Below are 115,343 nucleotides of genomic sequence, written 5' to 3' on the forward strand. Positions count from 1 at the left end.
GCACGGATGCCGACCGCATGAGGGCGCATTGCAGGATGGCGCTGCCGAGCGTCATGAACACCACGCGCTTGCCCTGCAGCAGTTCCGGCTCCCGCTCGAGCAGCAGGCCGATCACATGAGTAGCGACGGACGAGCCCATGCTATGTGAGGAAATGACGAATTCGTCGATATCGGGCTCATCGAGGGCCTGACGCACGCTGATCGCGCTCGCTTCCAGCCATTGCTTCGCGCCGAGCCCGTTCAGTCCCGCCATCGCCACGGCCATTTCCCAGTCGGAGAAAAGATGCAGGGTATGCAGCTTCTCCGCCTGCGGCAGAAATACATAGACGAAGAAAGCGACGGCCAGCGCAATGCTGCCGATATGGCTCCAGCTCGGCAGCCCGAACACGAACGGCGTGAAGGCGATGGCAAGGCTGATCAGCAGCCCCGCGAGAATCAGCAGGAAGGGAAAGACGAAAAACAGGCCGAAGCGCCAGGCGTGACGGAAATAACCGACCATCCCGCCCGAAGCGGCAACCTTTGCGGCGGCAAGATATCCCTGCAAGAGCCGCGTAAAGAACGGCCTGCCGTTCAAGGCTGAGACCAGATCGTTGTGATCGACGATATGAACGCGGCTCTGCGTTTGCCAATCCGCAGCCGTCGCGGTTACATCGAAACAGGGTGCCCGGCCGAAATTCCGCAGCTCGTCGACGGAGACCGAAAAATCCCAGACAGCAGCGCTCTGCCGTGCCGAACGCTCGTAGCGAGCCCGATGCGCCGCCGCGTCCAAAGGCTCGAAACCAGGGAAGTGGAGAACCACCCTCTTCTTGATATTATTCATCTGGCAGTCTGTCCCTGGGCGCACGAGCGGCATCGAAAATACTTGAAATCGCCAAAACCACGGGCTGCGGGCTTTTTCATGGCGGCGCCCACAATTCATCTGAACATAAAAAGATTGAAATCAAGTGTTTATGATCGTTCTCGTCGGCGGGAAGGAAAACGCTCATAGGTGCCATCCGACTTGCCGCCGCACCACACGGTGACAAGAACGCGATAGATCAGCATTCACGGCCGGGATAGGGAGAACTGTCGGCACAAGGGTCCGAAGGCGGCGCGATCATGATCTTTTGAACGATCGGCGGCACCGTTGGTTGCGGTGTCGGGGCAGTCGCAGCGCGGTAGCCGAAGGCAATGCTCAAAACGAGCACGATGGCACAGACGGTCACGGCGCTGTTCAGAATGGAAGCCCTTGGCGTGCGCACATGTTCATAATATTCCCGCTCGCCGTCGCTCGTTTCCTCCGAACTGTAAAATTCCCGCTCTTCACCAACCTGCCCGTCGGAATAGTGATGGTGGCTCATGGTGTCCGCTCCCTCAAAATACGAATGCAATGCCGACAAGGGACCGATACGCGCCAAATCGCATCAATCGACAAACTCTAACAAACATACCGGCCGTTTGTAAATTAAGTAGCGGCCTAATATTAACAGTCCCTTGCTTCGAATTTTCATTTGTGTTGTTCAGGCTCGGAGTTGAAGAGGCGTTTTCAAAACGCACTGTTCAGAAAAAATTGCCAATGAGCGGTTTCAGCCATCTTTCTTAACCGCTGATGCCGGAAATCCATTCATGCGATGAAAAAGAGAAGGCGTGCGTTTTGCCGCTGGAAATCGCTCCTGTCGCTTGCTATTTAAGGAACAGATTTAACGCTGCGGACCTTGACCCCGCATGTGAAAGGAACTGGACAATGAGCGGAATTCACGAATTCATCGAAAACGAAGTCAAGAACAACGACGTCGTTCTTTTCATGAAGGGCACGCCCCAGTTCCCGCAGTGTGGCTTCTCCGGCCAGGTGGTCCAGATTCTCGATTATGTCGGCGTCGACTACAAGGGCATCAACGTCCTTGCCGATGCCGAGATCCGTCAGGGCATTAAGGACTATTCCAACTGGCCGACCATTCCGCAGCTCTATGTAAAGGGCGAGTTCATCGGCGGCTGTGACATTGTGCGTGAAATGTTCCAGGCGGGCGAGTTGCAGCAACACCTCCAGGAACACGGCATCAGCGTTCGCGGCGCCGCCTGACCGGGCACCGGGCTCCGTCCGGTTTCCATAGTTCAATTTGATCGAAAAGGCGCTGCCACCGGGCGGCGCCTTGACATGTTTATGGGAATAAAACCGTGACGACCACATCCCAGGCTATGTCCCATGGGCAGCTGCCCATGGGCAAACGCGAGTTCATCGCACTCGCGGCCTTCCTGATGGCGATCAACTCGCTCGCGATCGACATCATGCTTCCGGCCTTGCAGCAGATCGGCTCCAGCCTCGGCGTGATGAACGAGAATCACCGCCAGTATGTGGTGACGGCCTATCTGATCGGCTTCGGCTCAGCGCAGCTCATCTACGGTCCCCTGTCGGATCGTTTCGGCCGCCGCTTGCCTTTGCTGATCGGCATTACCGTCTACGTCGTCTCCGCCTTCGGTATTGCCCTTATTCCGTCCTTTGCCGGCCTGCTCCTCCTGCGCTTCATCCAGGGTCTCGGATCGGCGGCGACACGGGTCATCACCATTTCGATCGTTCGCGACGTCTTCGGCGGCCGCCTGATGGCCGAGGTCATGTCGCTGATCATGATGGTCTTCATGATCGTGCCCGTCATCGCGCCCGGAAGCGGCCAGATCATCTTGCTGGTCAGCACCTGGCACATGATCTTCGTCTTCATCGGCACCATGGCGACACTCGTCGGCCTCTGGATGTACTTTCGCCTTCCCGAAACGCTGAAGCCGGAAAACGTCCGGCCTCTGACGGTCAAATCCGTCGCGGCGGGTTTCCGCATCGTCCTGACGAACCGCGTGGCGCTCTGTTACACACTTGCCAGCACGTTCCTGTTCGGGGCCCTGTTCGGCTTCATCAACTCGGCGCAGCAGATCTACAGCGGCATTTACGGGCTCGGTGTCTATACGCCTGTCGCTTTTGGCGGCGTCGCGCTGTTCATGGCCTTGTCATCCTTCATCAATTCGCAGCTCGTCGGCCGTTTCGGCATGCGGCGACTGTCGCATGCGGCGCTGCTCGGCTTCTCCGTCGTTACCTTCATCTGGATGATCGTCCAGCTCTACGGCCCGGCGCCGATGCCCTTCCCGCTCTTCATGATCTTTTTCGCGCTGGCGATGTTCCAGTTCGGCTGGATCGGCTCCAATTTCAACTCGCTCGCCATGGAGCCGCTCGGTCACGTCGCCGGAACCGCCTCCTCGGTGCTCGGCTTCATGAGCACGGTCGGCGGCGCATCGATCGGCGCCGGCATCGGCCAATATTTCAACGGCACGGCGACGCCGATGGTGATCGGCTATTTCACCGTGTCGCTGATCGGCTTGATGTTCGTGCTGATTGCCGAAAGGGGGCGCCTTTTCCGCCCGCACAATGCGCCGCCTCCGGCCGACCAATCCCTCGCTTTGCATTGACAGGCATATTCAAATGACAACCGCGCCACAGTCTCAATCGCCGGAACAATCCGGCTCCAACCGCATCGGCCTCGGCATCGTGGAATTCATCCTTATGATCGCCCTGATGACGGCCAGTATCTCCATGGGCATCGACAGCATGCTGCCAGCGCTGCCGAACATCGGCCAATCGCTTCATGTCGCCAACCCGAATGACACGCAGCTCGTCATCGGCGTCTATTTTCTGGGATTCGGCATCTGCCAGCTCTTCTTCGGCAGCCTGTCGGACACCTATGGCCGCCGCCGCATCCTGCTCGGCGGCCTCGCCTTCTACACAGTGACGCTGTTTGCGGCGGCCTGGAGCGGCAATCTCTTCGCGCTGCTCGTCCTGCGCTTTGCCCAGGGTGTCGGCGCCGCGGCCGTGCGCATCACGACGCTTGCGATCGTGCGCGACTGCTTCGGCGGGCGCGAAATGGCCCGCGTCATGTCCTATGTCATGATCGTCTTCATGATCATGCCGATGGTTGCACCCTTCGTCGGTCAGGTGATCGTTGCCTATTCAAATTGGCAATGGATTTTCATCCTGCTCGGCATCGCCAGCGCCGGCCTGTTCCTGGTCGCCTTCTTCCGCATGAAGGAAACGCTTTCCGCCGAGGAGCGCCTGCCGCTTTCGGTCGCCTCCGTCTTGTCCGGCTTCAAGACGGTGCTGACCAACCGCATCACCTGCGGCTACATGATCGGCCTGACGCTCTATACCGGCGTCGTCTGCGCCTACATCGTCTCCGTGCAGCAGGTTTTTGGCGAAGTCTACGGCCTTGGGGACACGTTCCCGATCGCCTTTGCGGCAACGGCAGCCGGCACCGCCGTGGCGCAGTTCGCCAACGGCTATTTTGTTCGCAGCTTCGGCATGCGCCGTATCTCTCATGCCGCCATGATCGTTTTCACCGTCCTTGGTGCTATCGGCTATATCGTCGGCATGTTCGGCCAACCAAGCTTCACCTTCATCTATATCCTGATTTCCGTAATGCTGATGATGTTCGCCGTCATCACCACCAACTGCATGGCGATCAGCTTGGAGCCGATGGGGCATCTGGCGGGTACGGCAGCCGCCATCACCAGCTCGATCTCCACGACCGTCGGCGTTCTTATCGGCGGCGTCGTCGGCCAGATGTTCGATGGTACGGCGCAGCCGCTGCTTGCCGGCTTCACCGTATTCGGTGCGCTATCGATCGTCGCGACGCTTTGGGCGGAACGTGGCAAGCTCTTCACCCATCCGGGCGATGCTCCGACGCTGGAGCCGGGCATGGGCCACGTCTGACGACGTGGTTCCTTCCTTACGCGCCGCTGCGCGGGCGGCTGACCCAGCGCAGCGCCGCGGCGATCGCGAGCCCGAACAGCGGCCAGACCGCCCACGGCGTACCGTGCCAGGTGAAGAGATTGATCGCGACGATGCCGATGCCGGTGACGACAAGGCTGGCAATCGCCATATCGACCTGCTTGTTGCCACGAAGGACGCGATAGGCCGAGACCCACAGAATGATCAGTATCGGCCATTTTGCCCAGAACTCGCCATCCCAGGTCAGCGCATTGAGTACGGCAAGGCCGATACAGATGATCAACGGAGTGCCGTAGTTAAGCCGCCAGTCCTGCAACACAGATCCCCTCGCCGCTATCTCGGGCGCCCGCGCCGGAGCTGGGTCCGGGCTGGATCGATAGTCTGGGGTGGTGGCATCGACCACCTGCACGCTGCCGATCCGCACCGCGTAGCTCGGCACGCCGCCCTCGATATTCTTGACATCGAGCTGACCGAGAAAATCGAAGCCGACCGCCACCTTGTTGCGGACCTGGTCGTAAACCGTGTTGGAGATGACGATGCCGCCCGGCACCGCGCGAGACTGCAGCCGCGCGGCAATATTGACGCCATCGCCATAGAGATCGTCACCGTCGGCGATCACATCTCCAAGGTTGAGACCGATGCGGAAGAGCATCTGCTTGTCGGGATCGCTGCCGGAATTATAACCGGCAATCTCGTTTTGCGTGTCGATTGCCGCGCGCACTGCTTCGACGACACTTGGAAATTCGGCAAAAACGCCATCGCCCCAGGTATTGATGACCCGGCCGCCATGCGCCTCGATCAGCCGTTTCATCGCCTCGCGGTAGCGGCGAAGGGTCGAAAGCGTGCCCTCCTCGTCTTTCCCCATGAGGCGCGAATAATCCTGCACGTCGGCGCAGAAGATGGTGGTCAGCTTGCGGCTCGTCTCGGACATTGGTCTTCATCCTCGCGGCAAGCACCGACCAGGGCTCTTGCCTGTTGGAGCAAAGATAGCCTTCCAGGTGCCACTTTCCAAGTGGGGCATTCCCGACAATCCGACAGCAAAAACCCGCTTAGACGGTGAAGACCTCACGCCGCAGCAATTCCCAGGTATCCTTGTCCACCGCAATCAGCAGCCCGCCGTCGAGGTGGCGCGGCAAATAGGGCGAGCCATCGAAACGGCGGACATAGGCACCGGCTTCGGCCGAGATCAGCGATCCCGCCAGATGATCCCAGGGCATCAGCTTGTTGTACATGAGATAATGCACATAGCCGCCGGCAAGCGTGCGATATTCATGAGCCGCGCATCGATAGCAGGTCGTGTAGCGCACCTTGGCGAGGTTACCCATGATCTCCGCACGCTTTTCCTTGGGAAGAAAGCCTGTGGCCGCCATGCCCACCAACTCTTCCAGTGCAACCGGCTGAGACGTGTTCAGGCGCAGCATCTCGCCATCGGGCCGGCGCAGCCATGCACCGCTGCCACGCTCCGCCAACACCCAATCGTCTCCCATCGGATCGAAGATGATGCCGGCCACCGTTTCCCCCTTGGAGACGACCGAGGCCATGACGCCGAAGGCCGGAATGCCGGCTGCGAAATTGAACGTGCCGTCGACGGGATCGACGATGATGGCAAGATCGGCATCCGCCAGCTTCCCGAGCAGCGCCGGATCCGCCGCGACCGATTCCTCGCCGATGAAAAGCGCGTCGGGCCAGAGCCGCGAAACCTCGGCCTTGATCATGCGCTCCGCACGTTCGTCGGCTTCCGTCACCAGATCGGTCGCCTCGCTCTTGGCGCGGATATCGTCGCTGCCGAGCCTGCGGAAACGCGGCAGGATCTCCGTCTGTGCTGCGCGGCGCAGCACATGAGCAAGGGTGGTAACGTCAACGAGCGATGTCATGCTTTGTCCTTTCCCGTCAGGCGCCGATGATGTCGCGACGAATCATCCGCCAGCTTTCCTCATCCGGCGCAGAAATAATGCCGCCCACCGTTTCGCCGGGCCTGTAAGGCGTGCCATCGAATTTGGCGGTATGGCCGCCGGCTTCCTGGTGTGCCAGTACGCCGGCAAGATGATCCCAAGGCATCAGCTTGGAATGGCCGATGAAGTGCCATTTGCCTGAAGCCACCATCCAATATTCGTAAGCCGAGCAGTTCATCGAGAATGCCATGCGCGTCTTCGCCATGTTGGCGCTGATGCGGGACCTGTCTGGCTCCTCCATATGTCCCCAGGATATGGCGCCCGTCATTGCGCTCAAGGGAGCAGGGGCGGCAACGGAAAGCCGCCTCGCCTGCCCCGTTCGCCGGCGTAGGAAAGTACCCGAACCCTTCATGGCGGTGACAGTGTCGCCGAGAACGGGATCATGGATGACGCTGGCGATCGTCTCACCATTGGCGACCACGGCCACAATCGTGCCGAATACCGGCAGGCCAGCCGCGAAATTGAAGGTGCCGTCCACCGGATCGATAGTAAAGGCCAGCTCCGCATGCGCCAGAGCGGGCACGACTGATTTGTCGGCCTCATAGGCCTCTTCGCCAACGATAAGGGCAGCCGGGAAACGCGTCTTCAGCGCCGCGGTGATATGCTTTTCGGCAAGCAGATCGGCCTCGGTCACCAGATCAATAGCTGAAGTCTTTTCCGATATGTCGCCGGCGGCCAAGTTGCGGAAGCGCGGGAGGATTTCCTGGGCCGCCGCCTCGGCGACAATCGTCATCAGAAAGTCGAAATCTGTATCGGAGAACGTCATCGGAGGCCTTTGCTTTGGAAGGACCCCTCTTATGCCCGATTCGATGACGATGGTGTGGCAAAACCACTTAATTTCAGTCGGTTCGCCCCGAAGACGATCCGTCGGTCATCAAGCCAGCGAAATCGAACAGTTTCGGGTCGAGCAGATGCGATGGATTCACATGCGCCAGCGCGCGCAGCATCGTGTCCTTGCGGCCCGGCATGCGACGCTCGATATCGGCAAGCATGTCCTTCATGGCGTTGCGCTGCAAGCCGTCCTGCGAGCCGCAGAGGTCGCAGGGAATGATCGGAAACTGCATGGCGGTCGCAAACTTGGCAAGATCGTCCTCAGCCGCATAGGCGAGCGGGCGCAGCAGCATCAGATCGCCCTCGTCATTGAGCAGCTTCGCCGGCATGGAGGCCAGCCGGCCGCCATGGAAAAAGTTCATGAAGAAGGTTTCGAGAATATCCTCGCGGTGATGGCCAAGCACCAGCGCGTCGCAGCCCTCCTCGCGGGCGATGCGATAGAGATTGCCGCGGCGCAGGCGCGAACAGAGCGAGCAATAGGTTGCGCCCTCCGGTACCTTCTCCTTCACGATCGAATAGGTGTCGCGATATTCGATGCGATGGGCAACGCCGATCTTCGTCAGATATTCGGGCAATATATGCTTCGGGAAATTCGGCTGGCCCTGATCGAGGTTGCAGGCGACCAGCTCCACCGGCAGCAGGCCGCGCCATTTCAGATCAAGGAGCAGCGCCAGCAGACCATAGGAATCCTTGCCGCCTGACAGCCCGACGAGCCAGCGCTTCTGGCCCTTCAGCATCTGGAAATCATCCATTGCCTGACGCACCTGCCGCAACAGGCGCTTGCGCAGCTTGTTGAAGGAAACCGATCGCGGCGCATCGAGGAACATCGGATGCACGCCGGAGCCGCCGTCCTCAGCCTCGATATCGATTTCGTCCATGACAACAGTCGCGATATTCATTCCGTCATCCCCAACGCCGCACAGTCATATCTCGCCACGCTGATAGCAGAAAGTGGCACGAGAAGACACCGTATCAATCACCGAACACGGACCAGCCGGTACGCGCCGCCAGCATTTCCAGCGCCACCGCGCCGAGCTGCGAATTGCCGACCTTGTTAAGCCCTGGCGACCAGACAGCAATGGAGCCGATGCCGGGCGCAACAGCCAGGATACCGCCGCCGACACCACTCTTGCCTGGCAGGCCGACATGATAGGCGAAGTCGCCGGAACCGTCATAATGGCCGCAGGTCAGCATCAGCGCATTGATGCGCCGTGCTCGCTTCGGCGAGACGACGGAATGCCCGGTGATCGGATTGCTGCCGCGCGCGGCAAGATAGAGCCCCGCCTTGGCAAGCTGCTGGCAGCTCATGGAAAGCGCGCATTGATGGAAATAGACACCGAGCACATGCTCGACCGGATGGTGAAGATTGCCATAGGCACGCATGAAATTAGCAAGCGCGAAATTGCGATAGCCCGTCTGCGTCTCCGATCGCGCGACCTTGTCATCGATGCTGATCGCTTCGTCGTCGGCCACATAGCGCACAAAACGCAGCAGCTCGCCGATCGCCTCACGCGGCTCGTGTCCCGCCAGCACGACGTCGCTGATGGCGATAGCACCCGCATTGATGAAGGGATTGCGCGGTATGCCCTCCTCGCGCTCCAGCTGGACGATGGAGTTGAAGGCCGTGCCGGACGGTTCGCGTCCCACACGATTCCACAAGCTCTCGCCGACTTTGCCCAGCGCCAGGGTCAGCATGAAGACCTTGGAGATACTCTGGATGGAGAAAGGAACGCCGGCGTCACCGATGCTGTAGACATCGCCGTTGACCGTAGCGATCGCCATGCCGAACTGCTTCGGATCGACCTTTGCCAGTTCCGGAATGTAATCGGCAACCTTGCCCTCGCCGATGCGTGGCGCAAGTTCCGCATGAATACCGTCGAGAATGGCCTGCAAATCCGTCATGAGACGCTCCAAAGGCAAAAAAGCCGCTCGAACCGAGCGGCTTTTTCATTCATCAAGAAAGTTATCCGCTTATTAACGCGAATAGAATTCGACGACCAGCTGCGGCTCCATGACGACGGCGTACGGCACGTCGGCAAGGGTCGGAACGCGAGCGAAGGTCGCTACCATCTTGTTGTGGTCGGCTTCGATGTAGTCCGGAACGTCACGCTCAGCAAGACCAACCGATTCCAGAACGATCACGAGCTGCTTGGACTTTTCGCGAACTTCGATGACGTCGCCAGCCTTGCAGCGGTACGAACCGATGTTGACACGAACGCCGTTGACCGTGACGTGGCCATGGTTGACGAACTGACGGGCTGCGAAGACGGTCGGAACGAACTTGGCGCGGTAGACGATCGCGTCGAGACGCGATTCGAGCAGGCCGATCAGGTTTTCCGAGGTATCGCCCTTGCGGCGGTTGGCTTCGTCGAAGGTGGCGCGGAACTGCTTTTCACGCAGGTCGCCGTAGTAGCCCTTCAGCTTCTGCTTAGCGCGCAGCTGCACGCCGAAGTCGGAAAGCTTGCCCTTGCGGCGCTGGCCGTGCTGACCAGGGCCGTATTCGCGGCGGTTTACCGGGGACTTCGGACGGCCCCAGATATTTTCGCCCATACGGCGGTCAATTTTGTACTTGGACGATTCGCGCTTGCTCATCGCATTTCCTTTCAAGTGTTATGGCGGCTCGTTGCCGAACCGCGAAGGAAACACGCCCTCCTCTGAACTCCATTTTCGAGCTCTGACAGGCTTCTCACATTAGCGAATGGAGGAGCCACGGGACATGTCAAATGAAACACCGGACATTTCTGCCCGGCGTTGGCGCGGTCTGTAAGGGGTCGTCATGAAAATGTCAACAGCAGGAGCGGCGAGAAGCGCAGTTTCATTCCACATTCCCGATGCCGCGCCATTCCTCCGGCACATCCGGTAACGACGGCATCAGATCCGGCTCGGATGTCGCCTTTCGAAACTGCACGCCGTCTTCGTTCAAGGCGGATATCTGAACGGGGATGCCGCTCGCGTTGACCGCAAGCAGACCGACTATGTCCGGCCGCGTCGATCGAATGTAGCGCTCCGCTCTCTCCAGCACCCCGACAAGCCTGTCGCGAATGACGCTGGCCGTAAAATCGACCGGAAGACCTTTCACGGAATCGTAATCGTCTGTCGAAACCGATAGCCCTCTTCGCCGAATTTCATCGATTATCCTGATTGGAGAATAATGCGGCGGTTTTCCCGAAGCTGCCATGACGACGGCGCCAAGCGGAGACAACCTGTCGTCAATCATCAACAAATCAACGAAATCTCGCGGCCTTGTCCGGGTTGATGCCGCCAGAACCTTGTTCACTGCAAGATCCGCTGGATGAAGCCTCGCACCCCATTCCTCGTCTCGGATAAGCGGGAAAAAACGGGTTCGAGATTCGCTCATCCATTGAATGAGCGTATTCTCCTGTGCCTTGGAGACTTCCGCCTCGACGCAGCCATAGACATTGACCTCGACATAAACGCGGAAACCATCATCTCTTAGCGTTTCCATGTCGCGCTCGGCGACGGGGCCGATTTCCTCGTCGGTATCTTGAAAGATATCGATATCGTCGGATAGGCGAGGCCAATTCATATTGAGGACAACCCCACCTGCGATATAGCTGGTATCCGAGCGATTTTTCGCGATGGAAGCCATAATCTCTTTTTGCAGCTTCGTCAGCGCCATCACTTACCGCCCGATCTCGTCAAGCATGCGACGCCCTATGGCAAAGGCGCGTGCATCGCCGCGCTCCATCAAGGCGTTGGCAATCACCTTCGCCTTCTGCGCCAAATCCGGCAATCGATCCAGATCAATATTGTCAAGAAGGCGAGTGCCGTAGCGGTCAAGCGCTTCTTCGATATCCTCTCGGAGCCGTTCTTTTCTCTGCCGATATTCGGCACGCATTTCCGCTGCTTGCGATAGGATATCATTGCGGCGCGCTGCCGGAATCAGAACCTCCACCCTCACTAGGTCAGACGCTCCACCACTTTCCCTATATCGCTGGATCCTGTCGCGCGCGGCCATGAATTCATCTCCTGCAGAGACAAAATATAAGCGTATCCGGGATACGGATCAAGAGCGCCGCATAAGCAGCTATTCCGCCGCCGCCTGCTCGCTACCATCCAGATCGGGCGCATTGGCATCGCCCGGAGCCGTCTGCGACCCCATATCCGGGAATGCAACGATGCGCTTGCCCGAGAAATCCGTGTGCACGACGACGCTGCCCTGCTCCTCGAAATAGCTCAGCAGTCGGCGCGCGCGACGGGCCGAATGGGTGCCGTAGGCGCGGGCGATGCGGGCATCGGAGGGACAAGGCTCGCCGCTGATCGCGGCTTTCGCCAGCATCAGGAAGACGCCCTGCAGGTCATCGGTAACGCTGGAGGAGAGCGAGAGTGCCGTTGCCCAGCGGTCAGTCGCCATCACCTCCTCATCCGCGCCGGAGCGCGCGATCGCCACGCGGCGGCGGAATTCCGACAGGCTCATGGGCGCACCGGGCACGCGGCGCATGCGCAAGCGAACGAGAAACTCCTGATAAAGCACTGAATCCGTGCGGAATCCCGAGGCCGGGTCATCGAGGATTTCCGACAGCACGGCGCTTACTCTCGCCTCGCGATCCTCGTTCGATAGTTCAGGCTGGCTGGCCTTCGGCTCAGCCGGAGCGGCGCTTGCCGCCGGGACGGAGCGGGAAAGCTCGGCCAAAATATCGGTCGTCGGACGCGGCGCCGGCGTGGTGCGGCGAACGACTGGCCGCGTGAACTCTTCCGGGTCCGGCGTGAAGATCAGATCTTCGACATCCTGCGGCGCGTCCGGCAGCGGCATCAGCTTGGGGCTGGAGGAACGCGCCGAGGTTTCCACCGTGCCGATGGCGATCGGCAGCGGCCGGCGCGAGAGGGCCGGTCCGAGCGCGACGAAATTGCCGCGTTTCAGGTCGCGGAACATTTCCGCCTGCCTGCGATCCATGCCGAGAAGGTCGGCGGCGCGGGCCATGTCGATATCGAGGAAGGTGCGGCCCATGAGGAAATTGGAAGCCTCGGCCGCGACGTTCTTGGCGAGCTTTGCGAGGCGCTGCGTGGCGATGACGCCGGCAAGACCGCGCTTTCGGCCACGGCACATCAGGTTGGTCATGGCGCCGAGCGACATCTTGCGCGCATCTTCCGAAACATCGCCGCCGACCGAGGGCGCAAACATCTGCGCCTCATCGACCACGACGAGAACCGGATACCAGAATTCGCGATCGGCATCGAACATGCCATTCAGGAAAGCGGCAGCGGCGCGCATCTGCTGCTCGATATCGAGCCCTTCCAGCGTCAGCACGCAGGAGACGCGATGCTGGCGGATGCGGTTGGCGATGCCGGCAAGCTCGGCTTCCGTGCGCTCGCCATCGACGACCACATGACCGAACTTATCGGCCAGGGTGACGAAATCGCCTTCCGGATCGATGATGACCTGTTGCACCCATTGCGCCGACTGCTCCAGCAGCCGCCGCAAGAGATGCGATTTTCCGGAGCCGGAATTGCCCTGCACCAGGAGACGCGTTGCCAGCAGCTCCTCGATATCGAGCTGGGCGCTGGTCCCGCCGGACGCCGTTCCCATGTCGATGCCGACCTGCAATGCACTTCCCCTATGAGCAAGAATCAAATGTGGATGCGTCCTATCTTTCTGAAAGGACGCGCCCTCGTCTAGCAAAGATTTCCAAGCTTCGCGCCCGTGGATTGAAAAAACCCACAGGCGATTGCGAGACCTATCTGAACCGCAGATTGGCGCGCGACAGCTCACTGACCGAGGTGCAGCCCATGAGCTTCATGTCGCGCTCGACTTCGGTGCGCAGATGCCTGAGCGCGCGCTCCACGCCAGCCTGCCCGGCAGCGGCCAGCGGATAGAGATAGAAACGTCCGAGCCCCACCGCCTTGGCGCCGAGCGACAGAGCCTTCAGCACATGCGTGCCGCGCTGGATACCGCCATCCATCATGACATCGATACGGTGGCCGACGGCATCGACGATCTCCGCCAGCTGATCGAATGCCGAGCGCGAGCCGTCCAATTGCCGGCCGCCATGGTTCGAGAGCACGATGCCGGTGCATCCGATATCGACCGCGCGCTTGGCGTCCTCGACCGACATGATACCCTTCAGGCAGAATTGCCCGTTCCAGTGCTTCACCATCTCGGCGACGTCGTTCCAGTTCATCGACGGATCAAGCATCTCGGTGAAATACTTGCCGATCGACATGGCGCCGCCGCTCATATCCACATGTTCATCGAGTTGCGGCAGGCGGAATTTCTCGTGGGTGACATAGTTCAGCGCCCAGGCCGGCTTGATGGCGAACTGGGTGAGCCCCGCCAGATTGAGCTTGAACGGAATCGAAAATCCGGTGCGAAGATCGCGCTCGCGATTGCCACCGGTGATGCTGTCGACCGTCAGCATCATCACGTTGACGCCGGCTTCCTTCGCGCGTTCCATCATCGCCCGGTTCAGCCCGCGATCCCTATGGAAATAAAACTGATAGACCTGCGGCCCCGCATGCTTCTTGCGGATGTCCTCGAGGCTGACAGTGCCGAGCGAGGAGACGCCGAACATAGTGCCGAGCGAAGAAGCCGCGGCCGCAACCGCATTCTCGCCCTGGTGATGGAACAGCCGCTGCAGCGCCGTCGGCGAGCAATAGAAGGGCGTCGCGAGCTTTTGTCCCATGACGGTGACAGACATGTCGATCTCGCTGACCCCGCGCAGGACGTTGGGAACGAGATCGCAGCTTTCGAAGCTCGACGTGTTTCGCCGCAGGGTCACCTCGTCGTCGGCTGCACCGTCGATATAGTTGAAGATCGGGCCGGGAAGACGCTTTTTCGCAAGAAGGCGAAAATCATGGAAGTTGTGGCACTCACGCAGACGCATGGCTTGCCTCGACGACACTGCTATCATTCTCAAAAGATATCAAACATCGACCTCCCAATATCCCGCCGCCCAGTCCGACCGTGAATTACAGCCGGTGCAAGCGCGCTTCCCATTTGTAAAGCACATCCGGCTCCTTTTCCTCATTGCCTGCTCCATCAGACTCGTCAACCACGAAGAAGCCGTGCTTTTCGTAAAAACGGCGCGCAGGTGCGTTTCTCTGGAACGTCCAGAGCGAAAGCACCGGATAGGCCGACTTGGCGATGTCGAGCAGGCGGCTGCCGATGCCGCGCTCTTGCGCCTCCGGCAGGACGTAAAGCTGATCGATCCAATCCTCAAGAAAGGCAATGACGCCGACCAGACGACCGCCCTCTTCCGCACCCCAGATCTGGCAATCCTTGAAAACAACAGCGCTCCAGAAACCGACATCCTCTTCCGGCGTATGAAGCCCGGCAAGCGTCGGCAGCCGTTCGTTGAAGGACGCGCGATGAACGGCCGCAGCCGCCGGCATGTCCGTGAGATCGAGTTTACGCAACGAAATCTTGTCAGTCATCATCAAGCCTTAAGCCCAAAGCCCTGCATCAGGCGGCGGGTGGGGAAATCCGGCGCACCGGAGGTGAAGACCGCAAAGTCGAAATTGTCGGGATGGACGGCGTCGGCCACCTGCGGCACCAGGCTGCGGGCACGCCTTGCGATCGCCTCTGCGGGATCGAGCCAGTCGACCGGCCATGGTGCGAGCCGGCGGAAGGTATTGGCCATGAAAGGATAATGCGTGCAGGCAAGCACGACGATATCGGTCTTGCGGCCATCCATCTCGACAAAGCACTGCGCAATCTCGGTCATCACATCCTCGTCGCTGACGGCATCGCCGCGAATATAGGCTTCCGCCAGGCGAGCCAGGTCCTGCGATCCGACGAGCCGCACATGGCATTGCGTGGCAAAGGACTGGATCAGGTCGCGCGTATAGGCGCGCTTGACGGTGCCCGGTGTCGCGAGCACCGAGACAAGGCCGGAGCGGGTCCGCTCGGCCGCCGGCTTGATCGCCGGTACCGTGCCCACGAACGTCATTTGCGGAAAGGCGGCACGAAGAGCGGCGCCGGCCAGCGTGAACGCCGTATTGCAGGCGATGATGCAGACTTCCGGATCATATTGCACGAGCAGCTTTGCGAAGAGATCGACGATCCGCTCCCTCAGCGCCCGCTCTTCCCAGCTGCCATAGGGAAAACCGGCATCGTCGGCGATATAGATGAAACCGCGCTCCGGCATCAGCACGCGCGCCTCGCGCAGCACGGTCAAACCGCCGATCCCTGAATCGAAGACAAGGATCGGTTTCAGCTCATTCGCCGCTGCTGTCATCGTTCGTGGTTTCCTTGGGTGCTTTGGAGGATCGGGGATGCGAGCCGCTGCCGCGCGGAAACTTCCGCGAGAAACGGTCGAGAGACGAGATCACCCCGCGCAAGACGCTGATTTCCTGTTCGGTGAACGCCCGGCGCGAGAGGACAGCCCGGAGATTGTCCACCATTTTCGGCTTTTTCCCGGCGGGATGGAAATAATTGCGCGCATCCAGCGCATCCTCGAGCTGGTCGAAAAGGCCGAAGAGCTGTTCCTTCGTCGAAGGCCGTTGCTCGAGCGCCTGGAAAGGCACGGCGCCGAGATCTTCCATGCCCGACTTCATCCACTCATAGGACATCAACAGCACTGCTTGAGCGATATTCAGCGAGGCGAAGGCGGGATTGACCGGGAATGTCACGACCTCGTCGGCCAGCGCCACTTCCTCGTTCGTCAGGCCCCAGCGCTCGCGCCCGAAAAGAATGCCGGTGCCCTCGCCCGCCTTGAATTTGGTACGAAGGGTCTCGGCGGCAACGACAGGCGAACGCACCGGCTTGTAGCCGTCCCGTTCCCGGGCTGTCGTCGCATAGATGAAATTGAGATCCGCGATCGCCTGCTCCAGCGTCTCGTAGACCTTCGTCGCCTCGATGATGTGATCCGCCTTCGAGGCGGTCGCCTGCGCCCTCTCGTTCGGCCAGCCGTCGCGCGGATTGACGAGGCGCAACTCGACAAGACCGAAATTCGCCATCGCGCGCGCCACCATGCCGATATTCTCGCCCATCTGCGGCGCGACCAGAATGATGGCTGGCCCTTCGGCCAGAAGTTGACGCTCGCTGTTCGTGCCTGCCATGATGCCTAAATCTCCGTGCGCGAACCCAGCCGCGCCAATTATGGGTCGCAATAGCGAGACACCAGCCGATCGGCAAGGTTTTTGCGCATCACTGGCCAAGCGAACCCAGGCCCGACTATTACGGCTTGGCCGGCTTCGGCTGATCCGTGGGCTGCGACTGCTGATCGGACGGCTGTTGCTGCTGCTGTTTGACGAGATCCTGCATCACGCTCTTGAGCGAGCTCGGATTGCCGTTGTCGTCGTTGGTGACGATATCGTCCACGACGGGCCGTCCGCCTTCCTCGATGACCTCGAAGCGCACGGTCGTCACCTTCTGGTAGTCGGCATCGGATCCCATGCAGGTGGATTTCTTGAAGCTCGCCAGCACTTCGATCGCATTGTTCTTGGGCGGCTGGGCGGCGATCTTCACGTCCTCCAGAGGACAGGCATCCTGCGCATTGACGATCACGTCATAGTCGAAAGGCGAGATACCATCCTCATCGGCAGCGGGAAACTGCGCTGCCGCCTGATATTTCGCCGCAAAATCCTTACTGTAGATATCCTTGAGCTTGCTCTCGTCGAAGATATCCTGCCAGTCGCTGTCCCCGCCTGCCCAGTTCGAAACGGCCGCGTCCATGATGGCTTTGACCGGCGCCGTCGCATCGGCGGCCAGTGCCGAATGTGCACCGAGGGAGAACTGAAAGAGCGTGAAGGCAAGCGCGGATGCGGCAAATTTCTGCATGACGTGATTCCGTAGTAACAGGCAAAACATGCGCGACATTAGTCCCATCGACCACTTTGGCAATGGCCGGATCGCAAAAAGCGGGTGATGCCAGGAATGATCAAAAACGCGATTCCTGAGGCTCTATCGGCTTTGCGTTCCGCACTTGCGGTGTTATAGCCCTCGGGACTTCACATTACTCACAGGACCATCCGGTCCCATCAGCTTAAACGAGGCAGAAGCATGAAGAAGATCAAGGTCGCTAACCCCGTTGCCGATCTCGATGGCGACGAAATGACTCGCATCATCTGGCAGCTCATCAAAGAAAAACTGATCTTCCCCTACCTCGATATCGATATCGACTACTACGACCTCTCGGTCGAAAACCGCGACGCCACCAACGACCAGGTCACCGTCGATGCCGCCAACGCCATCAAGAAGTACGGCGTCGGCATCAAGTGCGCGACGATCACGCCGGATGAAGCCCGCGTGAAGGAATTCAACCTCAAGGAAATGTGGAAGAGCCCGAACGGCACGATCCGCAACATCCTCGGCGGCGTCATTTTCCGCGAGCCGATCATCTGCAAGAACGTTCCGCGCCTCGTTCCGGGCTGGACCCAGCCGATCGTCGTCGGCCGCCATGCTTTCGGCGACCAATACCGCGCCACCGATTTCAAGTTCCCCGGCAAGGGCAAGCTGACCATCAAGTTCGTCGGCGAAGACGGCACGGTCATCGAGAAGGAAGTCTTCAACGCTCCCGGCGCCGGCGTCGCCATGGCCATGTACAACCTCGACGAGTCGATCCGCGAATTCGCCCGCGCCTCGATGATGTACGGCCTGATGCGCAAGTGGCCGGTCTACCTGTCGACCAAGAACACCATCCTCAAGGCCTATGACGGCCGCTTCAAGGACATCTTCGAAGAAGTCTACCAGGCCGAATTCAAGGCTCAATTCGACGAAGCCGGCATCACCTACGAACACCGCCTGATCGACGACATGGTCGCCTCCGCCCTGAAGTGGTCCGGCGGTTATGTCTGGGCCTGCAAGAACTACGACGGCGACGTCCAGTCCGACACGGTTGCCCAGGGCTTCGGCTCGCTCGGCCTGATGACCTCGGTTCTCTTGACGCCAGACGGCAAGACGGTCGAAGCCGAAGCCGCGCACGGCACGGTCACCCGTCACTACCGCCAGCACCAGAAGGGCCAGGAAACGTCTACGAACTCGATCGCCTCGATCTTCGCTTGGACCCGTGGCCTCGCTCACCGCGCCAAGCTCGACGACAATGCCGAACTCGCCAAGTTCGCCGCAACGCTTGAGAGGGTCTGCGTCGATACCGTCGAAGCCGGCTACATGACCAAGGACCTGGCACTGCTGATCGGCCCCGATCAGCCTTGGCTCTCGACCACCGCCTTCCTCGACAAGATCGACGAAAACCTCAAGAAGGCCATGGCTGCCTAAGCTATTCTTGCCGAACATGAGACCTTCGACGGCGGGGGCCTGCCCCGCCGTCTGCATTCAGGAGCAGTGGCCTTGTCCGCCGCCACCATTCGGCGCGTGAAGGCGCATGAATGATCGCAATGCCTGTTCTGAGCGGGCGATAACTTGCTCTTCGTCAAGCTCAGGCAAAGCGCCGATAACCCGGCGGATCTGAAGATCGCCGGTTAGCAGCGACAGCCAGGTTTCGGCCGCCTCCAATGCATCGGGAGCATGGATGAAGCCGCGCCTCGTCAATTCCGCGAAGTAATCAGCGATTTTCGGCAGAACGGTATTCCTGCCTCGTGCAGCTAGCATTCGGCCCAACCCCTGCAATTCGTTCGCCTCCGCCGCGGCAATGCGATTGAGCAAGACGGCGCGCTCACCGAGAAGCATGCGCAGAAGCGCCGTCCCCAGCCGCTGGATAGCGGCATTCACGTCCTCTTCAGGGGAAGGGATTGCAATAGTTGCAGCATTATAGGCAACCATTGCCTCAAAGAGGCCAGGCTTGCCGCCGAACCAGCCATACAAGGTCTCCTTGGATGCGCTGCTGCGCCGGGCAAGCGCTTGCATCGACAACGCCGCATAGCCTTCCTTTTCCACCATGACAAATGCGCATTCGAGGATTTCTTCTTCGCGCTGGCGGCGTCTCTCGACTCTCATAGCGGCTCCATTGACAAAAACCGTACATAGTCGTACGGATAATTCCCGTACGCATATGTACGGATATCAAATGGAGAGTCACATGTCCATGTTCGATAAACGAAATGCCATCTTGGCCCGTATGTGCCTGGTGATGCTGGTCGTTCTTCAGTCCGTGATGCTCCTGTCCCTTTTCTTTGGCATCGAGCCACATCCGCCCCGCGTCATACCATTATTCGCAATGAGCCCCTTTCTGGCCGTTTCCATCGCCGTTTCTGTTTTGGGACTGATTGTACCCGGTGAGATGCCTCACCTGCGGGCCGGTCTTCAAACCGCCGCCGCGGCGACAGCACTGATATGCTTCGGCCCACAGAAATGGTGGGACGACCGCATCGGTGAAATTTGGCCAGCGGTGATCTCTGGTGAAATCGCAGCTTTTATCTTGCTGTGGCTCGCGGCCTGGCATTATCTGGATAAGAAGGCATCGCCAAAGAACTCACCCTGATAAAATGACCAGTAGTCTGCTGAGGAATTATTATGACTGAGAATTTGGTTTTTTACACCAACCCGATGTCGCGCGGACGCGTTGCCCGCTGGATGCTCGAGGAAATCGGCCAGCCCTACCGCACCGAATATCTCGACTTCGGCACGACGATGAAATCGCCGGAATATCTTGCGGTCAACCCCATGGGCAAGGTGCCGGCCATCAAGCATGGCGATACCATCGTCACCGAAGGTGCCGCCATCTGCGCCTATCTCGCAGAAACCTTCCCACAGGCAGGCCTTGCCCCGACGGCAGCAGAGCGCGGCCGCTATTTCCGCTGGATGTTCTTTGCCGCCGGCCCGATGGAAATGGCGGTGACCAACCGTGCCCTCGGCTTCGAAGTCCCGCCGGAACGCTTGCGCATGGCCGGCTGCGGCAGCTTCGCGAATGTGTTTGATACAATCGAGCACGCCGTCACGACCTCGCCTTTCATCGCAGGCGACCGCTTTACGGCCGCCGACGTCTATGTCGGTTCGCATGTCGGCTGGGGCCTCAACTTCGGCACCATCGAAAAGCGCCAGGCTTTCATCGACTATTGGGGCCGGGTCAGCGACCGCGACGCCTATCGCCGCGGCAACGAGATCGATAATGCCGCGATGCCGAAGCCGGCTAATGCCTGATAGTACAAGATGTTGAGAGGAAGTCCTCTATAGAGATCTTATGCCGCTATTTCAGCGGCATATAAATATCGGTCAACAGCTCCGTCGGCGGCACGTCGCGCGGGTTGTTGATATATTCCTCGAACATGATGGTATCGCGCAGCTGCCGCCCCGAGGCCGGCAGCCATTGCGCGTACAGCCATTGATAGGCCTTGTGCATGTCGGCATAGGGGCCTTTGTGGCGCAGCACGGCATAATCGCCACCATCGAGCGAACGCTGCTCAAACGGCATATCTACGGTCATTCCTTGGCCAGCGGTGACGCAGGCATAGGAACGCAGCTTGTCCGTCTCCACGACATCGGGATCGTCGAGATAGACGCCGATCATGCGCATATCCGGCCCGGCGAGGCCACGAGCAAAGATGGTGCCGAACAAGGTTTCGAAAGCCTGGCCGATCTGCATATAGGAGCCGCGATGGGCGACACCGATCAGTGACATCGGAGAAATGGTGCGAAGCGTAACGTCGAACATGACCGTAATCCTTCCTTGGGTGCTGGGTTCGAAGATCGTATGGCTTCCCTCATTCCGATATCGCGCCGGCGGCATGCCGTAGACGGATCTGAAGATGCGGTTGAACGACTGGAGGTTGGGATAGCCCGACCGCTTTGCAATGTCGCTGACGGAGAGACGGGTGTTTACGAGATCGCCGGCGGCACGGTGCAGCCTCAGCCGCTTGACGGTCGCCGCCGCCGTCTCGCCATAGATCGCCCGATAGATCCTGTGCCAGTGATAGCTGGACATGCAGGCGATCTCGGCGAGCTTTTCCATATCGAGTTCATCGTCCAGATGCTCATGGATATAGGCCGAAACCCGCCGCAACCGGGTCTCGTAAAGCGTCCACGCCGTTCCGCCACTCATGTCAAACCCCTTGCAAATCGATCGGCTCGACAAGACCATAACCCGATTTGACAAATCCTGCGGAGCTGCCTGCGCAAAGAAAAATGGCGAATGCCGCAGCATCCGCCATTTTCGCGATTACAAGAAAATTGAGCCTTTAGCCGGCGAGAGCCGCAGCAACCGCCTCAAGCGCCTCATCGGCCTTGGCGCCATCCGGGCCACCAGCCTGCGCCATGTCGGGACGGCCGCCGCCGCCCTTGCCGCCGAGGGCTGCCGAAGCGACGCGAACGAGATCGACGGCGCTGAAGCGGCCGATAAGGTCTTCGGTAACCGCGACGACAGCGCTTGCCTTGCCATCTTCGGAGACACCGATCAGCGCAACGATGCCGGACCCGAGGCTGGCCTTGGCTTCATCGGCCAGACCCTTGAGATCCTTGGGATCGACGCCGGAGATTGCCTTGCCAAGGAACTTGACGCCGTTGACGTCGCGAACGGCATCGGCAGGGCCACCCTGACCGCCGCCCATGGCGAGCTTGCGCTTGGCGTCAGCCAATTCACGCTCGAGCTTGCGGCGCTCATCCATCAGCGCTTCGACGCGTGAAACCACGTCCGTCGGCTGGACCTTCAGCGTGGAGGCAAGGCTCTTCACGCGCTCATCCTGCTCGGCGAGATAGGCAAGCGCGGATTCGCCGGTCACCGCTTCAATACGGCGTACGCCGGCGCCGACTGCGCTATCGCCGAGAATGCGCACGAGACCAATCTGGCCGGTAGCCGACACGTGCGTGCCGCCGCAAAGCTCGATGGAATAGGGCTTGCCGGTCTTCGCGCCACGCACGCCCTGCCCCATCGAAACGACGCGGACTTCATCGCCATACTTCTCACCGAACAATGCCATCGCACCTTCGGCGATCGCATCGTCCACGCTCATCAGGCGGGTCGTGACGGACGAGTTCTGCAGGATGATCTCGTTTGCCATTTCCTCGACGACTTTCAGCTCCTCGGTCGTCATCGGCTTCGGATGCGAAACGTCGAAGCGCAGGCGCTCGGGCGCAACTAGCGAACCCTTTTGAGCGACGTGGGTGCCGAGCACTTCACGAAGCGCTTCGTGCAGCAGATGGGTCGCGGAATGGTTGGCGCGCAGGCGCGAGCGCCTTGCATGATCGACCGTCAGCACCGCGGCATCGCCGACCTTGATCGTGCCTTCCGAGACTTCGGCGACGTGAACGAAAAGTCCCTCGCCCTTCTTCTGGGTATCACCCACCGTCAGCTTGCCGTTGTCGCTGGAGACAGCACCGGTATCACCCATCTGACCACCGGATTCGCCGTAGAATGGCGTCTGGTTGACGACGATCTGCACCTTGTCGCCGGCAAAGGCGCTATCGACGGCAACGCCGTCCCTGACGATTGCCTGGATCACGCCTTCGGCAGATTCCGTATCATAGCCGAGGAATTCCGTCGCACCGAATTTTTCCTTGAGCTCGAACCAGATGGTCTCGGTTGCCTTGTCGCCGGAACCGGTCCAATGCGAACGCGCTTCGGCCTTCTGCCGCTCCATGGCATCGGTGAAGCTAGAAATATCGACGCCGATGCCGCGGGCGCGCAGCGCATCCTGCGTCAGGTCAAGCGGGAAACCATAGGTGTCGTAGAGCTTAAAGGCGGTTTCGCCGTCCAGGCTGTCGCCCTTGTGCAGGTCCGAGGTCGCATCGTTGAGCAGCGACAGGCCGCGTTCCAGCGTCTTGCGGAAACGGGTCTCTTCAAGCTTCAGCGTTTCTGAGGTCAGCGCCTCGGCGCGCACCAGTTCCGGATAGGCGCGGCCCATCTGCTGGATCAGCGCCGGCAGCAGCTTCCACATCAACGGATCTCTCGCGCCGAGCAGCTGCGCGTGGCGCATGGCGCGACGCATGATGCGACGAAGCACGTAGCCGCGGCCTTCGTTCGATGGCAGCACGCCATCAGCGATCAGGAAGGCGGAGGAGCGCAGGTGATCGGCGATGACGCGATGGCTAGCGCGATGCTCGCCCTCCGCCTTGACGCCAGTTGCCTCTTCCGAGGCTTCGATCAGCGCGCGGAACAGGTCGATATCATAATTGTCATGCTTGCCCTGCAGCACGGCGGCAACGCGCTCGAGACCCATGCCGGTGTCGATCGACGGACGCGGCAGGTCAACGCGCTGTTCCTTGGTGATCTGCTCGAACTGCATGAAGACGAGATTCCAGATCTCGATGAAACGGTCGCCGTCTTCTTCGGGAGAGCCGGGAGGGCCGCCCCAGATATGATCGCCATGGTCGTAGAAGATTTCCGAGCAGGGACCGCACGGGCCGGTATCGCCCATCGCCCAGAAATTGTCGCTGGTGGCGATGCGGATGATCTTGTCGTCGGAAAGACCGGCGATCTTCTTCCAGAGATTATAGGCGTCGTCATCGGTGTGATAGACCGTGACCAGCAGGCGCTTGGCATCGAGGCCGAATTCCTTGGTGATCAGGTTCCAGGCAAGCTCGATGGCGCGCTCCTTGAAATAGTCGCCAAAGGAGAAATTGCCGAGCATCTCGAAGAAGGTGTGGTGGCGCGCGGTGTAGCCGACATTGTCGAGGTCGTTGTGCTTGCCGCCGGCGCGAACGCATTTCTGCGCCGTGGACGCCGTCGTATAGGGACGCTGCTCCAAGCCGGTGAACACGTTCTTGAACTGCACCATGCCGGCATTGGTAAACATCAATGTCGGATCGTTGCGCGGCACCAGCGGGCTCGACGGCACGATCTCGTGACCGTTTTTCTTAAAATAGTCGAGGAAGGTCGACCGGATTTCATTCACACCGCTCATATGGGGCCCTTCAGTCCTGCGCTCAGCAACTTGCGTCAAAGTCAGTGGCTTTTATCGTTCGCTCCCGGCGCTGTCCAGCCGCACGAACAAAACCGGCCGCACATCCCTTGGACAATACGGCCGGTTTCGAATTTTAGTCTCACATCAAGCCCGGGATTGCTCCCGGAAATCTTTATTCTCCAGAGGATTCGCCATCGTCGGCATCGGGACCGCCATTCTGCAGGAAGCGATCGGCGATCAGGCCGGCATTCTGGCGCAGCGACAATTCGATTTCGCGCGAGAGATCCGGATTGTCGCGCAGGAAGATTTTCGCGTTCTCGCGGCCCTGGCCAAGGCGCTGGCTGTTATAGGAGAACCAGGCACCCGACTTCTCGACGATGCCGGCCTTGACGCCGAGATCGACCAGCTCGCCCGTCTTGGAAACGCCTTCGCCATACATGATGTCGAACTCCACCTGCTTGAAGGGAGGCGCCATTTTGTTCTTGACGACCTTCACGCGGGTCTGGTTGCCTATCACCTCTTCGCGCTCCTTGACGGCGCCGATGCGGCGGATATCGAGGCGAACCGAGGCATAGAACTTCAGCGCATTACCGCCGGTCGTCGTCTCCGGCGAGCCGAACATGACACCGATCTTCATGCGGATCTGGTTGATGAAGATTACCATGGTCTTGGACTTCGAGATCGAAGCCGTGAGCTTGCGCAGCGCCTGGCTCATCAGTCGGGCCTGCAGACCGGGAAGGCTGTCACCCATCTCGCCCTCGATTTCGGCGCGCGGCGTCAATGCCGCAACGGAGTCGACGACGAGAACATCGACGGCGCCGGAGCGAACCAGCGTGTCGGTGATTTCAAGCGCCTGCTCGCCGGTATCGGGCTGCGAGATCAGCAGGTTCTGCAGGTCGACGCCGAGCTTGCGGGCATAGACCGGATCGAGCGCATGTTCCGCATCCACGAAAGCGCAGATGCCGCCCTTCTTCTGGGCCTCTGCGATGGTCTGCAGCGCCAGCGTCGTCTTACCCGAGCTTTCCGGCCCGTAGATTTCGATGATGCGCCCCTTCGGCAAGCCGCCAATGCCAAGCGCAATATCGAGGCTCAGAGAGCCGGTGGAAACCGTTTCGATTTCGACCACATTCTCGTTAGAGCCGAGCTTCATGATCGAGCCCTTGCCGAACGACCGCTCAATTTGAGAGAGTGCCGCTTCAAGTGCCTTGCTTTTATCCACCGATTTGTCCTCTACAAGCCGCAAAGAATTCTGAGACATCCGATCCACCTTTAGGTTATTGAAGCCGCTCTAGCAATGTCGCCGCCGATGAGAATTCTGTACTCTATTTGTTCTCTTATCGCAAGGGCACAACAAGCGATTGAAAGAAAAAGGTAAAATGAATTCCGTTCTATTTTTGTTTTCTTCTTTCTTCCCAGGCACTTGCATGGCCGGAACGGTGAATTGCGAGATGTTATCGATCCGTCCGATTCGTCCTTTCGACCGCTGAGGAAAACCATATGGCGAAGAAGATTCTCGTTCTCGGCGGTGCCCATATCGACCGGCGCGGCCGCATCTTCGGCGAGACGGCACCCGGCGCCAGCAACCCCGGCGCATGGTTCGAAGAGCCCGGCGGCGGCGGCTTCAATGCGGCACGAAATCTCGCCCGCCTGGGCTTTAACGTGCGGCTCATCTCGCCACGCGGCGGCGATCCCTCGGGCGAAATGGTGGCAGAAGCGGCAAACCATGCCGGCATCGACGACCGGCCCTTCGTTTTCCTCGATCGCAAGACGCCGAGCTATACGGCGATCCTCGAACGCGACGGCAATCTGGTCATCGCGCTTGCCGACATGGAACTCTACAAGCTGTTCGTCCCAAGACGTCTGGCGATTCGCGCCGTTCGCGACGCCTTTGAAGAGACCGATCTCGTTCTCTGCGACGCCAATCTGCCGGCCGAAACGTTAGCCGCGATCGCGGCAAGAGCGGCCGTCTGCGGCAACCCCGTCGCGGCCATCGCGATCTCGCCGGCGAAAGTCGTGCGGCTGAAGCCAAGCCTTGCCGGCATCGATCATCTGTTCCTCAACGAAGCCGAAGCCGCCGCGCTGACCGAAAGCCGGCCGGAAGATCCGCTCGAATGGGTAAGCGGATTGCGCGCCCTCGGCCTGCGCAATGGCGTCATCACCCGCGGCAGGCGGCCGCTGATCGCATTTTCCCCCGATCTCGTCGTCAGCCTGCAGCCGCCCGTCGTCGACGACGTCGCCGATGTCACCGGGGCGGGAGACTCGCTCGCTTCGGGCGTTCTATCGGCCCTGCTTGCCGGACATGATCTCGCAGAGGCAATCCGCCACGGTGCGGCCGCCGCCGCGATCACCGTGCAATCGCCCTTCGCCACCGCCGAAAATCTCTCTCCAGAGCTTTTGAAGACGATGTTGGCCCTTGTTCCCAAGGCCGAAATTCTGTCATGAAGCCTGCTCAAAACGCGTATACTGTTTCAGTGAATTGGAAACGACAATGACCCAGCCTATCTCGCCACTGCTTCCGATCTCCTATTCGAAGGAAGTTGCCGCCGCCAAGCTGCGCGGCGCCCCGCTCGTGGCACTGGAATCGACCATCATCACTCACGGCATGCCCTATCCCGGCAATATCGAGATGGCCCGCAGCGTCGAAGCAATCATCCGGCAGGAAGGCGCAGTTCCGGCAACCATCGCCGTCATCCACGGCACACTGCATATCGGTCTTGAGCCGGAAGAGCTGGAAACCCTTGCCAAGACGGAAGGCGCGATGAAGGTCTCGCGCGCCGACATCGCTTTTGCGATCGCCGAGCGCCGCACCGGCGCGACCACCGTCGCCGCCACCATGATCGCCGCTGCCCGCGCCGGCATCAAGGTATTCGCGACCGGCGGCATCGGCGGCGTGCATCGCGGCGCGGAGGAAAGCTTCGACATCTCGGCCGATCTTGAAGAGCTCTCCCGTACCGGCGTCATCGTCGTCTGCGCCGGCGCCAAGGCGATCCTCGATATTCCGAAGACGCTGGAAGTATTGGAAACGCGCGGCGTTCCGGTGGTAACCTACGACAGCACCGAATTCCCGGCCTTCTGGTCGCGCTCTTCCGGCCTGGCAAGCCCGCTGACACTGAACAGCCCCGCTGCCATCGCCAATTTCCAGTCGACGCGCGAGCAGCTCGGCATTGATGGCGGCATGCTGATCGCCAACCCGGTTCCGGAAGCGGACGAAATTCCGCGCGAGGAAATGGAAATCTATATCGAGCGCGCCCTCGACAGCGCCGAGCGCGACGAGATCACCGGCAAGGCCGTCACGCCCTATCTGCTCAGCACCATCTTCGACATCACCGAAGGCCGCAGCCTCAAGACCAACATCGCGCTTGTCGAAAACAATGCGCGTCTGGCCGCCGAAATCGCCGTCGCTCTGGCAGAATAATCAGAGCTGCAATAAATATAAAGAACGGCCGGGCGCTTCAAAAGATCGTCCGGCCTTTCTTGTTTCAGGTCAGCGAGAACAGGCCCAGCGCGGCGCGCAATTCGGCAAGCGTCGCCTCCGTCCGCTCCCTCGCCTTTCTTGTCCCTTCGCGCACGACTTCCATGACATAGTCCGGCTCGGCGGCAAAGCGTGCACGACGCTCACGGATCGGAGCCAGCAGCGCCTGAAGGATATCCTCAAGATGTCTCTTCAGGGTGACGTCACCGAGACCGCCACGGCGATAATGCGCCTTCATGTCGTCGACCAACTGCCGATCCTCACAGAAGGCATCCAGATAGGTAAAGACGACGTTTCCCTCGACCCTGCCGGGATCGCCGACACGAAGGTGATCCGGATCGGTATACATGCGCCGCACCGCATCGCTTATTTCATTCGGCGATGCCGAAAGCGGGATGGCGTTGCCCTGGGATTTGCTCATCTTCGCCTTGCCGTCGACACCTGGCAGGCGCCCCACGCTCGGCACCATCGCCGTGGCTTCCGTGAGAACGTCGCGCCCGATCTGCCGGTTGAGGCGGCGAACGATCTCGTTGGTCTGTTCGATCAAAGGCGCCTGATCCTCGCCGACCGGAACGACCGTCGCCTTGAAGGCGGTGATATCGGCCGCCTGTGCCACGGGATAGCAGAGAAAACCGGCCGGCACGTCGCGTTCGAAGCCGCGCAGCTGGATTTCCGTCTTGATCGTCGGATTGCGCTCCAGACGGCTGACCGTGACGAAATTCAGATAAAGCAGCGTCAGCTCCGCCAGCGCCGGCAAGGCAGATTGAACGCAGATGGTCGTCAGCGCCGGATCGATGCCGACGGCAAGATAATCGATGGCAACTTCGAGAACGTTGCGCCGGACCTTGCCGGGATCATGGGCATTGTCGGTCAGCGCCTGCGTATCCGCCAGCAGCAGGAATTGCCGATGGCTGTGTTGAAGCGCGACGCGGCTTTTCAGCGAGCCGACGTAATGGCCGAGATGGAGTGGACCTGTGGTCCGATCCCCCGTCAGGATGACGGGGCGGGTATCGGTGGGGGAATGCATTTCGTTGCTCCGCAAAAGGAGCCGCCGCAATCGGGAAGGGAAAACGGAAATGGACCATGCCTGCCGGATCACGGCGGCAGGGTCGATTTCAAGACATGACGACTGCCGCTCCTAGAAGGAGCGCCACCACAAACGGCAGATGGGCTTGGCAAGATCGATCATGCGCGGGGTGATAGCATCTTTGCGCTGCAATCGGCAACAGCCGCTTCTCGTTTAGTTCTTGTCCAGCGTCTCGCGCACGACGACGGCAAGCTGCTTCAGCGAGAACGGCTTCGGCAGGAAGCCGAACTGCGCATCCGCCGGCAGATTGCGGGCAAAGGCATCCTCGGCATAGCCTGAGACGAAGATGAACTTCATGTCCGGATATTTCTTCCGCAGTTCCCGCAGCAGCGACGGTCCGTCCATCTCAGGCATGACGACGTCTGACACGACAACATCGACCTGGCCATCGAGCTCGTCCATGATGTCGAGCGCCTCGACGCCGGAGCCGGCCTCGTAGACGGTATAGCCGCGCGTCTCGAGCATGCGCTTGCCGCCGCGCCGCACCGCCTCCTCGTCCTCGACCAGCAGCACGACAGCGGACTTGCCCGTAAGATCGGCCGGTTCTTCCGGCGGAGCCACGATGCCGACGCTCTGATCCATGGCCGCGACATCGCGGCTTTCCGGCGCCTTTGCATCTGTTACGGCCGGCATTTCGACGACATGGCGCGGCAGGAAGATGCGGAAAGTCGTTCCCTTGCCCACTTCCGATTCCGGCTGGATATAGCCGCCGGACTGCTTGATGATGCCGTAGACCATCGCAAGGCCGAGGCCGGTGCCCTTGCCCACTTCCTTCGTCGTGAAGAAGGGCTCGAAAATCTTGTCCATGATCTCGGGCGCGATACCGGTGCCGGTATCGCTGACCTCGATGAGCACCATGTCTTCATGCGGCAGATAGGGGTAATTGAAGGCGCTGACATCGGCCGCGAGCAGATTGCGGGTGCGTAGCGTCAGCTGGCCGCCGCCGGGCATGGCATCGCGGGCGTTGACGCAAAGATTGATAATCACCTGCTCGAACTGCGAGAGATCGGTTTTGACAGGCCAGAGATCGCGGCCGTAATCGACATCCAGCTTGACATGCGTGCCGGACAGCAGCCGATCCACCAGCATGCGCAAGTCGCCGATTACGTCGGTGAGGTTCAGCACCGTTGGCCGCATGGTCTGCTTGCGCGAGAAAGCGAGCAACTGCCGCACCAGCACCGCCGCCCGATTGGCGTTGCGCTTGATTTCCATCAGATCCGCGAAGCTCGCATCCGAAGGCCGTGCCTGCAGCAGCAGATGGTCGGACGACAAAAGGATCGCGGTCAGCACATTGTTGAAGTCGTGCGCGATGCCGCCTGCGAGCGTACCGACGGCATTGAGCTTCTGCGTCTGCGCCATCTGCGTCTCGAGCGCCTTCTGCTCGGTCACCTCGACGGCATAGACGATAGCGGCCTCTTCCGGCGCCTCGTCGGTCTGGTCGATCACCGCATTGATATAGAAGCGGAAATGCCGTGCCTCGTCCTTCGGATTGCGGGAGTCGATCGGCGGAATGTCGCCCTGCCGGTCCTTGGCGGCCGCCAGCGCCTGCTGCAGCTGTGCCCGGTCGCTTTCGTTGACGACGCTCTCCAGGGCGGCGCCACGCTCGATATCGTCGCGCGATACCAGATCCGAGAAAAGCTTCAGGAACGGCGCATTCGTCCGCAGGATGCGACCGTTGCCATCGACGGAAGCGATCGCCATCGGCGTATTGTTGAAGAAGCGGCTGAAACGCATGGCGGCAGCCGAAGCGGATTGCTCCGTGTCGGCACCATTCTGCCGGGTCAGGACGATGGTGCGGCTCTCGCCTGGAGCACCATCGCGCATCGACGTGACGCTGTGAACGATCTGCACCGGCAGGCTCTGGCCGTTGGCGCGACGCAGATCGAGATCGAGCGTCACCGTCTTCTTCAAGCCGGGCTCCGCCTGAACGGACTGGATCAGCGCCAGCCCCTCGCCGGCCACCAGATCGCCAATCGTCATCGAGCCGGGAACGAACTTGGTGAGGTCAAAGCCCAGCCATTCCGCAAGCGTCGCATTGAGATAGAAGATTTCGCCCTTGCGGCCGGCGGAGAAGAAACCGGCCGGCGCGTGATCGAGATAATCGATCGCGTTCTGCAATTCCTTGAAGAAGCGTTCCTGATCGTCGCGCTCGGAGGTGATGTCGGTGATCTGCCAAATATGCAGCGCTTTGTTGCTATCCTGCTCCGGCGGCAGCACCCGTGCTTTCAGGCGATACCAATGGGCTCCCTGGCCGATCCCGTTGAAGGGACCGAGCGGCTTCAGCAACCGGAACTCCTCCGATCCCTCCTTGCCGTCGCGCAGACCATTGGCGAGACGATACAAAGCCTCGTTGGATTCACGGTTTCGCGACAGCAGCATCTCCAGCGACTGTACTTCCGTCGCCTTGGCGGCGCCAGTCAGCCGGCCATAGGCGGCGTTGGCGTAGACGATGCGTCCCTTCTCGTCGGTAATCAGCGTCCCGTCCGGATGGCTGTTGAGAAACGACCGCGCCAGGCTGTCGGACTGCGGCTGCGGCATCACCTCGACGAAGCCGATGATCGAGGAAACGAGGAAGAAGATGCCGACCATGGCAAGAATGCCGAGACCGCCGAGAACCGCTTCATTGTCGAGCTGGCTCTTGAAGACGACGAAGGCCGCGGCAGCGGCCACGAGAACGAGCGCCAGCAGGATGATGCGCAGCACGGTTCCAGAACGAACCCCGCGATCCACCAGCGGCACGCTATACTCGTCGGACGGACGCTGCTTCGTCATAAACCCCTCGTCTCCGCCGTTCTCCTCGCGACATGTCATACACGTTAAGGATCGCCGGAGTCGGACCTTTCGAATCTTCTTTATCAATTTGCGTCATCGGCAAAAAGCTTTGCCGAGCCAGAAAGGCTTGAATTCACAGGCAATAGAGCACAAGAGGTATCAATCGCATCTTGTCTCCGCCGCGATCCTGCTCATATGATCGCCGCATAGGAAGGCCAAGTTCAAGGCATCTACCCGCCGTAGCTGCATAATAGGCCGCGACGTCGGGGAAAAATACGGGAGTATCTCGACATGTTGGACGACATCGCCGGAGCCTATGGCAGCCGTTTCCTCCTTGCAGCCGGTGGGGTCGGCATCGCCCTGATCGTGCTGATCGCCATTCTCTGGGTCTTGCGCAATCGAGCGCCTTCTCCCTTCGTGCGCGGCGGCAAGAACCGCCAGCCGCGTCTGCAGGTGCTGGACGCCGCCGCCGTCGATGCCCGCCGCCGTCTCGTGCTCGTCAGGCGCGACGGTATTGAACATCTGATCATGATCGGCGGTCCGACCGATATCGTCATCGAGTCCGGCATCTCCGATCCAGCGCGCGCGGGCGTGGCCGCGACACCGGTCGAAATCCCCCCGGCATATGAAAGCCGGCAGCAACAGCCGGGAAAGGCTGCCGAGCTCGATACCCCTCCCGCAGCGCCTCCACAGCGTCTGCAATCCACCGGGGACAGGATCGAAGCCTATCTGCGCTCCGAAACGCCCGTTGGCCCGGTTTTGGAGCCGGCGCCGACGCCGCGCGTGGCTGCCGAACGTCCCCAACTAGCCGCTGTCAGTCCGCCGCAACCAGCTCCCCAAACCGCTCCGACCATCAGCGAATCCGAGGTCGCCGACATACTGGACGCCGCCCGCCATGTCGTCCTGCCGCAGCAACAGCCGGCTCCCGTTCGCCCAGTGCCCGTCGAGCCTGTCGCCGCAGCTCCGCGCCCCGTTGAGCCCGGCAACGATTTCCAGCGCATACTCGAAGCCGAAATGTCGAAAAATCTGACTGCCGAGCGGATCATTCCCAATGCACCGGCGCCACGGCAGGTGCAACAGCAGCCCGCTCCATCGCCGGCACCAAGCCCGGCGCAGAGGGTCGAGCCCGAACTTGCGCCGCCGCTGACTGGTGCCGACAGTGCCCTCCAGCAGGAAGTGGCGCGCATCTTCGGCGAAATGAGCGTCAGCCGCGACAAATAATGCGCGGCGTGAAATGCCGGAAACGAAAAAGCACGAGAAACGGATTCCTCGTGCTTTTATTTAGTACCCAGTCGAGCCGACAGCTCGATCATTCGTCGCGATAAACCTTTTCCCGGCGCTCGTGGCGTTCCTGCGCCTCGATGGACAGCGTCGCGATCGGACGCGCGTCCAGGCGCTTCAGGCCGATCGGCTCGCCGGTCTCTTCACAATAGCCGTAAGTACCGTCTTCAATACGCTGCAATGCGGCATCGATCTTGGAGATGAGTTTACGCTGGCGGTCGCGAGCGCGAAGCTCGATGGCTCTATCCGTTTCCGAGGAAGCCCGATCGGCCAGGTCAGGATGATTTGCGCTCTCTTCCGCCAGATGATCCAACGTTTCGCGCGCTTCTCTAAGGATATCGTTTTTCCAGGCTACCAGCTTCGCTCGAAAATAGGCTCGCTGATTCAGATTCATGAACTCCTCGTCTTCCGAGGGCACATAATTCCTAAGATCGATCTTCTCACTCAACGCGATTCTCCTGAAGAACATCTCATATGGCTGGGCTGTATATCCCAACCAATAGTGCCGGTTCAAGCCAAATAGATGCTGTCAACTGATTTTTAAATTTGTCATAAAATTCGGCTAAGGGTCTATTTTTTCATCACTTCTTCTCACTAACGCGGATTCGTGTCGCCCGTAACCTTCGCGTGAAGGTAGGATATTTGGCGTTCCGGCGGATCGCGCCGCAGTTGACTGCACATGCAAAGAGACGTTACCTCATTAAGGAAATCGAGCTCCGGAATTTCGCCATGGTCAGCATTTCGCCGCCACCCTCCAGGATTTATCTCCTGCGTCATGCCCAGGCCCAGCAGGCCGCTCCCGGCCAGAAGGATTTCGACCGTCCCTTGAGCGACAACGGCTATGCTGCAGCCGAGATCGTCGCGGACGAGGCCGCCGACAAAGGCTATAAGCCGGATCTCGTCATTTCATCCACGGCCCTGCGCTGCCGCCAGACTGCCGACGCCATGCGCCGCGCCGTCACACCCTCGACGGAATTCCGCTTTGTCGACGCGCTCTATAACGGCACGCCGGACATCTACCTGTCGCTCATATCAGCGCAGACTGATCAGGACTCGGTCATGCTTGTTGCGCACAACCCGATCATCGAGCTGACGCTCGCAGCCCTGATCGGGCGCGAGGCTATGGCCGGCGCGCTCCCGCGCGGCTTTCCGACGGCCGGTCTCGCCGTCATCGATTCCACGCCGTCAGGCTGGGTCCTGACCGACTTCGTCACCGAATAGGGATATTCGCCGAGACGCTTGTCTCGCTTCCCCGAAAAATGCGGGACTTGGCAGCAAAGACCGCCGGGTGTGAGTTAAGGACCGATTTGAAAGGATTTCGTCGTTTCTGTTGACGCTTACCCGATGATCTCATCGGCAAGCGCAAGCACCTTCGGTGGAATGGTGATACCGATCCGCCTGGCGACCGTTAGATTCGCGATCAACTCGGGCTGGGTGACGCACTCGATGGGAATATCGCCCGGCTTCGCCCCCTTGAGGATGCGATCGACCATTCCGGCCATTTGCCGGGCCGCAGCCGCGAGGCTCGTGCCGTAGGCCAGCAGCGGCTCATAGCGGGCCAAGTCTCGTCCGAACATCGTCGGCAGCCGCGCGGACACCGCCAGTTCGGTGATCTTCCGGCCGTGAGTGCTGGTGCGTGGCACCTCCAGAGACAGCAAGGCATGGGCACCTTCGCCCCTGAAAGCCTCAAAAGCCCCCTCAACGTCTTCCGCTCCCCTTAACAGCACTACTTGGGGATGCAATCCTGCGGCCTCGGCCTCAGCCGTATAGAGGTTCGGCAGCGTGTCTGGCACACCCGCATCCCCTAGGATCGCGAGCCGTGCAAGATTGGGGAGGGTTTGCTTGAGGATTTTGATCTGGGTCATCGCCTGCGCAGGGTCGAAGTTCGTCACCCCTGTGATGTTTCCGCCTGGCTGTCGCACGTCGCTGACCAGGCCGGCGGAAACGGGGTCGAGCACGACCGTAAAGACAATAGGGATATCGGAGGTCGCGCGACGTACGGCTTGGAGTGTTACCGCGCCGATCACGGCGATGACGTCAACCTCGGTGGCCACCAACTCCTCCGCGAGGACCGGGAGCCGATCAAGCTGGCCCGCCGAGAAGCGCACTTCCATTGCGAAGGTTTGGCCCTCGGCGTAGCCAAGCGCGCCGAGGCCCTCGCAGAAAGCGGCGAAGCTCGGATATGACCTATCTCCGGCGAGCAGCATGCCAATCCGCGGGAGCTTCGCACCGATCGGATGTTCCTTGGTCATAGCGATCCTCATCTGGACAGATCGAAGCTAGGCAATTGCCTGCAATCGGAGCATTTTTTCGATCGACTCTGGCCCCCACCATTCCCTGGCATAGGCGTGGCCATGTAAAGGCTCATATAACAGCACCTACCCGCAACGCCGCAATCTTAAACCGGTCTCCAAGCGTTCCGCTCCAGAAATGGAGCCGGAAGCTACCGGACAAGCTCAATCAAGTCTGATGGTTCTTGCTACCGAATGCCGGAAAAACATCCGCTCCCCTGATTGCAGACGTTTACGTCTTCATCTTTTCGGAGCAAGTTTCGATCCCTATATTCACGGTCACGCTGTCATCCAGGGATCCCGCCTTGCCCCCAAGCCTGACCTCTTTTACCGACGACGCCCTTATTGCCTTTGACAATCTCGCCGATCGCGCCGCCGGCCTCGTCAACCCCACAATTCGTCTGGGCGTCACAGGCCTCTCCCGTTCGGGCAAGACCGTCTTCATCTCCTCACTGGTGCATAATCTCCTGAATGGCGGCCGCCTGCCGCTTTTCGAGCCGGTGCAGTCCGGCCGCGTTTCCGCCGTTCGCCTCGAGCCGCAGCCGGATGATGCCGTGCCGCGCTTTCAATATGAGGATCACATTCGCGCGCTCGTCAAAGACCGCACCTGGCCGGATTCGACGCGCGCCATCTCCGAGCTACGCATCACGCTGGAGTATCAAAGCGCCAGCGGCTGGAACCGCCTGTTCTCGCCAGGCCGTCTCTCCATCGATATCGTCGATTATCCGGGCGAATGGCTGCTGGATCTGCCGCTGCTCGCCAAGGATTTCCGCGCTTTCAGCGAGGAAACGCTGGCTCTGGCGAAAACCGGCATTCGCGCCGAACTGTCACGTCACTGGCTGGAGATGACGGAGCAGGCCGATATCGCTGAAACCGCGGACGAAATGAAGGCACGCGACCTTGCGACCGCTTTCGCCGACTATCTGAAGGCCTGCAAATCCGACGAACGCTCGCTTTCCACACTGCCGCCCGGCCGCTTCCTTCTACCTGGCGATCTCGAAGGCTCACCTGCCCTTACCTTTGCGCCGCTGAAGCTGCCGGCCGAAGGCGCTGCTCCCAAAGGATCGCTATGGGCGATGATGGAGCGCCGCTATGAGGCCTACAAGACTGTCGTCGTCAAACCCTTCTTCCGCGAGCATTTCGCCCGCCTCGACCGGCAGATCGTCCTTGTCGATGCCCTGCAAGCCATCAATCGCGGCCCCGAAGCGGTGCAGGATCTAGAACGGGCGCTGACGGACGTGCTGGCATGCTTCCGCCCCGGCACGAACTCCCTGCTCTCCTCGCTGCTCGGCCGCCGCATCGATCGCGTGCTGGTCGCCGCCACCAAGGCCGACCACCTCCATCATGAAAGCCATGACCGGCTGGAGGCGTTGACACGCCGCCTCGTCGAACGCGCCATAGAGCGTATCGGCATGGCGGGTGCCGGCATCGAGGTCATGGCCATCGCCTCCGTGCGTGCGACTCGAGAGGCAACCGTGACCCGCGACGGACAGACGCTTCCTGTCATCGTCGGCACGCCGATGAACCAGGAAACCATCGCCGGCGAACTGTTCGACGGCAATCGCAAGACCGCGATATTTCCCGGCGATCTCCCGGAAAATCCCCGCTGGCTGTTCGAAGCTTTTGAATCGGATGGGGCAGAGGTCCATCTGCCCGAGGTGAACGTGGTGCGGTTCCGTCCGCCGGAGCTGGACGAAACCGGCAGCGGCATCAAGCTGTCAGTGCCGCATATCCGCCTTGACCGCGCCATGCAGTTCCTGTTCGGAGACCGTCTCGCATGACGAAGCCGACCGAAAACGGGCCGAACGGCAACCGCCGCCCCGCCGCCTTTACGCTGGAACCGGGCGTCTCCGGAAAAGATACCGATATCAGGTCCATCCCGCCGGCGGTGCGCAAGCCGCAGAGCTTCAATACAGATGTCGTCCTGACTTCGGACGAAGAAGATCCCTTCATCAATCCGACCCTCGACGCCGATGCGGACGGAACCGCCATAGCCAGGCCGCGCCGCAGGGGATTCTCCTTCGGCAAGGTGGCACTCGGCGCGCTCGGAATTCTCGTCTCGCTCGCTTTCGGCCTCTGGACCGACCAACTCATCCGCGACCTGTTCAGCCGGGCCGACTGGCTGGGCTATACCGCCCTTGCGGTCGTAGCCATTGGCATTCTGGCCGTACTTGCCATCGTCATCCGCGAAACGGCTGGAGTGATGCGGCTCGCCGCCGTGCAGACCATCAAGGCCGAGGCGGAGGCCGCCATCGTCGAGACCCAGCCTGCCCGCGCCAAAGCGCTGGTGAAGCGGCTCTGCACGCTGCTGGAAGCCAACCCGGACACGGCCAGAGGCCGCGCGACACTGAAGGCGGCAGAGGATGACGTCATCGATGCGCCACAGCTGATCGACCTTGCGGAGCGCGAGCTCCTCGGCCCGCTCGACCGCCGGGCGCGAGCGCTGATTGTCGGCGCCTCAAAACGGGTATCGGTCGTAACAGCCGTCAGTCCGCGCGCCCTCGTCGATATCCTCTATGTTCTTTACGAGGCGGCGAAGCTGGTCCGCGCCATGGCCGAACTCTATGGCGGCAGGCCGGGCACGCTCGGCATGATCAGGCTAATGCGCGATGTGCTCGCCCACCTCGCCGTGACGGGCTCAATCGCGGTCGGCGACAGCATCATCCAGCAACTGATCGGCCACGGGCTCGCGTCGAAATTGTCAGCGCGTCTTGGCGAAGGCGTCGTCAATGGCATGATGACGGCGAGGATTGGAATAGCGGCGATGGATCTTTGCCGCCCGCTTGCCTTCAAGGCACTCAAGCGACCCGGCATCGCCGATTTCGCCGGCGACCTCACGCCGAACATCACCGGCCGCAACCCGACGTGATGACCTGAAAATCAGGTGCTTTAGCATCATGGAAACCAAGCATTAACCATTCTACGGCAAAAGTGAGAACCAGATTTACGGTTCCGCCTCGCTAGGAAATATCCATGTTTTCGCGTCGATTTCTTCTTGTAAGCAGCTTTGCCGCCGCAGCCCTCTCTACAGGCGCTGGGGTGCAATCAGCCGACGCGGCGCCCCGCGACAAGGCCTTCTTCCAGTCGATCTCCGGCACCTGGAGCGGCCCCGGCGAAATCGTTGCCGGCAAGTACAAGGGCACGAAATTCACCTGCAACCTCACGGGCAAGCCGTCCGATGGCGGCAATGCTGGCGTCAAGCTCGACGGCACGTGCCGCGTCGGGGTCTTCCAGCAACCCATGTCGGCCGAGATCACGCAAAGCGGCGGCTCCTATAGCGGAAAATTCCTTGATGGCGCAGCCGGCAAGGGCCTCGACGTCACGTCGGGCACGGTCAACGACAATACCGTCGTCCTCGGACTGATCCGTCAGAAGCTGAACGGCGCCATGATCGCGCGCGTTTCGGACAGCAAGTCGATGAATGTCACCATCTCGGTGAAGGTCGGCGAACAGATGGTGCCCGTCATCGGCGTCACCCTGAAGCGGGCCGATGTCGACCAGATGGCAGTCGGATCGATCCAGTAAGTTTCGGATATCAACGCCCAGGAAGCAAAAGGCCGGCAAACTCGCCGGCCTTTTGCTTTTTTCATATTGCTGTTCAGGCTGTTCGCCACCAGTCGCGGCTTTCATCCGCGACTTCGATGCCCTCGACATCGACCTCCCGCAACCAGTCGCTGATCTTGCGGCCATTGACGACGAGATCGGCTGCAAAATCGGCAAGCGGCATCAGCACGAAGCCACGCTCGACCATCCGCGGATGGGGAATGGTCAAAAGCGGCTCCACCTGCAGCAGATCGCCATAGGTCAGCACATCGATATCGATCGTCCTCGGTCCCCAGCGTTCGATCCGCACCCGCTTCATCTGCCGCTCTATATCGAGGCAGACGTCAAGCAAGGCTTCCGGCGCCAAGGTGGTATCGATCGCCGCGCAGGAATTGTAGAAAAAGGACTGGTCGGTCTTGCCCCAGGGCGGCGTGCGATAAAGCCGCGACACCGAAACCACCTGGCAATCGGCGCGCTGATCCAGTGTGCGAAGGGCGAGCGCCATGGCATGGACCGGATTGTCCAGGTTACCGCCCAGACCGAGCGTCGTCCGCACCGCCAGGTTTTCAGGCAAAATGCTCAATGCTCACCTGCACATAATCGAGGACGCCCGGAACCGGGGCATTGGGCTTGCGCACCGTGATCTTGGCACGGCGAATGCTGGAAAAGCGCCGGCACAGCTCCTTCGCCACATCGAGCGCCAGCGCTTCGATCAGATAGCGACGGCGTCCGGTCACGATCTCCTCGATGACCGTGAATGCGACGCCATAATTGACGGTATCGTCGATCGAATCGCGCTCCAGCGCATCGCCCGCCTCGACATCGAGCTCGGCATCGACGAAGAAGCGCTGGCCGAGGAATTCCTCCTCGTCATGCACGCCGTGGCGAGCAAAGAAAGCGCAGTTCTGCAGAGTAATGGTGTATGTCACGGCGCTCATGGCGTCCCTCCGTTTCGAACAGGCACGACGGCGTCCGAAAAACGCTCCCTACCTTCAAGGATCATGTTTAAGTCTCGCGCGCGTTCTGAGAATAGCATCCGCAACCGCCAGCGCGTCCCTGTTGATTGCGACATTGTGTACGCGGAATAGCGCAGCTCCCTGCAGGCGCAGGATCGCGCTGGTCGCAGCCGTTCCGACATCGCGATCGGACGCATCGCGGCCCGTGACGGTGCCGATAAACCGCTTGCGCGAGGTACCGACCAGCAGCGGCAGCTCGAAGCGAAGCAGCGCATTGAACCGCGCCATCAGTTCCAGATTCTCCTCCGCGCTCTCCTTGGCAAAGCCAAAACCGGGATCGAGCACGATATTCTGCCTGTCGACACCCGCCGCCACGGCGATATCGAGCGATCGACTGAGGAACAGCATCTGGTCGTCGATCACGTCAGGCAGCTTCTGCCTGTCACGACCGGTATGCATGATGCAAAGCCCGGCCCCCGTTTGCGCCGCCACGGCGGCGATATCCGGCTCGCGCTGCAGGCCGAAGACATCGTTGACGATATGTGCGCCGGCCCCGACCGCCAGCCGCGCCGTATCGGCACGATAGGTATCGACCGAGATCAAGGCGTCAGTCCTGCCGCGCAAGGCTTCGATGACGGGCAGCACCCGCCCCTGCTCCTCGCTGGCGCTGACGGCGGCGGCACCAGGCTTCGTCGATTCGCCGCCGATGTCGATGATGCCAGCCCCTTCCTGGACGCAGGCCAAGGCATGCGCAACAGCGGCATCGACGGCCTCGTAATGCCCGCCGTCGGAAAAGGAATCCGGCGTCACATTGACGATCGCCATGATGGCACTCTCTTTGCCAAGCTCGAGGCTGCGGCCATGGGCAACATGCCATGTCTGGCTGCGAAGCTCCGTCACGAACCGTCCCATCCCATTGAAAATGAAAAAACCTTGCGCTTGATATTGCGCTCACAGTGGCTATGCCGCAAGGTTCGCCGAAGTTCAACATGGTAGCGACACGAATGCCGCTTGCGTTCTATAAGATAAGTATTTCGTGTGCTCTGTTGCTCGCGTTCTGCATACCCAGCGTGGCCGATGCCGAAGTCGTCGCCCGCAAATCCATCTCCTATTTCGATATCAAGGGCAACACAGCCGACGAGCTCGATGCGGCTTTGAATCAGCGCGGGCCGCTTGCGATGGGTTCCAGCAGCCATCATCCCGGCGCGACGAGAATCCGCTTCGGCGGCAGCGCGACTTATAGCGAGGCGAATGGGCGCTGCCATATCTCCAGCGTCAAGGTCACGGTCGATACCGAAATCATCCTGCCGCGCTGGCGTGACCGGCGGCATGCCAGCAAGCAGCTTTCGACGATATGGGACACATTGGCCGCCGACATCCGGCGCCATGAGGACCGGCACGTCGAGATCGCTCGCGAGCACGCGCGGCAGATGGAAAGGCAAATCCTGTCCCTGCCATCGGCGAGCAATTGCGATGCGCTTCAGGAAAAAGCAAACGACGTGACGACGCGGGTAACCGAGCGACACGACGTCGACCAGGCCCGCTTCGACCGGATCGAGGCGATCAATTTCCAGAACCGGATACAGCGGTTACTGTATTTCCGCAGCCGTCACGGTGGCAAGCGATAGATCGTGCGCCCATCATTTTAGGGAAATTGCTCACGGACGAACGCCGACTGTGGGAAAACAGCCACTATTTCTGTGAATCGTCCGGCTACGTCGTTCTTTGAACTTTACGAGAATCTGAAATAGGTTTTTCCTATCAATTACAGAGATAAACGCACTAGGTGATTCGAAAAATACTGGGCGGGATCTCGAAAAGATCGATTGAGAGTGCCTGCGGCGGCGGGTTTGTTCGCTCTTCGGCGCAGTCGGGGTTTGTTTTTCAAAGCATGCGCTAAGTGTTCTCCTGGCGCGTCCTTAAGCCGCAGGTGTTTCCTCCCTTGCCTGTCGGTGATGCGCCCGCCTCGCCTCGCTCGCTGATTAGCTGAGCGGGGCTTTTTTTGGGCTCGGGAGTAAATTATCCAGCTGGTATAGAGGCTCCATGCGGAGGAAACGCGCCGAAGAAGGCGTCAGGCCTGGCGTTCCGGCACATGCACGACGAGCCCATCGAGCGCGCTCTTCATCTTGATCTGACAGGAAAGACGCGAGTTCGGCCGGACGTCGAAAGCGAAATCCAGCATGTCCTCTTCCATCGCCTCGGGACCGCCGACCTTCGCGGTCCAATCCTCGTCGACATAGACATGACAGGTGGCACAGGCGCATGCGCCGCCGCATTCTGCTTCGATGCCGGGAACGGAGTTTCGCACGGCATTTTCCATCACGGTGGATCCCTCATCGACATTGAGGTCAAAGCGCGTGCCGTCGAAGGCGACGATGGTCAATTTGGTCATGTGGGTGAATTCCGATATTCGTAAATGAAGGACGATCGGAATTTTACTTCCAACAAATCGCTGGGGCAGTCAACATTTGCGCCGCCGAAACGGTTATCCGTCTGGCGGCACAGGCATCACATTCCATTGACCTTCAGGCGGATCGGTTCAGCGCGAGAGCTTCAGAATGAAATTCTCGGCCTCGACGACACAGGTCGTGACTGCCGCCATGCGCGCGGCATCGCCGACATTGCTCTCGAGCGCCCCGGCTGCATCGGCGACACGGAAAGCGCCGACGGCGCCGGCCGCCCCCTTCAGCTTATGCGATGCCGCCTCGATGCGACTGGGATCGCCGCTGCCGATCTCCTGCAGGCAGGAACGGGCCTGCCTGGCGAACATCTGCAACACCTCGACCTCGAGCGCCTTGTCGCCCATCGTCTGCTTGCCGAGATGGACGAGATCGATCGCCCGCTCCCGTGAAGGGGCAGCGCCCCTCGAATTATCCGGAGATTCAAATGCGATATTCAAAGCTGCCATGTGCCAATGCTCCGTCATTTATCTATGACTGTTTTACGGACATGCCGCATAGTTGCGGCCCGGGCATGGCCATCCAGTTAAATTTTGGCACATTCAGGGCCGAAAACTCCAGACATGGTTAACGTCCGTTAAACATGCTCAAAATCTTGAGTTTTCATGGCGTTGAACAGGCAAACAGGGTTAATGCCACCTTAACGATCCACTGCCTTTAAGGTGGAATTAATTGTCATGCCTGGGGGAATGTGTCACTACGATACTGGTAAATTGGGCTCATGGCACATGTCTTTGCCCAGGAAGTGGATGATGGTAATGTTTTCATAACATCCGTTTGAAAAACCAGTTATCCACTCTGAAATGTAACGGGAAATCCAACCTCGATATTGATCGAAAGCGGAGGACCCAACGGGAGGCAGGGTTCGTCTTTTCCGGCGCGGCGGAATTACCGGAAAAGACACGGCAAGCCCGAGTGAGTTGTAACGAGGCGTAACCGCATGGCGAACAAAAAGTACATCGAGTCGGTCGAGGACAAGGCCTTCCAGGCATTGGACGAAGCTCTGCAGATCGATTTCAGTGACGAGAGCTTGGAGTCTCGCAATGCCCCTACGCCCGATGTCCCGGAGCAAAAAGTGTCTGAGCCGCCGAAACAGCCGATAAAGCAGAGCAGGGATGATGCAGCCCGCAATACCGGCGGCACGCGCAGCACTGCAGCCCCCGCCGCAACGCCCCGCTCCGCCGAGGCGCCGAGAAACCCGAACCTTGCGGCCGCCAATGACGGCAGCCGGGCAAGCTCCGCCAGCATCCTGAAGGCGCTGGGCAACAGCTCACAGAGCCATGCGGTGCGCAATGCCACGATCTTCTCGCTGTTCTGGGTCATCGGCGGCGCCGGTCTCGCCTTCCTTCTTTACGGCACCCAGATCCGAAACATTCATTCCTTCGCCGATCTGGCCGCCCTGCCCGGCGTTATTGCCTGCATCGTCGGCATTATCGTTCCGGTTCTTCTTTTCTATGCTTTCGGCATGATGATCTCGCGTGCGCATGACATGCGCAACGCGGCCCGTTCCATGGCGGAAGTCGCCTTGCGTCTGGTCGAGCCGGAAACGGTTGCTTCCGAACGCATCATGACGGTCGGCCAGGCGGTGCGGCGTGAAGTCTCGGCGATGAATGAGGGCATCGAGCGCACCATTGCGCGCGCTACCGAACTGGAAACCCTCGTCCATTCCGAAGTCAACGCGCTGGAGCGCAGCTACGCCGACAACGAACTGCGCGTGCGCGGTCTTGTCCATGAGCTCGGCACAGAACGCGACGCGATCATCAATCACGCAGAGCGGATTCGCTCGTCGATCGTCGGCGTGCACGACCAGATCAAGGAAGACCTGTCGCTGGCGACCGAAGAGATCGCCGTTCGCCTCTCCACCTCGGGCGAAGCCTTCGCGTCGATGATCGATACGCGCTCGGCCGTCTTGATGGAGAAGTCGGATTCCGCGGTTGAGGCGCTCGGCACGCTGCTTGCCGCCAAGACCGACAGCCTGCTGCAGAACCTCAACGCCTCCGGCCTGGCGCTGAGCCACGAATTCGATACCCGCCTGGAATCCCTGTCGTCGACCCTTTCCGAACGCGGCAAGGAACTGCTCGGCCACTTCGAAACGCGCGCATCGACCCTCGACGCCAACACCGAAAAGCTGAACTCCGCGCTCAATGAACGGGCTCGCCAGCTCAACGAAACGCTGGTCGCGCGCACCAAGGAAATCAGCGAAAGCCTCTCCGGCGGCGAGCGGTCCATTACGGGTACGCTGGACAACGTGTTGTCCCGCCTCAACACCGCGCTCGACGAAAAGGGCGCGAGCTTCCGCCAGAGCCTGCAGTCGACGGCCGATGACGCCATCATGGATATCGACCTGCGCTCCGGCTTTTTCGACGAGCGCTTCCAGTCGACGATCGCGCAGCTTTCGACCGCCTTCGACGAACGCGTATCGGAATTCACCTCCGCCTTCGACAAGCGCGCCGGCTCGCTGGACAGCAAGCTGTCGGAAAGCCTTGCCCGCATCAATCAGAGCCTCGGCAGCAATTCGGACGCCCTGGAAGGCATTCTGACCTCCAGCATCGAACGCCTGGGTTCGCACCTCACCGACCAATCTTTCGCGCTCGCGACCACGCTTGCGACCGGCCAGGAAGTGCTGGAAAGTGCAATCGGCTCAAGGGCCGGCGAGATCACTTCGGCGCTTCAGAACGCCACCAGCGGAATTTCCTCCGCCCTGGCATCGGGCACGAACGAACTGAACACCACCCTCGCCTCGCATGCCGGCGCCTTCACCTCGGCCGTAGAGGGTGTCACGCGGGATGTCTCGACGGCGCTGCAAAGCGGCACGGAAGAACTCACGACGGCCTTTACCGGCCGCGCCAACGAGATCAATAACACGCTCTCTTCCCGCACGAGCGAAATCACCCAGGCGCTTGGCTCCGCGCATGAGCGCATCGATGCCGTCATGGCCGCGCGCAGCAGCGCGCTTTTCGGCGCGCTGACCGACAACCAGTCGCGGTTTGAACAGACGCTTGCCGAGCGTTCGCAGGCAATCACCGATGCCGTCAGCGGCTCCCACGAGCACCTGACAGCCGCCCTCGACGAACGCACCTCGATGCTGGCGATTTCGCTGGCCGAAAACCAGCTCCGCCTCGAAAACACCCTGGCAAGCCGCGCCGACGCCATCACCAGCGCGGTTGCCGATACGCATGGCAAGCTTGCCGACACGCTCGACGATAAGACGATGGCGCTTGCCATCGCGCTTGCCGAGGGCCAGTCCCGCTTGGAAGACACGGTGTCCGGCCACGCGGAGCATGTTGCCGGCACTATGGACGCAAAGACCAAGGAGCTCGCCCGCGCGCTTGCCGAAGGTCAGGCGCGTCTGGAAAACACCGTTTCCGGCCACGCCGAAAGCGTCACGAACGCTCTCGACGACAGAACCATGGCGCTTGCCATTGCTCTTTCCGAAAGCCAGGCAAGGCTGGAAGAAACCGTCTCCGGCCATGCCGAACGTGTCGCCGACACGCTGGACGGCAAGACCGGCGCGCTTGCCGCCGCTCTGACCAGCGGACAAAGCCGCCTTGAGGCAACGCTTGCCAATCGCGCCGAGGAGATCATCAAGGCGTTTGCCGGCAATCATGCTTCTCTGGTTGACGCTCTCGACGACAGGACGATGGCGCTCGCCATTGCGCTTTCGGAAAACCAGGCTCGCCTCGAGGGCGCAATCTCGGGTCATGCTGAGCAAGTCACCACCACGCTCGACGACAAGACGATGGCGCTGGCCATCGCCCTTTCGGAAGGTCAGGCACGGTTGGAGGATACCGTCGCCGGCCACGCCGAGCGGGTCGCCCATACGATGGACGGCAGGACGAAGGCGCTTTCCGATGCGCTGACGTCAGGCCAGTCCCGCCTCGAGGCGACGCTTGCCAACCGCGCCGAAGCCATCACTAACGCCTTCACCGGCAATCACGCCGCTCTGGCCGACGCCTTGGACGAAAAGGCGATGGCCCTCGCCATTTCCCTCTCCGATACGCAGTCTCGGCTTGAAGATGCCGTATCGAGCCGTCTGGACGCCCTCTCCGAAACCGTCGCCGGAACGCACGACCGGATCGTCAACAGCCTTGACGACAGGACGATGTCGCTGGCGATCGCCCTTTCGGAAAACCACGCGAAGCTCGAGGAAACTCTGGAGAGCAGCGCCAAGGCCATTGCTCACACCGTCGCCAGCGGCCACGAAGCATTGACCAATACGCTCGACGACAAGAGCATGGCCTTCGCAATCTCGCTCGCCGAAAACCAGAACCGTTTCGAAAGCACCCTGGAAGAACGCGCCAACGCCCTGCTCGACAGCGTTTCGGGCGCTGAAGCGCGGGTTGCCGGCGCCTTCGGCGACAAGGCGGACGCGATCCGTGCCGCATACAGCGAGAATCAGGATCGCCTCGATCGCTCGCTCGCGGTCCATACCGAAGCCCTCTCCGGCTTGCTCGGCAGCAGCAGCGATCGTGTCGAAACCGTTCTCGGCGCCACGACACGACAGCTCGAAAATACGCTCGGCGCCGGCCTGTCGCAGATGGACGAGAACCTCTCTTCCGCCTACGAGCGCATGCGCTCCACGCTGGAAGACCGCAGCAACGCGATCAACTTCGCTCTGCGCGACGCCCATGAGCAGATCGACAACACGCTGATGGAACAGACGACGGCCATCGGCACGTCCATCGCCACCAGCGCCAGCATGCTCGAAATGTCGCTCGAGGACCGCGAGGCATCGCTGCGTCAGACCATCGATGCCAGCGCAAGGGCATTGGAAGAGCGCCTGAACAGCGGTGCGGGCGACGTTGCCGGCCGCATCCAGCAGGCCGCCGGCGATATCCAGCGTTCGGCCGAAACCTTCTCGTCCAACCTCAATCAGACGATCGAAGGCATGACCGGCCGCTTCGCCGAAACCGGCTCCCGCGTCGAGGCCAGCCTGTCGGCTCTTGAAAACCGTATCCACGAGGGCGTCACCGGCGTTACCGCCCAGGTCGACGCAGCCGGCAACCGTCTCTCCGATACGCTGGCGAGCGGCGCCGCCCAGATCGACAACAGCGGCAGCCAGGCCGCGGCGCGCATCGAAGAGCGCCTGTCGACCATGGATCGCGCGCTCAATGTCGGCCTCGAAGCCGTCAACCGCACGATCGAGGGCAAGGCCGCCAATCTCGCGACGACGCTGCGCACGGCCGTTGCCGATGCCGCGCAGGGCATGGATACGGAGGCGACGCGCACGGCCGATCTGCTTGCCAATACCGGCCAGCAGTTCGCGGACAACCTCGGCAATCACAGCGAGGCGTTTGCACGCGCCATGACCGAGCGCTCCAACGATCTCGTCAATCGCGTCTCGGAAACGCAGAACCGGTTGGCAAGTCAGGCCGCGGCCGTCGCCCAGACTTTCTCGGAAGCGGGCAACGCGATCGTCAACAAGGTTGCCGAAGCCGAAGGCCTCGTCAGCAACCAGGTCAACACGATCTCGCAGGCCCTGTCTTCGGCGGAACAGTCACTGGAAGCCCGCGGTGCGGCCATTCGCAATACGCTGACCGGCGGCAGCGAGCAGATCGCTTCCACCATGGCGCAGGTCGAGCGCGCGCTCGATGAGCGCAGCACGGCCATCCGCACCTCCCTGGAAGAGCGTGCCCGCGAGATCGACGCAACTCTTACCGGCGTCGACAACGCGCTGGAAGCACGCGGCGCATCCATCCGCACGTCGCTCGACGAACGCACCCGCGAGCTCAATTCGATGCTCGCCGGACGCTCCACCGAGCTCTCCCGCCTCATCGACGAAAAGGCCCGTCCGATCGTCGATCGCTACGCGGCAACGGGCCAGGAAGCGGCAGCCCTAATCTCGGCAGCCGCCCAGGAAAGCACGGAGCGTCTGCGCGCTGAAAATGCCGCCCTGATCAATGCGATCGCATCGCGCACGGAACATGCGGTCAATACGGTCAGCGCACTTGAGAACAACCTGCTTGCAAGCGTCAACGGCATCATCGCCCGCCTCGCCGAGAACAACTCCGCGATCGCCGGCCTGCTGACCAATGCCGCCACCGAGTTCGCAACCGTCGACGATCGTCTCAACGCGACGTCGACGCGCTTCGCCGAATCCGCAGCGAAAGCCGGCGAGATGGTTTCGGCCTCCAGCCGTCTCCTGGAAGGCAAGGTCGACAAGCTGTCGGAAATCACCGGCCAGACGCTGTCGCAGGTCGGCAGCATCGTCGGCCGCTTCGACGATCACTCCAAGGTTCTCACACAGGCTTCCCAGCTTCTCGGCGCTGCACAATCGAATCTCGTGTCGACGCTGGAAGAGCGCGAAACGGCACTGCAGAACCTCGCCGTCGGCCTCGTTCAGCGTTCCGAAGAGATCGAGAACACCATGCGCGCCCTCGGGACCATGGTGGAAACCGCCTTCGACCGCGCCGAACAGCGCTCCAATCAGGTCACCGGCAATCTGCGCCAGAGCGTCCAGTCGTCCTTCGCTGACATCGGTCGCGTCCTCTCAGAAACGGAGAAGCGCGCCGAGGATGCCGCGGAAAACATGCGCGGCGCGCTGGCGAAAGCCGGCGAGGAAGCGAGCCAGGCTGTCGAAAGCACCTTCGCCAATGCCGAGCGCCGTTCCAGCGACTTGACAAACCGCCTGCGCGGCGGCCTCACAGCTTCGCTGTCCGAGGTCGAGCAGATGCTTGCCGACGCCGGCAAGACCTCCGATACGGCCGCACAGCAGTTGCGCGAGACGCTGCGTGTCGCCGTCGATGACGCCATCGGCCGCTTCGCCGGTGCAACGGATGAGATCCGCCGCTCGGCCGGTGATATCCGCCGCGAACTCGATCTCACCCGCAGCGAATTGAAGCGCGGTGCCTTCGACCTTCCGGAAGAAGCGAAGGAAAGTGCTGCTGCCATGCGCCGCGCCGTCGCCGAACAGATCAAGGCGCTGCAGGACATCTCGCAGATCGTCGGCCGCTCGACGCAGCAGTTGGAGATTTCCGAACCTTCGGCTCGCGCTCTGGCGGATGCGCAACCGGCTCAGCGCCCACGGCCTACGCCTCCAGCGCCGACCCCGGCACCTGTTGCCGCCGCTCCGCAGCCGCAACAGCCTGCCCCGCAGCCTGCATCCCAGCAGACCGTACAGCAGCCGGCGCCGCAGCAGCCTTCGATTGAGTCCCTGGGTCTGCGCGGTTCCATTCCCGCGGAACGTCCGGCGGCTCAGCCGCAGCGTCCGGTCGAAACGTCGACTCCTGCCCGCCAGGAAGCAGCCGGCGGCGGCTGGATCAGCGACCTGCTGCGTGGCGCCTCGCGTGACGAGAACGCCGGTCTGCAGCCCGCCCGCCAGGCGACATCGAAAGCACCGGCGGAGCCGGCACCAGCCCCCGCCGCACGCAACCCGCGCCATGTGGTAGAATCGCTGAACTCGCTCTCGGTCGATATCGCCCGCGCCATCGATCACGACGCCTCGGTCGACCTGTGGCGCCGTTACCAGCGCGGCGAACGCGATGTGTTCACCCGCCGTCTCTACACACTCAAGGGCCAGCAGACCTTTGACGAAATCAAGCGCAAGTACGACCGCGAACCGGAATTCCGCACCGCAGTCGATCGCTACATCGCCGATTTCGAAAAGCTGCTCGCCGATGTCTCCCGCACCGATCGCGATCGTACCGTCACGCAATCCTATCTCACATCGGATACCGGCAAGGTCTACACGATGCTGGCCCATGCAGCCGGCCGCCTTAACTGAGATAGACAAGAGACGAATGCTCAATCCCCGGCCACAAGTGCCGGGGATTTTGATTCACGATACGCCTCGTATTGACGGCATGGAAAAGGGCGACCCAGAGGACCGCCCTTATGTCACTTGGCGAAGATTACCCGATCTACCGGGCCTCATGCACCTTGGAGATCAGGCCGCTCGTAATGCCGACGAGCAGGAAATTGCTTTTGATGCGAACCCAGTGATAGCCGCGCGGCGGCGCGGATAGCTGATAGGCGCGGTAGTCGATATCAGTCGCACGGTGCCGATCCGAGGCGGACAGGCGACGACCCTTGACCCAGCCGCCCTTGCGGACAACCACCTTCTTCTTCACCACCTCTTTCTGCATGACGGTTTGCTTGCCGGCAGGCACTGGCTTGACTTGCGCTGCTGCAGCCAGCGGCATCGCAAAAATGGACGCCGCGAGAAGGACGGTGAAGATTTTTCTCATTGGTTGTTTCCTCATTTCAGAATCTGCGCGCGAACTTATCGTGACAGACATGAAACGAATCTGACAGTCGAATTACAATTCGGTAATGGGCGGGATTGGCCGATACAGCTTCGCGTCCACATCACCGCAAGCCATCGCCGAACTTACAATTCATCATAGTTGAACCAGTCGAAATCCGCCGTCTTTGCCCGGCCCGACGTGTCGAAAGCAAACATGCCCACGAAGGCACCGGTGAACGATCCATGCTCGCCGCGCCCGCCCTCATCCGAGATGACGCCGGCATCGAGTACTGGCCCGATCGCCTGCCATGCGCCCATGCCTTCAGCTTGCCAGAAGAACTGCAGGTCGTTGTTCCGCACTTCCATGGCAAGCTGTATGCGCCCATCCGGCACGGCGACGCCGCCCTCGATAGGAAAGCTCAGCCGGCCGTTCGGATAATCGCCCGGACAGGTCATGATGGTGACGCAGCGGCCGAGCTTTTCGTGCAGGGTCACGGCAATGGCATGCAGCTTGAAGCGATTGTAGTAATGCATCAGGCCCGCAACCTGCTGATAGGTGTCGGGCTCGAAATCGACGACCGTTTCAGCGCGGAAACTGTGATGTTCCTGACGGCGGGCGACGAGCGATTGCTCGAACCACGAACCGATGCTCTCGCGGGCGATAAGCCGCAAATGGCCGGGACGTTCCGTCAGGCTGAAGATGCGTTCCGGCTGCGGCGTGCGCAGCCATTGAAAATCCATCGGAAGAGTGCGCTCATCGAAATTATAGCCGCTGCGGCGTGGCTTTTCGATGCGCTGGGCACCGTTCAGACCAGCCACCTCGATATCGGGAACGCTGGTGCCGTTTTCGAGATAGAGCCAGCCATCCTCTTTCCACGTGCATTTCTGCAGAGCGGTTTCGCGGCCGAGTGTGCAGCGGCGATGCGGCGGCAAAGGCCGTCCGCAAAGATGCGTATGATAGAACTGGCCGTCAGGCGTCTCGACATATTGGCCGTGGCCTGCGCGCTGCAACGCCGCCTCCGGATGATCCCTGGAGGTGATCAGGTACTTGTTCGGATGCAGTTCGTAAGGCCCGGCAATGTCACGGGAGCGGGCCATGGTCACGGCATGATCATAGCCGGTGCCGCCTTCGGCCGTAGTCAGATAGTACCAGCCGTTGCGCTTGAAGAGATGCGGCCCCTCGACCAGCCCCAGTTTCGTGCCGGCAAAGATGTTTCTGATCGGCCCCTTCAACGATTTCGTCGCCGGATCCCATTCCTGCAGAAGGATACCGTCGAAAGCCGGCGTTTTCGGCGAGCCGCCATAGCTCTCGGTGCGGTGGTTCCATTGCATGTTGACGAACCACTTGCGTCCGTCATCGTCATGGAACAGCGACGGGTCGAAGCCGGATGAATTGACATAGGCGGGCTCGGACCATTCGCCTTCGATGGTCGGCGAGGTCACGATGTAATTATGGGCATCCTTGAAGTTGCCGTCATAGCGCTTGACGTCGGTATAGACGAGCCAGAACAGGCCATCCGCATAAGAGAGGCAAGGCGCCCAGATACCGCAGCTGTCGGCCTCGCCGCGCATATCGAGCTGCGAGGCACGCTCCAGCGGCCGCCGGACCAGCGTCCAGTTCACCAGGTCGCGCGAATGATGGATCTGCACGCCGGGATACCATTCGAATGTCGAGGTGGCGATATAGTAGTCCTCGCCGACGCGGCAAATGGACGGGTCGGGGTTGAAGCCCGGCAGGATCGGATTGCGGATCATGAAACTCTCTCCTCCGGAGACCATGGCAAACGGCAATATGAGATAAAACGCCCGGAATACGGTTCCGGGCGCCTTGGGATGGTCAATCGCGTTCTGCGGATTTGGCCCAGAGATTGATGTCCGCCTCCTTGGCATAGACATCGATCTGCTTCAGCTCTTCCGCCGTGAAGTCAAGATTGTCGAGCGCCTTGACGCAGTCGACGATCTGCGACGAGCGGCTGGCGCCGATCAGGGCCGACGTGATGCGGCCGCCGCGCAGAACCCAGGCGATCGCCATCTGCGCCAGCGTCTGGCCGCGCTTCTCGGCGATCTCGTTGAGCTTTCTTATATTGTCGATGATCGACGGACGGATGAAGTCGCGCTTCAGGAAGTGGTTCTGTGCCGCGCGGCTGTCGTCCGGAATGCCGCCCAGATACTTGGTCGACAGCATGCCCTGAGCGAGCGGCGAGAAGACGATGGAACCGATGCCGAGATCTTCCAGTGTGTCCACCAGGCCATCATCCTCGACCCAGCGGTTGAGCATGGAATAGCTCGGCTGGTGGATGAGGCATGGCGTGCCGAGGTCCTTGAGGATGGCGGCAGCCTCACGCGTACGCTGCGAGTTGTAGGAGGAAATGCCGACATAGAGCGCCCTGCCCGAGCGGACGATATGGTCGAGCGCGCCGCAGGTCTCCTCGAGCGGCGTGTCCGGATCGAAGCGATGGGAATAGAAGATATCGACATAGTCGAGACCCATGCGCTTCAGGCTCTGGTCGCAGGAGGCGATCAGATATTTGCGGCTGCCCCATTCGCCGTAAGGACCCGGCCACATGTCGTAGCCTGCCTTGGAGGAGATGATCAGCTCGTCGCGCAGGCCGGCGAATTCGGTGCGCAGGATCTCGCCGAAAGCGGTCTCGGCGCTGCCGGGAGGCGGGCCGTAATTGTTGGCGAGATCGAAATGTGTAATGCCGAGATCGAAGGCGGTGCGGCACATGTCGATCTTGCGGTCATGCGGCGTGTCGCCGCCGAAATTGTGCCATAGCCCCAGCGATACAGCCGGCAGCTTCAGACCGGAACGGCCGGTCCTGTTGTATTTCATTTTTGAATAACGATCGGATGCCGGTTGCCAGGCCATGATGGAATTCCTTCGAGATGAAAAAGCGCGCGGATTGCCCACCCGCGCGCAAACTAGCCCTTCCAGCGCTTACTTCAAGAGCGCCTGCGCCTCTTCGATGCCGAGTGCCGCCGGCTGCGTGCAGGTCGTGCTCAGGTCGATGAAACGACCTTCCTCGCCGGACTTCAGGATCGAGGTCATGACGTCGACGCCATGCAGCGTCCGGTCCAGCGAGCAACGTGCATCCCGTCCATCGATCAGCGACGCGGCAAGGTCGGCAAGGCCGGCCGTGCGATAATTGGCGCGCGAACCGCTGGGGCTTTCCTGGTTGGGGATGCCGAAGGGATGCGTCCAGTTCTCCAGCGGCTTGATATCCTTGTCGCGCCCACTTGCCTCGACGAGGCCGCCGAAGAAGTTCGGGTCTGGCACGTAGAGCGAGCCCTCGGTGCCGTAGAGCTCCATATTGGCATGGCGGTGCGACCAGACATCCCAGCTCGCCGTCAGCGTGATCCTGGCGCCGCTGACGAATTCCAGCAGAGCCTGGATCGTCGTCGGCGTCTTCACCGGGATAATGTCACCGTTGCGCGGCTGGCTGGTGATGGTGCGGGTCGGCGACGCCATCGACGTCATCGCACCGACGCGCTTCACCGGACCGATCAGGTTGATCAGGTTGGCGACATAGTACGGGCCGAGATCGAGGATCGGGCCGCCGCCGGGCAGGAAGAAGAAGTCCGGGTTCGGATGCCACATTTCCATGCCCGGGCTCATGACGTAGCATGCGCCCGAGGTAACACGGCCGATACCACCGTCATCGATGAACTTGCGCGCGAGCTGATGCGCGCCGCCGAGGAAGGTGTCCGGAGCGCAGCCGACGGCGAGCCCCTTTTCCTTGGCGATGCGGCGCAGCTCTTCGCCCTGCTCCAGTGTCAGCACCAGCGGCTTTTCGGAGTAGACATGCTTGCCCGCTTCGAGGATGCGCTTGGAAACCGGGAAATGCGCATCCGGAATGGTCAGGTTGACGATGACGTCGAGCTCGTCATTGGCGAGCAGCTCGTCGATGGTCTGGGCCTTGACCTTGTATTCCTCAGCGCGCAGACGCGCCGCTTCCATGTTGATATCCGCGCAGGCCAGCACCTTCAGGCCCCTGAAGAGCGGCGAGAGCGAGAAATAGGTCGTTGAGATATTGCCGCATCCGATGATGCCGACGCCAAGTTCCTTAGCCATGTGGAAGTGCCTCAAAAGCTCTTGAAAGATGCGATGGAGCGCGTGATCAGGCGATCGACGTCGCTCGGATTGTCATGTTCGACGACGAAGTGCCTGACCTTGGTGCCGGCCAGCGCCTTGAGCAGCTTTGCCCACGGAACAGTGCCGTGACCGACGTCGGCCCAACCGTCCTCATTCTTGTTTTCGCCGGCCGGCGCGATGTCCTTGACGTGAACGGAGGTGATGCGCGGACCCAGCTTTTCGATCCAGGCAAAGGGATCGCCGCCGCCACGGATGACCCAGGCGATATCGGCTTCCCAGGAAATATCCGGAGCGCCTTCGAAGATCTGCTCGATCGGCAGCGAACCGTCGACCTGCTTGACAAATTCGAAGTCGTGATTGTGCCAGCCGAATTCGAAGCCGGCATCCTTGTAAGGCTTGCTCATTTCATGCAGGCGCTTGCCGAATGCGCGCCAGCCAGCGGCATCGCTCGGGCGCTGGTCGGCGCCGATATGCGGCGCATAGATCGAATCCATGCCCAGCGTCTTGGCGATGGTGAGCGACTTCTGCACTTCGCCGTCGAGGAAATCCGGGCTGAAATGGCCGCTCGCCATCGTCAGGCCGTTCTGGTCGAGCTCGGCGCGCAGGTTCTTCAGGCCCCTTTCGTCCAGATCGGCATAGATGCCGCCGAAGCCCTCGACTTCGGCGTAACCGGCCTTGCCGAGCTTTACGAAGATCTCCGAATAGGGCTGGAAATTGCGGGCGCTATAAAGCTGAAATCCAAGTTTCGTCATCGATAGTCCTCCAATGGCCTCCCGGCCGTCTGTCTTGGGCCTGTGGCCCCGAAAGCGCCGCCTCAACGGCGCGATAGCTCAATCCCACCTACTGGCTGTCCACCGACTGGCTGGATTGCAGGTCGTAGATGCGGAAGTCCGGCACGCCGCCCGCCAGCGGCTTTGTCGGCGTGAAGACGATGCGGCGGCTTTCGCCGGCGGCAAGATCGAAGGCATTGTCGGAATAACGCCCCTCCACCTCGCTCTCGATCATCACGAACAGCGCAAGTCCCTTTGCGGTGACGGTGAGTTCCACCGTGCCGTTTTCCGCCTTCTCCTCTCTCAGCACCGTCAGGCCCGCGGGCTGAAGCTCCAGCGCCTTATAGGTGCCGTGGACATAATGCCCCTCACCGCCCATGCCGTTCGATGCGGTGAAACGCCACGCTAGCAGGCAATCGGCCGGCACCTGATCCGCGTCGATCGACAATGCCGTCACGGCCGCATCCGGCGTGCAGACGGCGTGCGCCGTGGTCAGCGGCACGCGCTCGCCGTCGAGCTTCAGCAGCGATACGGAAATATCGGCCGTCACGTCGGCGTTGGTGTCGTTGACCAGGGAGAAGCGGATCGTCTTGTTGTCTTCGGAGGGAATGGCCGCAACCGATACCGGCTGGAAAAAGCGCCGCACCAGATAATGCATCACCTTCCACCGGCCGCCGTAATCGAGGCTGGACCACGAAGCCACCGGCCAGGTGTCGTTGAGCTGCCAGTAAATGGTGCCCATGCAATGCGGCTTCAGCGAGCGCCAATATTCCACCGCCGTCTTGATGGCGAGACCCTGCTGGACCTGGCTCAAATAGACGAAATTGGGAAAATCCTTCGGGAAGCGGAAATAGCGGAACATCGTACCGGCAATGCGCTCGTTGCCGCCGGCATTCTTCTGATGCAGCTCCATGACCGGAGAGGCGATGTTCATATCCCTCGCCTCGGCATAGGTCTTGATGACGGGCAGCGAGGTATAGGACTGGAAACCGAATTCCGAGCAGAAGCGCGGGCGCACGGAACGATAATTGTCGAACGACTTGTTCTCGTGCCAGACCGACCAGTAATGCATGTCGCCGGAGCCATCGGCATGCCAGGCGTCGCCGAAGTTGAGATAGCCCGAAGCCGGACTCGACGGCCACCAGATCGCATCCGGCAACGCCTTCTTCATCGCCTTTTCGATCGTCCTGTTCAGGCGATCATAGGAGACGAGATAGCGATCGCGATCCTTACGGGATTCCTCGAACCAGGTGAGCGCGCCCACGAGCTCATTGTCGCCGCACCAGAGAACGATCGAGGGATGCGTCGCCAGCCGGCGAACCTGATAGCTAACCTCCGCCTCGACATTCTCCAGGAAATCGCCCGTCGAGGGATAGAGGTTGCAGGCGAACATGAAATCCTGCCAAACCATCAGGCCCAGGCGGTCACAGGTATCGTAGAACCAGTCGTGCTCATAGAAGCCGCCACCCCAGACGCGGATGACGTTCATGTTGGCCGCCGCCGCCGATTGCAGCAGGTCCTCGGTCGCGGCCGGGTTGGAGCGCGAAAACAGCGCGTCGGCCGGGATCCAGTTCGCCCCGCGCGCAAAGATCTCGCGACCATTCACCTTCAGCGCAAAGCGGCTTCCCGCCTCGTCCTCGTCGGTGATCAGCTCGACCGTACGCAGGCCAATCTGCCGCGTGACAGTTTCGAAATTGGTTTCCACGGAGAGCGCATAAAGCGCCTGTTCGCCATTGCCGGCCGGCCACCAGAGCCTGGGCTTGTCGACATGAAAGACATGGGTGATCGATGTTTCGCCGGCATTGACGCCGACATCGAGGCGCACGCGCTCGTCGTCGAGCGAGAAATAGAGCTGCGCGATCCCAGTTCCCTTGGCAAACAACGCCACCGTCACCTTGAGATCGACGGAGCCGTCATAGTTGTGAAGCTGCTGGGTGACGACCGTCTCGATGCGGGCGATCTCGAGCTTCTTCAGTGCGATCGTGCCGTAGAGGCCGAGCGGTGCGATCGCAATATTCCAGTCCCAGCCGAAATGGCATTGCGGCTTGCGCAGCATGTTGCCGTTCGGGATCGGCGAATTGCCCGTGCTGTAGGGAATATAGAAAGGCTGCTTTGCCTGAAGGGCGGCGCCGGCAGCGATGCTCGAATGCAGCACGATGCGAATGATATTTTCGCCCGTCTTCAGCGCCTTGGAGACATCGGGACGATAGCGCTGGAAGCAATTGTTGGCCTCCAGCACGAGCGTATCGTTGACATAGACGCTGGCGACGGTGTCGAGGTAATCGATATCGAGATACCAGTCGCCACCGACATCATCGAGCGTGACGCTGCGCGTCAGCTCCCAATCCTGCTTGGCGACCCACTGCACCACCTCTTCATTGCGGCCGAAATAGGGATCGGGAATAAGCCCTTCCGCATGCAGGGCCGAGTGGACATCACCGGGCAGCGACATGGCAAGCGAATGGTCGCTGTCGGGGGAAGTCAGCCTCCACGACCCGGCCAGGTCGACGGCAAGATTATCATTGATTGAAGATGACATCGGACCTCCCCGGACCGCTGCAAAGAAGGAGGCGGTCAGACCGCCTCCGGGCATGGGATCATATTCTGAATTCTGTCTGCGCATCAAAGAGCGATGCGAGAGACATGTCAAAACCAAGCTTTACGGCCGAACCGGGGCCAAAGCGCCGGGCGCCGTTGACGCGAACCGACATCGTATGGCCGGCATGCTTCAGCCATAGCAGGTTATCGGCGCCCATCGGCTCCTCGATATCGACGGTGGCATCGTGGACCTCGGCGCCGGACGCGGCCACTTCATTGACCTTGATGTGCTCGGGGCGAACGCCCAGCACCACCTTGCGGCCGGCCTGCAGCGCCTCGCCGGCCTTGTAACCGTCGAGAGAAAACAGCACGTCGTTCGTCGCGAACACGACCTTGCCTTCGCGGTTTACCAACTCGCCCTTGAGGAAGTTCATGGACGGAGAGCCGATGAAACCGGCAACGAACAGATTGCGCGGCTCGTTGTAGATCGTCGTGGGATCGTCGAGCTGCATGATGACGCCGTTCTTCATGATCGCGATGCGGTCGGCAAGAGTCAGCGCCTCGATCTGGTCATGGGTGACGTAGATCATCGTGTTCTTCAGCGACTGGTGCAGCCGCTTGATTTCCACGCGCAGCTCCGAACGCAGCTTGGCGTCGAGGTTCGACAGCGGCTCGTCGAAGAGGAAGACGTCGACATCGCGCACCAGGGCACGGCCGATCGCGACGCGCTGGCGCTGGCCGCCGGAAAGCTCAGCCGGCTTGCGCTTCAACAACGGCTGGATCTGCAGGATCTCGGCGGCACGCGCGATGCGTTTGTCGATCTCCGCTTGCGACACCTTGGCAACGCGCAGGCCGAAAGACAGATTTTTCTCGACCGTCATCTGCGGATAGAGGGCATAGGACTGGAACACCATGCCGATGCCGCGATCCTTGGGCTCTTCCCAGGTGACATTCTTGCTCTTGATGAAGATCTGCCCCTCGGTGATATCAAGCAGGCCGGCGATGCAATTGAGCAAGGTCGACTTGCCGCAGCCCGACGACCCCAAGAGCACCAGGAATTCGCCGTCATTGATCTCGAGATTGAGGTTCTTCAGAACGGTGACCGCGCCGAAATCAAGCGACAGGTCTTTGATGGAAACGCTGCTGTTCATGGATCACCCCTTCACTGCGCCGGCGGCGATGCCCCGAACGAAAAGCCGTCCGGAGACGAAATAGACGATAAGTGGAACAAGGCCGGTCAGGATCGTTGCCGCCATGTTGACGTTGTATTCCTTCACGCCCTGGACGGAATTGACGATATTATTGAGCTGGACGGTCATCGGATAATATTCCGGCCTGGTGAAGACGACGCCGAACAGGAAGTCGTTCCAGATACCCGTGATCTGCAGGATCATGGCGACGACGAAGATCGGCAGCGACATGGGCAGCATGATGCGCAGGAAAATCTGCCAGAAGCCGGCGCCGTCGATGCGCGCAGCCTTGAAAAGTTCCGCAGGCAGCGATGCGAAATAATTGCGGAACAGCAAGGTCAGGATCGGCATGCCGAAGATGCTGTGCACCAGAATAAGTCCGCTGAGCGTGCCGTAGATGCCGATTTCGCGCAGAACGATGACGATCGGATAGATCATCACCTGATAAGGGATGAACGCGCCGATGATGAGGATCGAGAAGAAGAAATCCGCGCCCTTGAACCGCCAGTTGGCGAGCGCATAGCCGTTGACCGACGCAATCGCGATCGAGAGGATGGTGGACGGCACGGTGATGCGGACGGAATTCCAGAAGCCGCGGGAAAGACCGTCGCAGTTGAGACCGGTGCAAGCCGTTGCCCAGGCTTTCACCCATGGTTCGAATGTGATCTCGAGCGGCGGCGAGAAGATGTTGCCGAGCCGGATTTCCGGCATTCCCTTCAGCGAGGTGACGATCATCACATACAGCGGCAACAGATAGTAGGTCGCGGCAACGAAGAGCGTGCCGTAAAGCATGATGTTGCGGCCGGAAATCACCCGGCGCGGCTTGCGACCACTCGGTCCCGAAAGCGTCTTATCTATCGAGGCAACATCGCCGTTCGCATTCTTGAGAGTAATGGTATCAACCACGTTTGCGCCCTCCGCCGAATTCCAGGTAAGCCCAGGGGATGACGACGATCGCCACGGTCACCAGCATCATGGTGGAAGCTGCAAATCCCTGACCGAGATTCTGCGCCTGGAACATGTAATCGTAGACGTATTTCGCCGGGACCTCCGAAGCGATGCCGGGTCCGCCGCTCGTTTGCGCGACGACGAGGTCGTAGACCTTGACGATACCGCTGGCGATAATGACGAGAGTCGTGATGAAGACCGGACGCATCATCGGAATGATAACGAACAGATAGGTCTTCCACATGGGTATTCCATCCACGCGCGCTGCTTTCCAGATATCTTCGTCGATGCCGCGAAGGCCGGCGAGCATCAGGCACATCACGAGGCCCGTTCCCTGCCAGAGCGCGGCGATCAGCACGCCATAGATGACGATGCTTGGCGTATAGAGCGGATCGAAAGCGAAGGTCGTCCAACCGAGCGAACGTACCACGGACTGGATGCCGAATTCTGGATTGAGCAGCCACTGCCAGACGAGGCCGGTGACGATGAAAGAGAGGGCGAAAGGATAGAGGAAAATCGTGCGGAACGTGTTTTCGAACCGGATCTTCTGGTCCATCAGCGCAGCCAGCACAAAGCCGATGACGAGACTGAAGATCATGGAAAGAACGCCGTAAATGGCAAGATTTTCAATGGACATGACCCAGCGCGGCGCCGCCCACAAACGGTGGTATTGGTCCAGTCCGACGAAGTTGAGACGTGGCAGCAGCTTTGAATTGGTGAAAGAATAAACCACTGTCCAGATTGTGCCGCCGAGGAAGATGACGACGGCCGTCAGGATCATTGGAATGGATGCAATCTTGGAATTCAGATTGCGTAGAAATTGATTTGGCCGGCCGGCTTTCGCATGCCCCGTCATTGTAGCTCCTTCTAAAGCGCGATTGCTTCCATGATCAGGAACTCTGGGCATGACCCAGTTCCTGTCGCCCTCTCCTCATCCACGGCCGAACGTCACATCCTTGTGGGTCCGCCGCCTGAGGGCGCCGTAGCCAGCCGGATCACAGGACGTGTCCCGGCCGTGATACCGGCCCGCAACGCGAGGCCGGTATCACTACAGCGAGAAGATAGAGATCAATCAGCGGCAGCAATGATCTCGACGAAGCGCTTCTGAGCCGCTTCCGGCGTCATCGAAGGATTGGCGAAGAATTCAGAGAACAGATCTTCCTTCTGCTTCTGGCTGTCGGCAGAAAGAAGCTGGTCCGTACCCTTGATCACGTTACCCTTCTTCAGGATTTCGAGGCCCTTCTTCATGCAGTCGTTGGCGGAAGTGAGATCCACGTCGCCGCGCACGGGCAGCGAACCCTTCTTCAGGTTGAAGGCAACCTGCGTCTTAGGATCGAGAAGCGTCTTTGCGAGCGCTTCCTGAGCCTTCGACTTGGCCTCGTCCTTCAGCAGCGGGAAGTAGAACGCATCACCGCCCGTCGAGATGACTTCGTTGACACCGAGACCCGGAAGGCAGGTATAGTCCGTGCCGGCCTTTTGACCCGCAAGGGCAAATTCACCTTGTGCCCAGTCGCCCATGATCTGGCCGCCGGCCTTGCCGGTGATGACCAGGTTCGTGGCCTGGTTCCAATCCTGAACGTTGGAACCCTTGGACATCTTGCGGGCATCGTCTGCCGCCTTGAAGACCTTGGCGATCTCCGGTCCGGCGGCCACTTTTGCATCCTTGTCGTTAAATACCTTCTGGAAGGTGTCCTTGCCGGCGATGGCGACCATCAGCACGTCAAAGGCGCCCGCGGCCTGCCACGGCTGGCCGCCGACGGCGAGCGGAACGATGCCGGCCTTCTGCAGCGCGGGAGCGGCGGCGACGAACTCATCCCAGTTCTTCGGAACCTCGACGCCGGCCTTCTTGAAGGCTGCGTTCGAAAGCCAGAGCCACTGCCAGGAATGGATATTGACCGGTGCGCAATAGATCTTGCCGTCGATGGTGCAGGAATCAAGCAGGCCGGATGGGCGAATGATGTCCTTCCAGTGCTCTTTCGTCGCGACATCGGTCAGGTCGCGCATGAGGCCCGCCTGCACCAGTTCCTCCGCCTGACGGCCGTGGTTGAATTGGGTCGCGCCCATCGGATCGCCGCCGGTAATGCGGCTGATCATGATCGGACGCGCAGTTCCGCCCGAGCCGGCGATCGCACCATCAACCCAATGATTGCCGGTGGCATCGAAAGCTTTTGCCAACTCGGCCACGGCGGCTGCTTCGCCGCCAGAGGTCCACCAATGCGTTACCTCAAGATCGGTCGCCTTGGCCGCACCAAGCGGCAACACGACGGAAGCAGCCAGCGCGGCAGCCATTAAACGAATATTCATGAGTTCTCCTCCCTCACTGAAACGTTGCCGGAAAAACCTAGTCGAATCATTTTCGCTGCGCAACCGCCAACTCGGGATTTTTTTGCTAGCGGGCAATTATACAACCTATGGATAAATTTCCATTCGTGAAATCAAGCCGACGGCATTGGCTTTTCAACAAGGCATGCGCAGGGGAATATTTCAATAACTATTTGATTTAAAACAATATAATAGCAACAAGGTGCAGCCGGATCCTTTGATGTCATGCCGGCTACTCAAACCCATTTGCTGGCAGCCTCGAACACAACCCCTGGAAATGTTGCCGAAGGGCGTACTTAAAATAGTGCTCGACATTCGTACTGTATCGTTACAGTTTCTATCTTGAGCGAGGAGACGCAGCGTTTCGCCCATGCTTGCGATGCAGGCCTGGGCAATATAAGCGGATTGGCCGCGGGAGGCGGCCGGGAGGCGAGCTTGAACGGAATGGACAATAAGAAAACTTCAGGCGGCGGTGCGCAGTCCAGGCCCGAGCGGCCAACACTGAAGACGATCGCCTTCATGACGGGGCTTGGAATTACCACCGTTTCACGCGCGCTGAAGGATGCACCCGACATCGGCGCCGAGACGAAGGAACGCGTGCGCATGGTCGCCCGCCAACTGGGTTATCAGCCGAACCGCGCCGGCGTGCGCCTCAGAACCGGGAAGACCAACGTCATCGCGCTGGTGTTGAGCATCGACGAAGAAATCATGGGCTTCACCAGCCACATGGTCTTCGGCATCTCCGAAGTCCTGGCCGGCACACAATATCACCTGGTCATCACGCCGCATTCGCACAGCAAGGATCCGTTGGTGCCTGTGCGTTATATTCTGGACACCGGCTCGGCCGACGGCGTCATCATATCGCGTACGGAGCCGGATGATCCGCGCGTCGAGCTCATGCATGAGCGCAACATGCCCTTTGCCACGCACGGACGGACGGATATGGGCATTACCCATCCGTTCCACGACTTCGACAACGAAGCCTTCGCGCACGACGCCGTCCGCGCGCTGGTTGCAAGAGGGCGGCGTCGCTTGGCCCTGCTGCAGCCATCGAGCAAACTCACCTACTATTCGCATACCCGCATCGGCTTTCAGACAGGCCTGCATCAATATGGTGCCGAGGAGATTCCGCTCAGGATAACCACCGACAATGCGCTTGCCGATATCAAGGACACGACCGAAGCGCTGATGCGCTCTTCGCATGCGCCTGATGGGATCATCTGCTCCAGCAGCGGCGGCGCCATCGCCGTCAATGCCGGCATCGAGGCGGCGGGCTTCCGTCTCGGCCGCGACATCGACATGGTCGCCAAGCAATCGGCCGATGTCCTGAGCTGGATCAGGCCCGAGATCATCACTGTGTCGGAAGATTTCCGCCACGCCGGCCGGGAACTCGCCAAGGCTGTCATTGCCCGCATCGACGGGGTGGAGCCGAAACTGCTGCAAAGCATCAGCCCGCCCATCTGGCCGAACGGCTGACAATGAAAAGGCCCGCCGGATTTCTCCGGCGAGCCTTTTTCACAATCGCATTCGACTGTCTTCTCAGCCCTGCGCGCCGCTGCCCCATGGGCCATGGTGGATGTCCTTCCCATCGACACGGTCGAAACCGTGCGCGCCGAAAAAGTCGCGCTGGGCCTGGATCAGGTTGGCGGTGCCGCGAGCCTGGCGATAGGCGTCGAAATAGGTCAGCGCCGAAGCAAGGGCCGGAACCGGCAGGCCGGCAGCGGTCGCAGCCGAAACGATGCGACGCAGCGACGGGATCGATTCCTTCACCATCTCGGCGAAGGCCGGCGTGACGATCAGGTTCGCCGCATCCGGGGTCTTGGTGAAGGCGCTGGTGATCTCGTCGAGGAACTGCGAACGGATGATGCAGCCGGCGCGCCAGATCTTGGCGATCACAGGCATCGGCAGCGACCAGTTGAACTCCTTCGAGGCTTCCGCCATGACGGCAAAGCCCTGTGCATAAGCGCCGATCTTGGCGGCAAACAGCGCAAGCTCGAGATCCTTCAGCAGGTCGGGACCAAAGCTGATCGGGAACTTGTAGTCCGGCGTGCCGAAGATCTTCTCGGCAGCTTCGCGCTGGCTCTTGATCGCAGACAGGCTGCGGGCGGCAACGGCCGCCTCGATCGCGGTCGCGGGAATGCCCATGTTCTGCGCTTCGATGGCGGACCACTTGCCGGTGCCCTTCTGGCCGGCCTTGTCAAGGATCACGTCAGGCATGGCGCTGCCGGTCGCCGGATCCTTGGCTGCCAGAACCTTTTCGGTGATCTCGATCAGGTAGGAATTGAGGCGGCCCTTGTTCCAGTCGCCGAAGATCGAGCTGATTTCAGCCGCGTTCTTGCCGAGGCCGTCACGCAGAATGCCGTAGATTTCAGCGATCATCTGCATGTCGGCATATTCGATGCCGTTGTGGATGGTCTTGACGAAATGGCCGGCGCCGTCATTGCCGAGCCATGCAACGCATGGATCGTCATTGTACTTGGCGGCAATCGACGTCAGCACCTTCTCGACGCGCTTGTAGGAGTCTTCGGTGCCGCCGACCATAATCGACGGGCCGTGACGGGCACCTTCCTCGCCGCCGGATACGCCCATGCCGATGAAGGTCAGGCCGGTATCCTTCAGGCGATCGAAGCGAGCGATCGTATCGCGGAAATTGGCATTGCCGGCATCGATCATGATGTCGCCCTTGTCGAGATACGGCTGCAGCGCCGCCATCTGCTGATCGACCGGCTCGCCAGCCTTGATCATGATGATGATCGGCCGCGGCGGACGGATCGCCTCGACGAACTCCTCGATCGTCTTGCAAGGAATGATCTTGTCCTTGAGAGCGCCCGCGTTCGCGTAGAATTCATCCGTTACTTGCGGCGTACGATTGAAAACCGCGATTTTGTTGCCTTTTTCGGCAATGTTGAGCGCCAGATTCGATCCCATTACAGCGAGACCGATCAGCCCGATTTCTGCCTTTTCCACGACAATCCTCCAATGAGTCTTTGACTGCGCCCGGCCCTACCCTGAAGACTCGGAAGACGCATCAACATCCGATATGACGCAATGCCCTCGACGCGACCTGCGACGGCCCTACGTTCGGCGTTGTTGTTGCACTCCGGACGGAAAACGGCAAGCCTTCGCAAGCCGTGAATCGTCCCCTTTGCAGGACTGTGCAAGAATGTTGCTGGATTCGTGATTTACCCATTTCCCGAAGCCGCCATCGCCTGACCGATCGTCAGCCCATGAGGGATATAGAGGAGGAAGACACCATGTCGACCATGAGTGCGAAGATCATGCATATCTCCGTCGATCGCAATTGGAAGGAAGTTTATGGTTATGCCAGCCGTCCGGAAAACATGCCTTTCTGGGCGTCGGGCCTCGCATCGGGACTGACGCAGGATGGAGACGAGTGGGTCGCGGAAGGTGCCCTCGGCACCGCTCGCGTGCGCTTCTCGCCCCGCAATGATTTTGGTGTCATCGACCATCGCGTGACGCTCGAATCCGGCCTGCAGGTTCACAATGCGCTGCGCGTTGTCCCCAATGGCGATGGCTGTGAAGTCATGTTCACTCTGCTCCGGCTGCCCGGCATGACCGAAGAACAGTATGCAGCCGATGCCGCGCACATCATGAAGGATCTGAAGACGCTGAAAGAACTTATGGAGCGCTGAAGCAATTCCAACGCGATAGAGCAGTTCGGAGATCCCACGAAGAACCGAACAGCTCCAGGCGCCCCTACAGCGAGCGCAACGTCCAATCGACGAGCTCGCCGGCAACCCCTGCAAATGCCGCATCGAGCGCCCGGACGAAATTCGGGTTGCTGCCGCCGCTGACCGGCACGACCTTACGGAAGACATTCTGCGCCTTCACGGTACCGGTCCGGTCGTTCAGGATCTTTTCCGAGATTTCGACTGTCGCCGTCTTCTGGCCGCTGGCGGCATTGATCTCGAAGGAGCGGATGTCGGTGACGATCTGATAGTCGATCGCAAGACCCTGCCCCGGCACGCCGACGCCGCCGAGCTTGCCGGTATTCTCAAAGGCCTCCACCAGCTTAGACTGCACCATCCTGCTCAGCTTGTCGCTCCACTGCGCCTTGCCGAGATACTGGATTTCCGAAGGCGAGACGCGGATGACGATCTGGTTGCTGTCCAGCGCCTGCAGCGCCGTCGGCGGCGGGATGAGGATCTGGCGGTTCTTGACCGAGGGGCCGCTTGCCTTCACCGACGCTGAAAGATCGTAGGTGTCATTGTTGGAGGCAGTTCCACAGCCTCCAAGCAAGGCTGCAAGAACCGGCAATGCGATCACAGCTTTCCACACCTGATGACGCCCACTCGACACGCAACCGACCATATTCCGCTTATCCCCTGGAAATCAGATATCGCTATTCATCAATGCCGCGCGCGGCCATCATATGTCTTGACCGTATCGCCGCCAAAGATCAGGCGCTGCGGATTGCGGTCGAAATTTGTGATTGTACTATTCAGATTGTCAACCGTGCCCCGCATGTCATTGATCAGGGTCTGCGCATCGCGCAGGCCGCCGCTTGAGAACTTCTGCAAGTTGTCGGCGATCGGGCCGATGCGGGAGTTGAGATTGTCAGCCGTCTTCTTGAAGGATTCGAGCGTTTCCTTGGCCCGGGCAAACAGCGACTGCGTGCTGTCGTTACCAAGCAGGGAATCGACCTTCGTCAGAATGCCGTCGACCTTGCCGGATGCCGTATTGAGCTTGTTGGAAATATCGCGGGCATTGGCAATCGTCTGATCGATATCGCGCTGATGCGAAGCAACGGAGTTGGCGACATCGCGGATCGACGCGACGGCTGCGCGCGCCTGCTTCGTCGCCTCGGCAATGTCATCGACCGATCCCCTGACCTTGGCCGGATCGATCGATGCGATGATCTGGTCGACGTGCTCGAGCGTCTTTTGAGCCTTCTGCCCGAAAGCATTGTAGGTGTCGGCCGTCTCCTTGAAGCTCGCAACCGTCGCCTTCAGATCGGTCGTGGCGTCCGCCACGTTCGCCGTGATCTTGTCGGCATTGGCAATGACGTCGTTGACCTTTTGGGCATCGACCGCACGCACCAGCTTCTCGATCGCATCGAGCGTTGAATCGACGCGGACCGAGACCGTCCTGAAGGTGTCGGACAGCTGTCCGACGCTTGCCAGGAATTTGTCGATATTGTCGGAATTGTCGGCGATGGCCTTGGAGAATTTCTGCGCGTTGCGCACCGTGTCGGTCAAAGGCCCGCGCGAATCCGAAACAAAGCCCTGGATGTCGCCAATCGTGTCGTTGGCACGGTTCAGGATCTTGTCGGCCGTCGTCAGCAGGTTGGTCACGCTCGATTGATCGGCAAGCAGCACCGCGCGCTTACCCGTATCGACCGAACGCTTCAGTATGTTCTCGTCAGCGTTGCGACCACCAGAAAGTTCGATGTAGGCGGCACCCGTCAGACCCTGAATTTCCAGGATAGCCTTGGTCGATGTATAGACCGGCGCGTCAGCGCGCACCTGGGTAAAAGCCAGAGAATAATTGGGATCGTCGGCATCGATCGAAAGCCCCTGCACCGAGCCGACCTGAATGCCATTGAAGCGAACAGGCGAGCCGACGCTCAAGCCGTTCGCCGAACCGGGAATGCGCACCACGAGCTCAACCATCGGGCCGCCGCGGCCGTACTCGGCCATCCAGTAGACGAAACCGAAGGCAGCCGCGATAACCAGCAGCGTGAAGAATCCGACGATCGTATAATTCGCTTTGGTTTCCATTGTCTCCAGTCACTTCTCGCGGCCGTTGGCGCTTGCGCCTTTGTCGTCGTTGTGCCCCCTGATGTCTTCCCGCGGCACGATCGAACGTGCGCGCTTGCCCCTGAAGTAGGATTGCACCCAGGGGTCATCGCAGGCGAGCATGTCCTCAACCGTACCTTCCACCAATACCCGCTTCTGTCCGAGGACAGCAATACGGTCGCAGACGGAAAACAGGCTGTCGAGGTCGTGAGTCACCATATAAACGGTCAGGCCGAGCGTGTCGCGCAGCCTGGCGATCAGCTCGTCAAATTCGGTGGCACCGATCGGATCGAGGCCGGACGTCGGCTCGTCGAGGAAAACGAGGTCCGGATCGAGCGCCAGGGCTCTCGCAAGTGCTGCGCGCTTGATCATGCCGCCGGAAAGCTCCGAAGGATATTTGTCGGCGGCATCCGCGGCGAGACCCACCATGCGGATCTTCATCAGCGCCAGCTCGTCCATCATCTCCTGCGGCAGGTCCAGATATTCCCGCATCGGCACCTGAATGTTTTCCTTCACCGTCAGGGAGGAAAACAATGCGCCCTGCTGGAAGAGGACGCCAAGCCGCATATCGAGCTGGTTTCGCTCCGGCTCCGAGAGCGTGTCATAGTCCTCACCGAGGATCTCGATCTTGCCCGAGCGACGCGGCAGCAGCCGCAGCACCGTGCGCAGCAGCACCGACTTGCCTGCGCCGGAAGCGCCGACGAAACCCAGAATCTCGCCGCGATAAATATTCAGGTTCAATTTATCGAGGACGACTTTCGATCCGAAACCGACGGTGACATCCCGTGCCGACAGCACGATATCGCGGCCGTGTTCATCTTTCTGCAGCGGAATTTCCGAGTGAAGCGCGCTCATCCCTGCCATTCCTCAGAAATCGATTGCTGCGTAGAACATGGCGAAGAGCCCGTCCATCAGAATGACGACGAAGATCGACTTCACCACTGACGAGGTCACGTGCTGGCCAAGGGATTCGGCACTGCCTCCCACCTTCAATCCCTCGACGGCCGCGACGATGCCGATGACCAGCGCCATGAACGGCGCCTTGATCATGCCCGAAATGACCGTCGACAGGCTGATGGCCTCGTGCAGGCGGGAGATGAACGTCGCAAAGGTGATGCCGGAATAGCCCCAGGCGACCATCGCGGCGCCAAAAAGCGAAGCGAAGTTGGCAAGGACCGTCAGCAAGGGCAAAGCCACCGTCAACGCCACCAGCCGCGGGAAAATGAGCACGCCGATGGGGTTCAGGCCCATGACCTTCAGCGCATCGACTTCCTCGCGCATCTTCATCGAGCCGATTTCCGCAGTGATAGCACTGCCGGAGCGGCCGGCAATCATGATTGCGGTCAAAAGCACGCCGATTTCGCGCAATTGCAGGATGCCGACCAGATCGACGACGAAGACTTCGGCGCCGAAATAGCGTAGCTGAAAAGCGCCCTGCTGCGCGATGATGGCGCCGATCAGCGATGACATCAGCAGGATGATCGGTACGGCGCGCACCGCCATGTGATCGATCTGGTTGACGATCGAAGCCGGCGAAACGCCGCTGCCGCGCCCGAATTTGAGCTGCGCACCGCGCACGGCCGAACCCAATATGTACATGGCGGCGACAAGATTGCCCCAGATCTCATAGACGCTCTTGCCGATCGGCGCGAGAATCCGCTCCGCCAGGGATGCCTTCTGCTTCGGCTCCCCGGTTTCCGCGTCGGGATCTTCATCGAATGCCGTCAGCAATTCGTCGATATGCGGATTGGAGCCTTCGATTGTGACGCGAGCCTTATGTGCTTCCTGGCTTTCCTTGAGCCGGCGGATCAGCAGCGCACCCGCCGTGTCGACATCCGAAAGACCGGAGACGTCGATCACGACTTCGCCGCCGGAGCTGCGCTTCGACAGCTGCTCGATCTGCCGCAGCACGCCGTGCACATTGGCGCTACGCCAATTACCTTCCAGCCGATAGCGATGACCCGCGCCTTCGGGCGCATCATCGATCCTCGGTGCATCGGACTTTTGTTCGGCCGCTTTCAAATTCACGCGTCTTTCAGATCTGGCACAACATACGCCGACTCAGAGAGCCCGCATGGTCGATGCTTAATACACCGACTACAGCGCCGCGCGTCAAATATGACGCGCAAAGGTCGCTGTAGCACTTTAAATCTGCTGCATAATTTTATCCTTAAATCGATACCGATCTAAGGAATTATGCAGTAGGCAAGGAATCTCCATCTCGCGCCGGCGCCAACATATGTCACGGCTTTTTGATATCCAAATGAATTTGTTGCGTCGCGTTAGGACACGCCGTGAGCGCCACCGCCCATCGCCGGCTTCCCGGCCCGCAGCCCATAGGCGAAAATGACCATGCCTAGGCCGAAAGCGGCAATCCCGGCCATGACGTAATAGCTTTCGAGATCCAGCCAGGCATAGAGATAGCCGGATGCCAGCGTCATCAGGCCGAGGAACATGCCGTTATAGAAATAATAGGCACCCTGAGCCGACGACTCCTGCGTTTCATGGACCGTGGCGACGATCCGTCGCTGGATGCCGGTATGGACGCAGGCAAAGGTGCAGGAATGAAAGCACTGCAGCACGAAATAGCCCATGAAACCAAGATTGATCGGAAACAAAACCCAGCGCAGGATGCACATGGACGAACCGAAAAAGATCAGCGTCCACGCGCTGAACCGCCGGCTCAGCTTTTTCGAGAGGAAGAAGACCATCACCTCCGTCGCAACGCCGACACTCCAGAGAACGGCGATCTCCGCGCCGGAAAAACCCAGCTTGCGCCAATAGATCGACGCGAACGTATAGAGCATCGCATGGCTCGACTGCTGGATCGATACCCCGATCATGGTGACGAGCAATTGCGGGGAACGCAGGTTTCCGGTCGGCGGCTGCAGGTTGATCGGCTGGTTGCGGTGGCGCGTCGGCCCGATGCGTGGAGCAAACAGGCCCATCAGCGTCGTCAAAATGAAACCTGCCACCATGACAGGCAATACGGTCGGTCCGCCCCACATGCCGATCAATTGACCGCCGAGAAGGGTCGACAGGATGAATGTGATCGATCCCCACACGCGCATCGAGCCATAGTCGAAGCCCCAGCGGCGCACGCCCGACATGGCGATCGACTCCACCACGGGCACATATGGCGCATAGGTTGCGCCCTGGATGCCATAGACCAGAAGCACCGGCCAGAAGTCGCTCGTCCAGTAGAGCGCGATCGCCGTCAAAAGCGACAGGGCGCCGGACCACAGCAACACATCGGCACGCTCCGTCATATGATCCGCGAGCACGGCGATGACGGGCGTCACCAGCACGCGTACGACCATGGGGATCGCGATTACGAGACCGATCTCGTGATCGCTGAAATTCAGCCCCGCCAACCAGACGGGAAAGAACGGCAGGGCAATTCCGTTCACGAACAACGGCGCGCAATAGGACAAGGCGGTGCGCAGGCGGAAATAAGGGGGCGCACCCTCGCCCTGGAAGGATTTGATGGCGGGAATCATGACAGACCTGAAGGGAACTGATTTGTCCCTATCATGCTATCGAGAATACGACTATGGCGAGAAATGGCCAAAACCGTAACGTTTCGGATAAATCCGAAGCTTCGGCGTTCCGCGACGATCAATAATTATGACAGGCCATTATCAAGCCCGTGAAAAGACGTGACTCAGGCCGCCTGAGCACCGAGCGGCTGCGGCATGTCCTCGACAGGCAAGCCGGCCGGCTGCGTCTCGAGAATGCTCCGCCAAGTGATGAGCTCGAACGTGCCGTCCTCATGCTCGGCGATCGCCGTGCAGCTTTCCACCCAGTCGCCGGTATTGATATAGCGCACGCCGTCGAGATCCTCGATGACCGCATGGTGGATATGGCCGCAAATGACACCATCGGCATCGTTGCGTTTGGCTTCCTCGGCAACGACACGCTGGAACTCGCCGATGAAGTTGACGGCATGTTTCACCTGCAGTTTCGCCCAGGCCGAGAACGACCAGTAGGGCATATTCAGGCGGCGGCGCACCGCGGCAAGACCGACATTGATCAGGATAGCCATGTCATAGGCCCAGTCGCCGAGATAGGCGAGCAGGCGGGCGTTGCGCACGACGACGTCGAATTCGTCGCCATGCAGGACGAGATACTTCTTGCCGTCGGCCGCTTCATGCATGGCGCGCTGTGCCACCTCGATACCGCCGAAATGCATGCCGGGGAAATCGCGCAGGAATTCGTCGTGATTGCCGGGAATGTAGACGATCCGGGTGCCCTTGCGCGCCTTGCGCAGGAGCTTTTGCACGACGTCGTTACAATCCTGCGGCCAGTACCAGTTGCGCTTGAGGCGCCAGCCATCGACGATATCGCCGACCAGGAAGATGGTATCGGCCTCGTGGTGACGGAGAAAGTCGAGCAGGTAGTCCGCCTTGGCGGCCTTCGAGCCCAGGTGCACGTCAGAAATGAACAGCGTTCGGAATCGCCGGGTGTCCATGTTTTCATTCACGAACTTCTAAGTCCGTGCCCTATCTACCTTAGCTATTCCAAAACCAGACTCGTGTTTCAGGAAGATGACAAACGCTGTGTCTCGCGCCTTATCGAGCCGGGCAATCCGGGCTTTGCCACGACAAAAACGCGCGAGAGCATCAAATGCATACTGTGAAGCCGAAGCGATTGATGTATGGAGGGGACTCTAGCGCAGGCAGGAATGGAGACGCGAGTTGGATACGAACGACACTTCGAAAGCAGCCAAGAACATGCCGAGCGGCAGTTTCGACGATCAGGCTCTTTATTTCCATCGCTATCCCCGCCCCGGCAAGCTGGAAATTCAAGCCACCAAGCCGCTGGGCAATCAGCGCGATCTGGCGCTTGCCTATTCTCCCGGCGTCGCCGCCCCCTGCATCGCTATCCGTGACAATCCCGAGACGGCAGCCGACTATACGTCCCGCGCCAATCTGGTGGCCGTGATTTCGAACGGCACCGCCGTACTCGGCCTCGGCAATATCGGCCCGCTCGCGTCCAAGCCGGTCATGGAAGGCAAGGCCGTTCTCTTCAAGAAATTCGCCGGCATCGATGTCTTCGATATCGAAATTGCAGCGCCTACAGTCGATGAGATGGTCAACACGATTTCGGCGCTCGAGCCGACCTTCGGCGGCATCAACCTTGAGGACATCAAGGCGCCGGAATGCTTTGACGTCGAGCGCCGCCTGCGCGAGAAGATGGAAATCCCTGTTTTCCACGACGATCAGCACGGCACGGCCATCATCGTCGCCGCCGCCATCCTCAACGGGCTGGAGCTGGCCGGCAAGAAGATCGAAGAGGTCAAGATCGTCGCCTCCGGCGCGGGTGCCGCGGCCCTCGCCTGCCTCAACCTGCTCGTCATACTCGGCGCCAGGCGCGAGAACATCTGGGTCCACGATATCGAGGGCCTGGTCTACAAGGACCGCAACGTCCTGATGGACGAGTGGAAATCGGTCTATGCGCAGGACAGCGACAAGCGTGTGCTGGCCGAATCCATTCCCGGCGCCGATGTCTTCCTCGGCCTGTCCGCCGCTGGCGTGCTGAAGCCCGAACTTCTCGAGCAGATGGCGGAAAAGCCGCTAATCATGGCACTCGCCAACCCGACACCGGAAATCATGCCGGATCTTGCCCGCGCCGCCCGCCCGGACGCCATGATCTGCACTGGCCGTTCGGATTTCCCGAACCAGGTCAATAACGTTCTCTGCTTCCCCTACATCTTCCGCGGCGCGCTGGATTGCGGCGCCAAGACGATCAATGAAGAGATGAAGATGGCCGCCGTGCGCGCCATCGCCGCTCTCGCCCGCGAAGAGCCTTCCGATGTCGCCGCCCGCGCCTATACCGGCGAAACGCTGGTCTTCGGGCCGAACTACCTGATCCCCTCGCCCTTCGATCCGCGCCTCATCCTGCGCATCGCGCCGGCTGTGGCGAGGGCCGCCGCCGACAGTGGCGTGGCACTGCGCCCGATCACCGATTTCGACGCCTATATGGACGAACTCAACCGCTTCGTCTTCCGCTCCGGCTTCATCATGAAGCCGATCTTCGCGGCCGCGAAGATCGCGGAACGCAAGCGCGTCGTCTTCTCCGAAGGCGAAGACGAGCGCGTGCTGCGCGCCGCCCAGGTCCTGCTTGAGGAAGGCACCGCCGTCCCGATCCTCATCGGCCGTCCATCGGTCATCGAAACCCGCCTGAAGCGCTACGGCCTGAAGATCCGCCCGCATACCGATTTCGCCGTCATCAATCCGGAAGACGATCCGCGCTTCCGCGAATATGTCGATCTCTACTTCTCGCTCGTCGGCCGCGCCGGCGTCATTCCCGAGGCAGCGCGCACGATCGTCCGTACCAACGCGACCGTGATCGGCGCGCTTGCCCTGAAGCGCGGCGAAGCCGATGCGCTGATCTGCGGCCTGGAAGGCCGTTACGAGCGCCATCTGCGCATCGTCCGGCAGATCATCGGCAAGCGGCCTGACGTTCGGGATTTCTCGGCACTGAGCCTGCTCATCTCGCAGCGCGGCGCTACCTTCTACACCGATACCTATGTGACGTTTAATCCGACCGCCGAGGAAATCGCGGAATCGGCCGTCCTCGCAGCGGAGGAAATCAAGCGCTTCGGCATCGAGCCGCGCGCCGCTCTGGTTTCACATTCCAACTTCGGCTCGCGGGAATCGGAAAGCGCCACCAAGATGCGCGATGCGCTGGCGCTCGTTCGTGCCGCCGCACCGGAACTGGAAGTCGACGGCGAAATGCATGGCGACAGCGCCATTTCCGAAAGCCTGCGCCGCCACGTCATGCCGGACAGCGCGCTCTCCGGCGAGGCCAACCTGCTCGTCTTCCCGAACCTCGATGCCGCCAACATCACGCTCGGCGTGGTCAAAACCATGACCGACGGCCTGCATGTCGGCCCGATCCTGCTCGGCACAGCGCTTCCGGCCCACATTCTCTCGCCGTCGGTCACATCCCGCGGCGTGGTCAACATGGCGGCTCTGGCCGTGGTCGAGGCATCGCAGCTAGTCTAACACCGGATGCTCCAGGCAAAATCCCCGCAGCCGTCTCGGGCGGCTGCGGGCTGCAATTTCATCAAAATCCTCTCAAAATCCCTGTGATTTCATGGATATGTTGTTAAGCTGCAGCGTGTAATCTTGAGCGACGTCGAACCGCTTTCGAGAGCAGAACCGTGAACCGCGGCACAAACCTTTTTTCCGTTGCCCTGCTGTCCTTGCTGACAGCCACACCGAGTGTTGCGCAAGTGAATTTCTGTGACGAGTTGCGCGGCCGCTATGTGGACATCGATGAAGTGATCGGCGCGAGCCAGGAAACACGCCAGCTCTCGCGCGCCATCGTGCAGCAGAACCTGTTGATCCGCCAGACGAGGAGCGATCTGCGCAACCAGGGCTGCGTGGAGGATGATGACGCGCCGTTCGGCGGTGAGGATAATCAGGGCGCCTGCGACGACAAGCGAATGTCTCTGAAGCAGATGCGGGACGATCTCGCCGCGCTGATGGATCAACGCGAGGAAAGCGTTGGCCGCGTCGATGCCGTCGCCATGCAGCGACGGCAATTGCTGGATGCGATGCAGCGGAACGGCTGCAGCCTTCCGGCTTCGGCAACACCGGATATCGTCATCGATACCCACACGAAGCTGGATGCCTACGCGCCACAGGAGCAGTCCCTGGCCAAGCCGGAAAGCTCTGTTACGGTCATCGAAACACCGAGGCTCCAGAAGAACTCCAGCCTTGAGCAGAAGCAGGCGCCGGCGGCAAAAGCGCCAATGGTGACGCAAGCCGCGCCGCAACAGTTTCCGCCGGACCGTCCCTACGATCCCTCGGCCAACAAGGTCCGCCAGGTCGGGCCGCAATTCCTTGCGACCGACCAAGGCAGCATAGACCTCAAGCATCCGAAGGCAGCTGGCCCGCAGCCGGCGCAATAAGCAGCCGGGTGTCTCAAATGGCGGCCCAACCGTTTCGTCGTTTTATTTCCCGGCAACTCCGCGCTGGCGCAGGAGCGAAATAATAACTTCGTCTCCGTCTTCCTCCGCGAGATCGCGATAAGACCGTCCGGACGCGTCCCTGATCGAGCGATCCGCACCATGCTCCACCAGGAGGCGCACAGCCTCGGCTCGCCCGTTGACAATGGCGAAGCCGAGAGGCGTCATCCAATCGCGGTCGGAAGGCTGCCCGCGAGGGCGGAAATCACCGAAGGGTATGTTCAGCTGCTCGGGATGCTTGGCGAGAATTTCAGCCAACTGGTCGAGTTGAGCGTAGGCAGCCGCCGCGAAAACATCGAGCGGATAGGCCTTCAGAAACTCGACCATCTCCAGCTTGTCATTATATTCCGCCCAGCCGATTGCCGGCGCGTGAAAATTGGGATCGCGAATGGCGGTATCGGCCCCATGCTCGATCAGCAGTTTCGCCATGTCGATATGACCGTGAAGAGCTGCCTCATGCAGCGGCGTGCGGCTGGTCATGGCGTTGACGTCGAGCCCCAAAGCCAGCATCCGACGGACCGCTTCAAGGTCGTTTTCCCCGGCAGCGTCGTGGAGCATGGCGGGATGGGCCTTGCGCATCGTAGCGGCAATATCACCATCGCCCGCAAGTCTCTTTATGTGCTTGACGAATGACGCCATGTGCTTGGTGGCTACCGCCGGATCGCCCGCCTTTTGGCGGGGCTTCAGGTGTATTTGGATATAGACCCAATCCTCCGGCTTCAGACGAACGGCCACCGCACCCTTCTGCACGAGATATGCCGCCAGTTTGCTGTCGCCACCAAGCCGCGCCCATTCGTAAGGCGTCCTACCGTTGACCGGTCTGCTAACATCCGCCCCGTGCTCCACCAGCAGGCGCACCCGCTCGCCCATGCGATGTTCCAGCGCCCATGCCAGCTGATAATCGAAGACGGTCTGCGAGTTCGCAACAAACCCGCCGTCCTCGCGCACCAGCCAATTGTTGATATCTGTCGCAGACAAACCGTATTCCAGCAGCAGTTTCAGGCAGGTATTGTCCGGCTCGAACATGCGGTTATAGAGCGCCTGGCTGTCATTGGCCTCGGCACCCGCTTCCAGCAGCAGCCGCGCGAAAGCCTCGCACTCCGGATGCTGTGGCTGGCGGACTTTTCCCGCCTCGCCCTCACCGAAGACGCCGGTCAGAACGGTGAACCGATACTGTCCGGCATCGAGGAAGAAGGCGTTGACGTCGGCGCCACGCCTGACCAGCTCGCGCGCCGCCGGCAGGCTGGAGCGGCCGGGCACGCGGGCATAGGCTGCATACATCAGCGGGGTCAGATCATGCGGCCCGCCCTTGCGGTCGAGAAGCTGCGGCTGGCGATCGAGCCAGCGACCTACGCCGTCGGCATCGCCGAGCGCGGCGGCGACGTAAATGCTTTCTCCGGCAAGCTCCGGATTCGCTTCCAGGAGCTCCAGTGCCTCATCGAACCGCGCGGGATCGGCCGGAATATTGGCGAAATAGGAAACCGTCGCCAGCGACAGGAAACGGTTGACGAGCTGATCGGGCGAAACCTGCTTGCGATCGCCACTTTCGATATGCGCCTTGAGTTTGGTCCAGCTCGAAAAGCCGAATTCGCGAGCAAGAACCAGCTGAATGTCCTGGAGCCCGACGCTGGCGATATCGGCAAAATAAGGTGTAACGCGACTGCGAGCCGAGGCGTCGCCGGCTTGTACGGCCTTGAGGAAAGACTTGGCCTGCTTTTTCAGGGAATCGAGAGTGGCTGTGCTCGCCAAAGAGCGCGTGGTCACGATAGACCTCCTTCCATTTACGTCCGGTATCCGCGCCCACAGACTGAAAAGAGGTGTGGCAGTCTCATTCTACATGCATCAGGTGGGCCTTGCCCTTCCCGCGGATCGGATGCGCCCTGCGAACGCATCCAGATCTATAGCGCCGGTTGCAATCTGTCCAGATCAGGCCGGCTCGTATCGCACATAGGCGAAGGAATCACCATCCGGTGACCAGTTCGGCACATTGATCGATCCCTGCCCGCCGAAGAGCTCGAACAGCGTCGTGAGATTGCCGCCATCCATGTCCATCAATCGCATTCGCACGTTGAGATCGCGAGGATGATCGAAGACGTCAGGATCGTAGGAGATCAGCACGACCTTGTCGTTCTTGGGCGACGGATGCGCAAACCAGTTGCCGTAATTGTCGTCGGTGAGTTGCTGCAGGCCGGAGCCGTCAGGATGGACGCGCCAGATCTGCATCAGGCCGGTACGGCTCGAATTGAAATAGATCCATTGCCCGTCGGCCGAATAGTCAGGCCCGTCATTGCGGCCCTCGCCATGCGTCAGTCGCGTCTCTTCACCACCATCGATCGAGATCGTATAGATATCGAAAACGTTGTTGCGGATGCCGCAATAGGAGAAGCGCTTCCCGTCCGGCGACCAGCCGTGCCAGTAGGACGGCAGATTGGTCGTCACTTGCCTCGGTGTGCCGCCCTCGGCCGGCAGAACATAGATGCAGGACTTGCCGTGCTGCGTCTTGTCGGAAATCGCGATCAGCGACCCATCCGGGGAAATGCCGTGATCGTTGTTGCACTGGGTCGCAAAGCCGGTATCGACTTGGACGATGCCGCCCCCATCCAACGGCAGTCGGTAGAGCAGCCCGTCGCCATTCAGCAGCAGATAGCGGCCGTCGGGCGAATAGTTCGGCGCCTCGATCAGCTGGTCCGTTTGCCAGACCACCCGGTTCTCGCCGGTGCGAATATTATAGATCTCGACCGAGCTGCGCATTCTCCCTCCCCTTGCCGTTGGATGCCGCGATCAGCGATCGCGGAACCGGTTGGTGATCGGATAGCGACGGTCGCGACCGAAATTCTTCTTGGTGATCTTCACGCCCGGCGCCGACTGCCGACGCTTATATTCCGCAAGATAAAGCAGATGTTCGACGCGATGCACGGTCGCGACATCATGGCCGCGCGCCACGATCTCTTCGACCGACATTTCCTTTTCCACGAGGCATTCGAGGATATCGTCGAGCGCTGGATAGGGCGGAAGCGAATCCTGGTCCGTCTGGTTCGGCCTCAGTTCGGCTGAAGGCGCTTTGTCGATGATGTTGTAAGGGATCACCTCGCCCGACGGGCCGAGCGCGCCCGGCGGCACATGCAGGTTGCGCCAGCGCGACAGCGCATAGACCTGCATCTTGTAGAGATCCTTGATCGGATTGAAGCCGCCGTTCATGTCGCCATAGAGCGTGGCGTATCCAACAGACATTTCCGACTTGTTGCCCGTCGTCACCACCATCGAACCGAACTTGTTGGAGATCGCCATCAGGATGGTGCCTCGGGCGCGGCTCTGCAGGTTTTCCTCGGTGATGCCGCTTTCTGTGCCTTCGAAGAGATCGGACAAAGCCGAGGTGAAGCCGGTGACGGGATCTTCGATCGGCACGATATCGTAGCGGCAGCCGAGCGCCTTGGCGCAATCGGCCGCATCCTTCAACGAATCCTGCGACGTATAGCGATAGGGCAGCATAACGGTGCGCACACGCTCCTCACCGAGCGCATCGACGGCAATCGCGGCGCAGATCGCCGAGTCGATGCCGCCGGAGAGGCCGAGCACGACCGATTTGAAGCCGTTCTTGTTCACATAGTCGCGGAAACCCAGCAGGCAGGCGCGATAGTCGGCTTCCTCGCCCTCCGGAATATGCGCCTTCGGACCTTCGGCGCAATGCCAGCCGTCGCCATTCTTCTTCCAGGTCGTCACCGTCAGCGCGGTTTCGAACTGGCTCATCTGGAAGGCCAGCGTCCGGTCGGCATTGAAGCCGAAGCTCGCGCCATCAAAAACCAGCTCGTCCTGGCCGCCGAGCTGGGCGGCATAGATCATCGGCAGACCGGTCTCGATAACCTGCTTCAGCACCACCTGATGGCGCACATCGACCTTGCCGCGATAATAGGGCGAGCCGTTCGGCGACAGTAGGATTTCCGCGCCGCTTTCGGCCAGCGTCTCGCAGACGCCGAGTTCACCCCAGATATCCTCGCAAATCGGGATACCCAGCCGTACGCCACGGAAATTGACCGGGCCGGGCATGGCACCCTGGTCGAAGACGCGCTTTTCATCGAACTCGCCGTAGTTGGGCAGGTCCACCTTGTCGCGAACCGCGATCACCTTGCCGCCGTCGAGCACGGCAATCGAATTATAGCGGCCGGTCTCATCCTGCCGGGGAAAACCGATGATGACGCCGGGGCCGCCATCAGCGGTATCGGCTGCGAGGCTTTCCACCGCTTTCCAGCAGGAGCGGATGAAGGCCGGCTTCAACACGAGGTCTTCCGGCGGATAGCCGGAAATGAACAATTCGGTCAGCAAGACGATCTGCGCGCCTTCGCGTGCCGCCTCGGCGCGCGCTTCACGCGCCTTGGCGAGATTGCCGGAGACGTCACCGACCGTCGGATTGAGCTGCGCGACGGCGATACGGATGGTGTTGGTGATCGGGCTTTGCTCTGTCATGCCATACATTTAGCGATGGCATCCTCCTTCCGCAACCGACTTCCGCCGCCCGCAGGCATCAAAGATCGCGCAATGGGCACAGGTCGTATTTCCTCACGGAAAAATACTAAGCCTACCTTGCGGTTCATCCGTCATTCATGACAGAAGCATGACAATTATGTGAACGTTTATAGCATTTGGAGGCGGCATTGGTCACGCTGGTCATCGGGTCCGCCCTATCGGGCAGGCTTGCCCTTTTCCAGAAGATCGGCGCAGCGAGGCAGAAGTCCGCTCCTCTTCGGCTGCTTCTAAGCCTGCTGCTGACGTTGCTTTTCTCCTCGTCCATCGTCATGGCAGTCGAATGGATCGCGCGCGGCGAGCTTACGCCGGTCTGGTCCTATCTCATGTCGCCGTCCCGCCCCGGCCTCGCCACGATCGGTGTCGGCATGCTGGCGATGCTGATCCTCGATGCTCTTGTCGGGCGCGCGCATTTGTCGGCTTTGGTCGTCACGCCGCTGCTCCTCGTTCCCGCCTTCATCTCCAGCCGGAAGCAGCACTTTCTATCCGATCCGCTCTATCCCTCCGATTTCCTTTTCGCCCGACAGATCATGGAACTGATGCCCGTCATGGTGCGCGACCGCCCCTGGACCGCCGTCGGACTTGCCGTCGGCATCATCGCCGGCCTGGCTGCCATCGCTTTGGTCGGACGCTATGTCTGGAAGCATGCTGCCGCACTTTCCCGGCGGGAGCGCATGGGCCGGCTTTCGGTCTGCCTGCCGCTGACGGCGCTCTTTGTCTCGCAGATGGATCCGACGCAATATTCCCTAATTCGGGAAAAGCTGGGCATCATTCCGATCGTCTGGGATCAGAACGAAAACTATAATCACAATGGTTTCGTCATCGCCTTCGCGCTCAACCTGCCGATGGCCGACGTCAAGTCACCGGCCGGTTACGGGCCGAACGCGATCGATGCCATACCCGCGCGGAACTACGGCTATCTCTCCGGTCCGCGCGAAAAACCCGACGTCATCATGCTGATGAGCGAATCCCTCTGGGATCCGACCCGGCTTTCCAACGTCGCCTTCACGCCCGATCCGATGCCGACGATCCGTGCGAGGCAATCGGGAAATGTCTTCTCGCCGGAATTCGGCGGCATGACCGCCAATGTCGAATTCGAAGCACTGACCGGCTTTTCCAATGCCTTCCTCCCCTATGGCAGCATTCCCTATCAGCAGTATGTGCGTCGGCCGCTGCCGTCGCTTGCCACCTTCTTCCGCGGCGAAGGCTATATGGCGCGCGCGCTTCACCCTTTCAGCGGCTGGTTCTGGAACCGCAACGAGGTCTACCGCGCCTTCGGCTTCGAGGAGTTTCATACCGAGGAAACCCTGCCGGCCATGGACAAGCGCGGCATGTTCGCGGCCGACGATTCCCTTATGAAGGAGATCATGCGCGAGGGAGACGCGGCCGAACGCCCATTCTTCTTTTTCGCAGTCACCCTGCAGGGACATGGCCCCTACGAAGCCAACCGTTACGCTGAGAACACCGTGCATGTCGGCGGCAATCTGAGCGACGACGACCGCGAAACGCTCGCCACCTATGCGCAGGGCGTGCGCGAAGCCGACAGCAGCCTGAAAATGCTGATGGACTGGGCGGAAAGACGCGAGCGCGAAACCATCATCGTCCTCTGGGGCGATCATCTGCCGCCGCTCGGCAATGTCTATCCAAACATCGGCTATATGCCGCAGCAGGTGGCAACCCGGAAAGCCTCGCTCGACATCATGAAGAAGGAACACGAGACGCCGCTGGTCGTCTGGTCGAGCAGGAAGGGCGTCCGCGAGGACATCGACACCATCAGCCCGTCGCAGCTTCCCTATCACCTGTTGAAAACCGCAGGCTACGAGCATCCTTTCTACACGGGCTTCCTTGGCCGGGTTCAGAAGAAATACAGCATCGTCGACCGCTACCAGCTGGCGACGCGCGACGATCAGGCTTTCCCCGATTGGGCGCGCAAGGAGCAGGATATCGATCCGATCATGCGCGATTATCGCTATCTGCAATTCGACATGATGTTCGGCCGGCAGCAGGGCTTGGAACGCTTCTTCCCATCGCATGCGCAACTGATCAGCCAAGAAAACAGCTAGACCCACCGTTGATCGAAGCTCTTCCATCGTTGCATTTTTGCGCGCTGTACGAATAGTTGCGCCCAATGCCACTAAGAGCCTGGAGCCATCCCATGTATAACCTGCCCAATTTCGTTCATCTGCATTTCGACAAGACGGCCGACGAGCTCGGCGACATCGAGAAGCGCGTTCTCAAGAAGGCGCATGAGCGAAAAATCATATCCACCGACATCAACGCGGTCCTCTCGGCGGAAGCTTCCACGGGGCAGCGTCTGGCGGACGGGATCGCCCGCGTCGGCGGCTCCTGGTCCTTTATCATCACCTTTCTGGTATTTTTGGCGTTCTGGTGCATCGTCAACACCATTCTTCTCACCACCCGCGCCTTCGACCCCTACCCCTTCATCTTCCTGAACCTCGTCCTCTCCATGCTCGCCGCCATCCAGGCGCCGATCATCATGATGTCGCAGAACCGCCAGACCGAACGCGACCGCTTCGAGGCCGCCAAGGATTACGAAGTCAATCTCAAGGCGGAACTGGAAGTGCTATCCCTGCACCAGAAGATCGATATGCAGGTGCTGACGGAGCTTGCGGTCGTCAAGGAGGAAATCGCCAAGCTCAGCAAACTGGTTGCAGAAAAAAGCGGCATCTGAATCTCAGTCGGAGGGGCCAGCCGTCAGCAACCCTGGCCGGCCTTGCCGATACTGCGGCAGTCCATCGCTGATCTCATAGTAGTCGCCCTTGTCGGCGCAATAGATATGATAGGCGATCTCAAGATCGCTCGGCTGATCGAAGAGCCCTGCCATGATCGATATTTCATCGGCACTATCAGCCGCCCAGAACAGCGCCGACCCGCAGGTCTTGCAGAAGCCACGGCGGGCGAATGTGCTGGCGCGATACCAGGTGATCGCGTCCTCGCCCTCGATCGTGAGGCTGCCGATCGGCACATTGGTCGCGGCATAATAAAGCCCGGTCTGCTTGCGGCATTGCGAACAATGGCAGGCCACCACCTCACGCAATTTGCCGCTCGTCTTGAAACGTACGCTGCCGCAAAGGCAGGCTCCGCTGTGTTCGTCTGTCATGGTCGCTCCCCTTTTTCCGAGGAGCCTTCCCGAGAATGATCGCCGGGTCAATCTCAAAGAAATGAAACATCTTTCAACCGGATTGATCCGCCGACCACAAAAGCAAACGGGCCGGCGATAGGCCGGCCCGTCTGATGAATGTTACCTCTGCCTTCACTCAGCCGTGAGCGCGCATGCGCTTTTCGTCGCGGCCGCCCTTCATCCGCTCGGCGAGCAGGAAGGCAAGCTCGAGCGCCTGGTCGGCGTTGAGGCGCGGATCGCAATGCGTGTGGTAGCGATCCTGCAGATCCTCGGCGCCGACGGCGCGGGCGCCACCCGTGCATTCGGTCACGTCCTTGCCGGTCATCTCGATATGGATGCCGCCGGGATGCGTGCCTTCGGCGCGGTGGATCTGGAAGAAGCTTTCCACTTCCGACAGGATGCGTTCGAACGGACGCGTCTTGTAGTTGTTGAGCGTGATCGTGTTGCCGTGCATCGGATCGCAGGACCAGACGACCTTGCGTCCTTCGCGCTCGACGGCGCGGATGAGGCGCGGCAGGTTGTCGGCAACCTTGTCGTGGCCGAAGCGGCAGATCAGCGTCAGACGGCCTGCTTCGTTCTCAGGGTTCAAGATGTCGATCAAGTTGATGAGATCGTCCGCCTGTAGCGAAGGACCGCACTTCAGGCCGATCGGATTCTTGATGCCGCGGAAATATTCGACATGGGCATGGTCGGCCTGGCGCGTGCGGTCGCCGATCCAGAGCATGTGGCCCGAAGTCGCGTACCAGTCGCCGGTCGTGGAATCGACGCGGGTGAAGGCTTCTTCATAGCCAAGCAGCAGTGCCTCGTGGCTGGTGAAGAAATCGGTCTCGCGCAGGCTCGCATTGCTCTCGGCGGTGATGCCGATCGCGCGCATGAAATCCATGGTCTCGCCGATACGATCGGCAAGCTTGCGATAGCGCTCGCCCTGCGGGCTGTCCTTGACGAAGCCGAGCATCCACTTCTGCACGTTTTCGAGATTGGCGTAGCCGCCCATGGCGAAAGCGCGCAGCAGGTTCAACGTCGCGGCAGACTGGCGGTAAGCCATCAACTGACGTTCCGGATTGGGAATGCGCGCCTCTTCGGTGAAGTCGATGCCGTTGATGATGTCACCACGGTAGCTCGGCAACGAGACGCCGTTCTGCGTTTCGATGTTCGACGAGCGCGGCTTGGCGAACTGGCCGGCAATGCGGCCGACCTTGACGACCGGCAACTGCGCGCCGAACGTCAGCACGACAGCCATCTGCAGGAAGGCGCGGAAGAAGTCGCGGATCGTATCGGCGCCGTGTTCCGCGAAGCTTTCGGCACAATCGCCGCCCTGCAGCAGAAAACCGTTACCCTCGGCGACATTGGCAAGATGTGCCTTCAGGCGACGAGCTTCACCGGCAAAAACAAGCGGAGGATAGCTTGCAAGCTGCGCTTCCGTGTCTGCAAGCGCTGCATTGTCCGGAAAATCCGGCACCTGCTGGATCGGTTTCTGCCGCCAACTGTTCGGTGTCCAATTCTGTGCCATCTCACTCACCTGCTTGTGCGCCCGGTCTCGGCCGGGCGTCCCGTCGTCATAAATAACGCGCGCTTATAAACCTTTGCCACCCACTTGCATAGGCGGGCAAACTACTGTGCTGATCTTTTGTGGCGCTGCCGATAACCTGCCGCCAACCGGGCGGTTACACGCGCTCGCCGTTGCGAATGCGATAGCTCGGCGAATACATCGTCACCAATTCTTCGGAAGCCGTCGGGTGCACGGCCATGGTGCGGTCGAAATCATCCTTGGTGCAGCCGGCCTTCACGGGAATGCCGAGAAGCTGCGCCATCTCGCCGGCATCGTGGCCGAGAATATGCGCGCCGATCACCTTGCGATCGGCGGCATTGACGATCAGCTTCATGATCATCTTCTCACCTCGGCCCGAAAGGGTCGCCTTCATCGGCCGGAACTGCGCGCGATAGACTTCCAGTTCCGGATAGCGCTTGGCCGCCTCTTCCTCGGTCAATCCGACCGTGCCGATCTCCGGCTGCGAGAAGACCGCCGTCGGGATCAGCTCGTGATCCGGCCGCGTCGGATTGTTCTTGTAGACGGTCTCGATGAAGCACATGGCCTCATGGATCGCGACCGGCGTCAACTGTACCCGGTCGGTGACATCGCCGAGAGCATAGATGTTCGCAACGGAGGTGCGCGAATATTCGTCGACGACAATTGCACCCTGCTCGTTGATTGCGACGCCGGCTGCCTCGAGCCCTAGATTTTCGGTATTCGGCGTGCGGCCAAGCGCCAGCATGACGGTATCGACCGTCAGGGACTTATCGTTCTTGGTTCGGACTCTGAGCCCATTCTCCACCTTCTCCACGCTGGTGATAATGTCGTGGCAAAGAATGCGGATGCCCTTTTCCTCCATTGCCTCATGCAGGCCCTTGCGCAGGTCCTGGTCGAAGCGCGACAGGATCTCGGCACCGCGATAGATCAATGTCGTCTCGACGCCGAGGCCGTGGAAGATATTGGCAAACTCGACGGCGATATAGCCGCCGCCGGCGATCAGGATCGACTTCGGCAGTTCCTTCAAATGGAAGGCTTCATTGGAGGAGATGCAGAGCTCGTGTCCCGGCAGCGCCGTATGCAGGTTCGGCCTGCCGCCGGTGGCGATGACGATAGTTTCCGCCGTGACGGTCTGGTCGGTCTTCAAAAGCTTGATCGTGTGGGCGTCCACCAGCTCGGCGCGGGTATCGAAGATCTCGGCCTTGGCATTGTCGAGCCCCTTGCGATAAAGGCCCTCGAGCCGGGCAATTTCCTTGTCCTTCGCCTCGATCAGCTTCTTCCAGTCGAATGTGCTTTCGCCGACCGTCCAGCCGAAACCGGCTGCATCCTCGAAATGCTCGCTATATTGCGAGGCGTAGACGAACAGTTTCTTCGGCACGCAGCCGCGAATGACGCAGGTGCCGCCGTAGCGATATTCCTCGGCGATGCCGACCTTCTTGCCCAGTGAAGCCGCGACGCGCGCGCTGCGCACGCCGCCGGAGCCGCCGCCAATCACGAAAAGGTCGAAATCAAACGAAGGCATTGGTGGCTCCTGTCGAAATGAACATGCGCAAAAGCATCATTGGGGGTTCGCACTCATATAGGGAGCCGCGATACAAAAAGAAAAGCCCGGATCTTGTCCGGGCTTCGAATTTGCAGCTTCCAGCCGATCGTTCCGAAAACGCGAGACTTCGCGCCGAAAATGGCCGAGGCCGGAAACCGCTGCTTACTGCTTCGGTGCGGGCTTCTGGGCGGGCTGCGCCGCGGCGGCACCAGCGTCCGGCGCTGCGACGGGCTGCTTGACGACCTTCTGCAGAGCGTCGTTGCTCTGCTTCGCGAGATCGCGCGAAATACCCTGGCTCCAGATGTCGGCCGCCTTGTAAAGCTCGCGGGTGGCGAGCGGACCATCCTTGAGAAGCTTCTTGCCGGCCGGCGAATTGTAGAAATCGGCAATTGCCTTGAGCTCGTCGGCGGAGAAGGCCTTGGCATAGGTGACGGCAGCTTCGCGCTCGAGGTCGGCACGACGCGGAGCAAGCGCCAGAGCGGTGGCATCGACGGTCGAGTTGATCGCATCACCGAAATTCGGGTTTGCCTGGATCATCGTGCTCTTCAGCTGCTCGGCCAGGTTCGGCAGGATATTGTCGAACTGGTTGGTGATGCCAAGAGCATTGATCGCGGCGCGCGCAGCCTTGATCTGATCCTCGGAAACTTCCTGCGCGTTCACGGAACCGAAGGCAATGCCCGAGAGAAGAATGGTTGCAGCGGCAAGACGGCCAAGACCCGCAAATTTGATCATGAGATGAGTGCTCCTATGTATTGTTCGCCTGCAACGTACGCGCACCGGCAGGGCCGGCAATAATCGCTAATGTCGCCATATGGATAAAGAGCCCGTGTTCGACAACGCCGGGAATCGAATAGAGCTCGCTCGACAGCGCCTCTGCATCAGGAATACGGCCGAAAGATGCATCGACGATATAATGCCCACCGTCGGTGACAAAGAGGCTGTCGTCGGAGCCGCGCATGTTGAGCGCGCCCGAGAGCCCAAGACGCGAGGCCGCCCTTTCGATGAGGATGCGAGTGGAAACGAGACCGAAGGGATTGACCTCGATCGGCAGCGGGTAGGCTCCGAGCGTCTCGACGACCTTGCTTTGATCCGCGATGACGATCATGCGGGCAGACGAGGCGGCAACGATCTTCTCGCGCAGCAGCGCACCGCCGCCGCCCTTGATCAGCGTCAGCGCGCCATCCAGCTCGTCGGCGCCGTCGATGGTCAGATCAAGTTCCGGAAGCTCGTCCAGCGATTTTAGCGGCACGCCGAGTTCGTTGCAGAGCTTGGCCGTCCTTTCGGACGTCGGAACGCTCTGGATCGAGAGGCCGGCCGCGACCTTTTCGGCGAGCAGACGAACGAATTCCTCCGCCGTGGTGCCGGTGCCGATCCCGAGCCGCATGCCGCTCTCGACATGAGCGAGCGCGGCTCTCGCAGCCTCAATCTTCATCTGGCGGGCGTCCATGCGCCACCTGCTCCCATTGTTACGTTGGTCTGCTGTTTACACGGCTCTCCAGCCAAACGAAAGCCAAAATAACGGCATGATATAGAAATCCCCGCCCCCTCTTCACGGGGGCTTCCGGGGTGCTTCGGTTGCAATTGCCCGCGCGATCTTTTAACTCCGAAAGACGTACTCTTTTCTCTGCAAAGGCCGATTCCTGGTGAAATCTCCCCTTGTCGTATTCGATCTCGACGGCACGCTGCTGGACACGCATGCGGACCTCATCGTCAGTCTCAACCATACGATTGCCGCGCTCGAGCTTCCGCCGGTCAGCTACGACGACGTGACGCATCTCGTCGGCAATGGAGCGCAGGTGATGATCGAGCGGGCCTGCAAACTGCACGGCTATGCACTGGCCTCCGAAGAATTGCCGGCTCTGCTGCAGCGCTTCATAACCCATTATTCCGAGACGATGCCCGGCGTCACGCAACCCTATCCCGGGCTCCTGACCGCGCTCACGACGCTGAGGAACAACGGCTGCAAGCTGGCCGTCTGCACCAACAAGATGGAATCGCTTGCGCGCACGCTTCTCGACCGCCTCGAACTGACCCAATATTTCGAGGCCATCACCGGCGGTGACACCTTCACCGTGCGCAAGCCGCATGCAGAACATCTGATCGGCACCGTCGAGCGCGCCGGCGGCGACATCGCCCGCACGATCATGATCGGCGACAGCGTCAACGACATTCTCGTCGCCCGCAACGCCGGCGTGCCCTCAATCGCCGTCCCCTTCGGCTACTCCGATGTCGGCATCGAAACGCTTGGACCGAACCGCATCATCTACCACTACGACGAACTCACGCCGGAACTAGTCGAGGGATTGCTCGCAGCCTGAGATATTCGATCTCTCCAACAAAAAAGGGCGGCACATCGGCCGCCCTTTTTTAGTTCAGGGATCGAGCTGAACTCAGATCTGAGCCGTACGCGCCTTTGTCGTGGCATCGAGCGCCTTCAGCGTTGCCGCGTCGCGATCGTAGACGTCGTTGAAATACTGCACGACGCCGTCCTTGTTCGGCCAGGCGGTGAAGTAGGCGATGTAGATCGGGAATTTCTGCGGCACCGGAACGCCCTTGTTCTGGCCGGTTGCGATCTGCTTGGCGACGTCGTCGACCGTGGTGTTCAGCACGGCGGCTGCCATCGCGCGCGGATCGGCAAGGCGAACGCAGCCATGACTGAGTGCGCGCATGTCTTTCTTGAAGAAGCTCTTCTGCGGCGTGTCGTGCATATAGATCGCGTGCGAATTCGGGAAGAGGATCTTCAGCTCGCCCAGCGCGTTATCGCTGCTCGGCGGCTGGCGAACCGAGATGCTCTTCGTCGAGCCGTACCAGTCGACGCTCGACGACGCGACTGCCTGACCGCCGACTTCGACCTGATAGCCCATGCGGTCGAGATAGTTCGGATCCGAACGCAGCTTCGGCAGCATCTCGTTGATGATGATCGACTGCGGAACACCCCAGAAAGGATTGAACTCCACCGTCTGCACCTGATTTTCGAAGAAGAAGGTCTGGTGCTGTTTGCTGCCGACGACGACGCGCATCGACAGCTGTTCGTGGCTATTGTTGTAGTAATAGACCATGAACGCCGGCTGGTTGATGAAGACGTAGCGCGGCCCAAGTTCGGCCGGCAGCCAGCGCAGCTGCTCCATGGCAACGACCAGCTTCTGGATCTTCGTATCGTTGTTCTCGCCGACCATGGCCCGGACGGAGGAAGAACCGATCACGCCGTCAGCGGTCAGCCCCTTTTCCCTCTGGAAGTCTTCGACCAGCGACACGAGTTCGGGCGTATAATCGGGCGTACCCAGATAGGCGGCGAAAAGATCGGCATGCGCCTTCTTCAGCGCTTCCGATCCGCGATGCTCGATCGCCTTGACGATATTGGCCATTTCCGGCGAGCTGCCGCCCGGCTTCAGGATACCGGTCAGGGAAATGGAAATGTGACTGCCGTCCGCTCCCGATTCGGCGCGCAGCTTTGCCAGTTCCGTCTTCAACAACTGGAACTGCTGGTTAGACGGGCTGCGGCTGTTGAGATAGGCGGCAACGTCCGGGCTGGCGCGCAACACGTCGAGCATTGCCGTCAGGTTGACGTCCTTGCGCTTGAAGTCGTGATAGCCGGAGAGCTTGTTCGGGTCGAGACGGCCGCGGATCGTATCCTGGACGAACATCAGCACCTTGCTGGAGAGCGTAAGCTCGAACTGCATGAGAGCCCGATCACGCAGCACCGGGTCGGCATTTGCAGCATTGTCGCCGGGCAGCGTCACGGCATAGTCGGCGGGATCGAGACCGACGGAACCGGCATCGGCAAGAGCCGCCATCGCGGCCTTCGCCTTGTCGCTGACAACGTGATCGGCAACCCAGAGAAGCGGTTTGCTCTGATCGGCGTAATAGGATTCGATCGCCTTGGCGATATCATTCGTCGCCATGACGCGCGCGTCAGAAAGATACCGACGCTGCGAAACCTCGGTATCGACCGCGACCGGCGCCGGAGAGGCGTCGGCGACCGCGCCGGTCACCATCGGATCGGCAAAATGCGCGGTCGAAACCAGACGCATCGCATCTGTCTTGTAAGTATAATACTTCGGCGCATCGACCGTCGGCAGCGGCTGCTTTACCCGCGGCGGCTGATCGGGATTCAGCGACTGCATCGGATTGACGGGAACCGGCGCCGAAACCTGCGTGCTCTGCTGGCGTCCCTGACCGCCACGAATGAAATCCATGAGGGTCATCGCATTCGCGGAGGTTACGCCGATGGAGGAAAGGCAACAGGAAAGAGCCAGGACGGATGCTGTGGCTTTGATGGCAAGTTTCATTCTCTAATCGGGTCCCTGTATCGTGCGCTAACTTCGAGCCTGGCGGGCTGTTTTCAACTCGGCCGCGATGTCCTGAGACATCGTATACCCACTAGAATGAAAACGGCGAGACCCGCCTTTCGTTCAATGCCTCAACTTCACGTTACGAAGCAGCGGCGTCTTCCGCGGTTCAGTTCACACAAAATTATGAAATTATTGGTTAATCTTTTATTGAAATTTCCCATGCTTTTTAAGCATCGGAAAATGCAATTCTGCGAATATATGGAGAGCGTGTTAAAAAGAGCACGCCGGAGCAGCAGAAAAATATGACTATTATAGTCATGAAATAGCGCTTTGATGTTTTCATAGGCGCCGTTCGTGCCTATATGCTGCTATCCGTCTCAATGGAAAGCAGGACCAGCAACATGACGTCCACCCGCACCGAAACCGATACATTCGGCCCGATCGAGGTTGCCAGCGACCGTTATTGGGGCGCGCAGGCGCAGCGCTCGCTCGGCAATTTCAAGATCGGCTGGGAAAAGCAGCCACTATCGGTCGTCCGCGCTCTCGGCATCGTCAAGCAGGCGGCGGCGCGGGCCAACATGGAGCTCGGCCAGCTCGACCAGACGCTCGGCAGGACCATCGTCGCTGCCGCGCAGGAAGTCATCGACGGCAAGCTCAACGACCATTTTCCGCTCGTCGTCTGGCAGACCGGCTCGGGCACGCAGTCGAACATGAATGCAAATGAGGTGATCTCCAACCGCGCGATCGAGATGCTCGGCGGGGTCATGGGCTCGAAAAAGCCGGTACATCCGAACGATCACGTCAACATGAGCCAGTCGTCGAACGACACCTATCCGACGGCCATGCACGTCGCCTGCGCCGAGCAGATCGTCCATCATCTGCTGCCAGCGCTCAGGCACCTGCATGCGGCCCTGGAAAAGAAGGTCGCCGACTTCGCCCACATCATCAAGATCGGCCGCACCCATACGCAGGATGCGACGCCGCTGACGCTCGGCCAGGAGTTTTCCGGCTATGCCGCCCAGGTCGCCTCCTCGATCAAGCGGATCGAGCTGACGCTGCCAGGCCTTTACGAACTCGCCCAGGGCGGCACGGCTGTCGGAACGGGCCTCAATGCGCCGATCGGCTTTGCCGAAAAGGTCGCAGACGAAATCGCCGAGATCACCGGCCTGCCCTTCGTCACCGCGCCGAACAAATTCGAAGCGCTGGCCGCCCATGATTCGATGGTCTTCAGCCACGGCGCCATCAATGCGGCGGCGGCAGCCCTCTTCAAGATCGCCAACGACATCCGCCTGCTCGGCTCAGGCCCGCGCTCGGGCCTCGGCGAACTGGCGCTGCCGGAAAACGAACCGGGCTCATCGATCATGCCGGGCAAGGTCAATCCGACCCAATGCGAGGCACTGACGCAGGTCTGCATTCACGTCTTCGGCAATAACGCCGCTCTCACCTTTGCCGGCAGCCAGGGCCACTTCGAGCTCAACGTCTATAATCCGATAATGGCCTACAACTTTCTGCAGTCGGTACAGTTGCTCGGCGACGCCGCCGTCTCCTTCACGGACAATTGCGTCGTCGGCATTGAGGCGCGCGAGGACAACATCAAGGCCGGCCTCGAACGCTCATTGATGCTGGTGACGGCGCTTGCCCCGAAGATCGGCTACGACAATGCCGCCAAGATCGCCAAAACGGCCCACAAGAATGGCACGACCCTGAAGGAAGAAGCGCTGGCAAGCGGACTGGTCTCCTCGGAAGAATATGACGCCATCGTCCGGCCGGAGACCATGATCGGGCCGAAGTAATATCACTGGACGGTGATCGTCCGGGCATGTCCTCCGATGTTGCAGCCGTGTGCATGGCCCCTCACCCCAACCCTCTCCCCGCATTGCGGGGAGAGGGAGTCGATCATGCAAGATCAGCAGCCTTAGTAGGTGCCGCAAACACAGAACAGGTCTCCTCTCCCCGCATGAGCGAGGAGAGGGCTAGAGTGAGGGGCCGGGCACAAGATTTCAGCATCAAAAGACCCGCCCAACCCGCGCATACCCTGTCAACAAACTTCCATTTTGAGACTTCGACACAGCAGCCAAACAATTGCATTTGGACCCAGCCGGATTTAGATCGTTTCCAAACATCTTCCCCGCCATCCGGCTTGAAAGGTTTCCCAAATGGCTGACGATCTGTTTCCTCTCGGCGATGACGCCACTCCCTATCGCAAGCTTTCCGGCGATTACGTCTCCGTCGACACCTTCAAGGGCCAGGAAATCCTGACCGTCGATCCCGAGGGTATCCGTCTGCTTGCCGAGACGGCTTTCGCCGATATCAACCACCTGCTGCGCCCCGGCCACCTGAAGCAGCTCGCTTCCATTCTCGAAGACCCGGAGGCGACCGACAACGATCGTTTCGTGGCCTATGACCTCTTGAAGAACGCCAATATCGCCGCCGGCGGCGTGCTTCCGATGTGCCAGGACACAGGCACCGCCATCATCATGGGCAAGAAGGGCCGCCGCGTCTGGACCGAAGGCGGCGACAGCGCAGCACTCGCCAAGGGCGTGCTCGACGCCTATGAGAAGAAGAACCTGCGCTATTCGCAGCTCGCGCCTATCAAGATGTTCGAAGAAAAGAACACCAAGAACAATCTGCCGGCACAGATCGACATCTATGAGGAAGGCACAGACGCCTACGAATTCCTCTTCGTCGCTAAGGGCGGCGGCTCGGCCAACAAGACCTTCCTCTATCAGGGCACGCCGTCGCTTCTGACACATGACCGCATGCTGGATTTCCTGAAAGAAAAGATCCTGACGCTCGGCACGGCCGCCTGCCCCCCCTACCATCTCGCCATCGTCATCGGCGGCACCTCGGCCGAAATGAACCTCAAAACGGTCAAACTCGCCTCGACGCGGTATCTGGACTGTCTTCCCACGGAAGGCTCCGAAAGCGGGCATGCCTTCCGGGATATCGAAATGGAGAAGGAAATCCATAAGCTGACGCAGAGCCTCGGCGTCGGCGCCCAGTTCGGCGGCAAGTATTTCTGTCACGACGTACGCGTCATCCGCCTGCCCCGCCACGGCGCCTCGCTGCCGATCGGCCTCGGCGTTTCCTGCTCCGCCGACCGCCAGGCCAAGGGCAAAATCACGCGCGACGGCATTTTCATCGAGCAGCTTGAGACCGATCCGTCCAAGTACATGCCTGACATCGACGAAGCCAAGCTTTCGGAATCGATGGTGCGCATCGATCTCAACAGGCCGATGGCGGATATTCTGGCCGAGCTGTCGCAGCATCCGGTCAAGACACGCCTGTCGCTGACCGGTACGATCATCGTGGCGCGCGACCTGGCACATGCAAAAATCCGCGAGCGTCTGGAAAAGGGCGAAGGCATGCCCGAATATCTGAAGAACCATCCGGTCTACTACGCCGGGCCTGCGAAGACGCCGGCCGGCTATGCCTCCGGCTCCTTCGGCCCGACGACGGCCGGCCGCATGGACAGCTATGTCGACCAGTTCCAGTCCTTCGGCGGCTCCATGGTGATGCTCGCCAAGGGCAACCGCTCGCGCGCCGTGCGCGAGGCCTGCAAGGCGCATGGCGGTTTCTATCTCGGCTCGATCGGCGGTCCGGCTGCCCGCCTCGCTCAGGATTGCATCAAAAAAGTCGATGTTCTGGAATATCCGGAACTTGGCATGGAAGCTGTCTGGAAGATCGAGGTGGAGGATTTCCCAGCCTTCATCGTCATCGACGACAAGGGTAACGACTTCTTCCAGGAACTCAACCTGGGGTAATATCCTGGCCTATTATTATCTGGCCCGAACGAAGGCGCTGACAGCGCCTTCGTATGTAAAAACATACTGTAATTGTAATACTTTTGAATAAAACTTTACGCACCGACAATTTCCCACTATCAAGCCCTTAATATTTTTTCAAAGATTCTTCGTATAATTAAAAATGGGATTTAACCAATACATGTTACGGAGCTCACGATGAGTACGGCGATTGCGCCAAGGGCGCATAATCCCGACGTGGCGGGGCAGATTACCTATGCCATGCGATCCATGGGCATCGCAGCTATTCCGCGCAATTATGAGCTTTTCTACGAAGCCTATATCGGCTCCAATCCCGCTCTCACGCGTGAATTGGCGGCACTCGGCAACAGCGCCACCCAGGAGGAACTGGACGCCATCGGAGCCAAGTATTTTCCGCATCACGCCGGCCGTGTTTTCGATGACGCACATGCCCGCCTGACCGTCGGGCTCGATACTGTCCTGCGCGCATTGCGGCAGGAGCAGACCTCGCTCCAGAGCTATAACCGGCTGCTCGGCGAGACCTGTGAGAACATAAGCTTCAGAAGCCACAACAGCGCCGAGCTGCTGCGCGGCGCTATCGACATGCTGACCACGGCGACCGGCGACACCATGGCGCAGGGCGAAAAAACGGTGGAGAACGTCGTCCAGCGCAGCCAGGAAATGGATCAGGTCCGCAAGGAGCTGGATGAATACAAGCGCATTGCCAATACCGATTCCCTGACCCGGCTTGCCAATCGGCGCGCTTTCGAGGATCGCCTGGCCTCCATCTTCGACAATCAGCTGACCCGGCCGACAACGGCGCTGGTGCTGGCCGACATCGATCATTTCAAGCGGATCAACGATACGTTCGGCCATCCGGTCGGCGACAAGATCCTGGCAACGGTCGCATCCATCATCCGCGCCAATGTCCGGCGCGACGTTTTCGTGGCCCGTGTCGGCGGGGAGGAATTCGCTCTCATTCTGGAAGCCACCAATATCGAGGAAGTCGCGGCGGTCTGCGAGCGGATCCGCCGCACGCTCGAGACGACGCCATTCAAAAACTCGCGGACACGCGTTGACTACGGTCCGATTACGCTGTCGCTCGGCGCCTGCATGGTCTCGGAAGCCGTCGATTCCGGCGAACTATACAATAAGGCGGATCTGGCGCTCTATTGTGCCAAGAATGCCGGCCGCAACTGCAGCAGCATCTATCAGGAAGGCATGCAGAAGGACTTCACCAAAAGTTGGCTCATCTACAAGAACTAGAAACGCAGCCAACCAACCGCCGGCCCTGCCTTCCCATGCAGGCCGGCGGCTTTGCTTAACAGAGCATCTTGGGTTTACCAGAGTGTCTTGACAGCCCTCATCGGCGCTTCGCGATCATAGGTTTCCTGATCGAAATCATCTTTCGCCGCCTTGAGCATCATGCCCGGGCTCGGCAGGCTGGATGGATCGGCGAAGCGCTCCGGATTCCACAGCTCAGCCCGCATCACCGCTCGCGCGCACTGGAAATACACTTCCTCGATCGTGATCACGACGACACTGCGTGGATGCTTGCCATCCATCTCGAAATTGTCCAGCAGGGCCGGCTCGATGGAAACAACCGCTCGGCCGTTGAGCCGCATCGTCGTATTCGATCCCGGAACCAGAAACATCAACGCGATGCGCGGATCGCGCACGATATTCGCAAGCGAATCGACGCGGTTGTTGCCGCGCCAATCCGGGAGATGCAGCGTCTTTTCATCCGCGACGCGCACGACACCACTCAAGTCACCGCGCGGTGAGCAATCGAGCCCTTCCGGCCCCACCGTTGCCAGCGCCATGAAGGGAGAGGCTTCGATCATTTGGCGATAGAGCGGCGTTAGTACCTTCGTCACCTTGGTGATCGACGCTTCGCCCGCATCACCATAGAGCTCTTTTAATTCCTCGACTGACGTGACGATACGCATGCTGCCTCGCGGTTTTCTAACGACTTGCCCAAAGTCCGCGCGGCGCAAGTTCTGCTAGAGCGTGATGCCGAAAAGTGTGAGCGGTTTTCGGATGACATCATGCTCTACTTTTTTGATTCTAGAGCGGATTCAGATTTTAGGTCGGTTCGATCTAAAATCATCCGGCTCTAGGAGGAGCGACGCTGCGGGATTCGGTAGAACGATAGCACCGTACCGTCTTCGTTTTCGAGTAAATTTTCCGCGTCCACGGTCTCCGACAGAAAAGCGTCGATCGCCTCGAATACCGGAGCGGCGGCGACGATACGGCGATGTCCAAAGCCGTTGGCCCATAACAGGCGTACATGCGGCCCCTCGGCGGCATAGGTGCGTGCATGTTCGGCACCCACCTCCTTGTCGTCCTCGGCATGAATGACGAGGACGGGCCGGGCTGGGTCGAGCATGCCGCGTTTCTGATCATAGGAGGCAAGCGTCCTGCCCGTCACCCGGCGAACCTCGTCCTCCAAGGCAGCCTGCGCCGCGGGGCGAAGACGCATCAAGCGCCCGAAATCCTTGAAAAGCCACCCCATGGCGCTCGGCGCGCCGATCAATACCAATTTGCCCGGATGAACCGCGTCGACATCGGGCAGAAAACCCGCGCACGCCAGCGCCAGAGATGCGCCGCCGAAGGAGTGCCCGATGGCCGCATCGAAGCCGCCGAAGCGGCTAAACGCGGCAGCGATGGCGGAAACGGCCAAACGCACGTTCAGGAACCGACCACCCGAGCGGCCGTGACCCGGAAGATCGAGCGAGATGACTTCCGCGCCGCTGCCCGCAAGGAACCCCGTCAGCTCGGACATGTATTCGCTGCTGGAGCCCCAACCGTGCACCACGAGATAGCGCTTTCGCGGCCCTTTCGCTCCGCCATTGAAGCGATAGGCGATTGCGCGGCCGCCCGGAAACGGCAGCATGACCTGCTCCGCCGTCAGAAGGCGTTCCCTGCCCTCCATATGGGCCGCCCGGGCCTTGGCGCCGCGTGGACGGCGCGAGGGCGTCAGGCAGAAAAGCCGGAATGCGGCCTTGCCGGCGAGCTGTGGAGACAGCCTTCCAAGGCCGGACAGACCCGACCGGGTGACCTTCAGCACAAAGGATGGCATAGTGGGAATCCAATAATGTTCAACTATGAACAATAAAGTACAACGATGAACAAAAATCAACCCCTTCCCTGGGACCATCCGCGTTTTCGAAGCTGGATCGCCGTCGCGCGCGCCTGCCAGCTGATGCAGCAATCGCTCGCACGGGCCTTGGTCCATCTCGACATCAAGCCGCCGCATCTCGACATTCTCGTCAACCTGTTCCGTTTCGAAGGGATTTCGCAGCAAGAACTCGCCCGCAAGCTGCTGGTCGGCCGCTCCAATATGAGCATGCTGCTGCCGCAGATGGAAAATCGCGGGCTGATCGAACGTCGCGGCGACAAGCAGGACAAGCGCGTGCTGCGCCTCTATCTGACCGAGGAAGGCCGGCGCGTCACGGGAGAAGCCATGACCATACAAACCGCCCTCATCGACCGAATGCTCTCAGACGCGCCGATCGAAGAATGCGAGGCCATCGCGGTGCATATGGAGCGGATCGTCGGCCTCCTGATAGAGGAAGAGCGCCAGCCGCTGGAGGCCGCCGGCGATCAGTGATCGCCGGTCGATCGCGCCGAGGGGACGACGCGGTTCAGAGACGCGAACTCCCAGATGGCCACGACGATGAGCACGGCCGTGGCGAGAATGCCGAGTTGGTAGACCACGACCATCGGCAGTGTGAGGAGCAGCAGCGCCAATCCGACGAGACCCGCTATATGCGACAGCGGCGGCCGGCCGGTGGTCGCACCCTTGAACCACAGATTCCCGATCAAAAACACGGCCGGGCCACCGAGGATGGCGGCAGCCGCGCGCAGATCGGCCGGCTCGTGCGGATGCGCGAACAGGAATTCGTCGCCGACAACGCTGAGGATGATGCCGGCGAGGATGGGAATATGCGCATAGGTAAACGCCTGACGGGCCAGGCTTCCCGGCGTATCGTCATGCTCGATGCGATGAGCCGCCCGTTCGTGGCCGAACTGAAAATAGATCCACCATAGGGCGACCGTACCGACGAAAGCGGTAATGAACACAGCGACGATCAGGGGCGTGACTGCTTGTTCGGAAAAGATCTTGCCCGCCTGCAGGACTGCCTCACCAAGGCAGATGATGATGAACAGCGCGCAGCGCTCAGCGATATGTGCGCCCGATACGTCCCAGTCCGCGGGGGTGGATTTGCCGAGGCCGGGCACCCGGAAGCCTAGCGCAGGCGCCGAATACTCGATGACGAGAGCGATCAGCCAGATTACGAGCCGTGTCTCGCCCTCCATCAGCGCGCCGGAAATCCAAAAGACGCCGGAAAGGACAAGCCAGCTGGTGATGCGCAGGAAATTGCGATGGTTGGCGGCACTCGCATTTTTGAGCGCATAGACTGTGAACAGCGAGCGCCCGACCTGCATGAAGACATAGGCGCCGGCAAAATAGATGGCTTTCTCGCCGAAAGCCTCGGGGATCGCGGCAGAGAGGATAAGCCCGGCGAACATGAGCGTGAACAGCATGATACGCACCGGCATGCGACCCGGATCGAGCCAGTTGGTGACCCAAGCCGTGAAAACCCAGACCCACCAGACCGCGAAGATCAGCATGACCGCTTCCAGCGCGCCGAGCGGCGTGAAATGCGCGCCCAGCGAATGCGCAAGCTGCGAAATCGAGAAAACAAACACCAGATCGAAAAACAGCTCGACGAAAGACACCTTGCTCTCGTTCTTGCTGCCCTTGGCGCGAAGCCAGTTTTCCCTACCCCCAAGGATCATGCCTACGCCCTTTTTTCCGTTGCTGGAGATTATGCTAGTGCGGCTTTCCCGCCGCATCGCGGCTGAGGCCCTTTTCCTTCAATTCGGCCTCATAAGCCGCGAAAAGCTCACTGCCCTTCTCGCCGAGTTCGCGCAGATAGGTCCAGGTGAAGATACCGGTGTCGTGCATGTCGTCGAAGCCGATGCGCACGGCGTAGTTGCCGGTCGGCGTCATGGACATGATGCCGACATTGCGCTTGCCTGGCACGGTGACTTTCTGCCCCGGCCCATGCCCCTGGACTTCGGCGGAAGGCGACAGCACCCGCAGCATTTCCGCCGGCAAATCGAAGCCCGCGCCATCGTCGAATGTCACTTTGAGGTGATGGCGGTCCTTCGAGACCCGCAATTCGGTCGGCCAAACGTCGCTCATCGATTTTTCCATGCCTTTCAGTGTCTTTTCGAGAATTAGGCCGCCGCTCGTTCACGCGCAAGTGTATTCGAGAAGCATTTTCCTTGACGCAACAATCGCCTATGCCCACATTAGAAGTCTAATGGAGGCATGAGTGAACAGCATCGTCGGCAGCATAGGCAACGCATCACCACTACAGGCGGATGCGGCCTCCATGATCGACCCTTTCGGGCGCGCTGTCACCTATCTGCGCGTTTCAGTCACGGATCGTTGCGATTTCCGCTGCACCTACTGCATGGCCGAGAACATGACCTTCCTGCCCAAGAAGGATCTCCTGACGCTCGAAGAACTCGACCGGCTCTGTTCCGCCTTCATCGCCAAGGGCGTGCGCAAGATCAGGCTCACCGGCGGCGAGCCCCTGGTGCGCAAGAACATCATGTTTCTGGTTCGCGAGCTCGGCAAGCATGTCCAAAACGGCGAGCTTGACGAACTGACCCTGACGACCAACGGATCGCAGCTCGCGCGCCACGCTGACGAACTCTACGACTGCGGCGTCCGGCGAATCAACGTCTCCCTCGATACGCTCGATCCCGACAAATTCCGAACCATCACGCGCTGGGGAGATTTCTCCAAGGTGATGGAAGGGATCGATGCCGCGCAAAAAGCCGGCCTGAAGATCAAGCTGAACGCCGTCGCGCTCAAGGACTTCAACGAAGAGGAAATTCCGGAGCTTCTGCGGTTTGCCCATGGTCGCGGCATGGACCTGACCGTTATCGAGACGATGCCCATGGGCGAGATCGATGAGGATCGCACCGACCAGTATCTGCCGCTTTCGCAGTTGCGCGCCGATCTGGAGCGTCAGTTCACCCTGACCGACATTCCCTACAAGACAGGCGGCCCTGCCCGCTATGTCGAAGTCACAGAGACCGGCGGCCGCCTCGGCTTCATCACGCCGATGACCCATAATTTCTGCGAGAGCTGCAATCGCGTGCGGCTCACCTGCACGGGCACGCTCTATATGTGCCTCGGGCAGAACGATGCGGCCGACCTGCGCACGGCGCTACGCGCGAGCGAGAGCGACGCGCTGCTCCATGCCGCAATCGACGAGGCGATTACCCGCAAGCCGAAGGGCCACGATTTCATCATCGACCGTACGCACAACCGACCGGCGGTCGCACGCCATATGAGCGTCACCGGCGGCTAAATCCCACCGAGAACATCAAATATGCAGCTTGAGCTTATTCGCAACGCGACGCTGAAGGTCACCTATGGCGGCCATATTCTGCTGATCGACCCCTACTTCGCGCCACGCCACAGTCTCCCGTCCTTTACTGGCCGTTCCCGCAACCCGATGACCGAATTGCCGCGCGCGATCGACGACATCCTTGAAGGAGTCGAGCTGGTGATCGTCTCGCATCTGCATACCGATCATTTCGATGCTGTGGCGAAAGAGCGCCTGCCGAAATCCCTGCCGATCCTCTGCCAGCCGGGCGACGAGCAGGAAATCCGCGAGGCCGGTTTCGCGGATGTCACGCCCCTTTCCCAATCGACCGTATGGCAGGGAGTGACGATCACGCCGCGGCAAGGCAGCCATGGCGTTGGGCCGGTCGTGGAGAAAATGGGGCTCGTCATCGGCTTCACCCTCGAGGCCGATGGCGAACCCACCGTCTACTGGGCAGGCGACACGGTGCTCTATCCCCCGGTCGTGGAAACGATCCGCCAGGTCTCGCCTGACATCATCATCACGCATTCCTGCGGCGCGCGCTGGGACGGGGATCTGATCGTCATGGACGACAACCAGACGCTCGAAGTCAGCCGCCTCGCACCGCAAGCGACTGTCGTCGCAACCCACATGGAAGCGCTTGATCACGCAACCGTAACGCGCCACGATCTGCGCCGGAGTGCAGATGCCGCCGGCCTCGATCCGTCACTGCTGCTGATCCCAGCCGACGGCGATATGCTGCATCTCGGCCGCTGACTCGCCTGCAATTCAACGAAGGCCATAAAGCGCCTGAATCGAAAAGCGCCGGACCATGAGCCCGGCGCTTTAACTCCCTATATTGCTTCGATCGACGCAGCTCTAAAGCATTTCCAGGAAAAGTGCGCAGCGGTTTTCCGTCCGGAATGCGTTGAGAAATAAGAAGATAGAGCGTTTTCGTGATTCGAAGAAAAGCGAAAACGCTCTAGGCGGCGCGATAGCGCGTATCGATATTGCCATAGTCAGCATATTCCGCCTCGCCCTCGCCGGTCCGGAAGCGATCGATCTTTTCGGAGAGCATATCGACGCGTTGGCGCAGGCCATGGATCTCGGCATTGTTTTCCTCGACCATGGCCGCGTTCCGCTGCGTAATGAGCTCCACCTCAGACACCGCGCGGGTGACTTCCTCGATACCGGTCGATTGCTCGGTGGTCGCCGACGAAATATCGGCAACCAGCCTCTGGACGCCGGTGACGTGGTTGATGATGTCAGTCAGCGCAGCACCTGTCTGCTCGACCAGATGAACGCCGTTCTGCACCTGGGCGGAGCTTGCCGAAATCAGGCCCTTGATCTCCTTCGCCGCATTGGCGCAGCGCTGCGCCAGCTCGCGCACTTCCTGCGCCACCACGGCAAAGCCACGGCCCGCTTCACCGGCACGGGCTGCCTCGACGCCGGCATTCAACGCCAGGAGATTGGTCTGGAAGGCGATCTCGTCGATGACGCCGATGATCGTGGCGATTTTCTCCGACGACCGATTGATCTCGCTCATGGCGCCCACAGCCTTGGCGACGACCTCCCCGGATTGGGTCGCATAGGCCTGCGTCTCGTTGACCGATGTCGCCGTCTGCCGCGCACGATCGGCCGTCGAGCGCACCACGTCGCTGAGGCGGTGCAGAGCGCGCGAGCTTTCCTCGAGAGCGGCCGCCTGCTGCTCGGTACGCCGCGCCAGATCGTCGGCTGACATGGCGAGATTGCCGGTACCGCCCTTGATTTCCTCGGCCGTGTAGCGAACGTCCGTCAGGGTTTCGCGCAGCGCCTCGATTGCATGATTGTAGGTGAAGGCCATTTCCACAAAATCGGCGGAAAGATCTTCGCGCATGCCCTCTTCCAGATTGCCGTCGGCAAGCTTGGCAAGAACATCCGCCAGCGCATTGAGCGCCTGCTTCTGCTCGGCCTCGATGCGGGCGCGTTCAGCGGCGCGGCGGGACGATTCCTCGGCGGAAAGCGCACGCGCGCTCTCCGCTTCCCGCTCCAATCGGACATTCTCGAGCGCAGCATCGCGGAAGACGCTGACGGAACGCACCATGTCGCCGATCTCGTCGCCGCGATTGCGCCCGTCGATCGACACTTCCAGATCGCCGCTTGCAAGGCGTGTCATGATTTCGGTCACGCGCTTCAACGGACCGCGCAGGGTTTCCACCAGCATCAGGCCGCCGACGATCGCGAGCAGCGTGCCGACGATCATGGCGATGACCGAGACATTGGCGGAACGCTCGCTGTCTTCCTTTCCGAGTTCCTGCGCCTGGGCGACGAAGCCGCGCAACGAGGTCATGGCGTCGGCAAGCAGGCCGTTCGACTGAACACGCGTCGTCTTCCAGTCGGCTGCGGTCTGAAGCAGATCGGCCGACCCGTTGGTCAGGCTGTCGATCAGCGGCTTCATGTGAGCGGAAAAATCGCGCATCGTGGCGTTGGTCTGGCCGAGCTCCGAGATTCTGGGTGCAACGGCCTGCAGGTCCTTGAGGTCGGCAAGCACCGGGTCGCGCGAGGCTGCGTCGCGGACATTTTCCATGCGGGACGCATGCAGCGCCAGGCGATCGACCATGCCGAGCGCCTGGTCGACATGGTCCAAAAGCTCCTTCTGGCCATCAATGATCTTGTCCAGGCTGACGAAGCGATCGGCCGCGGTGTCGCTGTTCTTAGCCGATTGCAGGGTCATCTCGCCTTCGATCTTCACGAAGCTCTGCAGGATCGGCCCCATCGCCTCGACCTTCTGATCGGACGTGTCTGAACCCTTCAGTACCGCATCAAGCTTGTCGGCGGCATCGGAAGCGCTCGCGACGAGAGCGGCGCCGCGCTTGGATACGAGAGCCTTTGAAACCTTCACCTGCTTCAGAATGGCATCGGTATAGGTGCGCGCGTCTGAAATCTCTTCGGTGGAATCGGCAGCCATCTGCACCTGGATGCGCAGGTTGCTCATCTTCTCCGACAGGCCCTTATAGGCGGCGGCATCATAAAGCAGTTCCTTGGCGAAGGTTTCCTTGTCGCTGAAATCCTTGCGGATGATGTCGATCTGTTTGCCGGCCGCCTTGGCCGTCGCCTCGATGTTTTGCACCGCCTTCCGGATGGCATCGACATCGCCATCCTGCTTCTGCCTGATAGCCCAGAGCGTTGCCTGCTGCGTGCGCATCTTGGCGGCAAGCTCACTGACCGGAACGATCTTGGCGCGCTGATCGTCGCTCAGCAATCCGCTCAGCCGATGCACGCCCTGCTCCTGGGCATCGATCTTCGCCGTAAGCGCCTGGCGCGTCTCTTCCGAAGGCGAAGCGGTGAACTCCTGCAGGGCGGCCTGCAGGTTCTCGAAGTCGCTGATGTTTTCGATCGTCGCACGCGTCACGGTCATATGGCCGTTCAGAATATTGGCCGTGTGATAGCCGGCCAGACCGACCCCGGCGATGAGGACCACCAGAGGCACCACAAAAATAAGGACCTTGGTGACGATCCGACGGCCTTGCAGAAGACGATCAATGAAAAACATGCGGCGCCTCAACTGGATTATAAAAATATCCGGCGAAGGCGGGATCGTCATTCCTGCTGCGCTGCGGTAGGTGCTTCTGCCTCATGCAAAACCGCAGCGAGCGTCGGAAAATAAGATTGAATAAGAATTAATCGGCCGCCTAAAAGCCGTTGTATCGGCAAAAAATCTGCAACCGCTGTATCATTCTACGACCACGGGCCCAAAAAGCTGCCTTTCATATGCAACGATTCTACCGCAGCGCACAATCGAATTCGGCCATGGCAAACGGACAATCGATTCCAATTTGCGGAAAACGACGCTAATCCAGAGGTAGATATCGGGGACTCATCTTTCTCATGCGACTGACCAAGAATACGCAGGGCGCGCTCTTCATGGCGGCATCCATGGCCGCCTTCTGCTGCGGCGATGCGCTGTCCAAAACGGTTATCGCCACGATGAATGCCGGCGAGATCATCTTCATCCGCGGCCTGTTCACCAGCTTTTTCGTCTATCTGCTGGCTCGCAAAATGGGCTCCCTGCGCTCCTGGAAGGTCATACTGCAGCCGATGATCGCACTGCGCATCGCCTGTGAGGCAATCGCCGCGGCAACCTACATCACCGCTCTCGGGATGATGCCTATCGCCAATGCTGCCGCCATCCAGCAGGCGGTGCCGCTGGCGGTCACGCTGGGCGCGATGATCTTTCTCAAGGAGCCCGTGGGATGGAGGCGGTGGACGGCGATAGGTGTCGGCTTCATGGGCGTGCTGATCATCATCCGGCCCGGTCCGGAGGGCTTCACCACGGCTGCCTTGCTCGTCATCGCCTGCATGTTTGCGACCGCCGCCCGCGATCTGGCGACGCGCTGCATCGATAAGGAGGTGCCATCGCTGATGATCACCCTCTGCACCGCAATTTCCATATCTATCTTCGGCGCCTTGTGCATCGTTCCCTTCGGGGGATGGCAGCCGGTGAGCACGACGTCGCTGATGCAGATCCTGCTGGCTTCCGTTCTCGTGCTGATCGGTTATCAGGCGGTGATCCTGGCGATGCGCACCGGCGAAATCTCTTTCGTCGCACCGTTCCGCTATCTGAGCCTCATCTGGTCTGCCTTGCTCGGTTTGATTATCTTCAACGAAGTGCCGGACGGCTGGTCAATCTTCGGCGCGGCGATTGTCATCGCTTCCGGCATCTATACCTTCTATCGGGAAAGCAAACGACGCGGTGTCGATCCCGTCGCGCAGGAATCAGAACCGCGCGTCCCGGCCTGAGGTCTCGACCATGTCCAGTTTCATAGCGAATGCAGGGGATATTCCGGTCGTCCTTCTTGCCGGAGGCCGATCGAGCCGCATGGGCGCGAACAAAGCCTTTGCTCTGCTCGGTGGCGAAAGCCTGATCAGCCGCATCTCATCACGGATCGCGCGGCGGCAAAGCAAGCCGATCGCCTTGAACGCGGACGCCGATTGGCCCGATACCACGGGGATGCGGCTGGTTCCGGACAAAATCCCCGGCAAACTCGGCCCCCTCGCCGGCGTGCTTGCCGGGATGCAGGACACGGCACGCAGCTATCCGCAGGCTTCGCATGTCGCCACGATCCCCATAGACAGCCCCTTCTTCCCGCTCGACCTCATCGCGCGGCTCGCCCATGCTGTCGAAGACCCCGATGAGATTGCGATTGCCGCATCCCTCGGACAGGACCATCCGGTTTTCGGCCTCTGGCCGGTTTCTGCCGCTACAGATCTGGAAACATGGATCGTTTCGGACGAGAAACGGCGCGTCAGGGATTTTCTCGCGCGGCACAGGGTCCGGCGAGTGGAATTTCCTGTGGTCGAAACGCGGATCGGTCCGCTCGACCCTTTCTTCAACATCAATACGCCCGCGGAGCTGCTCGAAGCGGAGACATGGCTGGCAGCATTGGAAAGCGCATCATGACCAAATCCCGACCTAAGATTTTCGGCATTGCCGGCTGGAAGAACTCCGGCAAGACCGGCCTTGCCGTACGCCTGGTGACGGAATTCACCCAGCGGGGCTATCGGATTTCAACGATCAAGCATGCGCATCATGATTTCGATATCGACAAGGTCGGCGCCGACAGTTTCCGGCATCGCGAAGCGGGCGCGCATGAAGTCACCATCGTTTCCGGCACCCGCTATGCCATCATGCATGAATTGCGCGGCGACCCGGAGCCGAGCTTCGAAGAAATACTGGCGCGCCTTGCCCCCTGCGATCTCGTGTTGATCGAGGGCTACAAGCGCGAGCCCATTCCTAAAATCGAAGCCCGCCGCCTGGAAGCCGTCAAACGCGAGCCGCTTGCTCCGCAGGATCCTCATATCGTCGCCATCGCCGCCGATCATTCGGTGGAAGACGCCGGCTCGCTCTCCGTTTTCGATCTCGACGACACGCTTGCGATCGCCGATTTCATCGCCGCTATCGTCGGCCTCGGCAAGCCGGCAAAATAAAGGGCCGCCGGTTTCCCGGCGGCCCCTCAGCGAAAATATAAGCTAAGGCTTACCGATTGGAGGCAACCGGGCGCACTAGCGGCGTGATGCGGCGGATGGTGACGCGGCGGTTTTCCTGCGACGGTCCAAGCGTATTCACCTTGAGATATTGCTCGCCATAACCCTGGGTGACCAGGTTCGCTGCCGGAATGCCATAGACGTCAGTCAGAACATTGGCGACAGATTCCGCGCGACGGTCAGAGAGGATCAGGTTGCTCTCCGCCGTGCCCACGGCATCCGTATGACCCTCGATCAGGAAGGTTTCGGTCGGATCGCGCTTGATGATCTTCGATATGCCGTCAGCCACGCCGCGCAGCGTGCTGGCCTGGGTCATCGGAATATCGGCGCTGCCCGTTGCGAAGGTGATCGTATCGAGGTCGATACGACGGATCTTGTCACGGATACGTGCCGAATAGCGGACTTCATTGACCGAATAGATGCGCTCGACCGGCTCGACCGGCGGTTCGCGCAGGAAGTCGTAGTAGTCCGCATCACGGTTCGACGCCGTGTCGATGATGTACTGGCTCAGGGGAATGAGCAGGCGCATCGGCGGCAGATCGTCGCCCGGGTCGCGGAAGTAATCGTCATTGTCAGGCCGATCTTCCAGTTCCGGCGAGTAGAACAGCACATATTCGCGGCCGCTGGCGTCGATACGCGAGCGCTGGACGATGTCGCCATAGCGATTGCGGATCGTCACGACGCGATCGCCATCGGGCTGATCGATCGTTTCGCGATAGCGGTCTCGCTGTAGTTGTTCATAGACCGGCCGCTCGCCGCCGCGGACGAAGCGCTCGGTATCGTCATGACGGACGACATAGGTGTTGTCGACATTCACGACCGTGCGATTGTCCTGATTGATGATGGTCTGGAACGTCGTTCCCTGCGGCGAGGCAAAATCCGGTCGGCGATCGATCCGGCGGCCCTGTTCGCTGGTCACGGCTTCCATCTTGATCGGCGGCTGCGGCTGACCGCCCGCCGCCGCGCGCTGCGCCTCGGCGTCGGAGGTCGGCGGCTTGGTGTAAGCCGCTGGCGGCTGCTGGGCCGGAGCGTTCTGCTGGACCTGGCCGGCCTGTCCAGCGCTGCCCTGGGCGCCCGGCGCGGCAGGATTCTGACCTTTGTTCAGATGCTCGCCCCGACGAACCGCATCCTTCTGGCTGTCCAGAACCGCGCTGCCGTTTTCCACGGGCAGGATAACGGGACCATTGGCGGAAGCCGGGTTTTCCGCGATCTTCTTGCGGCGTTCCAGCTCCTGCGGCGAGACCTGCTCGGCCGGTGGCAGCTGGATTTCGCCGGCCTTCTGGCCGTTGCCATTGGCGGGTGCGGGCGCTGCATTGCCCTGAGCCGGTGCCTCGGCGCCGTTCGCCGGCTGCTGCTTGCCGGGCTGCGGCGCTGCTTGGTTCCCAGGCGTCTGTGTGCCGGGCTGAGCTTGGGCGGGCTGTCCCTGCGGCTCGCCATTTTGGGCCGGCTGCTGCGGATTGACGCCGGGCTGCTCACCCTGCTGCTGGTTTTGCGGCTGCTTGCCGTGCATCTTGTCGCCGCCCTGCTTCTGCCCCTGCTGGGTGCCTGGCGTTACCGCCGTTCCGGGCTGAGCTTCAGGCTGGGCCTGTGTCCCGGGCTGCGCCTCTGTTTCCGGCTGAGCCTTGTGACCCTGCGAGGGTTCGCCCGCGGGCGCCGGCTGCTGTTCTACCGGCTGCTTCGCCGGATTTCCGGCCTGGCCCTGCTGCTTGGGATGAGCGTTTTGCTCCGGCTGTGCCTGCTTTCCAGGCTGGGCTTCCTGGCTCTGCGGCTGCTGGGCGGCGGGAGCCTCCTTCTGCGCCGGCGCCGGCTGCTCCTTCAAGGCGGGCTTGGCCTTCGGCTGCACTTCCTCGGCCGGCTGCTGCTGCTTGACCTTCGGCTGCGGAGCCTCGGCCGGTTGCTCTGCCTCGGGCTGCTTCACCTTCGGCTTGGGCTGCTTGATTTCCGGCTCCGCTTCAGGGGCCACGGCCTTCGGCTGCGGCTTGGCTTCGGGCTGAGCTTCCTCCGCCGGCTGCTGGCGCTGCTTCTTCGGCTCCGGCTGGGCCTCTGCGGCCGGCTGACGCTGAGGCTTCGGCTGCTCCTGCTCGGCGGGCTGCTGATGCTGCGCCTTCGGCGGCTGGGCTTCCGGCTGCTCTTTCGGCGCCTTCCGCTGTGGCTCGGCCTCAGGCGCGGCCTGCTTCATCTGATGTTGCTGCTGTCCACCGCCCTGCTCTGCCGGTTCGCCATGATGCTTTTGGCCCTGCGGCTCACCTTCACCGCCCTCGGCGGGCTTCTTGCGCTTGAGCTGTGGCTCTTCTTCCGACTGACCGGCCGGAGCCTCCTGCTGCGCAACTTCGAAACTCGAGTTGGCGGCAGCCGCGATACCGTTGTTTAGCGGCGCGACGGGCTGTCCGCGAAACGCCGCAGCCGCCGCCGGCTCGAATGCGAGCGACAGCGAGAGCAGCGGAAACGCGGCGCTGGCAAATAGTCTGGATCGCTTTCCCATATGGGGTCTCCTCTTATGATCTTTGTCCGCCGAATTGCGAATCTCAGCAGGCATGCCGATGCCTCAAGATCCCGGCCGATTTTCGGTTCTGATGAGGCTGAATCGCGGCAGGCCACTATATGTTCCCGAACTATTAGGTGGCCGTAATTAACCCTGGCTGAATGCGCCGGACGGCTTACGTTCAGAATTCTCCCCAGGGCATGATGCCGAAAAATGTGAGGGGATTTCAGACGACATCATGCTCTACCTATTTGTTTCCAGCGCAGATTCGGATTTCGCTCGTTTCGACCTAAAATCATCGGGTGCTGGCGCATTCGTATTGCCGCACGATCGCGCTGCAACATCATCCTCGTAATTCCAGTTGCAATTTTCGAAAAAAAAGTACGAATATCGCCGCAAGGCGGGCCACCGGCCCGCTCCACTCGAGCCGTCTGCCAAAAACAATAATGAGCTGCCGGCCACCAACAGAGAGGGTCAATATGCGCATCTCCACTCGTCTTCTTGCCGCCGCGTCCTTCGCCGCAATGTCGCTCGTCGCCGGTGCGGCGCTTGCTGACGGCGACACGATCGTCTTCGGCACGGACGCGACCTACCCGCCTTTCGAATCGCTTGACGCCGGCGGCAAATTCACCGGCTTCGACATCGATATAACCAATGCGCTTTGCGATCAGATGAAGGTCAAGTGCACCTTCGTGAACCAGGATTTCGACGGTATCATTCCGGCCCTGCAGGCCAAGAAGTTCGACGCGATCATCTCGTCCATGTCGATCACGCCCGAGCGCGAGAAGATCGTCGACTTCACCAACAAGATTTACAACACGCCGCCGGCAATCGCCGTTCCGAAGGACTCCACCCTCAAGGATACCTCCGACGAAGCTCTGAAGGGCAAGACGATTGGCGCCCAGTCCTCCACGACGCACGCCAACTACGCGTCCGCCCACCTGAAGGATGCCGAGCTGAAGCTCTATCCGTCGGCTGACGAATACAAGCTCGACCTCAGCAACGGCCGTATCGATGCCGCCATCGACGACGTCGTCGTGCTGTCCGAATGGGTGAAGTCCGATGCAGGCAATTGCTGCAAGATGCTCGGCACGCTGAAAAGCGACCCGGTCATCAACGGCGTCGGTGCGGGCATCGCCATCCGCAAGGGCGATGCGGCCCTCAAGGATAAGCTGAACGCCGCGATCGCCGCGATCCGCGCTGACGGCACCTACAAGAAGATCCAGGACAAGTATTTCGATTTCGACGTCTACGGCGATTGATCGCCCGTCGATTCCCTGGGAAAAGACGACGGCGGAAGCTTGCCCTTCCGCCGTTTTTGTTTGACAACGAGATGAATATAAGCAGAAACGCGGCAAAAGCCGCTAGGGGAAATATGGCATGAGCGGATTGTTTTCCGCCCTTGGTTCCTTGTGGACCTGGTTGAGTACGATTTTTGACCCATTGTGTGGTCCGGCCGGACTGTTCACTCTGTTCGGCCAAAATACGATGCTCGCCTGTGGCGACACGGGATGGGGCGACGAGCTAGCCGGTGGCTTGAAGATCACCATCGCCGTCTCGGTCCTGACGCTGCCGCTCGGCATCGTCATCGGCTTCTTCGTCGCGCTCGCGCAGCAATCGGAAGAGAAATCGCTGAGGCTCGCCGCTGGTGTCTTCACGACGATTTTCCGTGGCCTGCCGGAGCTGTTGACGCTCTTCATCATCTACTATGGCATGCAGATCCTCTTGCAGTCCGTGCTCGCCAAATTCGGCTATGACGGACCCGTTGAGATCAACGCCTTCGCGGCTGGCATGGTGGCGCTGGCAATCGTCTTTTCCGCCTATTGTTCGGAAGTCCTCCTCTCTGCCTTCAAAGCCATTCCCAAAGGTCAATATGAGGCAGGCGATGCACTTGGATTTCATCGGGCGCGAACCATGCGGCTTATCATCGTGCCGCAACTCGTGCGTATTTCCCTGCCAAATCTCGGGAACCTCTGGATGAACCTGCTGAAGGATACGTCTTACGTGTCCATCATCGGCCTTGCCGATATCATCAGGCAGACGGGGATTGCCGTCCGCGCCACCAAGGCGCCCTTCACCTTCTATTCCATCGCCTGCCTGTTTTATCTGACACTGGCCGTCATCTCTTCCGTCGGCCTCTTCTATCTCGATCGATGGGCTAAACGCGCGGAGGTCCATCGATGAGCCATGCCGAAGTTCTGATCGCCGCGCAGCCGGCACCGCCGAAGACGGTCACGAAGCTGTCCAAGGCGCGCATCGCCGGTTATTTTTTTCTGACCCTCTGGGCCATTCTCGGTATTTCGCTGCTGGCAATGATTATAAGCGGGTGGGATGTCGACAAGCTCGCAACCTACGGACCGCGGCTGCTGCACGGTCTCTGGATCACGGTAAAGCTGGTCACCATCTCCTTCATCCTCGGTGCGATCCTATCGATCCCGCTGGCCTTTGCCCGCATGTCGAGCAACAAGATCCTGAGCACGTTGACCTACTGCTACGTCTATCTGTTTCGCGGCACGCCGCTGCTGGCGCAGATATTCATGGTCTATTACGGCTTTCCGAGCTTCCGCTGGTTCTTCGAGGATATCGGCCTCTGGTGGTTCTTCAAGGACCCCTTCTATTGCGGCGTCTTCGCCATGACGCTGAACACGGCAGCCTATCAGACGGAAATCGTCCGCGGCGCCATCCAGAGCGTACCGAAGGGCCAGAGGGAAGCGGCAAATGCCCTCGGCATCCACACCTGGATCGCCTTCCGCAAGATCATCATTCCCCAGGCGCTCATCGTAGCGCTGCGCCCCTACGGCAACGAAATCATTCTCTTGATCAAGAGCTCGGCCACGGTCTCCATCATCACGGTCTACGACTTGATGGGCGAGACGCGCTATGCGTTTTCGCGCACCTATGATTACCAGATCTATCTCTGGGCGGCGATCTTCTACCTGGTGATCGTCGAGTTCATGCGCAACGGCTGGGCGCGGATGGAAGGCCGGCTGACCCGGCACCTCAAGCGCTGATTTCAAAAAGGCGGCGCGCAAGGCGCCGCTTTTGGCAGCACTCAGCTAGCATCGCTGCTAAACGATTGATTTATAGAAATAATTTTCTTTCGTGACAGGTTTGTAAAGCTTGAGTTTACCATCGACTGTTTCCATATTTCTGTGACCATGAGTCGCAAAGAAAAACGGGAACGGAAAGAGAAAGCTCATGCACGAAGACATGCAAAAGCAGCTGCAGGGTTATGGATTGACGACGGCGCAGATCTTCTACCGCCTGCCCGACCATCCGCAGTTTCTGCAGACCTATATCTGGCAGGACTATGACCTCGCCCCGAACTTCCCCGAAATGCACGGCTTCCTGAAATTCTGGCAGGAAAAGCTGGATGGGCCGCTGCATTCCGTGCGCTACGTCCACCGCAAACTGATTTCGGCAACCGAATGGCGGGCGGTGAAGGGGGAATTCATCCTCCACTAATGCGGCCAGCTCACGCCGGCCGCCGTGGCGCTGTCAGACATGCGCCTCGCCATGGATGAAATCTCCGTCATCCGAGCCGCGATGGAGCGTGCCGTAAAGGACGAATGCATAGAAGGCCGCGACGAGGATGAGGACTATCCAGCCGGGGATCGGTCCGAGCGCCGCATTGTCGGTGATATAGCTCCATGAATGCGGCTGCTCCTGCGCCAGGCCCTCCGTCTGGAGCCTTGGCGTCGAAATCTTCAGGATCCATGCCAGGACCAGGATTCCATACATCCAGCAATAATTGCGCCGCAACCGCCGCTGCGCTGCCTCGGCATAGCTGACCAGCAGCCGAGGCGAACGCAGGCTGGCGGCGACCGACAGCGCCCAATCGGGATTAAGGTCCGTTTGCGGCGCCAGGATCTGCGCGAAATAGTGCCGCTCCAATTGCCGCACCCGCGAGCGGTACACATCGAAGAAGCGATATCGCCGCGCCTCGATCAGCAACAGCAGCGTGATCAGCATCATTCCGAACAGCAACACGCCGTGATGTGACGTCGGCGTCGAAAGCGATACGGACAGTAATGCCGCAACCACCGTGATCGCCCAATTCGACGTCCGGTCGATGCGATCGCGCCAGCTCGTCATCCTCCCCAATTCGCCGCGATAGTAGTGGGTCAACGTATTGGTGACTTCAGCCGACGTCGACGGCAAGGAGGGACGGCCGCGCTCTGCCGGGCTGCTCGTCGTGTTCGGTGTGGTGAGTTCATTATCCATGATTTTTTCCTCCCTTATTCTTCTGTTCGGATAGCGTCCCCCAAAGTCGCCTTCGCCGAAGGTTATATTCTGCGCCTGCGCGGCAAGCATTGCAAAAGCCGATCAAGCGCCTTAATGCCTGCGTGACAAAAGGAAGGGCCTGTCACCATGGCAAAGAAGAAGATCGACGAAGACGCGCTGGCGGAAGCCTATAACCGGGCGTTGGCGCTGGAGAAGGCGGGCGACATCGACGCTGCGGTTCAGGCCTATGAGCACGTGCTGGCGCTCGACCCGGAGGATCATGGCGGCGCAGCCGTTCGCATCGCTTCCATGGGTCGCGGCGAGACACCGGTGAAGGCTCCGGACGCCTATGTCGAGACCCTGTTCGATCAGCATGCCGAAGTTTTCGAAGACGTGCTGGTGGAGCAGCTCGGCTACCATGTTCCGGTTCTCGTGCGCCAGCGCCTGCAGGCACTCGGCCTCGGCCCTTTCAAGCGTATGCTCGACCTCGGCTGCGGCACGGGCCTTACGGGGGGCACGCTGCGCGATATCGTCGAGGATATCACCGGCCTCGATATCTCGGAGAACATGGTCGAAGTCGCCCATGAAAAGGATATCTACGAAACGCTCTTCGTTGCCGAAGTCGAGGATTTCCTCGACGACAACGATGAAGACGCTTTCGATCTGATCACCGCGACCGATGTCCTGCCCTATCTCGGTGCGCTGGAACCCCTCTTCTTCGGCGCGGTGGAAAACATGACGCCGGGCGGCCTTTTCATCTTCTCCTCCGAGACGTTGCCGGAAGCGACCTTGGCCGGACGCTCTTATATGGTCGGCCCGCATCAGCGTTTCGCCCATTCCGAAGCCTATGTGCGCGAACGACTGACCGCGACCGGCTTCGAACTCGTCGAAATCACCGACATTAACGTCCGAACGGAAGACGGCCGGCCGACGCCGGGCCATCTGGTCATCGCCCGCCGTCTCGCTGACTGAGCCTGCAAACGTCACCCGGAAAATACTTACCCAAATGGATAAGTATTCCCTTGCACGACAATCCGAGAGCTGATACTTAGCCATTCAGTTAAGTATCAGCTCGAATTCCGGTTTCGGAAAGGTCGTCGCATGTCCCTTATCCTCTACCAGCATCCCCTCGCCTCGTTCTGCCATAAGGTGCTGATGGCGCTCTATGAAAACGGCACGCCGTTCGAAAGCCGCATCATCGATCTCGGCAATGAGGAATCGCGAGCTTCACTGGTACGCCTCTGGCCTCTCGCCAAGTTTCCGGTGCTGCGCGACGAAGCGCTCGACAGCACCGTCCCCGAAACCAGCATCATCATCGAATATCTGGATCGGCACTACCCCGGCGCAACGCCACTATTGCCGGCAGATCCGTCGGATGCCCTGTGTGTGCGGCTTTGGGATCGCTTCTTCGATCTCTATGTTCAGGACCCGATGCAGAGGATCGTCGCGGACGTTCTCCGGGCTGAAAAGGACCGGAGCCCGCAGAGCGTGTCGGAAGCCCAATCCCTGCTGCGCACTGCCTACGGAATGATCGAGAAGCAGCTGGACGGGAAGATCTGGATCACCGG

At 60.3% G+C, this 115,343-nt stretch carries 99 protein-coding genes (2 of these 99 only partly in view); 37 read left to right on the forward strand and 62 right to left on the reverse strand.

Translation table 11 applies throughout. From position 1 onward, the window contains the following. Together ACPYOP_RS06430 and ACPYOP_RS06435 are read right to left on the reverse strand one after the other, a co-directional pair. Positions 1–820, reverse strand: the 5' portion of a protein-coding gene (locus tag ACPYOP_RS06430; protein ID WP_481409559.1) for a hypothetical protein. Its footprint begins 380 nt before the window's first position; 820 of the gene's 1,200 nt are visible here — the first part of the coding sequence; its start codon is at positions 818–820; the stop codon falls past the left edge of the window. A gap of 217 nt (positions 821–1,037) precedes the next feature. Beyond that, positions 1,038–1,340 (reverse strand): hypothetical protein, encoded by a 303-nt coding sequence (locus tag ACPYOP_RS06435; RefSeq protein WP_481409560.1) that lies wholly within the window; start codon positions 1,338–1,340, stop codon positions 1,038–1,040. A 383-nt stretch (positions 1,341–1,723) separates the two neighbouring features. Here ACPYOP_RS06435 and grxD point away from each other — a divergent pair, with 383 nt between their 5' ends. The 3 genes from grxD to ACPYOP_RS06450 all read left to right on the forward strand — a co-directional run bounded on the left by grxD (position 1,724) and on the right by ACPYOP_RS06450 (position 4,726). Beyond that, positions 1,724–2,059, forward strand: coding sequence for a Grx4 family monothiol glutaredoxin (grxD, locus tag ACPYOP_RS06440; RefSeq protein ID WP_481409561.1), 336 nt, complete (start codon positions 1,724–1,726; stop codon positions 2,057–2,059). A 137-nt stretch (positions 2,060–2,196) separates the two neighbouring features. Then, positions 2,197–3,429, forward strand: a complete 1,233-nt coding sequence (locus tag ACPYOP_RS06445) for a multidrug effflux MFS transporter (RefSeq protein ID WP_481409677.1) — start codon at positions 2,197–2,199, stop codon at positions 3,427–3,429. Positions 3,430–3,442: 13 nt separating this feature from the next. Then, positions 3,443–4,726 (forward strand): multidrug effflux MFS transporter, encoded by a 1,284-nt coding sequence (locus ACPYOP_RS06450; protein WP_481409562.1) that lies wholly within the window; start codon positions 3,443–3,445, stop codon positions 4,724–4,726. 16 nt (positions 4,727–4,742) lie between these two features. Here the strand turns inward: ACPYOP_RS06450 and ACPYOP_RS06455 are convergent, their stop codons facing one another. The 14 genes from ACPYOP_RS06455 to ACPYOP_RS06520 all read right to left on the reverse strand — a co-directional run bounded on the left by ACPYOP_RS06455 (position 4,743) and on the right by ACPYOP_RS06520 (position 17,266). Continuing rightward, a complete protein-coding gene (locus ACPYOP_RS06455) occupies positions 4,743–5,675 on the reverse strand; it encodes an adenylate/guanylate cyclase domain-containing protein (protein ID WP_481409563.1) in 933 nt (310 codons plus the stop codon). A 118-nt stretch (positions 5,676–5,793) separates the two neighbouring features. Beyond that, a complete protein-coding gene (locus ACPYOP_RS06460; RefSeq protein ID WP_481409564.1) occupies positions 5,794–6,618 on the reverse strand; it encodes an inositol monophosphatase family protein in 825 nt (274 codons plus the stop codon). Positions 6,619–6,634: 16 nt separating this feature from the next. Further along, the gene (locus ACPYOP_RS06465; RefSeq protein WP_481409565.1) at positions 6,635–7,462 is read right to left on the reverse strand and encodes an inositol monophosphatase family protein; all 828 of its coding nucleotides are present in this window, start codon (positions 7,460–7,462) and stop codon (positions 6,635–6,637) included. A 73-nt stretch (positions 7,463–7,535) separates the two neighbouring features. Then, positions 7,536–8,426: a tRNA 2-thiocytidine(32) synthetase TtcA gene (gene ttcA, locus ACPYOP_RS06470; RefSeq protein ID WP_481409566.1), complete on the reverse strand. Its 891-nt coding sequence runs from the start codon at positions 8,424–8,426 to the stop codon at positions 7,536–7,538. Positions 8,427–8,499: 73 nt separating this feature from the next. Beyond that, a complete protein-coding gene (locus ACPYOP_RS06475) occupies positions 8,500–9,429 on the reverse strand; it encodes a glutaminase (protein ID WP_481409567.1) in 930 nt (309 codons plus the stop codon). A gap of 72 nt (positions 9,430–9,501) precedes the next feature. Beyond that, entirely contained in the window at positions 9,502–10,119 is a 618-nt protein-coding gene (gene rpsD / locus ACPYOP_RS06480) for a 30S ribosomal protein S4 (RefSeq protein WP_149636283.1), read from the reverse strand. Positions 10,120–10,342: 223 nt separating this feature from the next. Continuing rightward, positions 10,343–11,074 (reverse strand): hypothetical protein, encoded by a 732-nt coding sequence (locus ACPYOP_RS06485; RefSeq protein ID WP_481409568.1) that lies wholly within the window; start codon positions 11,072–11,074, stop codon positions 10,343–10,345. Between the two features lie 96 nt (positions 11,075–11,170). Further along, entirely contained in the window at positions 11,171–11,506 is a 336-nt protein-coding gene (locus ACPYOP_RS06490; protein WP_481409569.1) for a hypothetical protein, read from the reverse strand. 69 nt (positions 11,507–11,575) lie between these two features. After that, positions 11,576–13,093: a helicase HerA domain-containing protein gene (locus ACPYOP_RS06495; RefSeq protein ID WP_481409570.1), complete on the reverse strand. Its 1,518-nt coding sequence runs from the start codon at positions 13,091–13,093 to the stop codon at positions 11,576–11,578. Positions 13,094–13,223: 130 nt separating this feature from the next. After that, positions 13,224–14,369 (reverse strand): alpha-hydroxy acid oxidase, encoded by a 1,146-nt coding sequence (locus ACPYOP_RS06500; RefSeq protein ID WP_481409571.1) that lies wholly within the window; start codon positions 14,367–14,369, stop codon positions 13,224–13,226. Between the two features lie 85 nt (positions 14,370–14,454). Then, entirely contained in the window at positions 14,455–14,919 is a 465-nt protein-coding gene (locus ACPYOP_RS06505) for an N-acetyltransferase family protein (protein WP_481409572.1), read from the reverse strand. Positions 14,920–14,921: 2 nt separating this feature from the next. Continuing rightward, complete coding sequence (gene murI / locus ACPYOP_RS06510) at positions 14,922–15,722, reverse strand: glutamate racemase (RefSeq protein ID WP_481409573.1); 801 nt, start codon at positions 15,720–15,722, stop codon at positions 14,922–14,924. After that, on the reverse strand, positions 15,703–16,545 hold the full coding sequence (locus tag ACPYOP_RS06515) for an RNA methyltransferase (RefSeq protein WP_481409574.1): 843 nt from the start codon (positions 16,543–16,545) through the stop codon (positions 15,703–15,705). Before ACPYOP_RS06515 ends, murI begins: the two co-directional genes overlap by 20 nt. A 118-nt stretch (positions 16,546–16,663) precedes the next feature. Beyond that, entirely contained in the window at positions 16,664–17,266 is a 603-nt protein-coding gene (locus ACPYOP_RS06520; RefSeq protein ID WP_481409575.1) for a hypothetical protein, read from the reverse strand. A gap of 222 nt (positions 17,267–17,488) precedes the next feature. Here ACPYOP_RS06520 and ACPYOP_RS06525 point away from each other — a divergent pair, with 222 nt between their 5' ends. Beyond that, positions 17,489–18,703 carry an NADP-dependent isocitrate dehydrogenase gene (locus ACPYOP_RS06525; RefSeq protein WP_481409576.1) on the forward strand — a complete coding sequence of 405 codons (1,215 nt, stop codon included), beginning with the start codon at positions 17,489–17,491 and terminating at the stop codon, positions 18,701–18,703. 57 nt (positions 18,704–18,760) lie between these two features. Here the strand turns inward: ACPYOP_RS06525 and ACPYOP_RS06530 are convergent, their stop codons facing one another. Further along, positions 18,761–19,381, reverse strand: coding sequence for a TetR/AcrR family transcriptional regulator (locus ACPYOP_RS06530; protein WP_481409577.1), 621 nt, complete (start codon positions 19,379–19,381; stop codon positions 18,761–18,763). An 82-nt stretch (positions 19,382–19,463) separates the two neighbouring features. Between ACPYOP_RS06530 and ACPYOP_RS06535 the strand changes: the two genes are divergently transcribed. Further along, the gene (locus tag ACPYOP_RS06535; protein WP_481409578.1) at positions 19,464–19,865 is read left to right on the forward strand and encodes a hypothetical protein; all 402 of its coding nucleotides are present in this window, start codon (positions 19,464–19,466) and stop codon (positions 19,863–19,865) included. Between the two features lie 32 nt (positions 19,866–19,897). After that, positions 19,898–20,524: a glutathione S-transferase family protein gene (locus ACPYOP_RS06540; protein ID WP_481409579.1), complete on the forward strand. Its 627-nt coding sequence runs from the start codon at positions 19,898–19,900 to the stop codon at positions 20,522–20,524. Between the two features lie 46 nt (positions 20,525–20,570). Here the strand turns inward: ACPYOP_RS06540 and ACPYOP_RS06545 are convergent, their stop codons facing one another. The 3 genes from ACPYOP_RS06545 to recA form a co-directional block, all read right to left on the reverse strand. Continuing rightward, complete coding sequence (locus ACPYOP_RS06545; RefSeq protein ID WP_481409580.1) at positions 20,571–21,422, reverse strand: AraC family transcriptional regulator; 852 nt, start codon at positions 21,420–21,422, stop codon at positions 20,571–20,573. A 136-nt stretch (positions 21,423–21,558) separates the two neighbouring features. Beyond that, positions 21,559–24,219, reverse strand: a complete 2,661-nt coding sequence (gene alaS, locus ACPYOP_RS06550) for an alanine--tRNA ligase (protein ID WP_481409581.1) — start codon at positions 24,217–24,219, stop codon at positions 21,559–21,561. 172 nt (positions 24,220–24,391) lie between these two features. Continuing rightward, positions 24,392–25,477 carry a recombinase RecA gene (gene recA / locus ACPYOP_RS06555; protein ID WP_481409582.1) on the reverse strand — a complete coding sequence of 362 codons (1,086 nt, stop codon included), beginning with the start codon at positions 25,475–25,477 and terminating at the stop codon, positions 24,392–24,394. Positions 25,478–25,716: 239 nt separating this feature from the next. On the opposite strand from recA, the gene ACPYOP_RS06560 reads away from it, so the two are divergent. Then, entirely contained in the window at positions 25,717–26,661 is a 945-nt protein-coding gene (locus tag ACPYOP_RS06560) for a carbohydrate kinase family protein (protein WP_481409583.1), read from the forward strand. Between the two features lie 46 nt (positions 26,662–26,707). Further along, entirely contained in the window at positions 26,708–27,634 is a 927-nt protein-coding gene (locus ACPYOP_RS06565) for a pseudouridine-5'-phosphate glycosidase (protein ID WP_481409584.1), read from the forward strand. 64 nt (positions 27,635–27,698) lie between these two features. Here ACPYOP_RS06565 and trpS read toward each other — a convergent pair whose 3' ends face one another. Further along, complete coding sequence (gene trpS / locus ACPYOP_RS06570; protein WP_481409585.1) at positions 27,699–28,718, reverse strand: tryptophan--tRNA ligase; 1,020 nt, start codon at positions 28,716–28,718, stop codon at positions 27,699–27,701. A 213-nt stretch (positions 28,719–28,931) separates the two neighbouring features. Beyond that, on the reverse strand, positions 28,932–31,589 hold the full coding sequence (gene cckA / locus ACPYOP_RS06575; protein ID WP_481409586.1) for a cell cycle histidine kinase CckA: 2,658 nt from the start codon (positions 31,587–31,589) through the stop codon (positions 28,932–28,934). A 252-nt stretch (positions 31,590–31,841) separates the two neighbouring features. On the opposite strand from cckA, the gene ACPYOP_RS06580 reads away from it, so the two are divergent. Continuing rightward, positions 31,842–32,771 carry a flagellar biosynthetic protein FliO gene (locus ACPYOP_RS06580; RefSeq protein WP_481409587.1) on the forward strand — a complete coding sequence of 310 codons (930 nt, stop codon included), beginning with the start codon at positions 31,842–31,844 and terminating at the stop codon, positions 32,769–32,771. 88 nt (positions 32,772–32,859) lie between these two features. Here the strand turns inward: ACPYOP_RS06580 and dksA are convergent, their stop codons facing one another. Further along, a complete protein-coding gene (gene dksA, locus ACPYOP_RS06585; RefSeq protein WP_120664152.1) occupies positions 32,860–33,279 on the reverse strand; it encodes an RNA polymerase-binding protein DksA in 420 nt (139 codons plus the stop codon). 281 nt (positions 33,280–33,560) lie between these two features. Between dksA and ACPYOP_RS06590 the strand changes: the two genes are divergently transcribed. After that, positions 33,561–34,052, forward strand: coding sequence for a SixA phosphatase family protein (locus ACPYOP_RS06590; protein ID WP_481409588.1), 492 nt, complete (start codon positions 33,561–33,563; stop codon positions 34,050–34,052). Between the two features lie 116 nt (positions 34,053–34,168). On the opposite strand, the gene ACPYOP_RS06595 is transcribed toward ACPYOP_RS06590, so the two are convergent. Further along, positions 34,169–35,083 carry an ABC transporter substrate-binding protein gene (locus ACPYOP_RS06595; RefSeq protein WP_481409589.1) on the reverse strand — a complete coding sequence of 305 codons (915 nt, stop codon included), beginning with the start codon at positions 35,081–35,083 and terminating at the stop codon, positions 34,169–34,171. Between the two features lie 344 nt (positions 35,084–35,427). Here ACPYOP_RS06595 and ACPYOP_RS06600 point away from each other — a divergent pair, with 344 nt between their 5' ends. From ACPYOP_RS06600 to ACPYOP_RS06610, 3 genes are all read left to right on the forward strand, one after another. Further along, positions 35,428–36,903, forward strand: a complete 1,476-nt coding sequence (locus ACPYOP_RS06600) for a YcjX family GTP-binding protein (protein ID WP_481409590.1) — start codon at positions 35,428–35,430, stop codon at positions 36,901–36,903. Next, entirely contained in the window at positions 36,900–37,991 is a 1,092-nt protein-coding gene (locus ACPYOP_RS06605; protein ID WP_481409591.1) for a YcjF family protein, read from the forward strand. The genes ACPYOP_RS06600 and ACPYOP_RS06605 overlap by 4 nt, the downstream gene beginning before the upstream one ends. Positions 37,992–38,095: 104 nt before the next feature. Beyond that, the gene (locus ACPYOP_RS06610) at positions 38,096–38,647 is read left to right on the forward strand and encodes a hypothetical protein (RefSeq protein WP_481409592.1); all 552 of its coding nucleotides are present in this window, start codon (positions 38,096–38,098) and stop codon (positions 38,645–38,647) included. A gap of 73 nt (positions 38,648–38,720) precedes the next feature. Here the strand turns inward: ACPYOP_RS06610 and folK are convergent, their stop codons facing one another. The 3 genes from folK to folP are packed head-to-tail and all read right to left on the reverse strand — an operon-like array spanning position 38,721 to position 40,533. After that, complete coding sequence (folK, locus tag ACPYOP_RS06615) at positions 38,721–39,248, reverse strand: 2-amino-4-hydroxy-6-hydroxymethyldihydropteridine diphosphokinase (RefSeq protein WP_481409593.1); 528 nt, start codon at positions 39,246–39,248, stop codon at positions 38,721–38,723. Continuing rightward, positions 39,232–39,603, reverse strand: coding sequence for a dihydroneopterin aldolase (folB, locus tag ACPYOP_RS06620; RefSeq protein ID WP_481409594.1), 372 nt, complete (start codon positions 39,601–39,603; stop codon positions 39,232–39,234). Before folB ends, folK begins: the two co-directional genes overlap by 17 nt. Before the next feature lie 54 nt (positions 39,604–39,657). Further along, a complete protein-coding gene (folP, locus tag ACPYOP_RS06625) occupies positions 39,658–40,533 on the reverse strand; it encodes a dihydropteroate synthase (RefSeq protein WP_481409595.1) in 876 nt (291 codons plus the stop codon). Between the two features lie 92 nt (positions 40,534–40,625). Between folP and ACPYOP_RS06630 the strand changes: the two genes are divergently transcribed. Further along, positions 40,626–41,249: a DUF922 domain-containing Zn-dependent protease gene (locus ACPYOP_RS06630; protein WP_481409678.1), complete on the forward strand. Its 624-nt coding sequence runs from the start codon at positions 40,626–40,628 to the stop codon at positions 41,247–41,249. Between the two features lie 443 nt (positions 41,250–41,692). Here the strand turns inward: ACPYOP_RS06630 and ACPYOP_RS06635 are convergent, their stop codons facing one another. Together ACPYOP_RS06635 and ACPYOP_RS06640 are read right to left on the reverse strand one after the other, a co-directional pair. Beyond that, positions 41,693–42,013, reverse strand: coding sequence for a 2Fe-2S iron-sulfur cluster-binding protein (locus ACPYOP_RS06635; protein WP_481409596.1), 321 nt, complete (start codon positions 42,011–42,013; stop codon positions 41,693–41,695). Between the two features lie 147 nt (positions 42,014–42,160). After that, a complete protein-coding gene (locus tag ACPYOP_RS06640; protein WP_481409597.1) occupies positions 42,161–42,529 on the reverse strand; it encodes an Hpt domain-containing protein in 369 nt (122 codons plus the stop codon). A gap of 491 nt (positions 42,530–43,020) precedes the next feature. Between ACPYOP_RS06640 and ACPYOP_RS06645 the strand changes: the two genes are divergently transcribed. Further along, the gene (locus ACPYOP_RS06645; protein ID WP_481409598.1) at positions 43,021–49,803 is read left to right on the forward strand and encodes an apolipoprotein A-IV repeat region-like domain-containing protein; all 6,783 of its coding nucleotides are present in this window, start codon (positions 43,021–43,023) and stop codon (positions 49,801–49,803) included. A 136-nt stretch (positions 49,804–49,939) separates the two neighbouring features. Here the strand turns inward: ACPYOP_RS06645 and ACPYOP_RS06650 are convergent, their stop codons facing one another. The 10 genes from ACPYOP_RS06650 to ACPYOP_RS06695 all read right to left on the reverse strand — a co-directional run bounded on the left by ACPYOP_RS06650 (position 49,940) and on the right by ACPYOP_RS06695 (position 62,108). Continuing rightward, complete coding sequence (locus tag ACPYOP_RS06650; RefSeq protein ID WP_481409599.1) at positions 49,940–50,266, reverse strand: RcnB family protein; 327 nt, start codon at positions 50,264–50,266, stop codon at positions 49,940–49,942. A gap of 143 nt (positions 50,267–50,409) precedes the next feature. Beyond that, on the reverse strand, positions 50,410–52,020 hold the full coding sequence (locus tag ACPYOP_RS06655) for a glycoside hydrolase family 43 protein (RefSeq protein ID WP_481409600.1): 1,611 nt from the start codon (positions 52,018–52,020) through the stop codon (positions 50,410–50,412). A gap of 82 nt (positions 52,021–52,102) precedes the next feature. Continuing rightward, entirely contained in the window at positions 52,103–53,134 is a 1,032-nt protein-coding gene (gene mgrA / locus ACPYOP_RS06660; RefSeq protein ID WP_481409601.1) for an L-glyceraldehyde 3-phosphate reductase, read from the reverse strand. Positions 53,135–53,203: 69 nt separating this feature from the next. Further along, a complete protein-coding gene (locus ACPYOP_RS06665; protein ID WP_481409602.1) occupies positions 53,204–54,337 on the reverse strand; it encodes a Gfo/Idh/MocA family protein in 1,134 nt (377 codons plus the stop codon). Positions 54,338–54,348: 11 nt separating this feature from the next. Beyond that, positions 54,349–55,110, reverse strand: a complete 762-nt coding sequence (locus tag ACPYOP_RS06670; RefSeq protein ID WP_481409603.1) for a sugar phosphate isomerase/epimerase family protein — start codon at positions 55,108–55,110, stop codon at positions 54,349–54,351. Between the two features lie 88 nt (positions 55,111–55,198). Further along, on the reverse strand, positions 55,199–57,667 hold the full coding sequence (locus ACPYOP_RS06675) for a beta-mannosidase (protein WP_481409604.1): 2,469 nt from the start codon (positions 57,665–57,667) through the stop codon (positions 55,199–55,201). A 58-nt stretch (positions 57,668–57,725) separates the two neighbouring features. After that, entirely contained in the window at positions 57,726–58,817 is a 1,092-nt protein-coding gene (locus tag ACPYOP_RS06680; protein WP_481409605.1) for an ABC transporter ATP-binding protein, read from the reverse strand. 3 nt (positions 58,818–58,820) lie between these two features. Continuing rightward, positions 58,821–59,762, reverse strand: coding sequence for a carbohydrate ABC transporter permease (locus tag ACPYOP_RS06685; RefSeq protein ID WP_481409606.1), 942 nt, complete (start codon positions 59,760–59,762; stop codon positions 58,821–58,823). Further along, entirely contained in the window at positions 59,755–60,660 is a 906-nt protein-coding gene (locus tag ACPYOP_RS06690; RefSeq protein ID WP_481409607.1) for a carbohydrate ABC transporter permease, read from the reverse strand. The genes ACPYOP_RS06685 and ACPYOP_RS06690 overlap by 8 nt, the downstream gene beginning before the upstream one ends. Positions 60,661–60,872: 212 nt before the next feature. Continuing rightward, positions 60,873–62,108, reverse strand: coding sequence for an ABC transporter substrate-binding protein (locus tag ACPYOP_RS06695; RefSeq protein WP_481409608.1), 1,236 nt, complete (start codon positions 62,106–62,108; stop codon positions 60,873–60,875). A gap of 462 nt (positions 62,109–62,570) precedes the next feature. Here ACPYOP_RS06695 and ACPYOP_RS06700 point away from each other — a divergent pair, with 462 nt between their 5' ends. Further along, positions 62,571–63,602: a LacI family transcriptional regulator gene (locus ACPYOP_RS06700; protein WP_481409609.1), complete on the forward strand. Its 1,032-nt coding sequence runs from the start codon at positions 62,571–62,573 to the stop codon at positions 63,600–63,602. A gap of 63 nt (positions 63,603–63,665) precedes the next feature. On the opposite strand, the gene gndA is transcribed toward ACPYOP_RS06700, so the two are convergent. After that, positions 63,666–65,093 (reverse strand): NADP-dependent phosphogluconate dehydrogenase, encoded by a 1,428-nt coding sequence (gene gndA / locus ACPYOP_RS06705; protein WP_481409610.1) that lies wholly within the window; start codon positions 65,091–65,093, stop codon positions 63,666–63,668. Between the two features lie 287 nt (positions 65,094–65,380). Between gndA and ACPYOP_RS06710 the strand changes: the two genes are divergently transcribed. After that, on the forward strand, positions 65,381–65,779 hold the full coding sequence (locus tag ACPYOP_RS06710) for an SRPBCC family protein (RefSeq protein ID WP_481409611.1): 399 nt from the start codon (positions 65,381–65,383) through the stop codon (positions 65,777–65,779). A gap of 64 nt (positions 65,780–65,843) precedes the next feature. Here ACPYOP_RS06710 and ACPYOP_RS06715 read toward each other — a convergent pair whose 3' ends face one another. From ACPYOP_RS06715 to ACPYOP_RS06740, 6 genes are all read right to left on the reverse strand, one after another. After that, positions 65,844–66,458 carry an ABC-type transport auxiliary lipoprotein family protein gene (locus ACPYOP_RS06715; protein WP_481409612.1) on the reverse strand — a complete coding sequence of 205 codons (615 nt, stop codon included), beginning with the start codon at positions 66,456–66,458 and terminating at the stop codon, positions 65,844–65,846. A 38-nt stretch (positions 66,459–66,496) separates the two neighbouring features. After that, the gene (locus ACPYOP_RS06720) at positions 66,497–67,867 is read right to left on the reverse strand and encodes an MlaD family protein (RefSeq protein WP_481409613.1); all 1,371 of its coding nucleotides are present in this window, start codon (positions 67,865–67,867) and stop codon (positions 66,497–66,499) included. 9 nt (positions 67,868–67,876) lie between these two features. After that, complete coding sequence (locus ACPYOP_RS06725; protein WP_481409614.1) at positions 67,877–68,740, reverse strand: ABC transporter ATP-binding protein; 864 nt, start codon at positions 68,738–68,740, stop codon at positions 67,877–67,879. A gap of 12 nt (positions 68,741–68,752) precedes the next feature. Further along, positions 68,753–69,907 carry an MlaE family lipid ABC transporter permease subunit gene (locus ACPYOP_RS06730; RefSeq protein ID WP_481409679.1) on the reverse strand — a complete coding sequence of 385 codons (1,155 nt, stop codon included), beginning with the start codon at positions 69,905–69,907 and terminating at the stop codon, positions 68,753–68,755. 260 nt (positions 69,908–70,167) lie between these two features. Next, positions 70,168–71,385: an MFS transporter gene (locus tag ACPYOP_RS06735; RefSeq protein ID WP_481409615.1), complete on the reverse strand. Its 1,218-nt coding sequence runs from the start codon at positions 71,383–71,385 to the stop codon at positions 70,168–70,170. A gap of 164 nt (positions 71,386–71,549) precedes the next feature. Then, positions 71,550–72,356 (reverse strand): UDP-2,3-diacylglucosamine diphosphatase, encoded by an 807-nt coding sequence (locus ACPYOP_RS06740; protein ID WP_481409616.1) that lies wholly within the window; start codon positions 72,354–72,356, stop codon positions 71,550–71,552. A 262-nt stretch (positions 72,357–72,618) separates the two neighbouring features. Here ACPYOP_RS06740 and ACPYOP_RS06745 point away from each other — a divergent pair, with 262 nt between their 5' ends. Next, positions 72,619–74,895, forward strand: a complete 2,277-nt coding sequence (locus ACPYOP_RS06745) for an NADP-dependent malic enzyme (RefSeq protein ID WP_481409680.1) — start codon at positions 72,619–72,621, stop codon at positions 74,893–74,895. A 158-nt stretch (positions 74,896–75,053) separates the two neighbouring features. Beyond that, positions 75,054–75,806: a hypothetical protein gene (locus tag ACPYOP_RS06750; RefSeq protein ID WP_481409617.1), complete on the forward strand. Its 753-nt coding sequence runs from the start codon at positions 75,054–75,056 to the stop codon at positions 75,804–75,806. 42 nt (positions 75,807–75,848) lie between these two features. Here the strand turns inward: ACPYOP_RS06750 and ACPYOP_RS06755 are convergent, their stop codons facing one another. From ACPYOP_RS06755 to ACPYOP_RS06765, 3 genes are all read right to left on the reverse strand, one after another. Further along, the gene (locus tag ACPYOP_RS06755; RefSeq protein WP_481409618.1) at positions 75,849–77,627 is read right to left on the reverse strand and encodes an ankyrin repeat domain-containing protein; all 1,779 of its coding nucleotides are present in this window, start codon (positions 77,625–77,627) and stop codon (positions 75,849–75,851) included. Positions 77,628–77,789: 162 nt separating this feature from the next. Further along, a complete protein-coding gene (locus tag ACPYOP_RS06760) occupies positions 77,790–78,614 on the reverse strand; it encodes a TolB family protein (RefSeq protein WP_481409619.1) in 825 nt (274 codons plus the stop codon). A 30-nt stretch (positions 78,615–78,644) separates the two neighbouring features. Continuing rightward, complete coding sequence (locus ACPYOP_RS06765) at positions 78,645–80,324, reverse strand: NAD+ synthase (protein WP_481409681.1); 1,680 nt, start codon at positions 80,322–80,324, stop codon at positions 78,645–78,647. A gap of 188 nt (positions 80,325–80,512) precedes the next feature. Here ACPYOP_RS06765 and ACPYOP_RS06770 point away from each other — a divergent pair, with 188 nt between their 5' ends. Both ACPYOP_RS06770 and ACPYOP_RS06775 read left to right on the forward strand, forming a co-directional pair. Next, complete coding sequence (locus ACPYOP_RS06770; RefSeq protein WP_481409620.1) at positions 80,513–82,444, forward strand: LTA synthase family protein; 1,932 nt, start codon at positions 80,513–80,515, stop codon at positions 82,442–82,444. Positions 82,445–82,536: 92 nt separating this feature from the next. Then, complete coding sequence (locus tag ACPYOP_RS06775) at positions 82,537–83,073, forward strand: DUF1003 domain-containing protein (RefSeq protein WP_481409621.1); 537 nt, start codon at positions 82,537–82,539, stop codon at positions 83,071–83,073. Between the two features lie 3 nt (positions 83,074–83,076). Here the strand turns inward: ACPYOP_RS06775 and ACPYOP_RS06780 are convergent, their stop codons facing one another. The 5 genes from ACPYOP_RS06780 to rpiA all read right to left on the reverse strand — a co-directional run bounded on the left by ACPYOP_RS06780 (position 83,077) and on the right by rpiA (position 88,041). Next, positions 83,077–83,502, reverse strand: coding sequence for a GFA family protein (locus ACPYOP_RS06780; protein ID WP_481409622.1), 426 nt, complete (start codon positions 83,500–83,502; stop codon positions 83,077–83,079). 157 nt (positions 83,503–83,659) lie between these two features. After that, positions 83,660–85,033 (reverse strand): class II 3-deoxy-7-phosphoheptulonate synthase, encoded by a 1,374-nt coding sequence (locus tag ACPYOP_RS06785; protein ID WP_481409623.1) that lies wholly within the window; start codon positions 85,031–85,033, stop codon positions 83,660–83,662. Positions 85,034–85,187: 154 nt separating this feature from the next. After that, entirely contained in the window at positions 85,188–86,573 is a 1,386-nt protein-coding gene (gene gor, locus ACPYOP_RS06790; protein ID WP_481409624.1) for a glutathione-disulfide reductase, read from the reverse strand. A 183-nt stretch (positions 86,574–86,756) separates the two neighbouring features. Then, positions 86,757–87,326, reverse strand: coding sequence for a DUF2059 domain-containing protein (locus ACPYOP_RS06795; protein WP_481409625.1), 570 nt, complete (start codon positions 87,324–87,326; stop codon positions 86,757–86,759). A 13-nt stretch (positions 87,327–87,339) separates the two neighbouring features. Next, positions 87,340–88,041, reverse strand: coding sequence for a ribose-5-phosphate isomerase RpiA (gene rpiA, locus ACPYOP_RS06800; RefSeq protein ID WP_481409626.1), 702 nt, complete (start codon positions 88,039–88,041; stop codon positions 87,340–87,342). A 196-nt stretch (positions 88,042–88,237) separates the two neighbouring features. Here rpiA and ACPYOP_RS06805 point away from each other — a divergent pair, with 196 nt between their 5' ends. Beyond that, positions 88,238–88,912 carry an HAD family hydrolase gene (locus ACPYOP_RS06805; RefSeq protein ID WP_481409627.1) on the forward strand — a complete coding sequence of 225 codons (675 nt, stop codon included), beginning with the start codon at positions 88,238–88,240 and terminating at the stop codon, positions 88,910–88,912. Positions 88,913–88,984: 72 nt separating this feature from the next. Here the strand turns inward: ACPYOP_RS06805 and ACPYOP_RS06810 are convergent, their stop codons facing one another. Continuing rightward, positions 88,985–90,883: a L,D-transpeptidase family protein gene (locus ACPYOP_RS06810; protein WP_481409628.1), complete on the reverse strand. Its 1,899-nt coding sequence runs from the start codon at positions 90,881–90,883 to the stop codon at positions 88,985–88,987. A gap of 404 nt (positions 90,884–91,287) precedes the next feature. On the opposite strand from ACPYOP_RS06810, the gene fumC reads away from it, so the two are divergent. The 3 genes from fumC (at position 91,288) to ACPYOP_RS06825 (ending at position 95,916) form a co-directional block, all read left to right on the forward strand. Next, positions 91,288–92,679 (forward strand): class II fumarate hydratase, encoded by a 1,392-nt coding sequence (fumC, locus tag ACPYOP_RS06815; protein WP_481409629.1) that lies wholly within the window; start codon positions 91,288–91,290, stop codon positions 92,677–92,679. A 363-nt stretch (positions 92,680–93,042) separates the two neighbouring features. Then, on the forward strand, positions 93,043–94,650 hold the full coding sequence (locus tag ACPYOP_RS06820; protein ID WP_481409630.1) for a fumarate hydratase: 1,608 nt from the start codon (positions 93,043–93,045) through the stop codon (positions 94,648–94,650). A gap of 198 nt (positions 94,651–94,848) precedes the next feature. Further along, on the forward strand, positions 94,849–95,916 hold the full coding sequence (locus tag ACPYOP_RS06825; protein WP_481409631.1) for a GGDEF domain-containing protein: 1,068 nt from the start codon (positions 94,849–94,851) through the stop codon (positions 95,914–95,916). Between the two features lie 74 nt (positions 95,917–95,990). Here ACPYOP_RS06825 and ACPYOP_RS06830 read toward each other — a convergent pair whose 3' ends face one another. Beyond that, the gene (locus tag ACPYOP_RS06830) at positions 95,991–96,599 is read right to left on the reverse strand and encodes a pyridoxamine 5'-phosphate oxidase family protein (RefSeq protein ID WP_481409632.1); all 609 of its coding nucleotides are present in this window, start codon (positions 96,597–96,599) and stop codon (positions 95,991–95,993) included. Between the two features lie 167 nt (positions 96,600–96,766). Continuing rightward, positions 96,767–97,732, reverse strand: a complete 966-nt coding sequence (locus tag ACPYOP_RS06835) for an alpha/beta hydrolase (RefSeq protein WP_481409633.1) — start codon at positions 97,730–97,732, stop codon at positions 96,767–96,769. A gap of 45 nt (positions 97,733–97,777) precedes the next feature. Here ACPYOP_RS06835 and ACPYOP_RS06840 point away from each other — a divergent pair, with 45 nt between their 5' ends. Further along, on the forward strand, positions 97,778–98,263 hold the full coding sequence (locus tag ACPYOP_RS06840; protein WP_481409634.1) for a MarR family winged helix-turn-helix transcriptional regulator: 486 nt from the start codon (positions 97,778–97,780) through the stop codon (positions 98,261–98,263). Here the strand turns inward: ACPYOP_RS06840 and ACPYOP_RS06845 are convergent. Continuing rightward, positions 98,257–99,456, reverse strand: coding sequence for a low temperature requirement protein A (locus ACPYOP_RS06845; RefSeq protein WP_481409635.1), 1,200 nt, complete (start codon positions 99,454–99,456; stop codon positions 98,257–98,259). The genes ACPYOP_RS06840 and ACPYOP_RS06845 overlap by 7 nt on opposite strands. 34 nt (positions 99,457–99,490) lie before the next feature. Next, the gene (locus ACPYOP_RS06850) at positions 99,491–99,865 is read right to left on the reverse strand and encodes a gamma-butyrobetaine hydroxylase family protein (RefSeq protein ID WP_481409636.1); all 375 of its coding nucleotides are present in this window, start codon (positions 99,863–99,865) and stop codon (positions 99,491–99,493) included. Positions 99,866–100,058: 193 nt separating this feature from the next. On the opposite strand from ACPYOP_RS06850, the gene moaA reads away from it, so the two are divergent. Together moaA and ACPYOP_RS06860 are read left to right on the forward strand one after the other, a co-directional pair. Beyond that, the gene (gene moaA / locus ACPYOP_RS06855) at positions 100,059–101,048 is read left to right on the forward strand and encodes a GTP 3',8-cyclase MoaA (protein ID WP_481409682.1); all 990 of its coding nucleotides are present in this window, start codon (positions 100,059–100,061) and stop codon (positions 101,046–101,048) included. Positions 101,049–101,069: 21 nt separating this feature from the next. After that, positions 101,070–101,822 carry an MBL fold metallo-hydrolase gene (locus ACPYOP_RS06860; protein WP_481409637.1) on the forward strand — a complete coding sequence of 251 codons (753 nt, stop codon included), beginning with the start codon at positions 101,070–101,072 and terminating at the stop codon, positions 101,820–101,822. Between the two features lie 205 nt (positions 101,823–102,027). Here the strand turns inward: ACPYOP_RS06860 and ACPYOP_RS06865 are convergent, their stop codons facing one another. Continuing rightward, positions 102,028–104,577, reverse strand: a complete 2,550-nt coding sequence (locus ACPYOP_RS06865) for a methyl-accepting chemotaxis protein (protein ID WP_481409638.1) — start codon at positions 104,575–104,577, stop codon at positions 102,028–102,030. 335 nt (positions 104,578–104,912) lie between these two features. Here ACPYOP_RS06865 and ACPYOP_RS06870 point away from each other — a divergent pair, with 335 nt between their 5' ends. The 3 genes from ACPYOP_RS06870 to mobB are packed head-to-tail and all read left to right on the forward strand — an operon-like array spanning position 104,913 to position 107,012. Beyond that, entirely contained in the window at positions 104,913–105,824 is a 912-nt protein-coding gene (locus ACPYOP_RS06870; protein ID WP_481409639.1) for a DMT family transporter, read from the forward strand. 10 nt (positions 105,825–105,834) lie between these two features. Further along, entirely contained in the window at positions 105,835–106,485 is a 651-nt protein-coding gene (mobA, locus tag ACPYOP_RS06875; RefSeq protein WP_481409640.1) for a molybdenum cofactor guanylyltransferase MobA, read from the forward strand. After that, positions 106,482–107,012 (forward strand): molybdopterin-guanine dinucleotide biosynthesis protein B, encoded by a 531-nt coding sequence (gene mobB / locus ACPYOP_RS06880; protein WP_481409641.1) that lies wholly within the window; start codon positions 106,482–106,484, stop codon positions 107,010–107,012. The genes mobA and mobB overlap by 4 nt, the downstream gene beginning before the upstream one ends. 49 nt (positions 107,013–107,061) lie before the next feature. Here the strand turns inward: mobB and ACPYOP_RS06885 are convergent, their stop codons facing one another. Continuing rightward, on the reverse strand, positions 107,062–109,551 hold the full coding sequence (locus ACPYOP_RS06885) for an OmpA family protein (RefSeq protein ID WP_481409642.1): 2,490 nt from the start codon (positions 109,549–109,551) through the stop codon (positions 107,062–107,064). A 479-nt stretch (positions 109,552–110,030) separates the two neighbouring features. On the opposite strand from ACPYOP_RS06885, the gene ACPYOP_RS06890 reads away from it, so the two are divergent. The 4 genes from ACPYOP_RS06890 (at position 110,031) to ACPYOP_RS06905 (ending at position 113,016) form a co-directional block, all read left to right on the forward strand. Next, a complete protein-coding gene (locus tag ACPYOP_RS06890; protein WP_481409643.1) occupies positions 110,031–110,813 on the forward strand; it encodes a lysine/arginine/ornithine ABC transporter substrate-binding protein in 783 nt (260 codons plus the stop codon). A 118-nt stretch (positions 110,814–110,931) separates the two neighbouring features. Then, positions 110,932–111,735: an ABC transporter permease gene (locus ACPYOP_RS06895; RefSeq protein WP_015340139.1), complete on the forward strand. Its 804-nt coding sequence runs from the start codon at positions 110,932–110,934 to the stop codon at positions 111,733–111,735. Further along, on the forward strand, positions 111,732–112,562 hold the full coding sequence (locus ACPYOP_RS06900; protein WP_481409644.1) for an ABC transporter permease: 831 nt from the start codon (positions 111,732–111,734) through the stop codon (positions 112,560–112,562). The genes ACPYOP_RS06895 and ACPYOP_RS06900 overlap by 4 nt, the downstream gene beginning before the upstream one ends. Before the next feature lie 187 nt (positions 112,563–112,749). Next, on the forward strand, positions 112,750–113,016 hold the full coding sequence (locus ACPYOP_RS06905) for an usg protein (protein WP_120664213.1): 267 nt from the start codon (positions 112,750–112,752) through the stop codon (positions 113,014–113,016). 33 nt (positions 113,017–113,049) lie between these two features. Here ACPYOP_RS06905 and ACPYOP_RS06910 read toward each other — a convergent pair whose 3' ends face one another. Continuing rightward, positions 113,050–113,775, reverse strand: coding sequence for a DUF2270 domain-containing protein (locus ACPYOP_RS06910; protein WP_481409645.1), 726 nt, complete (start codon positions 113,773–113,775; stop codon positions 113,050–113,052). Between the two features lie 147 nt (positions 113,776–113,922). Here ACPYOP_RS06910 and ACPYOP_RS06915 point away from each other — a divergent pair, with 147 nt between their 5' ends. Next, positions 113,923–114,747 (forward strand): methyltransferase domain-containing protein, encoded by an 825-nt coding sequence (locus tag ACPYOP_RS06915; protein WP_481409646.1) that lies wholly within the window; start codon positions 113,923–113,925, stop codon positions 114,745–114,747. A gap of 129 nt (positions 114,748–114,876) precedes the next feature. After that, on the forward strand, positions 114,877–115,343 hold the 5' portion of the coding sequence (locus ACPYOP_RS06920; RefSeq protein ID WP_481409647.1) for a glutathione S-transferase family protein. It continues 226 nt past the right edge of the window; the window shows 467 of its 693 coding nt (coding positions 1–467); the start codon lies at positions 114,877–114,879; its stop codon lies off the right edge, out of view.

It is taken from the genome of Rhizobium sp. KNZ2-6A, from assembly GCF_056755475.1.

Excerpts from the sequence above, each read along its gene's own strand:
- ACPYOP_RS06890 (WP_481409643.1), top strand. The coding sequence starts at position 110,031 with ATGCGCATCTCCACTCGTCTTCTTGCCGCCGCGTCCTTCGCCGCAATG.
- mobB (WP_481409641.1), top strand. The coding sequence starts at position 106,482 with ATGACCAAATCCCGACCTAAGATTTTCGGCATTGCCGGCTGGAAGAAC.
- ACPYOP_RS06810 (WP_481409628.1), bottom strand. The coding sequence starts at position 90,883 with ATGAAACTTGCCATCAAAGCCACAGCATCCGTCCTGGCTCTTTCCTGT.
- ACPYOP_RS06485 (WP_481409568.1), bottom strand. The coding sequence starts at position 11,074 with ATGAATTGGCCTCGCCTATCCGACGATATCGATATCTTTCAAGATACC.
- ACPYOP_RS06860 (WP_481409637.1), top strand. The coding sequence starts at position 101,070 with ATGCAGCTTGAGCTTATTCGCAACGCGACGCTGAAGGTCACCTATGGC.
- fumC (WP_481409629.1), top strand. The coding sequence starts at position 91,288 with ATGACGTCCACCCGCACCGAAACCGATACATTCGGCCCGATCGAGGTT.
- ACPYOP_RS06520 (WP_481409575.1), bottom strand. The coding sequence starts at position 17,266 with ATGCAGAAATTTGCCGCATCCGCGCTTGCCTTCACGCTCTTTCAGTTC.
- ACPYOP_RS06580 (WP_481409587.1), top strand. The coding sequence starts at position 31,842 with ATGTTGGACGACATCGCCGGAGCCTATGGCAGCCGTTTCCTCCTTGCA.
- ACPYOP_RS06650 (WP_481409599.1), bottom strand. The coding sequence starts at position 50,266 with ATGAGAAAAATCTTCACCGTCCTTCTCGCGGCGTCCATTTTTGCGATG.
- ACPYOP_RS06845 (WP_481409635.1), bottom strand. The coding sequence starts at position 99,456 with ATGATCCTTGGGGGTAGGGAAAACTGGCTTCGCGCCAAGGGCAGCAAG.
- ACPYOP_RS06465 (WP_481409565.1), bottom strand. The coding sequence starts at position 7,462 with ATGACGTTCTCCGATACAGATTTCGACTTTCTGATGACGATTGTCGCC.
- ACPYOP_RS06640 (WP_481409597.1), bottom strand. The coding sequence starts at position 42,529 with ATGGCAGCTTTGAATATCGCATTTGAATCTCCGGATAATTCGAGGGGC.
- ACPYOP_RS06435 (WP_481409560.1), bottom strand. The coding sequence starts at position 1,340 with ATGAGCCACCATCACTATTCCGACGGGCAGGTTGGTGAAGAGCGGGAA.
- ACPYOP_RS06500 (WP_481409571.1), bottom strand. The coding sequence starts at position 14,369 with ATGCGTCTGCGTGAGTGCCACAACTTCCATGATTTTCGCCTTCTTGCG.
- ACPYOP_RS06450 (WP_481409562.1), top strand. The coding sequence starts at position 3,443 with ATGACAACCGCGCCACAGTCTCAATCGCCGGAACAATCCGGCTCCAAC.
- rpiA (WP_481409626.1), bottom strand. The coding sequence starts at position 88,041 with ATGGACGCCCGCCAGATGAAGATTGAGGCTGCGAGAGCCGCGCTCGCT.
- recA (WP_481409582.1), bottom strand. The coding sequence starts at position 25,477 with ATGTCTCAGAATTCTTTGCGGCTTGTAGAGGACAAATCGGTGGATAAA.
- ttcA (WP_481409566.1), bottom strand. The coding sequence starts at position 8,426 with ATGAATATCGCGACTGTTGTCATGGACGAAATCGATATCGAGGCTGAG.
- ACPYOP_RS06445 (WP_481409677.1), top strand. The coding sequence starts at position 2,197 with ATGGGCAAACGCGAGTTCATCGCACTCGCGGCCTTCCTGATGGCGATC.
- mobA (WP_481409640.1), top strand. The coding sequence starts at position 105,835 with ATGTCCAGTTTCATAGCGAATGCAGGGGATATTCCGGTCGTCCTTCTT.
- ACPYOP_RS06515 (WP_481409574.1), bottom strand. The coding sequence starts at position 16,545 with ATGGCAGGCACGAACAGCGAGCGTCAACTTCTGGCCGAAGGGCCAGCC.
- ACPYOP_RS06795 (WP_481409625.1), bottom strand. The coding sequence starts at position 87,326 with ATGATCAAATTTGCGGGTCTTGGCCGTCTTGCCGCTGCAACCATTCTT.
- ACPYOP_RS06680 (WP_481409605.1), bottom strand. The coding sequence starts at position 58,817 with ATGAACAGCAGCGTTTCCATCAAAGACCTGTCGCTTGATTTCGGCGCG.
- ACPYOP_RS06915 (WP_481409646.1), top strand. The coding sequence starts at position 113,923 with ATGGCAAAGAAGAAGATCGACGAAGACGCGCTGGCGGAAGCCTATAAC.
- ACPYOP_RS06780 (WP_481409622.1), bottom strand. The coding sequence starts at position 83,502 with ATGACAGACGAACACAGCGGAGCCTGCCTTTGCGGCAGCGTACGTTTC.
- ACPYOP_RS06715 (WP_481409612.1), bottom strand. The coding sequence starts at position 66,458 with ATGGTCGGTTGCGTGTCGAGTGGGCGTCATCAGGTGTGGAAAGCTGTG.
- ACPYOP_RS06525 (WP_481409576.1), top strand. The coding sequence starts at position 17,489 with ATGAAGAAGATCAAGGTCGCTAACCCCGTTGCCGATCTCGATGGCGAC.
- folB (WP_481409594.1), bottom strand. The coding sequence starts at position 39,603 with ATGAGCGCCGTGACATACACCATTACTCTGCAGAACTGCGCTTTCTTT.
- ACPYOP_RS06865 (WP_481409638.1), bottom strand. The coding sequence starts at position 104,577 with ATGTTTTTCATTGATCGTCTTCTGCAAGGCCGTCGGATCGTCACCAAG.
- ACPYOP_RS06535 (WP_481409578.1), top strand. The coding sequence starts at position 19,464 with ATGTCCATGTTCGATAAACGAAATGCCATCTTGGCCCGTATGTGCCTG.
- ACPYOP_RS06895 (WP_015340139.1), top strand. The coding sequence starts at position 110,932 with ATGAGCGGATTGTTTTCCGCCCTTGGTTCCTTGTGGACCTGGTTGAGT.
- ACPYOP_RS06820 (WP_481409630.1), top strand. The coding sequence starts at position 93,043 with ATGGCTGACGATCTGTTTCCTCTCGGCGATGACGCCACTCCCTATCGC.
- ACPYOP_RS06900 (WP_481409644.1), top strand. The coding sequence starts at position 111,732 with ATGAGCCATGCCGAAGTTCTGATCGCCGCGCAGCCGGCACCGCCGAAG.
- ACPYOP_RS06885 (WP_481409642.1), bottom strand. The coding sequence starts at position 109,551 with ATGGGAAAGCGATCCAGACTATTTGCCAGCGCCGCGTTTCCGCTGCTC.
- ACPYOP_RS06735 (WP_481409615.1), bottom strand. The coding sequence starts at position 71,385 with ATGATTCCCGCCATCAAATCCTTCCAGGGCGAGGGTGCGCCCCCTTAT.
- murI (WP_481409573.1), bottom strand. The coding sequence starts at position 15,722 with ATGACAGCAGCGGCGAATGAGCTGAAACCGATCCTTGTCTTCGATTCA.
- ACPYOP_RS06635 (WP_481409596.1), bottom strand. The coding sequence starts at position 42,013 with ATGACCAAATTGACCATCGTCGCCTTCGACGGCACGCGCTTTGACCTC.
- ACPYOP_RS06740 (WP_481409616.1), bottom strand. The coding sequence starts at position 72,356 with ATGGACACCCGGCGATTCCGAACGCTGTTCATTTCTGACGTGCACCTG.
- ACPYOP_RS06830 (WP_481409632.1), bottom strand. The coding sequence starts at position 96,599 with ATGCGTATCGTCACGTCAGTCGAGGAATTAAAAGAGCTCTATGGTGAT.
- ACPYOP_RS06745 (WP_481409680.1), top strand. The coding sequence starts at position 72,619 with ATGCCGAGCGGCAGTTTCGACGATCAGGCTCTTTATTTCCATCGCTAT.
- ACPYOP_RS06760 (WP_481409619.1), bottom strand. The coding sequence starts at position 78,614 with ATGCGCAGCTCGGTCGAGATCTATAATATTCGCACCGGCGAGAACCGG.
- ACPYOP_RS06700 (WP_481409609.1), top strand. The coding sequence starts at position 62,571 with ATGGACAATAAGAAAACTTCAGGCGGCGGTGCGCAGTCCAGGCCCGAG.
- ACPYOP_RS06905 (WP_120664213.1), top strand. The coding sequence starts at position 112,750 with ATGCACGAAGACATGCAAAAGCAGCTGCAGGGTTATGGATTGACGACG.
- trpS (WP_481409585.1), bottom strand. The coding sequence starts at position 28,718 with ATGCATTCCCCCACCGATACCCGCCCCGTCATCCTGACGGGGGATCGG.
- ACPYOP_RS06690 (WP_481409607.1), bottom strand. The coding sequence starts at position 60,660 with ATGACGGGGCATGCGAAAGCCGGCCGGCCAAATCAATTTCTACGCAAT.
- ACPYOP_RS06545 (WP_481409580.1), bottom strand. The coding sequence starts at position 21,422 with ATGAGTGGCGGAACGGCGTGGACGCTTTACGAGACCCGGTTGCGGCGG.
- ACPYOP_RS06675 (WP_481409604.1), bottom strand. The coding sequence starts at position 57,667 with ATGTCATCTTCAATCAATGATAATCTTGCCGTCGACCTGGCCGGGTCG.
- ACPYOP_RS06710 (WP_481409611.1), top strand. The coding sequence starts at position 65,381 with ATGTCGACCATGAGTGCGAAGATCATGCATATCTCCGTCGATCGCAAT.
- gor (WP_481409624.1), bottom strand. The coding sequence starts at position 86,573 with ATGCCTTCGTTTGATTTCGACCTTTTCGTGATTGGCGGCGGCTCCGGC.
- ACPYOP_RS06910 (WP_481409645.1), bottom strand. The coding sequence starts at position 113,775 with ATGGATAATGAACTCACCACACCGAACACGACGAGCAGCCCGGCAGAG.
- mgrA (WP_481409601.1), bottom strand. The coding sequence starts at position 53,134 with ATGGCCTGGCAACCGGCATCCGATCGTTATTCAAAAATGAAATACAAC.
- ACPYOP_RS06605 (WP_481409591.1), top strand. The coding sequence starts at position 36,900 with ATGACGAAGCCGACCGAAAACGGGCCGAACGGCAACCGCCGCCCCGCC.
- folP (WP_481409595.1), bottom strand. The coding sequence starts at position 40,533 with ATGGGACGGTTCGTGACGGAGCTTCGCAGCCAGACATGGCATGTTGCC.
- ACPYOP_RS06610 (WP_481409592.1), top strand. The coding sequence starts at position 38,096 with ATGTTTTCGCGTCGATTTCTTCTTGTAAGCAGCTTTGCCGCCGCAGCC.
- ACPYOP_RS06595 (WP_481409589.1), bottom strand. The coding sequence starts at position 35,083 with ATGACCAAGGAACATCCGATCGGTGCGAAGCTCCCGCGGATTGGCATG.
- ACPYOP_RS06590 (WP_481409588.1), top strand. The coding sequence starts at position 33,561 with ATGGTCAGCATTTCGCCGCCACCCTCCAGGATTTATCTCCTGCGTCAT.
- grxD (WP_481409561.1), top strand. The coding sequence starts at position 1,724 with ATGAGCGGAATTCACGAATTCATCGAAAACGAAGTCAAGAACAACGAC.
- ACPYOP_RS06630 (WP_481409678.1), top strand. The coding sequence starts at position 40,626 with ATGCCGCTTGCGTTCTATAAGATAAGTATTTCGTGTGCTCTGTTGCTC.
- ACPYOP_RS06775 (WP_481409621.1), top strand. The coding sequence starts at position 82,537 with ATGTATAACCTGCCCAATTTCGTTCATCTGCATTTCGACAAGACGGCC.
- ACPYOP_RS06475 (WP_481409567.1), bottom strand. The coding sequence starts at position 9,429 with ATGACGGATTTGCAGGCCATTCTCGACGGTATTCATGCGGAACTTGCG.
- ACPYOP_RS06460 (WP_481409564.1), bottom strand. The coding sequence starts at position 6,618 with ATGACATCGCTCGTTGACGTTACCACCCTTGCTCATGTGCTGCGCCGC.
- ACPYOP_RS06725 (WP_481409614.1), bottom strand. The coding sequence starts at position 68,740 with ATGAGCGCGCTTCACTCGGAAATTCCGCTGCAGAAAGATGAACACGGC.
- ACPYOP_RS06560 (WP_481409583.1), top strand. The coding sequence starts at position 25,717 with ATGGCGAAGAAGATTCTCGTTCTCGGCGGTGCCCATATCGACCGGCGC.
- ACPYOP_RS06530 (WP_481409577.1), bottom strand. The coding sequence starts at position 19,381 with ATGAGAGTCGAGAGACGCCGCCAGCGCGAAGAAGAAATCCTCGAATGC.
- ACPYOP_RS06505 (WP_481409572.1), bottom strand. The coding sequence starts at position 14,919 with ATGACTGACAAGATTTCGTTGCGTAAACTCGATCTCACGGACATGCCG.
- ACPYOP_RS06665 (WP_481409602.1), bottom strand. The coding sequence starts at position 54,337 with ATGGCTAAGGAACTTGGCGTCGGCATCATCGGATGCGGCAATATCTCA.
- ACPYOP_RS06455 (WP_481409563.1), bottom strand. The coding sequence starts at position 5,675 with ATGTCCGAGACGAGCCGCAAGCTGACCACCATCTTCTGCGCCGACGTG.
- moaA (WP_481409682.1), top strand. The coding sequence starts at position 100,059 with ATGATCGACCCTTTCGGGCGCGCTGTCACCTATCTGCGCGTTTCAGTC.
- ACPYOP_RS06765 (WP_481409681.1), bottom strand. The coding sequence starts at position 80,324 with ATGACAGAGCAAAGCCCGATCACCAACACCATCCGTATCGCCGTCGCG.
- ACPYOP_RS06655 (WP_481409600.1), bottom strand. The coding sequence starts at position 52,020 with ATGATCCGCAATCCGATCCTGCCGGGCTTCAACCCCGACCCGTCCATT.
- ACPYOP_RS06490 (WP_481409569.1), bottom strand. The coding sequence starts at position 11,506 with ATGGCCGCGCGCGACAGGATCCAGCGATATAGGGAAAGTGGTGGAGCG.
- rpsD (WP_149636283.1), bottom strand. The coding sequence starts at position 10,119 with ATGAGCAAGCGCGAATCGTCCAAGTACAAAATTGACCGCCGTATGGGC.
- cckA (WP_481409586.1), bottom strand. The coding sequence starts at position 31,589 with ATGACATGTCGCGAGGAGAACGGCGGAGACGAGGGGTTTATGACGAAG.
- ACPYOP_RS06565 (WP_481409584.1), top strand. The coding sequence starts at position 26,708 with ATGACCCAGCCTATCTCGCCACTGCTTCCGATCTCCTATTCGAAGGAA.
- alaS (WP_481409581.1), bottom strand. The coding sequence starts at position 24,219 with ATGAGCGGTGTGAATGAAATCCGGTCGACCTTCCTCGACTATTTTAAG.
- ACPYOP_RS06825 (WP_481409631.1), top strand. The coding sequence starts at position 94,849 with ATGAGTACGGCGATTGCGCCAAGGGCGCATAATCCCGACGTGGCGGGG.
- ACPYOP_RS06540 (WP_481409579.1), top strand. The coding sequence starts at position 19,898 with ATGACTGAGAATTTGGTTTTTTACACCAACCCGATGTCGCGCGGACGC.
- ACPYOP_RS06840 (WP_481409634.1), top strand. The coding sequence starts at position 97,778 with ATGAACAAAAATCAACCCCTTCCCTGGGACCATCCGCGTTTTCGAAGC.
- ACPYOP_RS06835 (WP_481409633.1), bottom strand. The coding sequence starts at position 97,732 with ATGCCATCCTTTGTGCTGAAGGTCACCCGGTCGGGTCTGTCCGGCCTT.
- ACPYOP_RS06870 (WP_481409639.1), top strand. The coding sequence starts at position 104,913 with ATGCGACTGACCAAGAATACGCAGGGCGCGCTCTTCATGGCGGCATCC.
- ACPYOP_RS06695 (WP_481409608.1), bottom strand. The coding sequence starts at position 62,108 with ATGAATATTCGTTTAATGGCTGCCGCGCTGGCTGCTTCCGTCGTGTTG.
- ACPYOP_RS06850 (WP_481409636.1), bottom strand. The coding sequence starts at position 99,865 with ATGAGCGACGTTTGGCCGACCGAATTGCGGGTCTCGAAGGACCGCCAT.
- ACPYOP_RS06645 (WP_481409598.1), top strand. The coding sequence starts at position 43,021 with ATGGCGAACAAAAAGTACATCGAGTCGGTCGAGGACAAGGCCTTCCAG.
- ACPYOP_RS06785 (WP_481409623.1), bottom strand. The coding sequence starts at position 85,033 with ATGGCACAGAATTGGACACCGAACAGTTGGCGGCAGAAACCGATCCAG.
- ACPYOP_RS06720 (WP_481409613.1), bottom strand. The coding sequence starts at position 67,867 with ATGGAAACCAAAGCGAATTATACGATCGTCGGATTCTTCACGCTGCTG.
- ACPYOP_RS06670 (WP_481409603.1), bottom strand. The coding sequence starts at position 55,110 with ATGACGAAACTTGGATTTCAGCTTTATAGCGCCCGCAATTTCCAGCCC.